83 protein-coding genes, 4 tRNA genes and 1 pseudogene (1 of these 88 cut by a window edge) are annotated in these 99,993 nt (G+C 41.6%); 51 read left to right on the top strand and 37 right to left on the bottom strand.

The window, feature by feature from the left end; translation table 11 throughout:
- Positions 1-481: 481 nt before the first annotated feature.
- Genes MN869_RS12805 through MN869_RS12795 form a run of 3 tightly spaced genes read left to right on the top strand, consistent with a single transcriptional unit; the run spans position 482 to position 2,672 of the window.
- Positions 482-955, top strand: a complete 474-nt coding sequence (locus MN869_RS12805; RefSeq protein WP_004804270.1) for a YfiR family protein — start codon at positions 482-484, stop codon at positions 953-955.
- A gap of 5 nt (positions 956-960) precedes the next feature.
- A complete protein-coding gene (locus tag MN869_RS12800; RefSeq protein ID WP_171551392.1) occupies positions 961-2,184 on the top strand; it encodes a diguanylate cyclase in 1,224 nt (407 codons plus the stop codon).
- Between the two features lie 8 nt (positions 2,185-2,192).
- Entirely contained in the window at positions 2,193-2,672 is a 480-nt protein-coding gene (locus tag MN869_RS12795; protein WP_004804266.1) for an OmpA family protein, read from the top strand.
- 48 nt (positions 2,673-2,720) lie between these two features.
- Here MN869_RS12795 and MN869_RS12790 read toward each other — a convergent pair whose 3' ends face one another.
- A complete protein-coding gene (locus MN869_RS12790) occupies positions 2,721-3,731 on the bottom strand; it encodes a metallophosphoesterase (RefSeq protein WP_243307882.1) in 1,011 nt (336 codons plus the stop codon).
- A gap of 103 nt (positions 3,732-3,834) precedes the next feature.
- Here MN869_RS12790 and MN869_RS12785 point away from each other — a divergent pair, with 103 nt between their 5' ends.
- Positions 3,835-5,463 carry a phospholipase D family protein gene (locus tag MN869_RS12785; protein ID WP_243307880.1) on the top strand — a complete coding sequence of 543 codons (1,629 nt, stop codon included), beginning with the start codon at positions 3,835-3,837 and terminating at the stop codon, positions 5,461-5,463.
- On the opposite strand, the gene MN869_RS12780 is transcribed toward MN869_RS12785, so the two are convergent.
- A complete protein-coding gene (locus MN869_RS12780; RefSeq protein WP_004804261.1) occupies positions 5,456-6,286 on the bottom strand; it encodes a lysophospholipid acyltransferase family protein in 831 nt (276 codons plus the stop codon). The genes MN869_RS12785 and MN869_RS12780 overlap by 8 nt on opposite strands.
- 190 nt (positions 6,287-6,476) lie before the next feature.
- Between MN869_RS12780 and MN869_RS12775 the strand changes: the two genes are divergently transcribed.
- The 6 genes from MN869_RS12775 (at position 6,477) to MN869_RS12750 (ending at position 10,327) form a co-directional block, all read left to right on the top strand.
- Positions 6,477-6,617 carry a hypothetical protein gene (locus MN869_RS12775; RefSeq protein ID WP_004804260.1) on the top strand — a complete coding sequence of 47 codons (141 nt, stop codon included), beginning with the start codon at positions 6,477-6,479 and terminating at the stop codon, positions 6,615-6,617.
- A gap of 74 nt (positions 6,618-6,691) precedes the next feature.
- Positions 6,692-8,035 (top strand): ribosome rescue GTPase HflX, encoded by a 1,344-nt coding sequence (gene hflX, locus MN869_RS12770; RefSeq protein ID WP_243307878.1) that lies wholly within the window; start codon positions 6,692-6,694, stop codon positions 8,033-8,035.
- 43 nt (positions 8,036-8,078) lie between these two features.
- The gene (locus MN869_RS12765) at positions 8,079-8,441 is read left to right on the top strand and encodes a hypothetical protein (protein WP_167248767.1); all 363 of its coding nucleotides are present in this window, start codon (positions 8,079-8,081) and stop codon (positions 8,439-8,441) included.
- Between the two features lie 11 nt (positions 8,442-8,452).
- Entirely contained in the window at positions 8,453-9,121 is a 669-nt protein-coding gene (locus MN869_RS12760; RefSeq protein WP_004804255.1) for an LrgB family protein, read from the top strand.
- A gap of 87 nt (positions 9,122-9,208) precedes the next feature.
- Complete coding sequence (locus MN869_RS12755; RefSeq protein WP_017401947.1) at positions 9,209-9,652, top strand: DUF2147 domain-containing protein; 444 nt, start codon at positions 9,209-9,211, stop codon at positions 9,650-9,652.
- Positions 9,653-9,877: 225 nt separating this feature from the next.
- Positions 9,878-10,327, top strand: coding sequence for a DUF2147 domain-containing protein (locus MN869_RS12750; RefSeq protein WP_243307876.1), 450 nt, complete (start codon positions 9,878-9,880; stop codon positions 10,325-10,327).
- 63 nt (positions 10,328-10,390) lie between these two features.
- Here the strand turns inward: MN869_RS12750 and MN869_RS12745 are convergent, their stop codons facing one another.
- On the bottom strand, positions 10,391-12,574 hold the full coding sequence (locus MN869_RS12745; protein WP_005318120.1) for a carboxy terminal-processing peptidase: 2,184 nt from the start codon (positions 12,572-12,574) through the stop codon (positions 10,391-10,393).
- A 249-nt stretch (positions 12,575-12,823) separates the two neighbouring features.
- Here MN869_RS12745 and nagZ point away from each other — a divergent pair, with 249 nt between their 5' ends.
- Positions 12,824-13,846 carry a beta-N-acetylhexosaminidase gene (nagZ, locus tag MN869_RS12740; protein WP_243307865.1) on the top strand — a complete coding sequence of 341 codons (1,023 nt, stop codon included), beginning with the start codon at positions 12,824-12,826 and terminating at the stop codon, positions 13,844-13,846.
- Positions 13,847-14,150: 304 nt separating this feature from the next.
- Positions 14,151-14,993: a class I SAM-dependent methyltransferase gene (locus MN869_RS12735; protein WP_243307864.1), complete on the top strand. Its 843-nt coding sequence runs from the start codon at positions 14,151-14,153 to the stop codon at positions 14,991-14,993.
- A gap of 63 nt (positions 14,994-15,056) precedes the next feature.
- Here the strand turns inward: MN869_RS12735 and MN869_RS12730 are convergent, their stop codons facing one another.
- Positions 15,057-16,367 carry an alpha/beta hydrolase gene (locus MN869_RS12730; protein WP_216077978.1) on the bottom strand — a complete coding sequence of 437 codons (1,311 nt, stop codon included), beginning with the start codon at positions 16,365-16,367 and terminating at the stop codon, positions 15,057-15,059.
- A 354-nt stretch (positions 16,368-16,721) separates the two neighbouring features.
- Here MN869_RS12730 and MN869_RS12725 point away from each other — a divergent pair, with 354 nt between their 5' ends.
- From MN869_RS12725 to pta, 3 genes are all read left to right on the top strand, one after another.
- A complete protein-coding gene (locus MN869_RS12725) occupies positions 16,722-17,987 on the top strand; it encodes a glutamate-5-semialdehyde dehydrogenase (protein WP_033134114.1) in 1,266 nt (421 codons plus the stop codon).
- 296 nt (positions 17,988-18,283) lie between these two features.
- Positions 18,284-19,459, top strand: a complete 1,176-nt coding sequence (locus MN869_RS12720) for an acetate kinase (protein ID WP_243307861.1) — start codon at positions 18,284-18,286, stop codon at positions 19,457-19,459.
- Between the two features lie 29 nt (positions 19,460-19,488).
- Entirely contained in the window at positions 19,489-21,624 is a 2,136-nt protein-coding gene (gene pta, locus MN869_RS12715; protein ID WP_243307859.1) for a phosphate acetyltransferase, read from the top strand.
- Between the two features lie 49 nt (positions 21,625-21,673).
- On the opposite strand, the gene MN869_RS12710 is transcribed toward pta, so the two are convergent.
- Together MN869_RS12710 and MN869_RS12705 are read right to left on the bottom strand one after the other, a co-directional pair.
- Entirely contained in the window at positions 21,674-22,285 is a 612-nt protein-coding gene (locus MN869_RS12710; RefSeq protein ID WP_243307858.1) for a class I SAM-dependent methyltransferase, read from the bottom strand.
- 50 nt (positions 22,286-22,335) lie between these two features.
- On the bottom strand, positions 22,336-23,250 hold the full coding sequence (locus tag MN869_RS12705) for a DMT family transporter (RefSeq protein WP_243307856.1): 915 nt from the start codon (positions 23,248-23,250) through the stop codon (positions 22,336-22,338).
- Between the two features lie 183 nt (positions 23,251-23,433).
- Here MN869_RS12705 and MN869_RS12700 point away from each other — a divergent pair, with 183 nt between their 5' ends.
- The 3 genes from MN869_RS12700 (at position 23,434) to MN869_RS12690 (ending at position 26,619) form a co-directional block, all read left to right on the top strand.
- The gene (locus tag MN869_RS12700; RefSeq protein WP_243307855.1) at positions 23,434-24,294 is read left to right on the top strand and encodes an AraC family transcriptional regulator; all 861 of its coding nucleotides are present in this window, start codon (positions 23,434-23,436) and stop codon (positions 24,292-24,294) included.
- A 148-nt stretch (positions 24,295-24,442) separates the two neighbouring features.
- The gene (locus tag MN869_RS12695; RefSeq protein WP_033134119.1) at positions 24,443-25,969 is read left to right on the top strand and encodes a fumarate hydratase; all 1,527 of its coding nucleotides are present in this window, start codon (positions 24,443-24,445) and stop codon (positions 25,967-25,969) included.
- A gap of 107 nt (positions 25,970-26,076) precedes the next feature.
- A complete protein-coding gene (locus tag MN869_RS12690; RefSeq protein ID WP_033134120.1) occupies positions 26,077-26,619 on the top strand; it encodes a DUF2059 domain-containing protein in 543 nt (180 codons plus the stop codon).
- A 14-nt stretch (positions 26,620-26,633) separates the two neighbouring features.
- Here MN869_RS12690 and MN869_RS12685 read toward each other — a convergent pair whose 3' ends face one another.
- The 4 genes from MN869_RS12685 to tig form a co-directional block, all read right to left on the bottom strand.
- The gene (locus MN869_RS12685; RefSeq protein WP_033134121.1) at positions 26,634-27,350 is read right to left on the bottom strand and encodes a DUF2846 domain-containing protein; all 717 of its coding nucleotides are present in this window, start codon (positions 27,348-27,350) and stop codon (positions 26,634-26,636) included.
- A 154-nt stretch (positions 27,351-27,504) separates the two neighbouring features.
- The gene (clpX, locus tag MN869_RS12680) at positions 27,505-28,815 is read right to left on the bottom strand and encodes an ATP-dependent Clp protease ATP-binding subunit ClpX (protein WP_243307853.1); all 1,311 of its coding nucleotides are present in this window, start codon (positions 28,813-28,815) and stop codon (positions 27,505-27,507) included.
- A gap of 42 nt (positions 28,816-28,857) precedes the next feature.
- Positions 28,858-29,463 (bottom strand): ATP-dependent Clp endopeptidase proteolytic subunit ClpP, encoded by a 606-nt coding sequence (gene clpP / locus MN869_RS12675; protein WP_004775790.1) that lies wholly within the window; start codon positions 29,461-29,463, stop codon positions 28,858-28,860.
- Between the two features lie 362 nt (positions 29,464-29,825).
- On the bottom strand, positions 29,826-31,157 hold the full coding sequence (tig, locus tag MN869_RS12670; RefSeq protein WP_243307851.1) for a trigger factor: 1,332 nt from the start codon (positions 31,155-31,157) through the stop codon (positions 29,826-29,828).
- A 248-nt stretch (positions 31,158-31,405) separates the two neighbouring features.
- Between tig and MN869_RS12665 the strand changes: the two genes are divergently transcribed.
- The 12 genes from MN869_RS12665 (at position 31,406) to rdgB (ending at position 47,616) form a co-directional block, all read left to right on the top strand.
- The gene (locus tag MN869_RS12665) at positions 31,406-33,610 is read left to right on the top strand and encodes a TonB-dependent receptor (protein WP_243307849.1); all 2,205 of its coding nucleotides are present in this window, start codon (positions 31,406-31,408) and stop codon (positions 33,608-33,610) included.
- Positions 33,611-34,086: 476 nt separating this feature from the next.
- On the top strand, positions 34,087-36,363 hold the full coding sequence (locus MN869_RS12660; protein ID WP_243307847.1) for a catecholate siderophore receptor Fiu: 2,277 nt from the start codon (positions 34,087-34,089) through the stop codon (positions 36,361-36,363).
- Positions 36,364-36,460: 97 nt separating this feature from the next.
- Positions 36,461-37,144 carry a Fe2+-dependent dioxygenase gene (locus tag MN869_RS12655; RefSeq protein ID WP_243307836.1) on the top strand — a complete coding sequence of 228 codons (684 nt, stop codon included), beginning with the start codon at positions 36,461-36,463 and terminating at the stop codon, positions 37,142-37,144.
- Positions 37,144-38,235, top strand: coding sequence for an alpha-hydroxy acid oxidase (locus MN869_RS12650; protein WP_243307834.1), 1,092 nt, complete (start codon positions 37,144-37,146; stop codon positions 38,233-38,235). The genes MN869_RS12655 and MN869_RS12650 overlap by 1 nt, the downstream gene beginning before the upstream one ends.
- A gap of 327 nt (positions 38,236-38,562) precedes the next feature.
- Positions 38,563-40,842 carry a TonB-dependent siderophore receptor gene (locus tag MN869_RS12645; RefSeq protein WP_243307832.1) on the top strand — a complete coding sequence of 760 codons (2,280 nt, stop codon included), beginning with the start codon at positions 38,563-38,565 and terminating at the stop codon, positions 40,840-40,842.
- A 103-nt stretch (positions 40,843-40,945) separates the two neighbouring features.
- Positions 40,946-41,629: a Fe2+-dependent dioxygenase gene (locus tag MN869_RS12640; protein WP_005185091.1), complete on the top strand. Its 684-nt coding sequence runs from the start codon at positions 40,946-40,948 to the stop codon at positions 41,627-41,629.
- A gap of 458 nt (positions 41,630-42,087) precedes the next feature.
- Entirely contained in the window at positions 42,088-43,785 is a 1,698-nt protein-coding gene (gene leuA, locus MN869_RS12635; protein ID WP_243307830.1) for a 2-isopropylmalate synthase, read from the top strand.
- 126 nt (positions 43,786-43,911) lie between these two features.
- Positions 43,912-45,072, top strand: a complete 1,161-nt coding sequence (locus MN869_RS12630) for a homoserine O-acetyltransferase (RefSeq protein WP_243307828.1) — start codon at positions 43,912-43,914, stop codon at positions 45,070-45,072.
- The gene (gene metW / locus MN869_RS12625; RefSeq protein ID WP_243307827.1) at positions 45,072-45,665 is read left to right on the top strand and encodes a methionine biosynthesis protein MetW; all 594 of its coding nucleotides are present in this window, start codon (positions 45,072-45,074) and stop codon (positions 45,663-45,665) included. The genes MN869_RS12630 and metW overlap by 1 nt, the downstream gene beginning before the upstream one ends.
- A complete protein-coding gene (locus MN869_RS12620) occupies positions 45,662-46,249 on the top strand; it encodes a tetratricopeptide repeat protein (protein ID WP_004804208.1) in 588 nt (195 codons plus the stop codon). The genes metW and MN869_RS12620 overlap by 4 nt, the downstream gene beginning before the upstream one ends.
- Before the next feature lie 139 nt (positions 46,250-46,388).
- Complete coding sequence (locus tag MN869_RS12615) at positions 46,389-46,979, top strand: hypothetical protein (RefSeq protein ID WP_243307825.1); 591 nt, start codon at positions 46,389-46,391, stop codon at positions 46,977-46,979.
- Positions 46,980-46,992: 13 nt separating this feature from the next.
- Entirely contained in the window at positions 46,993-47,616 is a 624-nt protein-coding gene (rdgB, locus tag MN869_RS12610; protein ID WP_243307814.1) for an RdgB/HAM1 family non-canonical purine NTP pyrophosphatase, read from the top strand.
- 17 nt (positions 47,617-47,633) lie between these two features.
- Here rdgB and MN869_RS12605 read toward each other — a convergent pair whose 3' ends face one another.
- Positions 47,634-48,521, bottom strand: a complete 888-nt coding sequence (locus MN869_RS12605) for a permease (RefSeq protein ID WP_243307811.1) — start codon at positions 48,519-48,521, stop codon at positions 47,634-47,636.
- Positions 48,522-48,672: 151 nt separating this feature from the next.
- On the opposite strand from MN869_RS12605, the gene tatA reads away from it, so the two are divergent.
- The 4 genes from tatA (at position 48,673) to MN869_RS12585 (ending at position 52,270) form a co-directional block, all read left to right on the top strand.
- A complete protein-coding gene (gene tatA, locus MN869_RS12600; protein ID WP_004678519.1) occupies positions 48,673-48,888 on the top strand; it encodes a Sec-independent protein translocase subunit TatA in 216 nt (71 codons plus the stop codon).
- A 12-nt stretch (positions 48,889-48,900) separates the two neighbouring features.
- Positions 48,901-49,341: a Sec-independent protein translocase protein TatB gene (gene tatB, locus MN869_RS12595; RefSeq protein ID WP_243307808.1), complete on the top strand. Its 441-nt coding sequence runs from the start codon at positions 48,901-48,903 to the stop codon at positions 49,339-49,341.
- Positions 49,338-50,102 carry a twin-arginine translocase subunit TatC gene (gene tatC, locus MN869_RS12590; RefSeq protein ID WP_004804196.1) on the top strand — a complete coding sequence of 255 codons (765 nt, stop codon included), beginning with the start codon at positions 49,338-49,340 and terminating at the stop codon, positions 50,100-50,102. Before tatB ends, tatC begins: the two co-directional genes overlap by 4 nt.
- Before the next feature lie 182 nt (positions 50,103-50,284).
- Positions 50,285-52,270 (top strand): alkaline phosphatase PhoX, encoded by a 1,986-nt coding sequence (locus MN869_RS12585; RefSeq protein WP_243307806.1) that lies wholly within the window; start codon positions 50,285-50,287, stop codon positions 52,268-52,270.
- 257 nt (positions 52,271-52,527) lie between these two features.
- On the opposite strand, the gene MN869_RS12580 is transcribed toward MN869_RS12585, so the two are convergent.
- The 4 genes from MN869_RS12580 to MN869_RS12565 all read right to left on the bottom strand — a co-directional run bounded on the left by MN869_RS12580 (position 52,528) and on the right by MN869_RS12565 (position 57,327).
- Positions 52,528-53,178, bottom strand: coding sequence for a hypothetical protein (locus MN869_RS12580; RefSeq protein WP_243307804.1), 651 nt, complete (start codon positions 53,176-53,178; stop codon positions 52,528-52,530).
- A gap of 78 nt (positions 53,179-53,256) precedes the next feature.
- A complete protein-coding gene (locus tag MN869_RS12575; RefSeq protein ID WP_243307890.1) occupies positions 53,257-54,789 on the bottom strand; it encodes an alkaline phosphatase in 1,533 nt (510 codons plus the stop codon).
- A gap of 20 nt (positions 54,790-54,809) precedes the next feature.
- Complete coding sequence (locus MN869_RS12570; protein ID WP_243307802.1) at positions 54,810-56,402, bottom strand: alkaline phosphatase; 1,593 nt, start codon at positions 56,400-56,402, stop codon at positions 54,810-54,812.
- Between the two features lie 142 nt (positions 56,403-56,544).
- Entirely contained in the window at positions 56,545-57,327 is a 783-nt protein-coding gene (locus MN869_RS12565; protein WP_243307800.1) for an NRDE family protein, read from the bottom strand.
- A gap of 109 nt (positions 57,328-57,436) precedes the next feature.
- On the opposite strand from MN869_RS12565, the gene lgt reads away from it, so the two are divergent.
- Positions 57,437-58,249 (top strand): prolipoprotein diacylglyceryl transferase, encoded by an 813-nt coding sequence (lgt, locus tag MN869_RS12560; RefSeq protein ID WP_243307781.1) that lies wholly within the window; start codon positions 57,437-57,439, stop codon positions 58,247-58,249.
- Positions 58,250-58,354: 105 nt separating this feature from the next.
- On the top strand, positions 58,355-58,729 hold the full coding sequence (locus MN869_RS12555; RefSeq protein WP_243307769.1) for a hypothetical protein: 375 nt from the start codon (positions 58,355-58,357) through the stop codon (positions 58,727-58,729).
- Here the strand turns inward: MN869_RS12555 and wrbA are convergent.
- Entirely contained in the window at positions 58,726-59,325 is a 600-nt protein-coding gene (gene wrbA / locus MN869_RS12550; RefSeq protein ID WP_243307767.1) for an NAD(P)H:quinone oxidoreductase, read from the bottom strand. The genes MN869_RS12555 and wrbA overlap by 4 nt on opposite strands.
- Before the next feature lie 113 nt (positions 59,326-59,438).
- Here wrbA and MN869_RS12545 point away from each other — a divergent pair, with 113 nt between their 5' ends.
- A complete protein-coding gene (locus tag MN869_RS12545; protein WP_243307757.1) occupies positions 59,439-60,689 on the top strand; it encodes a YihY family inner membrane protein in 1,251 nt (416 codons plus the stop codon).
- A 27-nt stretch (positions 60,690-60,716) separates the two neighbouring features.
- On the opposite strand, the gene MN869_RS12540 is transcribed toward MN869_RS12545, so the two are convergent.
- Positions 60,717-61,622 (bottom strand): DMT family transporter, encoded by a 906-nt coding sequence (locus tag MN869_RS12540; RefSeq protein WP_243307755.1) that lies wholly within the window; start codon positions 61,620-61,622, stop codon positions 60,717-60,719.
- Positions 61,623-61,729: 107 nt separating this feature from the next.
- Here MN869_RS12540 and MN869_RS12535 point away from each other — a divergent pair, with 107 nt between their 5' ends.
- Complete coding sequence (locus MN869_RS12535) at positions 61,730-62,530, top strand: helix-turn-helix transcriptional regulator (protein ID WP_243307754.1); 801 nt, start codon at positions 61,730-61,732, stop codon at positions 62,528-62,530.
- 107 nt (positions 62,531-62,637) lie between these two features.
- On the opposite strand, the gene MN869_RS12530 is transcribed toward MN869_RS12535, so the two are convergent.
- Both MN869_RS12530 and MN869_RS12525 read right to left on the bottom strand, forming a co-directional pair.
- On the bottom strand, positions 62,638-63,279 hold the full coding sequence (locus MN869_RS12530; protein WP_171551355.1) for a fumarylacetoacetate hydrolase family protein: 642 nt from the start codon (positions 63,277-63,279) through the stop codon (positions 62,638-62,640).
- 33 nt (positions 63,280-63,312) lie between these two features.
- Positions 63,313-63,810 carry a YcxB family protein gene (locus tag MN869_RS12525; RefSeq protein WP_171551354.1) on the bottom strand — a complete coding sequence of 166 codons (498 nt, stop codon included), beginning with the start codon at positions 63,808-63,810 and terminating at the stop codon, positions 63,313-63,315.
- A 164-nt stretch (positions 63,811-63,974) separates the two neighbouring features.
- Here MN869_RS12525 and MN869_RS12520 point away from each other — a divergent pair, with 164 nt between their 5' ends.
- Both MN869_RS12520 and MN869_RS12515 read left to right on the top strand, forming a co-directional pair.
- Positions 63,975-64,754 carry a hypothetical protein gene (locus tag MN869_RS12520; RefSeq protein ID WP_243307752.1) on the top strand — a complete coding sequence of 260 codons (780 nt, stop codon included), beginning with the start codon at positions 63,975-63,977 and terminating at the stop codon, positions 64,752-64,754.
- 158 nt (positions 64,755-64,912) lie between these two features.
- A complete protein-coding gene (locus tag MN869_RS12515; protein ID WP_243307750.1) occupies positions 64,913-66,211 on the top strand; it encodes an SRPBCC family protein in 1,299 nt (432 codons plus the stop codon).
- A 41-nt stretch (positions 66,212-66,252) separates the two neighbouring features.
- On the opposite strand, the gene MN869_RS12510 is transcribed toward MN869_RS12515, so the two are convergent.
- Positions 66,253-66,329 (bottom strand) — tRNA-Arg (locus MN869_RS12510).
- Between the two features lie 501 nt (positions 66,330-66,830).
- Here MN869_RS12510 and MN869_RS12505 point away from each other — a divergent pair.
- Complete coding sequence (locus tag MN869_RS12505; RefSeq protein WP_243307748.1) at positions 66,831-71,672, top strand: hypothetical protein; 4,842 nt, start codon at positions 66,831-66,833, stop codon at positions 71,670-71,672.
- A gap of 616 nt (positions 71,673-72,288) precedes the next feature.
- On the top strand, positions 72,289-75,270 hold the full coding sequence (locus MN869_RS12500) for a hypothetical protein (RefSeq protein WP_243307746.1): 2,982 nt from the start codon (positions 72,289-72,291) through the stop codon (positions 75,268-75,270).
- A gap of 121 nt (positions 75,271-75,391) precedes the next feature.
- On the opposite strand, the gene MN869_RS12495 is transcribed toward MN869_RS12500, so the two are convergent.
- The 3 genes from MN869_RS12495 to MN869_RS12485 form a co-directional block, all read right to left on the bottom strand.
- Positions 75,392-75,468, bottom strand: a tRNA-Arg gene (locus MN869_RS12495).
- A 46-nt stretch (positions 75,469-75,514) separates the two neighbouring features.
- Positions 75,515-75,591 (bottom strand) — tRNA-Arg (locus MN869_RS12490).
- A gap of 11 nt (positions 75,592-75,602) precedes the next feature.
- Positions 75,603-75,692, bottom strand: a tRNA-Ser gene (locus MN869_RS12485).
- 260 nt (positions 75,693-75,952) lie between these two features.
- Between MN869_RS12485 and rnr the strand changes: the two genes are divergently transcribed.
- The 5 genes from rnr to MN869_RS12460 all read left to right on the top strand — a co-directional run bounded on the left by rnr (position 75,953) and on the right by MN869_RS12460 (position 81,890).
- Positions 75,953-78,388 (top strand): ribonuclease R, encoded by a 2,436-nt coding sequence (rnr, locus tag MN869_RS12480; protein WP_243307744.1) that lies wholly within the window; start codon positions 75,953-75,955, stop codon positions 78,386-78,388.
- An 87-nt stretch (positions 78,389-78,475) separates the two neighbouring features.
- Positions 78,476-79,063, top strand: coding sequence for a hypothetical protein (locus MN869_RS12475; protein ID WP_243307727.1), 588 nt, complete (start codon positions 78,476-78,478; stop codon positions 79,061-79,063).
- 76 nt (positions 79,064-79,139) lie between these two features.
- Positions 79,140-81,179, top strand: a complete 2,040-nt coding sequence (locus tag MN869_RS12470; RefSeq protein ID WP_243307725.1) for a M3 family metallopeptidase — start codon at positions 79,140-79,142, stop codon at positions 81,177-81,179.
- Between the two features lie 38 nt (positions 81,180-81,217).
- The gene (locus tag MN869_RS12465; RefSeq protein WP_004657752.1) at positions 81,218-81,424 is read left to right on the top strand and encodes a YheV family putative metal-binding protein; all 207 of its coding nucleotides are present in this window, start codon (positions 81,218-81,220) and stop codon (positions 81,422-81,424) included.
- Positions 81,425-81,434: 10 nt separating this feature from the next.
- Positions 81,435-81,890 (top strand): hypothetical protein, encoded by a 456-nt coding sequence (locus tag MN869_RS12460; RefSeq protein WP_243307723.1) that lies wholly within the window; start codon positions 81,435-81,437, stop codon positions 81,888-81,890.
- Positions 81,891-81,938: 48 nt separating this feature from the next.
- Here the strand turns inward: MN869_RS12460 and MN869_RS12455 are convergent, their stop codons facing one another.
- The gene (locus tag MN869_RS12455) at positions 81,939-82,853 is read right to left on the bottom strand and encodes an EamA family transporter (protein WP_243307722.1); all 915 of its coding nucleotides are present in this window, start codon (positions 82,851-82,853) and stop codon (positions 81,939-81,941) included.
- Positions 82,854-82,967: 114 nt separating this feature from the next.
- Here MN869_RS12455 and MN869_RS12450 point away from each other — a divergent pair, with 114 nt between their 5' ends.
- From MN869_RS12450 to MN869_RS12440, 3 genes are all read left to right on the top strand, one after another.
- Positions 82,968-83,747, top strand: a complete 780-nt coding sequence (locus MN869_RS12450; protein ID WP_243307713.1) for a helix-turn-helix transcriptional regulator — start codon at positions 82,968-82,970, stop codon at positions 83,745-83,747.
- An 89-nt stretch (positions 83,748-83,836) separates the two neighbouring features.
- Positions 83,837-84,715, top strand: a complete 879-nt coding sequence (locus MN869_RS12445) for a DMT family transporter (RefSeq protein ID WP_243307712.1) — start codon at positions 83,837-83,839, stop codon at positions 84,713-84,715.
- Between the two features lie 100 nt (positions 84,716-84,815).
- Positions 84,816-85,358 carry a hypothetical protein gene (locus MN869_RS12440; RefSeq protein WP_243307709.1) on the top strand — a complete coding sequence of 181 codons (543 nt, stop codon included), beginning with the start codon at positions 84,816-84,818 and terminating at the stop codon, positions 85,356-85,358.
- A gap of 75 nt (positions 85,359-85,433) precedes the next feature.
- Here MN869_RS12440 and MN869_RS12435 read toward each other — a convergent pair whose 3' ends face one another.
- The 7 genes from MN869_RS12435 to MN869_RS12405 all read right to left on the bottom strand — a co-directional run bounded on the left by MN869_RS12435 (position 85,434) and on the right by MN869_RS12405 (position 93,675).
- Positions 85,434-87,638 (bottom strand): TRAP transporter large permease subunit, encoded by a 2,205-nt coding sequence (locus MN869_RS12435; protein WP_171550646.1) that lies wholly within the window; start codon positions 87,636-87,638, stop codon positions 85,434-85,436.
- 501 nt (positions 87,639-88,139) lie between these two features.
- A complete protein-coding gene (locus MN869_RS12430) occupies positions 88,140-90,350 on the bottom strand; it encodes a TRAP transporter large permease subunit (RefSeq protein WP_243307707.1) in 2,211 nt (736 codons plus the stop codon).
- Positions 90,351-90,495: 145 nt separating this feature from the next.
- Positions 90,496-91,074, bottom strand: a complete 579-nt coding sequence (gene rrtA, locus MN869_RS12425) for a rhombosortase (protein ID WP_243307699.1) — start codon at positions 91,072-91,074, stop codon at positions 90,496-90,498.
- Between the two features lie 75 nt (positions 91,075-91,149).
- Positions 91,150-92,268: a hypothetical protein gene (locus tag MN869_RS12420; RefSeq protein WP_171550649.1), complete on the bottom strand. Its 1,119-nt coding sequence runs from the start codon at positions 92,266-92,268 to the stop codon at positions 91,150-91,152.
- Positions 92,269-92,627: 359 nt separating this feature from the next.
- Complete coding sequence (locus MN869_RS12415) at positions 92,628-92,828, bottom strand: hypothetical protein (protein WP_004804140.1); 201 nt, start codon at positions 92,826-92,828, stop codon at positions 92,628-92,630.
- Between the two features lie 207 nt (positions 92,829-93,035).
- Complete coding sequence (locus MN869_RS12410; protein WP_243307697.1) at positions 93,036-93,425, bottom strand: hypothetical protein; 390 nt, start codon at positions 93,423-93,425, stop codon at positions 93,036-93,038.
- Positions 93,418-93,675, bottom strand: a complete 258-nt coding sequence (locus MN869_RS12405) for a succinate dehydrogenase assembly factor 2 (protein WP_004804137.1) — start codon at positions 93,673-93,675, stop codon at positions 93,418-93,420. The genes MN869_RS12410 and MN869_RS12405 overlap by 8 nt, the downstream gene beginning before the upstream one ends.
- A gap of 187 nt (positions 93,676-93,862) precedes the next feature.
- Here MN869_RS12405 and MN869_RS12400 point away from each other — a divergent pair, with 187 nt between their 5' ends.
- Positions 93,863-95,035 carry an acyl-CoA dehydrogenase family protein gene (locus tag MN869_RS12400; protein WP_243307695.1) on the top strand — a complete coding sequence of 391 codons (1,173 nt, stop codon included), beginning with the start codon at positions 93,863-93,865 and terminating at the stop codon, positions 95,033-95,035.
- 48 nt (positions 95,036-95,083) lie between these two features.
- Here MN869_RS12400 and MN869_RS12395 read toward each other — a convergent pair whose 3' ends face one another.
- The 6 genes and pseudogenes from MN869_RS12395 to rpsD all read right to left on the bottom strand — a co-directional run.
- Positions 95,084-95,584 (bottom strand): DUF2059 domain-containing protein, encoded by a 501-nt coding sequence (locus tag MN869_RS12395; RefSeq protein ID WP_243307693.1) that lies wholly within the window; start codon positions 95,582-95,584, stop codon positions 95,084-95,086.
- A gap of 127 nt (positions 95,585-95,711) precedes the next feature.
- On the bottom strand, positions 95,712-97,202 hold the full coding sequence (locus MN869_RS12390) for an NAD(P)/FAD-dependent oxidoreductase (protein ID WP_171550652.1): 1,491 nt from the start codon (positions 97,200-97,202) through the stop codon (positions 95,712-95,714).
- A gap of 350 nt (positions 97,203-97,552) precedes the next feature.
- Positions 97,553-98,050: pseudogene (locus MN869_RS12385) on the bottom strand (GNAT family N-acetyltransferase).
- 155 nt (positions 98,051-98,205) lie between these two features.
- Positions 98,206-98,571 (bottom strand): 50S ribosomal protein L17, encoded by a 366-nt coding sequence (gene rplQ, locus MN869_RS12380; RefSeq protein WP_004641032.1) that lies wholly within the window; start codon positions 98,569-98,571, stop codon positions 98,206-98,208.
- Positions 98,572-98,589: 18 nt separating this feature from the next.
- Complete coding sequence (gene rpoA / locus MN869_RS12375; RefSeq protein ID WP_004804125.1) at positions 98,590-99,597, bottom strand: DNA-directed RNA polymerase subunit alpha; 1,008 nt, start codon at positions 99,595-99,597, stop codon at positions 98,590-98,592.
- Between the two features lie 18 nt (positions 99,598-99,615).
- Positions 99,616-99,993 carry the 3' portion of a 30S ribosomal protein S4 gene (gene rpsD, locus MN869_RS12370; protein WP_004657698.1) on the bottom strand. Its footprint extends 249 nt past the window's final position, so only the last 378 of its 627 coding nucleotides appear in the window; its start codon lies beyond the right edge, outside the window; it ends in the stop codon at positions 99,616-99,618.

Here is a 99,993-nt window from a genome sequence, read left to right as displayed (position 1 = left end):
TACCATTCAATCAATGAAATATTTTCGATTGATCAACCAGTAAAAATCCACACAAGTTGTTCTTCTATTCTCTTAATGATCTTCTCGATGATTCGTCATCATCAAGCTAGGTCGGCTATATTACTCTCAATTTCTTAAAAGTCAACAGGTAATTTAGATATTTAGCAAACTTATCAATCATCCCAAGAATCTAACCTTTCTAGCCAAATCCTTGTTTCTCAACAAGTTTTTATCTGCATCACCGCCGATGGATGTGCATTCTACAGTATTTCAGGTCAGGTGCAACCCCCTTTTTCAAATTATCTTAAATTATTGCATCAAGCGCCTATTTTTTGAACTGAACAGTTACTTTTAATGCTTTTTCTTTGTGTTTAAGAACTTTTTTTAAACAATTAAGTCCAGTAGAATATGTCTCTTGCTTCACATTTTTTGGCACTTTTGATTGAAAATACGGTTTGCTGGTAAAAAGGCTCGATATTTATTGCTTGCTGCATCTTTTGCTGCGAGCCCGCTTTGCTATGCGATATCAACGCATAACTTTTATGAATTGGCTTTATCAATATTAAGTTATAGCAAATGGTCCAACACAAATCGTCCAACCATTTGTGTTATTGACAATCAAGATGCTGCGAATCAGTTCCAAAGTAATATTCGTCAGCTTGCTTATGAATATCAAGTTCAGGCAGTCAGTGCTAAAGACTTCCCTAAAACAGAATGTCATGTAGCTTATTTCACAACAACATCGCCGCAACAACAGCAAAACTTGATTCAAGCCTATCCATCCCGATCGTTGCTTTCATTAAGTACCAATAACCCGGCCTGTGAAATTGGCAGTATTTTCTGCCTATATAATAAGAAGACCTTTTCTACGTTTAAGGTAAATTTGGATGCGTTAAGTTATTCCAAAGTGCATATTGATCCTCGTGTTTTACTTTTAGCAAAGAATGCAGGGTGAACAGGATGATTTCTAATTTATATCAATCAACTTCCTTGCACGCCTTATTCCGTAAGTCGCAGTTTGCGATCTTTGCAATTACTTTCGTAATTTGTTCTTTTACATTTGCCACAATTTCCATGTTCACGATGGAAACCTATGCAAAACAAAATTTACAGTTATTAAGCCAAACGGTTCTGGAACGTGTTCAACCTGCAGTGGTGTTTAGAGATAAAGGTGCAATTGATCAGATCCTTGATGATTACACCAGTGAACATGCTATCCGCAGTATTCATGTTTATGATCCACAGCAACAACTATTGGCTGAAAGTACCAAAAAAGTTGAACATACATCAGTGATGCAAGATTTAATGGATCGTTGGTTTTTACATGATCCAGTTAAACTCATGGTAGTCCATCATAAGAAAAAAGTAGGCGAACTGGTGCTCTATGGCAGCTCCGAGAATATTTTGCACTTTTTAAAGACTATTATTATTGGTCTTGCAATTTCAATGTTCTTCATTGTGATTGCTTTATTGTGGTCGGTGAATATTACCTATCGCCAAATTATGCAAGCAATCAAGCCACTCACCCATATTGCACAATTGGTGAGTGATCAAAAAGCCTATAACTTACGCTTCCCCAACAACCATATTCACGAATTTCAAAATTTAAATACCGTATTTAATGAATTGTTAGAAGAAATTCAAATTTGGCATACGCATTTGCAAAAAGAAAATCGTCAACTGTCATTCCAAGCCCATCATGATCAACTGACGAGCTTGCCAAATCGCCATTATTTTTATCAAGAATTATTTAATATCTTCGAAAACCCGCAATATCGTCACAACTCGGCCTTATTATTTATCGACAATAACAAGTTTAAAATGATTAATGATGAGTATGGGCATTTAGCGGGGGATGCGGTTTTAAAAGAAATGGCGTCTCGTTTAAGGCTATCGGTTCGCCATGAGGATTTCATTGCGCGTTTAGGTGGTGACGAGTTTGCCATCATTCTACATGCAATCCATCACACTGATCATTTAACCACAATCGCTGAAGGCGTTCTCGCAAGTTGTGAGCAGCCTTTAGCATTTAATGGACAAATGATTCATTTCGGTTTTAGCTTAGGGGTTGCTTTTTCTCAGTTTGCAGAGAATCCAGAGGATTTAATTATGCAAGCCGATCAAGCCATGTATAAAGCTAAAAATCTAAACCCACATTGGTTTCTTTATAAACCAGAAATTTAGGACATGTTATGCGCACTCACACCATTAAAATTTCATTTATTGCGTTGCTCTGCCTAACATTGGCTGGCTGCTTGAGTTTTGGCCCGTTGAAATATCGTCAGGTCAAAATGCTAAAGAAAGAAGGTTTCGTGCTGACAGATGAAGGCTGGACACTGGGCCTACCTGAACGTTTATTATTTGATTTTAATAAGGCAGAGATCAAACCTGAACATCAAAAAGAGATTGTTCGTTTGGCCACTCAATTAAATAAATATGACCTACAAAAATTAAAAATTGTTGGTCATACCGATGATATTGGTAATCCAGAATACAATCAGAAACTCTCTGAAGAACGTGCTCAAAGTGTTTCAACCATTTTTGTCGCTCAAGGCTTTAAGCAAAATAACCTAACTGTTGTGGGTCGCGGCTCAAGCCAACCTTTTGTAGCCAATACATCAGATGAAAACCGTGCCAGCAACCGTCGAGTGAATGTCATCATTATCCCATAAACCATCATCACAATAAAAAAACCGACTTAATAAAGTCGGTTTTTTTATTTAAATTAGTTCAATGATATCAATCGTTGGTGGTACCCGAAAGCGAAAAGGTACACCCACCATCCCCGTTCCAACCGTGACAAACACATCCGCATGTTCATGGGTGTAGAAACCTTTCTTATGCCCCAAAATTGAAACGCGTTTCATAATATAACTGGTAATCCACGGCAGTTCGATCTGCCCACCATGTGTATGCCCCGACAGCATTAATGGGCGCGTTGGTAACTCAGGCACCATATCTACAGTGTCGGGATTATGTGACAAAATCAACCAAGGCTTATCTTGTGGTAAATCTGGCATAAAACGCATATTCGCCTTCCCTGCCCACAGATCTCCAATCCCAATCAAACGAAACTCATCAAAATCAACAATTTTCCCTTCGATATCGATGACATTGTTCTGTTCGAGTGCCCGGCTTAATAATGCCTGAATTGGAGGACCTGGATATTGTTCATCATGATTGCCAGGTACCGAATAAACAGGTGCCTGAATTTGCTTTAAAACCTCAAGCTCCTGTACCAAGCGATTTTCAGGCTCGTAGGTCCAATCACCAGCAACCACAACCAAATCAGGTTGCGCTTGATTGAGTTTCTTCACAATGCTTTTTAATTGTCGTTCATGTCCTGAAAACAATCCAACATGCATATCTGCAACTAAAGCGACTTTAATTGGTCGGGTAAATTCACGTTCTGAATTGAGTCGATACTGATGATGTTGAACATGAATTTGATGGGGTTCAATAAAACGGGCATAGACCAACACACTGCTCAGTAAAAAAATAAAGCCCGCCTGATGTAAGCTGTAATATTCAACCCAACCGGCATATAGACTAAAAAAACAAAGTGGAAGCAATAAATAAGACAGATAAAAAGCCAATAAATGAACGAAAGCTTTAAATGGATGGATGGTTTCCGTGCGGGCTTGGTGAATCCAAGCCTGAATTAATGCCCAAAGTGCCAAAACGGCAAAAATAAGGTAAAAACCAAGAATAATAGTATCTGAATTCGACATTACAGCCCTCATTAATTTCACTTTAGGGACAGGCATTTCATCTTATATTTATCTTTTTCGATGAAATGGTATACTCGAGCCCAACTTTTAATCAGTAACGATTATGACGCAATTTTCTCATTTAAATAGCAAACATACAAAGATAAGTACAACCGCTTACAATAAAAGTATGATTGCGATTTATTGCTCAATTGCACTGACCGTTACCGGTTGTAGTACCTTACCTAAACATAAAATTGAACCTGTCATTCAAACAACCACACAAATCGACACCTCACAAACATCTTTAGCACAAGTGATTCGCCCCCTACAAGAACAACACCCCCAGCTCACGGGTTATCACGTTTTATATGAGCCACTAGAAGCACTCGCAGCTCGACTTCGTTTAATTGATAAAGCCGAAAAAACCTTAGATTTACAATATTATATTTGGGATAACGATAAAGTTGGCGCCTTGGCCCTACATGCATTAATCCGTGCGGCAGATCGCGGTGTTCGAGTTCGACTACTGATTGACGATAATAATGCCAAGCATACCGAAGGCATCTTTTTAGCATTGGCACAGCACCCGAATATCGAGGTAAAGCTCTTTAACCCCTACCGTTTCCGCAAATATCGTGCAATTGATATGGTACTGGATCTAAAGCGTATTAACCGTCGGATGCATAATAAAAGTTTCATTGCTGATCATCAGGTGGCTTTGATAGGTGGGCGAAATATGACCAACCAATACTACAATGTCAGTGATACCTATCAGTTTTCTGACGTGGATGTGATGCTATTCGGCACCGCTGTAAATGATATTTCCAAATCATTTGATGATTACTGGAATCATGAATATGCCTATGATGTCCGAGAAGTGGTTAAACAAAGTGCTCACCGTTTAAGCTATGAAAGTCTGAAAGAGCAACTTGATGAGCACTATAAACGAATCACGGTGCAAAACTATGTTGATTTAACCAGCCACTCTCAAGCCGTCGACGCACTCATGGATCGGGATATTTCACTCGATTGGGTCAAAGCAGAAGTCGTCAAAGACTCACCAGATAAAATCAAATCTAAAGCTAAAAAAGAAGAACATCTCAACTTCCAGTTAATTAACCATCTCGAACAACCAGAAAAAAATATCGATTTAATTTCTGCTTATTTTGTTCCAGAAAAAAAAGGGACAAAAATTTTAAGTGATTTGGCACAAGATGGTATCGAAGTCAGAGTATTGACCAACTCCTTTAAGGCCAATGATGTTGCAGTCGTGCATGCCTTTTATGGTAAATACCGCCAAGAACTGCTGGAAAATGGCGTACAACTGTATGAGTTTTTACCTGCACTTGATAAAAGTGATTTAGATAAACACACTGAAGAGCTGGCAAAAAAAGCCAAGGTTAATATCAAAGGTTTAAGTCGTTCGAGTCTACATGCCAAACTGATGGCACTCGATGAAAAACAGGTCTTTATTGGTTCTTTTAATTTTGACCCGCGTTCCGCTTATTTAAACACCGAGATTGGCGTATTACTCAATAGCCCCCCATTGGCGCAAGCGGTGCATGCGACCATGGATCAAAACTTAAAGACTTATGCCTATCGCTTAGTTTTAGATGCCAACAAGAAAATTACGTGGCAACGTGAAACACCACAAGGTCCTTTGATTTATACCAAAGAACCCAAAATGAAATGGTGGCAAAGAGCAGGCATGAAAGTGATTTCATGGCTCCCGATTGAAGGGTTTATGTAGTTTCCACGCTTTCTGGTAGCACGGACAATACTTTTCGCTGCAAGCGCTCTAGACCAGCACGCATTTGGCGGTCAACTTCCTTGGTCAACGTTTCTACCGTATGTCCTTCGACTGGAATGGCAGGTAATGTCATTAAATGTGCGGTGACCTGAGGCATCTCCAAAACACGTTGCACATGCTCTGCAAATGTCATTTCACCGATAAACGGCGCAACCAAATCCAGTTCACCTTGTTGGTTCACATAGCAAATCACACAAATCTGCACAGGTCGTTGCGCTTCAATTGCAGCACCTAATAAGCGACCATGTACTTTTTTGACTTTACTGCCATCGGTGGTGGTTGCTTCAGGAAAGAACAGTACAGGAATATCTTGTTTTAAGAATTCAGTAATTTGCTCACGAATCCGAATCGAATCACCTGAACCACGCTTAATAAATAAAGTGCCACCGCCTTTTGCCAAGTTTCCTAAAATAGGCCATTTTTCAACTTCGGCTTTGGCCAAGAAAAAGATGCGTGCACCTGAGCCCAACACAGCCACATCTAACCAAGAAATATGGTTACTCACCCATAAGGCTGGCTCACGAGGAATAGTGCCGTGAACTTGGACTTCAATATTAAAGACTTCACACAAACGACGGCAGAAATACTGTACATAACGGGTATTTACTGGATTATTCGGATCTTTATACAAACCATGACGGTAAATAAGATAGAAGCCTTCACCAATCGTCTCCAGACCTGAGGCTAATTTTTTACTGTATAAACTGAACTTCGAAAACAAACTTAAAGGTGTGTTATTTACTGTTGTTGCTTGTTGAGTCATAAATTCTTAAAACCGTACGCATGTATGCACGTGTGCATTGGATTAGTCTTGTTATATCATGCCGATATCAACTAATAGAAGTTTCCTCCATAACAAAAAACGAATGTGAGCATAAATTTTTTCAATTTTAAAAGATTTATCAGATCAAATATTATAAATAAATCGAATTTACAGATTAAAAGGTGATGTGATGAACCAGCAAAGCACGACATCTGAGCCACAAACCACTATTCCTTATGGCTATGCCTTAAGAATGTTTCTAGGCTGGTCAATTTTATATATGGGAACATTAGTCGGATTCATTGAACTTTTACGTCGTAATGTCATATAAATCCACTAAGTCTTTGCCCTTTGCTTGAGGTTTATTCTAGAATAAGATTTTAAAAATAAGGATTTCAGAGCAGCGTGGAAAATTTTGAGCAGCGTCAAAGTGGTGAACGAGCGATTTTAGTTAGTGTATCCGTTCAACTTCTCGATGATCTCGATGCTGAAGAGTTTCAATTACTCGCCCAATCCGCAGGCGCTGAGATCCTTGAACATATTTCTGTACAACGCAACAGACCTGATCCTAAATTTTTTATTGGTTCAGGTAAAGTCGATGAGATTGCCGAGTTAGTCGAGACTCTCGAAGCGGAATTAGTCATCTTTGACCATTCACTCTCGCCTGCGCAAGAACGTAATCTAGAACGAATTCTCAAGTGCCGCGTAATTGACCGCACTGGTTTAATTCTGGATATCTTTGCACTCCGTGCGCGTACCCATGAAGGGAAATTACAGGTTGAGCTAGCTCAGCTTAAACATTTATCCACCCGTTTAATTCGTGGTTTTACGGGCAACTTAGAACAACAAAAAGGTGGTATTGGCTTACGTGGCCCAGGTGAGTCACAACTGGAAACAGACCGCCGCTTGATTCGAGTGCGTATTACTCAACTCAAAGATAAACTGGTTAAAGTACAACAGACTCGTTTACAAGGTCGAGCTGCAAGACAAAAAGCTGCTATTCCAACGATCTCTTTAGTCGGCTATACCAATGCTGGGAAATCGACTTTATTTAATATTTTAGCCAAAAGCGATGTATATGCTGCCGATCAACTGTTTGCGACCCTCGATCCTACCTTACGTCGCTTAGATTGGGACGGTATTGGTACCGTTGTGCTCGCAGATACGGTCGGATTCGTTCGTAACCTGCAACATGATTTGGTTGAATCGTTCAAAGCCACCTTAGAAGAAACTTTAGAAGCAACTTTACTGCTACACGTCATTGATAGCAGTAGTCCGAATATGCCTGAACAGATTGAAGCGGTAGAATCAGTCCTCAAAGAAATCGGTGCCGATGCCCCGATTTTGCATGTCTACAATAAAATTGATCTCAGCGGTGATGCCGCCAAAATCATTTATAAAACAACTGATGTCCCTGATCGGGTCTATGTTTCAGCCCATGCTCGGCAAGGACTTGAATTACTCAGTCAAGCCGTACAACAATGTCTGATGGGGCAATTACAACAGTTTGACTTAGTGCTAAAACCCGCTTACGGTAAACTGCGAACACAGCTCTATACGCTGAATGTAATTCAATCGGAACAGTATGATGAGCAAGGCGACCTCCATGTATCTGTATGTATTGCACCACATAAACTGGAACAAATCATTAAACAAGCACATTTACCATTAAACGAAATTCTTGGAGAAAAAGCTTCCTTATTTCAACGCCCTTTGGAAGAATTTGAAATACATCATCCGTCCCTATAATGACGATCAGCCATCGTTCCGATAAACGAGAGTTAGAAAGAAAATGAAAAATATTGATTGGACAGCTTGGTTTGGCACGATTTTATTAATCATCGTCTATCGTGAAGGGGCTGTCGCAATCACGCAAGCTTTTGGTCATCCTGAATTAGGTAATCTGGTCGGACTGATTAGCTTATTAGCAACACTGTTAATCTGGAGACGTTTTAGAAAAATCTCCAATCGCCTGATTGATACCAACAACAAAATCTTAAAAGAAAGTGCATTTGCTTTTCTACCGATCTGTGCAGGTTCATTAATCATGTTGGTACATATGGGTAAAGAAATTCCTGCATTTTTATTTATCTTAACGTTTAGCACATTATTGCCATTATGGATTTATGCCAAAATGGCGAAGCGTTGGTTATAAGGAGCTGATCTATGTCGATGGTTATTTATGGCTTCATGATTACCTTCATTAGTTATCTTCTTGCCAAGCCACTGAATCAAAAATTTCCACAAATTCCACTGATTGTGTTTGGCATGTTTATTGTGATTGCTTTCTTGGCAATCTTCGGCATTCCTTATCAACAGTATATGGATAACGTGAATGGCGTTTTCAACCATCTACTCGGCTATGTCACGGTTGCCTTGGCAATTCCCTTAGCCGCGATGCGCTATGATGATCTACCGCTAAAATCGATGATTGGGATCTTATGCTTTGCCAGTATTAGTGCGGTTGCCCTACCGATGGGACTGGCCTATTTACTGCACATGTCTGAACCAACGATTATGGCTTTTGCAACGCGTGCTGTGACTACTCCAATTGCCTTGAACATCGCCACCCTACTGCATGCCCCTTTGATGATGGTCACCTTGATTGTGATTTTATCAGGTGTGATCGGAGCGGCATTCTCCCCTTGGATTTTAAAGCATATTCATGATGAACGTGCTTCGGGTCTGGCACTCGGTTTAGCTGCGCATGCAATTGGTACAGCTCAAGCATGGCAACGCGGTCCTGTCACTGGCCGTTATGCAGCCTTTGGCATGGCAGTAAATGGTGTATTTACAGCCATTTGGCTCCCGACCTTTATTCTATCTTTATCTTAAAATTTGCCGCAGATATCACATAAAGATTGAACTAGTTGTCATATATCCGCCATAATGCAAGCTTAAACGTTAAAAGGATTTTTAATGATGGGCAAACAATTATTAAGTGCGTTACTTTTATCTGCGGTGAGCAGTTTTACTTTTGCAGAGGATATTACGGGGCTCTGGCAAAGTATTGATGACAAGACGGGGGCGCCTAAAGCATTGGTTGAAATTCGTAAAGAAGCGAATGGAACGTATGCAGGCAAAGTAGTTAAAATTACGCCACGTACAGGTTATACACCTAAAGAAACCTGTGTGGATTGTCCTGCACCCTATACCAATAAGCCAATCATTGGTTTAGACGTGGTAACGGGTTTGAAATATAGCGAAGGCTTGAACTATACCAATGGTCGTATTCTCGATCCGAATTCAGGCAAGATTTATAGTATGAAAGCCAAACTCAGTGCCAATGGTAAGCGTTTGCACTTACGTGGTTATCTCGGTGTATCGGCATTGGGTCGCAATCAGATTTGGATTCGTGCTGAGTAAAATCAATAAAATTTAGAGCCATAATACGCACTCCTCTCGGATCAAATTGATCTCGGTTCTAGCCAAAAGCTTCTTCACGATATGAAGAAGCTTTTTTAATTTCAGCATAAAAAATTGATTGAAATTTCAAATATTAAAAATATACAACCGCAAAATAATGATTGAATCTCGAATTAGAAATCCGAAATAATAGCAGGACAGCCATGGCAGCAAGGAGGCTTTAACATGCACATGTCCACAAAACTGATCTCTTCTCTCTTCTTATTTTCACTCAGTCATGTTGCTTTTGCTCAAGACATTGCTGGGATTTGGCAAAGCGTTGATGATGTAACAGGTGCCCCCAAAGGACAGGTTGAAATCATACAAGAAGCCGATGGCTCCTATACGGGTAAAATTATCAAAATTACCCCGCGTACGGGCTATACCCCCAAAGAATTATGTACGGGCTGCCCTGCACCTTATACCAATAAGCCAATTTTAGGTTTAAATGCGATTAGCAAGCTAAAACATAAAAAGGACCTCACCTATACAGGTGGGAAAATCTTGGATCCGAACAGTGGCCGTGTCTATAGCTTGACTGCAAAACTCAGTAGCAATGGACAACGCTTACATTTACGTGGTTATGTCGGCGTCTCTGTACTTGGCCGTAGCCAAATCTGGATTCGTGTCAATTAAGTTGATACAAAAAATAAAAAGCCCTGTTATACAGGGCTTTTTATTGATCAAATGATACGAGGCTTAACGACCTTGCAACTTCGAATAATCTAACAAGACATTTGCAGCTTCATTGATGAAGGTTTCTTCTTCAGGCAATGGTGGACGCAAATGTGCTTTCATTTTGGCACGAGATTCAACCAATGCATCAATAGATGCCTGATAACTTTCCCAATTTGCATACGGTGCTAAACCTGTTGCAGTACGGCGTTGATTTTCTGCATTCAAGGTTTGTTTCTCAAGATCAATCAACTCGGCACGGCGCTGATTAATATCGAGCACCACTTTCTTTTGATCCGAAGTTTTCTTGGCAATTGCTTTACGTGCTTCTAAATATTTAAATTGAGAATCTGCCGCAACACGTTGTTCAGATGATTGAGTCAGTTTAGCAACATACGGTTGCACTGAACCTTCACGTTTGAATGGTGCTGTTGGAATGGTATCCCACTTCAAGGCATTTTTCGCTTTACGCTCACCAAACTCCTCATTGTAAATATCAACCAACTTGATATCTGGGATCACACCTTTATTTTGGGTACTACCACCCGTAATACGGTAGAACTTACGTTGCGTCAATGTTGCCTGACCGTAAGCCAAAGAATCTAACTGAACCTGTGCCGTCCCTTTACCTGTTGTGGTACTACCAATGATAATCCCGCGCTCATAATCTTGAATCGCCGCAGAGTAAATCTCACTTGCAGAAGCCGATGCTAAGTTAACCAATACCGCCATTGGACCCGCATAGATTTGCTCACCACCATCAGTATCTTCAAACACATTGACATTACCGTTACCATCACGGATTTGTACCACAGGACCAGACTTAATCACCTGACCGAGCATACGGGCAACTTCTTCGAGAGAACCACCTGGGTCATTACGCAAATCAACCAAGATACCTTCTACTTTTTGTGCCTTAAGTGAATCTAAGGCTTTGGCTGTATCTTCAGAGACTGAACGATATTCAGTACCTGCACGACGTGAGCGGTAGTCAAAATAGAAAGATGGAATTTCAATCACCCCAAACAGATGTTTTTTACCATCACGGGTAATTTCAACCGTACGTGAACGCACCCCTGCATCTTCTTCTTGAATAATGTCACGGGTTAAGGTCACATTACGGGCTTGGCTCATTGATGCACCTGCACCCAATAAACGCACCACAACTTTGGTACCACGTTTACCACGAATTAACCCGACGATTTCCGAACTCGGCCAACCAATCACATCCACCATTTTCTCGCCATCTTGAGCGACGCCAATGATACGATCTCCTGATTTCACCTGACCCGATTTACTGGCTGGGCCACCCTCAACGATGGTCTCAATTTTGGTGTAGTCTTCATTGCCACGTTCAGGACGGATCGAAACACCAATTCCCTCTAATTGTAGCGTGGTCTGACGATTCAGCTCCATCGCATCAATGGGTGGGTAATAGTTACTATGCGGATCGTAAGTCGCCAACATTGCATTCAATGTTTTCTCTAGCACGTCATCGCTTTTCACACGTCCAATACGCTCTAACTGACGGGTATAACGCTTAGTTAAGGTCTGCACTGGGGTTAGATCTTCAGGTCCAGTCAAATCCTGACCATTCGCTAGCGATGGATCTGCCTTTAAAGCTTTTTGCTTCGCCTGCTCTTCTTCTTTACTAATGGTTAAATTGATCAACTGCGACACTAGCATTTGCTGCCAATGTTGTTGTTGCTCAGCCGTCGTTTTGAAATACGGTGCTTTTTCACGATCGGTATCGAGATAGACATCTTTTTGATTTAAGTTCTGCGGCTTTTTCAACTCTGCCAACATAAACTCATAAAATTGTTTCAAACGATCACGGTATTGCGCATGAATCGCGAAAGGTCCTGTTAAGTTACCCGCTTTTAACGAACTACCAAAATTCGAACCATATTTCTTTTGATATTCTTCAACTTCACCGTTTAGAAATAATGAATGATCTGGATCAAGACTATCCAAATACATATTCAAAACACGGTTTGAAGTTGCTGCGTCTAAGCGCATATTTAAATAATGTTGACGATCTACCAATGTGGCTAACTGACGTGCAACCAATGCCTGCTCTTGTGATGGCTTGATTACCGTTGAAACGACAGGTGCCTCAGTCGCCGCAAATGCCTCATTTATGGTATGAGAGAAAAATAAACCACCAGTCGCGATTGCAACTGCACACGCTATCATTTGAAGTTTCATAAAATTTTGGTACTTCCTTGGATATGGCAATTATTACATGCAGATGTGATTAAGATGAATATATTTCACCCAACTACTTCGCTACACGTAAAACTCATCGGTCATCATAAATAAATAACCAACAAGCACTTATCATCAATATCATGTAGTTTTATCATATTCTGTACTGACAAAATGTAGCAAATCATTGCACAATTTAGCTATCGTTTTTTTCACCAAATTTTTCATCAAAATTCTAACGGAATCCTTATGATCGGCGCGTTGATGCTAGATATTGCTGGCACAGAACTTACTCAAGAAGATATTGAACTATTACAAGCTCCGCAAGTCGGCGGCATGATTTTATTTGCACGAAATATTGAATCCCCTCAACAAGTACGTGCCTTAACTGACCATATGCGTCAAGTCCGCCCAGATATCCTGATTGCGGTGGATCAAGAAGGTGGCCGCGTACAACGTTTAAGACAAGGTTTTACCTTACTTCCTGCGATGGGACGTCTAGGTGAACATTACCTAAGTCAGCCACAACAAGCGATTGAACTGGCTGAACAATGTGGCTGGTTAATGGCGATTGAAGTCCTCGCGGTCGGTATTGATTTTAGCTTTGCCCCTGTTTTAGACCTGAATGATGTCAGTGATGTGATCGGTGATCGTGGTTTTGCCAAAAACATGCAAGATATCGTGCCATTGGCAGATGCTTTTATGCGTGGTATGAAAAAAGCGGGCATGGCGACTACGGGCAAACATTTCCCTGGTCATGGTTCAGTCAAAGCTGATTCACATGTTGCCGCTGCAATTGACAGCCGCTCGTATCAAGAAATCTATGACAAAGACATGCAGAGCTTTATCAAATTAATGCCTCAGCTTGATGCGCTAATGCCAGCCCATGTGATCTATGATCAAATCGATCCAAATCCAGCAGGCTTCTCACCGTTCTGGTTACAAGAAATCTTACGTCAACAACTTAAATTTGATGGCGTACTCTTCTCCGATGACTTGAGCATGCAAGCTGCGTGTGTTGCAGGCGGTGCGGATGCACGTATTCAAGCTGCCTTAAATGCGGGTTGTGATATGGGCTTAGTCTGTAATGACCGTGCAGCTGCATGTACTGCATTAGATGGAATCCAAACATTAGCGTTACCAAACCAACAACGTTTAGAACGCATGCGCGGCAAAATTCCAAATATTCAGGTTGGTACGACATTGACTTTAGACGATGAAAACTGGCAAAGCGTCAGAAAAGTCATTGAAGAGTTTAAGAATTCGTTCTAACTTTAGTGAGTAATTGATAAATCTTTATGGCGTAAGATTGTCTCAACAATTGGATACTCGCTCACGTCATCCACAACCTGCGTGGTTTATGCAAAATGCTGTTTTTGCAATTAAATCAAAAAATATCAGGCATTAAACAGGTTTTGTGGATGACAATGGTTTTGCCTACTTTTCCCGAAAGAAAAGTAGGTCGAGCCGAAGGCTGTTGACCAAAAAAAGATGAGAACACAGCATGACTCTGCTATGAAAATTAAGGCATAAAAAATATCAAAGATAAATTTATGGAAAATAGAGTCTAGGACAGATGACACAACAACTTTCGAAACATCGCCACATTTCATTTACCGCACACTACACAGGTTACATCTGGTATCAAATGGGGATTTCACATCCAGCACTGGCAACCGCCAAAGGAAAAACGCTAGCAGCCTTAGTTCATCCAATTGAAAGCTGGGCAGAAAAATATGTCGGTGGTAGCATGCGTACCACACTGAAACAACGCCACAGCATGTTGGATAGCCACTTAAAAGAATTAATTGAGCAACATCCTGATTTACAAGTGCTTGAAATTGCATGTGGCCTATCACCACGAGGCTGGTGGTTTAGACAACATTATCCAAATATCACATACCGTGAACTGGATTTACCCGATATGGCAGCGACCAAACAAGCTGCACTCCAACAAATTGAAAGTCATGTGGATGAAGTTCTGTCTGTCGACTTATTTACCGATGCCTTTGCTGCTGCATTTGAAGTATTTGATCCTCAACGCCCATTGGTGATTATGAGTGAAGGACTCATCAATTACTTTGAAAAACCAATGTTACAGCAACTCATTCAAGCCATTGCCAACTACGGTCAAAACTTTAAAGAGCTGCATTATTTAACAGACATCTACCCAGAACCCACCCAAAACAAACTAGCAACGATCATCTGGAACAGCAGCCGTTTATTAAAATGGATGTCACGCAGTGCATTTAGTTTTCATTTTAAAAACCCAGCCGAGGTCGAGAATTTCTTTCAAGAAGCAGGTTTTAATCAAGTTGAAGTCCTGCAGCCAAAGCAATTTTTTGAACAAGCAACTTTAGAAAATACGCAGCAGCATTTAGGTGACTTGGTCTGGGTGATTCAGGCGAGCAATAAATAAATAGGGATCATAAAAAAGGGAAGTGGTTAATCACCACTTCCCTTTTCAAATCTTAGGTTCTCATTAAGCTTGTTTTTGGCGCTCAATAAAACGCGTTAAACGATCAGCAATCTCAAAACTGCCATGTTTAAACAAGATGCGCAGTCCTTGCTCAGTTGCATCAAAGTTTAAACATTCAATTTTAAACTCACCTTCTTCATCAGCTAAATGTAGCGCTAAATCACGAGGATGTTGGCTAACAAAATCAAGCTGTTCAAGATCATTAAGTTTTAAATAAACGCCAAAGAAGGTGATATCGACAACGTTCACTGCCACTTCAGTCACTAAATGACGGTGAGTCAATTTAGTCTGTGGTTGCAAAACAGCAATACGTTCCTCGCCCCGACGTTCAATTTTTTGCATTTGTTCACGCGTCATCGGGATAATACCATCCAGATTATCGATAGATTCCCCTTTCAAAAATGAGGTAAACAAATTCATGGTTTCTTTACGGCGCTGCAATTGTGGGACATGATCTGCATTTGCAATTAAAGCAAACTGCATGTCCTGGCATTGCAAAGCAAAATCAGCATTTTCATGCGGTAAAGTAAAACTGTCGTACTGCCCAGCAGCCACCAAAGTTTTACATTGGGGTACTGGCACATCACTTAAACGCAATAAACGGTTGCAGTTAATTTCATAACGCTCACGTTCAGTTGCACTAAATTCTGCCATTTGTCTGAAGAATAAACGCTTTGCTGTTGGCGACATGCGAGTTTTATCAAGCTTGGCATGATTCACTAAATATAGGATCACCGCCTGACCAAACTCATCCATGCGATCTTCGCGCATTAAATGCAATGATTCTTCCAGCAGCATCCGCCAACTTTTACGCGTCTTCTGCATCACCCCCATCAATACCATACGGTCAATCAATTCGGGACGTTGGTGTGCGAATGACGATGCAACCACCGAACCTAGTGACATCCCCATCATTGAAACCTTCTCAAGTCCAACAATATCCAGCCATTGACCAAGCATTTTAGATAATTCAGGCAGCTCCAAGATTCCAGCAGATTCACCTGTATCAACATTACGAATCTGTTGATTCGCTCCCATTGACGGTAAATCAATGAGAATAACGGGACCACTCTCAAAGAGTTGCTCAACGCAATACTTATAAGAGTTAAAATTTTGAAATGCGCCCCCGACAATTACAATCGGCGTGTTGTAGATCGTTTTCGGATCTGCAATTGCCATATATTCAATTTTCCAACCATCGATCCACGTGGTACGCGCTGGCTGTTTAAAACTGTTTTTATTGTAAATGTCGAAAAAACCAAAGCCTGTGTAGGTATGATTTATATCCGAGTCCATTTGGATAATGGAATTCATGTCCTTCCTCCATCCTTGTTTATTTTTTTGTTGCAAGCATCTCATTTTCAGCGAATTCAACTTGCAAGTTAACAAATTTATAAAATTTGTATTACATTTATCCTATACTTTTTCATTCTATACATATGCACGTTTTATACGCAATCATTTCCTTAACCACTTATCTTGTTTAAAGCACTAATCTTTTGCAAAATATGTAATCTTGGCTTTATATTCAATATCTTCATCGCACTAAAATAAAAACTTTTATGCCAATTAACGCTTGATAATTTTTTGAATTGTCAGTTCAGCCTATTCATTGTTCAGCATTTGACTGTTACTATCTTTATAAATACATGCAAATATCAAAATGCTATGCAAGACTCTATTCAAGACTACATGCAACAGGTTGGTACTCAAGCGCGTCAAGCGTCTCGTGTTTTAACGAGTGCATCGACCCATTTGAAAAACCACGCCTTGTCTGCAATTTATACGGCTTTAGAAAATAATCAAGCACAAATTTTAGCAGCCAATCAAATTGATATGGACAGTGGTCGCCAACGTCAATTGGACACTGCTTTACTCGATCGTTTAGAACTTACCCCTGCTCGTTTTAAAGGTATGCTGCAAGGGCTCAAAGATGTGATTGCCTTGGTTGATCCGATTGGAGAGATTACCGATCTTGCCTATCGTCCGTCAGGGATTCAACTTGGAAAAATGCGCGTGCCTTTAGGTGTGATTGGCATGATCTATGAATCAAGACCGAACGTTACCCTTGAAGCAGCATCATTGGCTTTAAAATCAGGCAATGCGATTATTTTACGTGGCGGATCAGAAGCACTTGAATCCAATAAAGCCATCGCAACTGCGATCCAACATGGTCTACAGATTTCAGGCTTGCCAGAACATGCGGTTCAAGTGATTGATACGCCTGATCGCGCCGCAGTGGGTCACCTGATTACCATGACTGAATTCGTGGATGTGATTGTGCCGCGTGGTGGTAAAAGCTTGATCGAACGAATCAGCAATGAAGCACGTATTCCAGTCATTAAACATCTAGATGGCAACTGCCATGTATTTGTTGAAGCACAAGCGGATTTGCAAAAAGCCTTACCGATTGCGCTCAATTCCAAAACGCATCGTTATGGTGTGTGTAATGCCATGGAAACTTTATTGGTCGATGAAGCGATTGCTGAGGAATTCTTGCCACGCATTGCCGAACTTTATGCTGAAAAACAGGTTGAATTACGCGGTTGCGCTGAAACCCAACGTATTTTAGGTGTATCAGTGAAAACGGCGACAGAGGAGGATTGGTATACCGAATATCTCGGTCCAATTCTTGCGATTAAAGTGGTCACTGGTATGGATGAAGCGATTGAGCATATCAATAAATATGGTTCACACCATACCGATGCGATTATTACCGAAAACTTTAGTCTAGCCCGTGAGTTCTTAGCGCGTGTGGATTCAAGCTCAGTCATGATTAATGCTTCAACCCGCTTCGCTGATGGCTTTGAATATGGTTTAGGTGCAGAAATTGGCATTTCAACCGATAAAATCCATGCCCGTGGTCCAGTTGGCCTTGAAGGTTTAACCTCGCAAAAATGGATTGTATTTGGCGACGGTCAAATCCGCCAATAATAAAACCGAGCATTTGAACACAGAAACACGATAAAGGCCATTCATTTGATCTTTATCGTGTTTTTTATATATTTACATACAAAAATAATGATAAAACCAACAGATCAATCAAAAGAATCAAGCATTTCCAATCTATACTGAATAGGTTGAATTATAAACGGGTTGTATAGGCTAAAGTCTATCTTCGCCAAGACGACATCCCATGTTAAAACATTGCGCTTGATTCCACTGCCTCATGCGTTGCAGCAAAATCAAGATGTTCATCATAAAATTTAAAATCTGTTAGGTGTTCAAACGTGGCTATATCTGTATTAGTAATTAACTGTGGTTCATCATCAATCAAATACGCACTCATTTCTGAACGTCGTGAAGATCGTATTTACGGTTTGGCAGAAAACCTGGGCGCAGCAGATGCCCGTATCAAAGGCATCACGCTTGGGGGCGAACCACTGGAACTTTCAATTCCCTATGCAGATCATGCCAAAGCGCTTGAAACTTTATTGGCGCGTTTAGCCAACTATAACCCGCAAGCGATTGGACACCGTGTCGTTCACGGCGGCGACATCACCAAAGCAGAATTGCTTACACCTGAACTGGTTGAGCGTATTGAAGCAGCAACACCTCTTGCACCATTGCACAATCCTGCCCATTTGATTGGAATTGAAGCCACCATGCGCTTATTCCCTCAATTGCCTCAGGTGGCTGTATTCGATACCGCCTTCCACCAAACCATGCCTGAGCGTGCCTATCGCTATGCCCTACCACAATTTTTATATACAGCGCACCAAGTTCGTCGCTATGGTTTTCATGGCACTAGCCATGCCTATGTGACCGAACGTGCCAGCGAATTGGCAGGTCATAAAAATGAAGGTGGCTGGCTCAGTGCACACTTGGGCAATGGCAGTTCGACTTGTGCCGTCTGGAATGGTCATAGCGTCGATACCTCAATGGGGATGACGCCACTTGAAGGCGTGGTGATGGGCACACGTAGCGGCGATGTCGATCCAAGTTTACATTTGTTCCTTGCCAGTAATTTGGGTTGGGATATCCAGAAAATTGACAGCATGCTGAATAAAGAAAGTGGCTTATTGGGATTATCAGGTTTATCCAACGATATGCGTACCTTGGTTGAAGCCTCTGAAAATGGTCATGAAGGTGCAACCCTAGCCATTGAAGTGTTCTGCTATCGCTTAGCCAAATCTTTATCGGCTTTGAGTTGCGGTCTACCACGTTTAGATGGTTTAGTCTTTACAGGTGGTATTGGCGAAAACTCGGCTTATGTCCGTGAAAAAACTTTAGGCTATTTAGCTCACTTTGGCTTGCAGTTTAGCAAAGAGAAAAATAATGCTTTAGCTCGTGGCACAGAAGGTCGTATCGACAATGGTGCAGGTCCACAAATCTGGGTGATTCCAACTGATGAAGAAGGTCGTATTGCCAAAGAAACACGCCAAGTACTTGAACATACGATTTAATCAAAATATTAGACAATTTTAAGGTCACTATGAATACGATTTTACTCATCCCCACAGGTGAAGGTGTCGGCTTAACTTCAGCCTGCTTAGGTATGATCTACGCTTTAGATTGCAAAGGGATCAATGCGGGTTTTTTAAAACCCTATTCTCAAATAGCAGACACCACGGTTGACCGTACCACGACACTCTATCGCCATTTATTTCAGCATAAATCTGCTGAGCCAATCACCTATGAGCGACTAACACAACTGATTGCCTTGGGTGAAACCGATGAATTACTTGAGGAGGCGGTTGCACTACACCGTCAAATTTCAGCTGATCATGATGTGATTATCGTTGAAGGTTTGGTTCCGAATGGACAAGATCATTTTGTCAGTGAAATCAATGCCGCACTTGCACAAGCACTGGATGCACAAGTGGTATTGGTCAGCACCGCTGATTTAGCAGACCCACGCAAAACCGCAGAAAGAGTCGATGCACACTTACGTCAGTTTGGTGGTGCAGCTTCGGCACGCACCACAGGTGTATTGTTTATGCGGACCAAAGGCTTGCCTGAGGGTACGGCTGAAATTCCGGTCACACTTGATCCAAGTCTACGCCTTGATCAACACATCAATGCATTTGCACTGGAATTACAACGTTATAACCGCTTTATGGGAACTGATGAACTCCCAATTATCGGACTTGTTCCATTCAGCAATACCCTCAGCGTGCCACGTAGTTTAGATATCGCTCCAATCATCAATGGCACATGGTTGCATCAAGGTGAGGCCAAACAACGGCGTATTTTGCATACCAGTTTAATTGCATCGAATATCGAATCAGAACTGCATAAATTTGTTGCGGGTGAATTGATTATTAGCGCATCACAACGCACCGATGCGATCTTGGCTGCAAGTCTTGCCAGCAGTAATGGTACGCCGCTCGCGGGTCTGGTTTTAACCGAGCAAGCTGCGCCAGCAAGCAATGTGCTTGAGTTCTGCCAAAGTGCGATTAAACAAGGTTTACCGATCTTACATACACCTTTAGATACCTTAGAAACAGCACAACTACTGCATCGCTTTGGCAATGAAATTCCAATTGATGATACTGAACGTGCAGAGCAAGTCACCCGTTTCGTGTCGAGTCATTTGGATAGCAATTGGCTGGATCAACATACCCAGAACAACCTACATCCGCGCTTATCGCCTTCAGCATTCCGTTACGAGTTGGTACAGAAATCCATTGCTGCAAAAAAACGTATCGTCCTGCCAGAGGGTGATGAACCACGTACCGTACAAGCGGCTGTGATTTGTCAAACCCGCGGCATTGCACAGTGTATTTTATTGGCAAAGCCTGAATCGGTTGCCGAAGTGGCGAAAGCACGCGGTATTCAGTTGCCCGATGATTTACAAATTATTGACCCGGATACTATTCGTGATCAATATATCGAACCGATGGTAGAACTGCGTAAAGGTAAGCTTGATGCACTACAAGCCAAAGCACAATTGCAAGATACCGTGGTACTCGGCACCATGATGTTGGCACTCGATCAAGTCGATGGTTTGGTATCTGGTGCGATTCATACCACTGCCAACACCGTACGCCCTGCATTCCAGCTGATTAAGACGGCTCCGAATTACTCACTGGTCTCATCCATTTTCTTTATGTTGTTGCCTGATGAAGTCTATGTCTATGGTGACTGTGCGATTAACCCAGATCCGAATGCAGAACAACTTGCTGAGATTGCGATTCAATCGGCAGATTCAGCCAAGGCCTTTGGTCTAGATCCACGCATTGCCATGATCAGCTATTCTACTGGCACATCTGGCACAGGCGCTGATGTCGAGAAAGTAGCTGAAGCGACTAAAATCGCACAACAACGTCGTCCAGATTTACTCATCGACGGGCCATTACAATACGATGCTGCCTCGGTTGAAAGTGTTGGTCGCCAAAAAGCACCGGACTCGCAAGTAGCAGGACGTGCCAATGTATTTATTTTCCCTGATCTAAATACAGGTAATACCACCTATAAAGCGGTACAACGTGCTGCCAATGTTGTGAGTGTCGGCCCAATGCTACAAGGTTTAAATAAACCTGTGAATGACTTGTCTCGTGGTGCTTTGGTCGATGATATTGTATTTACCATTGCCTTGACTGCGATTCAGGCGAAGCAGCAGGATTAAGCCACTATTCGATTGAAATAAAAAAGCCCTTTAGATTGAAAGGGCTTTTTCATGAGTGGTATTGAGCCAACCAGATGGTATGTCCCGTACATTCAACATCTTCAGCAATCATTTTAATCAGCTTAAACCCATTGTCTTGCAGCAAAGTCTGATACTCCTCTGCTGAGAGACTGGCATGGTACAGTGGCTCTCCACCGAGTTCACCAATTGCCTCGCCCTGCGCAGGACCACTACTAAACATTAAAGCTGTACCTGATTGTGCATATTCGGCAAAACGTTTAAACATGTTGCGTTGATCATCTTGGGTGAAGTGGAAGAAACTATCCCACGCAACAATCCCCTGAAACTTTTGTTCAGTAAAGTACTCCCGAAAATCTTGCTGCACCCAGACCTGTTCAGGGAAAGACTGCCGTGCCATTTCAATCATATGTTCGGAAGCATCAACACCTGTTACCTGATGTCCTTGAGCAATAAAATAGGCAGCAATTGGTTGAGCTGAACCACAACCTAAATCCAAAATACTGGCCGAGCTTGGCAGCAACGTTAGAAAACGATCGAGCCAGACCTTCTCAGACAGAAGCTTTCCTCGTAATTCAATCCATTCACGAGCATACTTCTGATAGAGTTCAATAATATGCTGCGCTAGATGTTCCTGTACCATATCATTGCCTATTATGAGTCATTCTTTTTTTAAAGCGATTGAGCAAAATCTTAACAAGATTCTGGCTTATTTAATGTCTGAATTTTCTTGGTTTGCGGTCCTTTTACAAAGAAAATCGCATTCCCACATAGGATCAAAATCACCCCGATCACCGCATTCATGTGCCAGTGATAATCCTCCCATACCGTCGAAATCACCAGTGCGACCAAAGGAAATAATAAGGTGCTATAGGCCGCTTTACCTGCACCAATCCGTCCGACCAAATAGAAATAGGCGGTAAAACCTATCACCGACCCAAAGATCGCGAGATACAGTAAAGCACTGATTGCACTGAATTGCATGCTTGGAAAAAACTCATCCTGTCTAAACCATGAGATCAAGGCCATCAGCAGTGAGCCATACAACATACCGTAAGCATTGGTGGTAAAAATATCCAACCCATGTTTTTGATGGCGTGTACTGATCATATTGCCCAAAGAGAAACCATAAGTGCCTAGGATACATAGCCCAATACCAATCAATGTATTGCGATTTAAAGTGGTGCCCACCACGTCATGCCAAAACAAGGCAATAATCCCGAGTACACCTAATAAGGCCGCAGGATAAAAGCGTGTCGACACCTGCTGGGCAAAGAAGAGTTTGGCATTGATGGTATTGAAAATCACCGCCATGGAAAAAATCACGGCCTCTAAACCACTACTGATATATTGCACCGCATAATAAAAACAGACGAAGTTAAAACCAAAAATACAGCAAGCCTGTAACATACAAAATAGATGATCTTTAGCCGCCAGTTTCTGCAACTTTCGACTTAAAGCAACGAAGGCAAATAACACCATGGCAGAAATAAAAAAACGCCAGAACACCGCCACACTGGCTGATATCCCACTTTGTTGTTGCAGGCTAATCGCAATCCATGTGGTTCCCCAAATCACCACAACCAACGCATATAACAGCGCATTCATATCATTAGAACCAAACTCAATTACTTCAACGACTATTTTGCTGCTTTTGCGGCCATGATTACTTGCACCATCTTGCGGTGATTGTCATGGATTTGCGTTTTTCTAGATTTTTTTTGACCAGATGACAAAACTGGCTGAAAGTTCTACACTTAACTGGATCATATTTGGCACTGCGTATAGAAGATGAAATATCAGATTCTAGATCAATTACAGCAATATAAAGCGCAATTGCTCGACTCGGTAGAACTGGGTTCAGGCATGCAGTTGGCCATGTGGCAAAATAACCAAGACCGTGTCAGCGTCTGTAGCAATCACCACACCTTGAGTATGTATATTCAGGGCGGTTATGAAAGCTATCAAAAAACCCAACAGGGCTGGCACAATGGCGGCGGCCCTGACCGTATGTGCCTGATGCCACAAGATTTCGAGTCGACTTGGGATCTCCGTGATCCACTCACCTTCGTACATCTGTATTACACTGAACAACACTTACAACGGGTGGCCGAACAAGTCTGGGATCGCGAACCCAGCCAAATCATTTTAAATCCACAAATTTTTGTGGCTGACCCACAAATTTCCATGATCTATCGGCATTTTTTACTCAATGGTGCATGGCAAGATCGTGAAAACCATTTGCAGATGAGTACCGCAACGACACTATTACTCAATCATCTGATCAAAAATTATAGTCATGCGCAATGGCAAGCGCCTGAAGTCAAAGGGGGGCTCTCGCCTTATGTGCTTAAGCAATTATTGGAATGGATTGATCAACATCTCCATTTGAGTCTGACCTTGTCTGATCTGGCTCAACAAGCGCAACTCAGTGAATATCATTTTGCGCATATGTTTAAACAATCGATGCAGATGCCACCGCATCAATATGTGATGCAGCGCCGTCTTGAGCGTGCTCGTCAAGCACTGGAACAGACCACAACGAATCTGACAGAGATCGCAGTACAATATGGATTTAGCTCCAGCAGCCATTTTAGCCATCGCTTTAAGAAACAGTTTGGCTATAGTCCATCTCAACTGAGAAAAAACTAAAATCCAAAGCACATCTTTTGTTGCTGCGATTTAGATCAAAGCTTCGCTTTAGACCTTTAGCCAAATCTAAGCTAAAACTCCCACATTCATTCCTTTTTGTCATATAATTTAGCCCGCCAGCTAATCGCCCGCTCAAGAGAAATTTGATATGACAACGATCATCAAACAAGATGACTTGATTACATCAATCAAGGATGCCCTGCAGTTTATTTCTTACTATCACCCACAAGACTTCATCCAAGCGATGAGCCGTGCTTACGATCGTGAAGAAAACAAAGCTGCAAAAGATGCTATTGCCCAAATCCTGATCAACTCACGTATGTGTGCTGAAGGTCACCGACCAATCTGTCAGGATACAGGGATTGTTAACGTTTTCCTTGAAGTCGGCTTAGATGTTAAATTTGATTTAAGCATGAGCTTAGATGATGCAGTCAACGAAGGTGTACGCCAAGGTTATCTAGAGAACTCAAACGTCCTTCGTGCATCGGTTTTAGCAGATCCAGCTTTTGGTCGTAAAAACACCAAAGATAACACCCCTGCCGTGATTCACTACAAACTCGTTCCTGGTAATAAAGTTGATATTACCGTTGCAGCAAAGGGTGGTGGTTCAGAAAATAAATCTAAACTTGCGATGTTAAACCCATCTGATTCAATCGTGGATTGGGTACTTAAAACTGTTCCAACTATGGGTGCAGGTTGGTGTCCACCAGGTATGCTCGGTATTGGTATCGGGGGTACTGCTGAAAAAGCCATGATGCTTGCAAAAGAAGCACTTATGGAAGAAATCAACATGGACGAATTACTTCGTCGTGGCCCACAAAGCAAAATGGAAGAACTCCGTATCGAGATCTTCGAGAAAGTGAATGCATTGGGTATTGGTGCACAGGGTCTTGGTGGTTTAACCACAGTCCTTGATATTAAAATCAAGGATTATCCGTGCCATGCGGCGGGTAAGCCAGTCGGTATGATTCCGAACTGTGCCGCGACTCGTCACGCCCACTTCCAATTAGATGGTACTGGTGTTGCACATATTCAAGCACCAAAACTTGAAGATTACCCGGCAGTCACTTGGGATTCTTCTCAATCGAAGCGTGTCAACCTAGATACCATTACTCAAGAAGAAATGAATGCTTGGAAGCCAGGCGATACCTTATTATTGAACGGTACCATTTATACAGGTCGTGATGCTGCACATAAGCGCATGGTTGACATGTTAAATAATGGTGAAGAACTTCCAGTCGACTTAAAAGGTAAATTCATTTACTACGTGGGTCCAGTCGATCCAGTTGGCGATGAAGTTGTTGGTCCTGCTGGCCCAACCACTGCAACCCGTATGGATAAGTTCACTCGTCAAGTGTTAGAAGCAACTGGCTTATTCGGTATGATTGGTAAAGCAGACCGTGGTCCTGCTGCAATTGAAGCGATCAAAGACAATCAAGCAACTTACTTGATGGCTGTGGGTGGTGCTGCTTACCTCGTGTCTAAAGCAGTTCGTGAGGCTGAAGTGGTTGCTTTTGCAGACTTAGGTATGGAAGCAATCTACAAATTCGTGGTTGAAGATATGCCTGTCTCTGTTGCGGTTGATGTCAATGGTACTTCAATCCATGCCACTGCACCAAAAATCTGGCAAGCAAAAATCGGTAAGATTCCAGTGGTTGATGCAGCTGCGTCATAAATAATATTCATACAATTCAAATAGCCGAATCATCGTATTTGGCTATTTTTTTGCCTACTGCTTCTGCTAAATTATAAAAAAGACGAGAACAATAAGGCGGTCTATAGATGAATAAATACATGTTCAACCTAATGATTGGACTTTGCCTTCTCGGTAGCATACAAAGTGCATTTGCAACTCCCGCCCAAAGTAAATCCGTCAAAGAACTGATCAAACTGAGTGAGCTCGAAAATGTTTTAAATACCTCACTCGATGAAATGCAGCCGACACTCGATCTTGAAGCTGAAAATATTTTATTACGAGTCTTAGGAAAAGAAGCACTCACCACAACACAAGAACATCTTGCTGTGTTGGAATTAAGCCAATTATTAAAAGAAACCAGTTCAAAAGTCTTTGCTCGCCCCGAAACTATTCGGGCAATAGAGAAGATTTATGCAGACACCCTGAGCGAAGAAGAAATACAAGCCTATTTGAAATTCTTAAAAACACCTGAAGGTAAATCGATCAATCAAAAAACATTGCAAATCAGTACCCATGTTTTTCAGTACATGAGTAATTTAAGCCAAAAAACCCTAAATGATCCAGAACAGAGCTCGCAATTAAAAGAGCAGTTCCTCACCATCATTAAACCTTTAATTCAAGATGAGTAACTGCTCAAGCAAACCTACCAAGTCAATGGATTCCAAAGCTTAAATGGCTTAACCAAATGCACTTCTGACTTCTCATCATACTTTTCTGGTTTTAATTCTTGAGGTTTTGAACGAACCTTGCCCGATGCATCTTGAGCGACAAAGTTATAGCTGGAAGACTTTAACCGTGTGAATGCGATTTCCTGATGCGCCACCTTGTCAGGCGTAATCATAAATGGGCCTGTATGCTCGCTACGAGAAATCTTATTTTCCTCATCATATTTGATGAAATAGGTCTGTGCAGCATCCACTGTAAAGTCAAGATATTTCGGCTTTTGGAAATGTAATCCAGCCAATGGACGGCTTACACTCAAACGATAAGTTCCAGCAGGCAGTTCAACCCAGTAATAATGATTATGTAATAAACTCGGAATACGATGCCCATTGATAAATAAATTGGCCGCAGCAATTTCCTGACGGTTCCAACGTGTATCTGGACGGTATAAATAGACCACCGCAGCTTGTTCATTTTGCGGTTTGATTGGTGCGTAATATTGGCCTAACTTTTGATTAACCCAACCACCAACAGAGAAGCCACCCACATGATATTGATCAAATAGACCTGGTTCTTTTTCAGTATCGACAGCTGGTAAGGTTGCAGTCAGTGCGGTTGGTTTTTCTTCAACTGTCTTATGACTTTGACAGCCAGCCAATACCCCAGCACAACATAATGACAATATTAAATAACGCATGACATCCCTCAAGGCGTTTTCTTGGATTTATTTTTAACAGCGCAAAACTATGCACATTTTTTCAATTTTTTAAGATTAACACCTCAACGCCTAATTGCAAATAAAAAAAGCATGAAAAGCCAAGCCTTTCATGCTTTTTTTAGATGAATGAGAATTAGGCTGATTTAGAATCAATCACCTTCAAATCCTTCTTTTCAGTTGCTTCTGGCGTACCCACTTGTGGTAAACGCTCTGCTTTGAATGTTGGTTTAGCCGTACCATTAATGACAGCTTCATTCAAAATAACAGTACCCACATCCGTACGGCTTGGTAAGTCATACATCGTTTCAAGTAATACGTTTTCCAGAATAGAACGTAAACCACGCGCACCAGTATTACGTTCAAGTGCTTTCTTCGCCACGGCACGTAATGCAGACTCTTCAAAGACAAGATCCACATTTTCCATGGTGAATAGGTATTGATATTGGCGTGTTAATGCATTTTTAGGCTCTGTCAGAATCTGCATTAATGCTTCTTCATCCAGCTCTTCCAAAGTTGCAATCACTGGCAAACGACCGATAAATTCAGGAATCAAACCGAATTTAACTAGATCCGTTGCTTCAACTTGACGGAACAACTCAGAGACTTTTTTACTGTCATCTTTATTCTTCACATCTGCAGTGAAACCAATCCCACCTTTCTCTTGGCGCTGCTGTACGATTTTTTCCAGACCAGAGAATGCACCACCACAAATGAACAGAATATTGGCTGTATCAATCTGGATGAATTCTTGCTGCGGGTGCTTACGACCACCTTGTGGTGGAATAGAGGCAACCGTACCTTCAATCATTTTTAATAATGCTTGTTGTACGCCTTCACCAGACACATCACGGGTAATTGAAGGATTTTCAGATTTACGGGTAATCTTATCAATCTCATCAATATAGATAATGCCCTTTTGCGCTTTTTCTACATCGTAATCGGCTTTTTGCAATAACTTCTGCACGATGTTTTCAACATCTTCACCCACATAACCTGCTTCGGTTAAAGTGGTTGCATCTGCCATCGCAAATGGAACATCAAGCAAACGCGCAAGTGTTTGTGCAAGTAATGTTTTACCTGAACCTGTCGGTCCAATCAGCAAAATATTACTTTTTGCGATTTCAATCTCTTGATGCCCGTTCGTCGACTGGCCTACTTTTAAACGCTTATAGTGGTTATAGACCGCAACAGATAAGGTTTTCTTCGCAACATCTTGTCCAATCACATATTGGTCCAAGGCAGCACGTATTTCATGTGGTTTTGGCAGGGCTTTGGTTGCCCAATCGCCTGCTTCAACTTGTTGACTGGTTTGAACGAGATCTAAGCAGACATCTACACACTCATTACAAATATATGCGTCCTCACCAGCAATCAATTTTCCAACTTCAGATTGCGTCTTACCACAAAATGAACAATGTTTTTGTCCTTGAGGATGTTCGGACATATTTACTCCACAACTTAAATCTTAAACTTAGGTCCTAAAAAATCAGGGACGTTTACTCAGTACTTCATCGACTAAACCATATTCTTTGGCTGCTTGTGCAGTCATGAAATTATCACGATCTGTATCACGTGCAACGGTCTCGTAATCTTGGCCACTATGTTCAGCCATTAAGCGATTTAAACGCTCTTTAATGAATAGAATTTCACGCGCGTGAATTTCAATATCAGAGGCCTGACCACGGAAACCACCTAAAGGTTGGTGAATCATCACACGTGCATTTTCAAGACAGTAACGTTTGCCTTTTGCACCCGCATTCAATAAGAATGCACCCATTGATGCTGCTTGTCCCATACAGTAGGTCACAACATCTGGTTTGATAAACTGCATGGTATCGTAAATCGCCATACCTGCCGTCACCGAGCCGCCTGGTGAATTGATATAAAGATGAATATCTTTTTCTGGATTTTCTGCTTCAAGAAATAACATCTGCGCAACGATTAAGTTCGCCATGTTATCTTCAACTTCACCCGTTAAGAAAATAACACGCTCACGTAATAGACGTGAAAAAATATCGAATGAACGCTCACCGCGAGATGATTGTTCAACGACAACAGGAACTAAAGCATTTTCAATTGTTGGAACATACATACGTTTACTTATTCCTAAATTATTGTGACTCGATCTATGCCAACAATATGAGGGATAATCAATGAAATTGCAAAAGTTTCAATCTGAAATATTCGATTATTTAGACTAAAATCTGGCAATTTTTCGACAAATTAACACTTTGCTAACAGAGGGTTTGCAGACTTTACATCGAGACTCTAAGCAAGGGAGATTTTCTGATGATGCACAGCATGGTTTATTAAATTTCACACCTATGCTTAAAGCTCTGCAAGCCAAAGTCTTACTGTTTTAAATCATCATGAAATACAGCATTCAAAATGCCTAAAGAAAAAGGCGCATTAAGCGCCTTTTTCTTGAATTTCTTGAATCAACTTTTTAAAAGATTAGCCACGGCGAGCTTGTTGTTCTTTCAATAAGTCTTCATAGCTGATCGCAACATCTTTTACTTTAGCTGCAGCTAAGATGTGATCAACAACTTGGTCTTCTAACACAACAGCTTCGATTTGAGCACGTTGTTGTTGGTCATTTTTGAAGTATTCAACCACTTCTGTTGGATCTTCATAAGAAGAAGCCATGTCATCGATATAAGCATTAACACGTGCTTGATCAACTTCAAGTTTAGCGTCAGCCAATACTTTGCTTACCAATACGCCAAGCTTAACTGATTTTTCAGCTTGTTCTTTGAACAATTCATCAGGAAGCATGCTGCTGTCAAATGCGCCTGCACCTTGAGCACCAAACTGTTGAGTGAACTGTTGGATCATTTGTTGACGTTGACGGTCAATTTCTTGAGCAACCATAGAAGTAGGAACTTCAATTTCGTTTGCAGCAACAAGCGCATCAAATGCAGCTTGTTTAACTTGGTTACGAAGACCGTTGCGAACTTCACGTTCCATATTCTTACGAACGTCAGCTTTTAACTTGTCTAAGCCTTCTTCTTCAGTCAAACCAAAGATTTTTAAGAATTCAGCATCGATTTCTGGAAGTTTTGCTTTTTCAACTTGCTTCACGGTGATTTTGAATTGAGCCGCTTTACCCGCTAAGTTTTCAGCTTGGTAATCTTCAGGGAAAGTCACGTCAATCACTTTCTCTTCGCCAGCTTTCATTCCAACGATACCGTCTTCAAAGCCAGGAATCATACGACCTGAACCAAGTACAAGTTTAAAGTCTTCAGCAGCACCACCTTCAAACTTCTCGCCTTCAACAGTACCTTCGAAGTCGAAAGTTACTTGCATGTCTTTCTTCGCCATACCTTTAGTTACAGCCCAAGTTTGACGTTGTTTTTGCAAGTTTTCGATCATGACATCAACGTCTTTGTCGTTGATTTCTGATGCTTTACGTTCAACTTCCAAGTCAGCAAAAGCTTTCACTTCTACTTCTGGATAAACTTCTACAGTTGCTTCAAAAACTAAAGCATCATCTTTGTTTTCAACTTTTTCAATGTTCGGCATGCCGACCGCATTGATTTTTTCTTGTTGAATTGCTTCAAATACGCTGTCACGAATGATGTCATTCACAACTTCTTGATAAATGCCCGCACCATATTCACGGCGAACAACATTCAAAGGCACTTTACCTGGACGGAAGCCGTTGATCTTCACAGTTTTGGCAGTGCGTTGTAAGCGAGCTTCAAACTGCTCGTTAACACGGCTCGTCGGTACAGAAACATTTAAACGACGGGCAACGCCCGAAACCGCTTCAGTCGTTACTTGCATGGCTTCCTCGATATTAGTTAGTAATAACAATTTTTAAAGTGCCACATTATATGACAACTTTCTGGATATACAAAATCGGATGCTAAAAAAGCACACATATTTCTCATTTTAGCCAAAATCATAGTTTTCTTAAATGAATCTTAAAACAAACGTTATTTTTTGTTGTTAGTGATAAGTATTATCACTATACTTTGCATTCTTTTTGAACAGTTGTTCTATTTTTCTCGTCCAGCTTTGGAACTCTAGTTATGAGTAAATTTAATTTGAATCCCCTTTCATTCGCATTACTTGGGGCAATGACCACTTCCGCTTTCGCAGATACGACGGCAGCGTCTGAAAATACCAACACACACCAACTTGCAACCATTGTGGTATCGGCAGCTGGTTTTGAACAAGATATTAAAAATGCACCAGCAAGTATCACAGTTATTACTGCTCAAGATTTGAAAGATAAAAGAATTAATTCGATTGCGGATGCCTTGATTGATGTAGAAGGTGTTGATATCAGCCCAACAGCAGGTAAAACGGGTGGATTAAATATCCGTATTCGGGGAATGGATTCGGAATACACACTTGTATTAGTAGATGGTAGAAGACAAAACAGCACAGGCGACATTACGCCAAATGGTTTTGGTGAATCTAATAACAGCTTTATCCCTCCAATGTCTGCAATTGAGCGAATCGAGGTAATTCGAGGGCCTGCTTCTACACTTTATGGTTCTGATGCTATGGGTGGCGTAGTCAACATTATTACTAAAAAAGTAACTGATGAATGGACAGGCTCAGTAACTTTAGAAGGCACAATTCTACCTAACTCATCTGATTTTGGTAATCAACGCTCTGCCGATGCATTTATTACAGGTCCGCTTATAAAAAACCTACTAGGTTTACAATTAAGAGGTAGAAAAGCTGAGAGAGATCAATCAAATGTTGTTAGGAAGGATGATGAGTCAACTGATGAATCATTAAGTATGGGAAATAACCCAACCAAATCAGATATTGAAACCATTGGCGCACGCTTAACTCTTACACCAACTGATAACCATGACTTGTCAGTGGAATACGAGCAAACACAGCAATGGTACGATAACAGCAAGGGACAACTCGGTACCTTAGGAGCAAATGGAGGCTATGCAGATTCTCAAGAATATAATCGTGAGAAATATATTTTGGCTCATACATGGAGAAGTGAGTTCGGTAATTTAGAGTCTAGTCTTAGTAATATTCAAACAGAAACAATTGGGCGCCTAATTCCTTCTCGCGCACAAAACGGCTCTAAAGCCATTACCCCAAGACTTCTGGAAAGTGAAGATACGACTTTTGATACTAAATTTACCACTCAACATTTCTCTGGTCATAAAATGACTTTAGGTGGTCAATGGTGGGAAGCTAATATCAAAGATGGTTTACGTGCCAATAAAGAAATATCCTTTAAACAGCTAGGTCTTTTCGCTGAAGATACATGGTCGATTACAGATAGTCTGGCACTTACACTTGGTTTACGATACGACGATCATGATACCTTTGGTGACTTCTGGACTCCACGCGCCTATTTGGTCTGGAATGCAGATGATAATTGGACATTTAAAGGTGGATATAACGAGGGCTATAAAGCACCGAGGCTTGAACGCTTAACTGATGGTATCTATAACGTTGGTGGACAAGGCCGAACTCCTCTCTTTGGGAATCCAAATTTAAAACCTGAAAAAAGTAATAACTTCGAGATCGGAACCTATTTTAGTAATGGCTCTAATTTTGATGCCAATATGACGGCTTTTTATAGCCAAGTTAAAGACAAAATCGTGACAGGAGCTATCGAAAGAACTTGTGATGCTGCCAGTAACGATGCTTTCGGAGGAAAAGTTGCCTGTGAAAACTTTATGGCAAGCGTTGGCACACCTTGGCTAATGGAAAATGGAGATACAGGGACTCGCTCGTGGAACGTTACACGACCAACCAATGCTGAAAAAGCTGAAATTTATGGAATAGAAACAGGATTTAACTGGGAATTTGTACCTGATTGGAAGTTCGGTATCAACTACACTTGGACAAACACAGAGATTAAAGATAAGAGCATTGGAAATCCACCACTTAACGATACACCTGAACATATTGCAAATGCTTCACTTAAATGGCAGGCAGATGACAATATCCAACTTTGGGCTCGTGGTGAATATCGCAGTGAACGGGCTCGCTACCTCAAAACTTATCAAAATATGAGCACTGCAGAAAAAAATGCTTACGATGCTTTGGGTGATTATAAAGAATATGCCTTATTACATGTAGGCTCTAATTTTAATATCACACCAAACTGGAACTTGGGCGTTGCTTTGTATAATGTTTTTGATAAGAATTTCAATGACTATGAGCGTGTTGGTACTAGCTATTATAACCGCTACAGCAATACCCAAGAAGGTCGTCGCGTTCAATTAAGTACAACTTTCTCTTTCTAAACACAATCTTTTCACTAGTCATTAGAAATCATCTAATGACTAGTGAAATACTCATCTAACAGACTCAACCCAAAATCAATTTTACAGAAACATTCATATCAAGATCGTCTGGCCCCACTCTCTGCCCCTTATGTTCAAATATTTGACCTTCTAAGACCCACCCTTAAATTAAATAAAAACTCAATAAAACACTTTTATATCAATATTTTAAATATATCCATCACTACATTATTATTTTGTCTAATTAACCATCATTAATACCAATTCAAGAAAATATTATTAAATTTCAAAATACTAGCCATATGCAACTCCTTACACACAAATTAAAGCTATTGATAACGATAATAATTATCAATAGACTTCGCACATATTGTTACATAGATTAACAATTAATCTACTTTTACTCCTTTTTTCTGTAAAAGTTCACTCGGTTGAAAGTTCTGTCATTCACCACTTCAATTTCAGGGGGTCTCTCAATGGCAACAATAAAAAGTCGCAAACATCTTCGTAGCACACCTTTAGTTGCACTCGCAGCAAGTTTACCTTTAGCAGTGCATGCAGCACCTAAGGAAGAAAATGTATCTAAGCTTCCAACAATTGAAGTGAATGCAGAAAATACTTATAAAGTAGATACTGTCAGCTCAGCAAAATATACTCAGCCCCTACTCGATACACCTCAAACTGTACAAGTCATAAAAAAAGAGCTTTTACAAGAACAAGGTGCAGCATCACTGATGGAAGCACTGCGTAATACCCCAGGAATTACGCTACAAATGGGTGAGAATGGTAATACCAGCGCAGGTGACACCTTCCAAATGCGTGGTTTCTCAACACAAACATCGACCTATGTCGATGGTATCCGCGATCTTGGTGCCGTTAGTCGTGATGTATTTAACTTAGAACAGATTGAAGTTGTAAAAGGCCCTTCTGGCTCTGAAGCAGGTCGTGGTGCGGCATCAGGTTATATCAACTTAGTGACTAAGTTACCAAAGGCTGAAAACAGTCGTGAAGTTTCAGCGCGTTATAATACCGCTGAAAATGCACGCTTAACCACTGACATCAATCAAGCCATTAATGAAAGCACAGCAGTTCGTTTAAATGTGATGGGGCAAAATGGCGGTGTTGAAAACCGTGATGTTCTCGAAAACAATGGCTGGGCAATTGCGCCATCGATTGCTTTCGGTCTCAATACAGACACACGTTTCTACCTATATTCTCAGCATGTTCGCCAAAATAATATTCCCGATGGTGGTATTCCTACAGTCGGAATGAAAGGCTTCTATAATGCAGATACCGATTTGAATAAGGCAAAAGAAGTTGATCGTTCGAATTACTATGGCAGTGTCAATGACTATGAAGATATTGATGCTGATATGGTAACCGCAAAAGTTGAAAGCGATTTTGGCGATAAAATAAAATTTACCAATACCTCTCGTTATGGTAAATCGCAAATGAATCGCACATTAACAGGCATTAATGCCTTAAACAAGAATGGATCAAATAATCCAGATGCATGGACGATTTCTCGCTCACATCAAGGGGTTGATCAGGAAAATAAAATTCTTGCCAATACCTCATCACTCAATGTGAATTTTAAAACAGGTACCGTCGAGCATGATCTGGTTACAGGTTTAGAGTTTTTACAAGAACAACAGATTTCTCGTACTTTATCGACACAAACACCAGGTCAAAAAGCTCCAACAACACCAGCTGCTAATTTATACAATCCAAATCATTACGATGTTATGCCAAGCCTAGTCCATACGGGTGCGTATACCGATGGTGAAACTCGAACAGCTGCAGCTTATCTATTTGACACCATTAAATTACTCAACAATCGTTTGCAGTTTAATGGTGGCGTTCGTGTGGATTATTACGAAACTGATTATGAAGCTCTTTCTGTAGCAACAGATTCAAACACGCTTGCAGTCACTAAAACACCAACCAACCTAAAAGCACATGACACTTTAGTCAGTTGGAAATTGGGCAGCTTATTTAAACCAACGGAAAACAGTAGTATTTATGCATCTTATGCAAAATCGTTGACACCACCGGGTAGTTCAAACTTTGGATTATCAGCAGAAACCACTGGTACTCAAGCAGCCAATAATGCACGCTCAAAGCCTCAAGAAACCAACCATTATGAAATTGGTGGCAAATGGGATGTATTAAAAAATAAACTGGCATTAAATGCTGCCGTTTATCACACAGAAAATGAGAACCAATTTACGCAAGATCCAATTACCTTAACTTGGCTTCAAGAAGGTAAAACACGAGTTGAAGGTGTTGAACTCGGTGTCGTCGGTCAAATTACCGATGCTTGGAATATTTCTGCGGGCGTTGCTCATATGAAAACCAAACAGAAGAATCAACAAAGTGTAAGTACAACTAATGGTGCGGTCACGACTACAGATTCAGTTCGTTGGTCACCAGAGTGGACAGCAACATTATGGACGACTTATGACATTGCTGGCTTTAAAGTGGGCTTAGGTGCACGTTATGTCGATGAATTAGTACGGGCAAATACAACGAGCAGTATTCCTAGTACTGCCCCTATCAATATGCCAAAAGTGCCTTCTTACGTTGTTTTTGATGCAATGGCAGGTTATAGCTTCAACAAAAATGCATCACTTAATCTGAATGTCTACAACTTAGCTGATAAAGACTACATCAGTGCATTAAATAATGGTGGTAGCCGTTTTGTACTCGGTCAACCTCGTTCAGCAGCATTAACGTTCAACTATAAGTTCTAAATAATTCAATCAAATTTGAAGATTGAATAGATGAACTCAGCCTGTCAGAAAAGGTATACTTTTTCGACAGGCTGTACTTTTTTGAAAGGTTTTAAATATGATGTTGCACATCCCTGAGCTGCTCAGTAAACAACAAGTGTTAGAACTACGCCAAAAAATGCAACCAGCCTCAGCATGGGTCAATGGCGCTCAGAGTGCAGGGGTGCAAGCGCAGCAAACTAAAAATAATTTACAAATCGACACCAGTAATGATGTCTATCAATCCATAAGTCAGTCTGTTCTAAATGCCTTACAACACAATCTACTGTTACGCTCAGCCGCCCTGCCCCAACACATTTTATCGCCGATGTTTAATTGCTATCAAAATCAGGGCAATTATGCCAACCACGTTGACAGTGCTGTTCAGGCGTCTGCAAAAACAGGACAAATGATTCGTACCGATGTTTCCATTACGGTTTTTTTATCTGAACCAGAAGAATACGAAGGTGGTGAGCTGATTGTTGAGGATACCTACGGCAGTCATGAAGTGAAGCTGGATGCGGGTGATGCGATTTTATACCCTTCTACCAGCTTACATCGTGTTGAACCGGTTACTCAAGGCAGTCGCATTGCCGCTTTCACTTGGATTCAAAGCATGGTTAAAGATGACTGGCAACGTACCATGCTGTTTAATTTAGATATGACTATTCTAAAACTAAGACAGCAGCTTGGCGATACAGAGGAAGTGGTTGCCTTAACCAGCCATTATCATAATTTGTTAAGACAATGGGGAATCTTCTGATGTCAGCTCTTCCGCCATTGACCACAATCCCAGCGCATCTACAAACCGTGGCAGATTACCAACAACAAGCATCTCAACACCTTGAAGAAGCGACTTGGCATTATTTACAAGGCGGTGCCATGCATGAACTGAGCGTGCAAGAAAATCAGCTCCAGTTTCAAGATATTCAGCTTATTCCACGACATTTAAATGATTTTTCTCAAGCTCATACTCGAGTCAATTTATTTGGGATGGACTACCCCCATCCAATTTTTCTTGCTCCCATTGGACATCAAGCACTTTTCCATCCGCAAGCCGAGCAAGCCACAGCACTTGCCGCTGAGTTAATGCAGAGTAATTTTGTCCTCAGTACATTAAGCAACACGCATATAGAAGCTTTAAATAAAGAGAATCCCTACAAATGGTTTCAACTGTATTGGCAAGGTGACCGAGAACAATCTTTAGCATTAATTCGGCTTGCAGAACAACACAATTACAAAGCGATCGTCATTACTATCGATGCACCCCATACAGGTATCCGTGATCGAGAGCGTAAAACCTTCTTTCAATTGCCAACTGAAATGCCACACCCACATGCCTCGACTAATTTTGAAATTGGCAATTTAGCTGCTGACGAACACCCTATTTTTCAAGGTCTAATGAAAAAGGCACCAAAATGGAAGGATATTGAATGGTTAATTAAAAATACCAAACTGCCAGTGATTCTTAAAGGTGTATTGCATCCTGCCGATGCCAAGAAAGCGGTCGAATATGGTGTTTCAGGTCTGATCGTTTCCAATCATGGTGGTCGCGTACTGGATACCACCATTCCTCCATTAATTGCGCTACAAAAAATCAGAGCAGTTGTTCCAGTCAATTACCCCCTATTCTTAGATGGCGGAATTCGTCGTGGTACAGATGTGTTTAAAGCAATCGCGCTTGGCGCATCCGCCGTACTCATTGGCCGTCCTTATATCTATGGCTTAGCGACGGCTGGGGCATTGGGTGTGGCTCATGTACTTAAAATTCTAAAAGAAGAATTCGAGATCACAATGGCATTAATGGGAACACCCTGTTTAGACGACATCGACCAAGACTATATTCATCAATGATCAAATTTTTAATTATTTTGACTTTAACAAATTGATATTCAGAAACTTTCAATATTTTGAAGACAAATCATATAAATAAAACTTCAATAAAATGATAAAAATCATAACATCAGAATTAAGCGTCAATATTTAAAACACAATCGTTTTTATAGATTAATTAAAAAAATCAACAAATTAACAACATTACTGAACAATTAAGGATGAAAAATTATTTAAGTTTCCACTGCAACAATTAGATACAATTGGAAAAACCAATCCAAAACAAATGCATATAGAAATGACAATGATTATTCTTTGCATAAATTTTTACACTCTTAGGCGTGCCCAATGTCTTTTATTAAATCACGGAAGAAGCTCGTTTCTTCTGCAATTGCATCATCACTCTCAGTCATTGCAGTACCAGCGATTGCACAAGATCAGGCAGTTCAACTACCAACGATTCATGCTCAAGCAGAAAAAGAACAAAGTCTTAAAGTAGATAAATCTGCAAATACTAAGTTTGTTGCCCCACTTTTGGATACACCAAAATCTGTTTCTGTGATTTCAAAACAACTGATTGAAGATACTCAAGTTACAACTTTAAGTGACGCACTTCGTACTGTTCCTGGCATTACATTGGGTGCTGGCGAAGGTGGTAACCCAAATGGTGACCGCCCATTTATTCGCGGCTATAACTCTGAAAGTTCAATGTATGTAGATGGTGTTCGTAGTTCAACCTCTCAAAATCGTGAAATGTTTGCGATTGAACAAGTAGAAATTACTAAAGGTTCTGCCTCTGCGCTAGGCGGTGCTGGTACGTCTGGTGGTAGTATCAACATGATTTCTAAAGTTGCCAAAAAAGGCGATGCTTTAGAAGGTTCAATTTCTGGTGGTACAGACAACTATGCCCGCATTACTTTAGACGGGAATAAAGATTTTGGTAATGGCGTTGCTGGTCGTGTAGTAGTCATGGGTCACCAAAATGAAAAAGCTGGCCAACATGATGGCGCTGAATATAAACGTGCAGGTATCGCGCCAAGTATTAGCTTCGGTTTAGATTCTGCTACTCGCGGGACTTTGAGCTACTATTACTTAAAAACAAATGATGAACCAGATTCTGGTATTCCGTATCAGTACGATACAATTAAGAAAGCAACTGCAGGTAAACCTGTAGATGTTAAACAAGGTACCTATTACGGTTGGAAAGATCGCGATTTCCAAAAACAAGAAAATCAGATCGGTACAATCAAGCTAGAACATGATTTAACCGAAAATTTGACGCTTAGCAACACAGCAGTCTATAGCAAATCTAAAAACGATTATTTATGGACTCAACCAGATGATAGCCAAGGTAACATTGTAAATGGTCAAGTTTGGCGTCGAGTCAATACCAATTTAACAAATACAGATACCTTTACAGATCAACTCGCATTAACTGGTAAATTCAACACAGGTTCAATTAAGCACAGCTTTAATACGGGTGCTGAATACTCTAAGCAAGACTCAGATCGTGGAACCAACATTGTTACCGATCCAAACACTGCTAAAATTGGCGGGAGTGGTGCAAACAATGCTTGTTCATTACCAAATTCAAATGGGTGGTGTACTAGCCTAAACAACCCTAATTCTAGTAATGCATGGTTAGGAAATATACAAAAAAATCCTAATGTCACGAATATCACCTCAAAAACTCAATCAGTTTATGTTCTAGATAACATCACCATCACTCCACAATGGTTACTTGACCTCGGTGTGCGTTGGGACAAATTTGAAACTGATATGAAGTACAATAAAGATTCAGGATCAGTCAAAGCTGGAACAAAATACAACTCAAGCAATGATTTCTTCAACTACCAGGCTGGCCTTACTTTCAAACCAGCTGAAAACGGTGCGATTTATATCAGCTATGCAACTTCTGCCAATCCTGTAGGTGTTGACGCCGGTGATGGCTCAGAAGGTATTAGCGTTCCAGGCCGGAATACAACGGATGAACAATCACGTGCGATCAATAATCTAAAACCTGAAGAGGTTAAAACATACGAAATTGGTACTAAATGGGATTTATTGAATAATAAATTAAATTTAACTGCTGCTATTTTCCGTACTGAAAAAGAAAATACACGTGCTTTAGATACTGATGGTTTCACAAGAAACATTGGTGAAACACGTGTTGATGGTATTGAGCTGGGTGCGAATGGTAATATTACAGATAAATGGGCCGTATCTGCTGGTTATACCTATTTAGACAGTGAAATCGTAGATGCTGGCTTCGTTAAAGATACTAGTGGAAAATATGTACCAAGCCCAACCAATGGCAACCAAGTTCAAAACGTCGCTAAAAATTCTGCAACCCTTTGGACAACATATAAAGTATTGCCGCAGCTTACTTTAGGTGCTGGTGCAGTTGCGATGGATAAAGTCTATGGCGATGCAGCGAATACCAAATGGGTTCCAGGTTATGTTCGCTATGATGCAATGGCTCGTTATAACGTTGATAAAAATGTTGACTTACAATTAAACATCAACAACTTATCAGACAAACGTTACTTCACTAAAGCCTATGCATCTCACTATGCATCAGAAGCTGAAGGTCGTAGCGCAGTATTATCTGTAAACTTTAAGTACTAATCCTATCAATAAAACCCATAATATATTTATGGATTTTATTTGAAAAATAGCCTCATAATGAGGCTATTTTTTATCATTCATTGTTTTCACAAAGGTAGTTACCGTGATCCACCATATTCCTAATGTATTAAGCAAAGAACAAGTTCAGTACTTTCGTGAAGAAATGGATAAAATCGAATGGGCCAATGGAAAAGTTACGGCAGGTACTCTGTCTGCTACCGTGAAAAATAATCAGCAACTGCCTGAAGACCACCCTTTAACCCACCATCTCAGCAACATCATTTTAGAAGAACTGGGCAAACATCCTCTGTTTCTCTCAGCAGCTTTACCGCTGGATATTATCCCCCCACTTTTCAATCGTTATGAAAATCAGGAATCTTTTGGATTCCATGTTGATAATTCAATTCGTCGAATTCGTGGCACTAAAGAACGCTTACGTACTGATTTATCTTGCACTTTGTTTTTATCAGAACCTGATGAATATGAAGGCGGAGAACTGGTCATTGAAGATACCTATGGTTATCACGAAGCCAAATTACCCGCGGGTGATATGGTGCTCTACCCTTCATCTAGTCTACATGAAGTCACTGCAATCAGCAGTGGGTGTCGAACGGCTTCATTCTTTTGGGTACAAAGCATGATCCGTGATGATGCTGAACGGAATATGTTATTTACATTGGATCAAACCATTCAAAATCTGCGTATGCAGCTTGGTGATACTCATCAAGAAGTGATTAAAATGACCAATCTTTATCACAACCTGATGCGTAAATGGGCTGAGCTATAATTCGTACACTTTTCAAAGCTTAGAGATAAAATTAACTTTTTTATCTCTAATTGATAAAACTACGGGAAATTTTCCCCATTAAAATTAAAATAGTGCAAAAAACAGGGAAATATTTTCCACTCATTCAAATTAAAATGTTTTATAGACCTTTGCAGTCGTCTGTATTTTCGCCTAGACTGAGTATCGTTAGATGATTAATATAACTGCAAAATTAAATACCCCATATGAATGGTAGATGATGAAAACAAATCGCGGCTTTACCCACCCGTCTCATACAACACATCTTGCTGCACTTCTCCTGATGCTGCGCCTCGCGCGCGTATAATTTTTTTCGCCTACATTTTTAGGCGCTCGATCCCCGAATTCGCTTTAAATTAATTCTTATAGACACCATATATATCTGTAGCACGTTGCCTTTTATTTGACTCAGCAACCATGCTACGACAAGGAGTTATCTCATGATGTTGGCTGACCCAAGCAAAAAATACCGCCGTATGTACCAGCGAGTGGATTTACCAGATCGTCAATGGCCGAATAATGAAATCAATCAAGCACCGATTTGGATGAGTACTGACCTTCGTGATGGCAACCAAGCGATTTTTGAACCGATGGATATGGATCAAAAATTAAAAATGTTCCACATGTTGGTTAAAATTGGCTTCAAACATATTGAAATTGGTTTCCCTTCTGCATCTCAAATTGACTTCGACTTTACTCGTAAATTGATCGAAGAAGATTTGATTCCTGACGATGTCTATATCGAAGTTTTGGTGCAAGCACGTGATCATTTGATTGAACGTACCTTTGAAGCGTTGGTTGATGCAAAGCGTGCCATTGTGCATATTTATAATTCAAACTCTCCAACCTTCCGCCAGAAAGTCTTGAATGTCGATGCCAATGGCTCAAAACAACTTGCGATTAATGCGGCCAGCAAAGTCAAAGAATATGCAGCGCAATACCCTGCCACAGACTGGATTTTCCAGTACAGTCCAGAATGTTTCTCTGCAACTGAATTAGACGTTGCCAAAGATGTCTGTGATGCGGTCACTGAAATCTGGGAAGCGTCACCAACCAATAAAGTCATCTTGAACTTGCCTGCAACAGTGGAAGTGTCTACCCCGAATGTCTATGCCGATCAAATCGAATGGATGCACCGTAACTTGGAACGTCGTGATGGGGTGATTATCTCTGTACACTGTCACAACGACCGTGGTTGTGGTATCGCTGCCTCTGAATTGGCGATTATGGCGGGTGCTGACCGTGTTGAAGGTTGCGTATTTGGTAATGGTGAGCGTACAGGTAATGTCGACGTTGCTGCGATTGCCTTAAACATGTACACCCAAGGTGTTGCACCCAACTTAGACTTCTCAAATATCAATGAAATCATTGCAACAGTTGAAGAATGTACAGGTTTACCTGTGCACCCTCGTCACCCGTATGCAGGTGATTTAGTCTTTACTGCATTCTCTGGTTCACACCAAGATGCAATTAAAAAAGGCTTCGAATTCCAGAAAAATGAAGAGATCTGGGATATGCCATATTTACCAATCGACCCAAAAGACTTAGGCCGTGACTACGATGCAGTGATTCGTGTGAATAGCCAATCAGGTAAAGGCGGTATTGCATACTTATTAGAATCAAACTACAACGTTGCCTTGCCACGTCGTGTGCAAATCGAATTCAGCCAGATCGTACAGCAGCATACCGATGAAAATGGTACAGAAATCAGTGCACATGAAATCTGGACCTTATTTGAAAATACCTATGTCGATGTGAAGAATAGCCATTATCAAACCAAGCATTATCAATTGTCGGATATCAATGGTACACAAATCATTGAATTAGACGTTGAAATTGACGGTGAAATTCAGCGTCTCCGTGGTGAAGGTAATGGCCCAATTTCAGCTATGTTGAATGCCTTACAGTTACCAATTGATGTGGTGAACTATGAAGAGCGCAGTATCAGTTCAGGTGCCAATGCCAAAGCACTTGCCTTGATTGAGCTTCAAGTGAAAGGCACAGGTAAGAGCGCATTTGGTGCAGGTGTACATGACAACATCGTAACTTCATCCATCGAAGCCATTATTGCCTGTACCAATCGTTTGATTGAACAAGGGGTATTAACCACCGATCAAGTGGCTGCAGCAGCTGTTTAGATAGGTGAAATATCACATAATCGTCAGTAAAGCTGAGTTGTAATATCAGAAAAAATGACTTTTGAAAGGATACCTGAATTGGTATCCTTTTATTATTAATGATTTATTATAGGGCGAATCATTCCAGTGTCTTTTCCATCGGATTCAGTGGGCGTAGTCACACCACAAAAGTTTCACTTTGAACAACCGTTAGAACTTGAATGTGGCCGAGTATTGCCGCGTTTCGATTTAATGGTTGAAACCTATGGAACACTCAATGCAGATCAATCCAATGCCATTCTGATTTGCCATGCGCTGTCAGGACATCACCATGCGGCAGGCTATCATCATGAAGATGACAAAAAAGCAGGCTGGTGGGACAGTTGTATTGGCCCAGGAAAAGCCATTGATACCAATCACTTCTTTGTCGTTTCCTTAAATAATATTGGTGGATGCAGTGGTTCAACCGGCCCTACTTCACCGAATCCAGAAAATGAAAATCGTCCCTATGGTCCAGACTTTCCACTCGTTACCGTGCGAGACTGGGTGAAAACCCAAGCCATGTTGTCAGACCGTTTAGGCGTTAAAGTTTGGTATTCTGTCATTGGTGGCTCTCTGGGTGGCATGCAAGCCTTACAATGGTCTTTGGATTATCCAGACCGATTACAAAAATGCGCCATCATCGCCAGTGCACCCAAATTATCAGCCCAAAATATTGCCTTCAACGAAGTTGCACGCCAATCGATTCTTTCCGATCCCGATTTCCATCATGGACGCTATCTTGAAAATGACAGTTATCCAAAACGTGGTTTGATTTTGGCGCGTATGGTCGGTCATATCACCTACTTGTCGGAAGAAGCCATGAAACAAAAATTTGGTCGCGATTTAAAATCGGGCAAATTTATGTATGGTTTTGATGTCGAATTCCAAGTGGAAAGCTATTTGCGTTACCAAGGCGAACAATTTAGCCGCAACTTTGATGCAAATACTTACTTGATTATGACTAAGGCTTTGGATTATTTTGACCCTTCTCGGGAATATGAGCATTCGTTGACGAAGGCAATGAGTCAACCGAAGTGCCAATTTTTGGTGATTTCATTTACCACAGACTGGCGTTTTAGTCCAAGCCGTTCTCAAGAACTGGTGGATGCTTTGATTGATAATCATAAGCCTGTCAGCTACTTAGATATTGATGCTGAACAAGGCCATGACTCGTTCCTATTCCCTATTCCACTGTATGTGAAAACGCTACGCGCATTTTTAGGTGGAGAACAACAGTTGCAATCGACATCGCAGGAGCAGCATTAATGCGTATAGATCAACGACTCGCCGAAAAATGGATTAACCCGAACTCTAGCGTGTTAGACTTAGGCTGCGGTGATGGTGAATTGCTGGCTCATATGAGCAAACAGCACAATATTCGTGCCTATGGTCTAGAAATTGATCAAGAAAAGATTGCAATTGCCGTCAGTCGGGGGTTAAATATTATCCAACAGGACTTAAACCTTGGTTTAAGCCGTTTTGCCGACCAGTCTTTTGACTCTGTGGTCATGGCACAAGCTTTGCAAGCTGTAGATGCACCCGATGTATTACTTCGTGATATGGTGCGTGTCGGCAAACAGGCCATTATTACTTTTCCAAATTTTGCATATTGGAAGACACGCTCTTTTCTTGCATTGAAAGGGAAAATGCCTGTTTCGGAAGCTTTACCGTATATGTGGTATAACACCCCGAATATTCATTTATGTACTTTCCGTGACTTTGAAGCCTTATGTGCTGAGAATCGGATTAAAATTATTAATCGACTTGCCGTTAATGGTGACCAACAAGGTAGTGTGCTCAGTAAGCATATGCCGAACCTATTTGGTGAAGTCGCAATTTATCGAGTGAGCGCTCTATGAAAAAGACATTAATCAGCACATTTTTATTTGGTCTGATCAGTATACAAGCGCACGCTGACTATGTTGCTCAACCTCAATCGGTTGCAACACAGGCAGCGCGATATTCAGTGATGGGTATCAATGAACTACAAAGCGCAGCAAAATCTGGTCAAGCTGGGGCACAGTTTTACTTAGCAACCCGTTACCAGTTTGGTAAAGACGTTGCTAAAGACGAAAAACAAGCATTTTCTTTATTCAAAGCAGCAGCAGATCAAGGTTTATCTGCAGCACAATTGAATGTTGGCCGTATGTATGCCGATGGTATTGGCGTAAAGAAAGACGATGCTTTAGCGCGTAAATATTTCGAGAAAGCAGCAAGCAATGGTGACAATCGTGCCAGCTTCAATCTTGCAATGATGGAAGAGCAGAAGAAAAACTTTGTCGGGGCTTATCAGTGGTATGAGCTTTCAACCCGCGATGGTATGTTGGACACCAAAGTAATCAGTCTTTCTGAAGGTAAGAAAACCGCGTTGGCTGCAAACTTAACTCAAGATCAGATTCGTACTGCACGTGACCGTGCTGATAAATGGATTCAAGCGCAATAATCTTGCTTAGATCTATTGAGTGATTTTAAAAACCGACTTGTAAGAGTCGGTTTTTTATTACGATAATCTTGGTCTATATCGAATAAAAACCCTAAGCTAATTTGCTGATAAGACAATAAGTATAAAGATGAGAAAATTAATGCTTAATAGAAATGAATTTAAACTGTCAATTTATATAAGTCTTTTCTTTATAGTGAGTAGCATCATTATATTTCAGTTGCTAAAGCCATTCTTTTTTGATCGTTCTCAAATATTAACTTTATCGATTCAAATTACTTCTTATAAAAATGGCTATACACAAAGCGATTTCATGAAAGAGTTAGAAAAGTTAAATTCAACTGCTTATGCGAAATATGAGTCTGATTACTTTTTCCCATTTATCACAACCCATCTACAACGTGAAACGATCTTAATGCTACCAGTATTCAGAAAAAATACAGATGCAGAAATCAGTGAAATATCATCAAAGTCAAATAATCAGTTTCATTATCATCTTCCTTTTTACTCCCAAGAGCATTTTTATCCCATCGCGTATATCAGCCTCGATTTCCCTTTAATTTTTGGAGGTATTACTTTTGATTGCAAAAGCAAGCACCCACAACAGACATCTTTGATTGAAACAGAAAACTATACCGCCCAAATCATTTTCAATCGAAAAAATGCACTATTCATTCATATTCATAATTCAGCTATTTCATTCAAGAAATACGTTAAAATATGCAAAATTTAGATAGGTTTAACTCATGTCTACTCAATCATGGCTCAACCAAGGCAGCCTTGTGCTTGCAAGTAATAACAAAGGTAAAGTGGTCGAATTTGAACATCTCTTTCAACAACTAAATCTACCTGTCGAGATTATTCCTCAAGGTAAACTCGATATTGAAGATGCGATTGAAGACGGTCTTAGCTTTGTTGAAAATGCCATTATCAAAGCACGCCATGCCTCTAAACTTTCAGGTAAACCTGCGCTAGCAGATGACTCTGGACTGTGTGTCCCGATCTTAGGTGGTGCACCTGGGATTTACTCAGCACGCTATGCGGGTGAACATGGTCATGATGCTGCCAATAACCAAAAACTGTTGGCTGATCTTGAACCTTTACGTAAAGAGGGTGAAGCGATTGAAGGCATGTTTGTTTGTGTTTTGGCGCTGGTCACGCATGCAGAAGATCCACTGCCACAAATTTTCCAAGGCATCTGGAAAGGTGAGATTTTAGCAGCAGCACGTGGTGAAAATGGTTTCGGTTATGACCCTTTATTCTGGCTACCAGAACACAATGTTTCGAGTGCTGAACTGAGCAAAGCTGAGAAAAATAAGATCAGCCATCGCGGTCAAGCCATGCAGCTGTTTAAAGCCAGTTTGGTTTAAAACCCTAAAGTGCTCTCCTATATGAGGGCACTTTTTATATGCAGCAATAGACCATAGATTACAATCACCACACAGCTCACAATCGTTCCCGCAGCAATATAGCGAGCTGAAATGCCCGTACCTTGGTAATGCGTTTCCAAAGCAACAATATTAGCGGCAGGAGGTAAACAAAATAAGAAAAACAGTACAGGGAGCAATGATTCAATCTGCGGAATCGCAATAAAATAATAGGTCAACGTACAAATTATGATGCCACACAAGAGTTTGAACATTAAGGTTCGCGTACTCAGTAGCAAATCAGCCAGATGTACCCGAGTATGTCTCAGCCACATGCCTAAAATACACATGCCCGCAAAGCTCATCCCAAATTTGGCAATATCATACAGCCCCTCTAGAACAAAATTATCCTGCAAACGATGAATACCCAACAGCCATAGAATCAGGGCTGCAAACAAGGCCAATACTGGTGGCGACTTAAGAACTTTTTGCAGGGTCGTTAAATAATTCGTTGGTGCTTCAGAAACAGCAGACACTGCCCAGATATTGCCAAACAGCGACCCCCCAATATACAGCGCGATCATGGCACCACTGACCTGCTCACCAAATAAGGCGATGGCAAATGGAAAACCCAGCCAGCCAATATTGCTATAACTTACACAGAGTGCTTGTAAGCGATCCTTTGAGAAGTGAAAAAAACTATAAAATAGAAGAATCGATGTAATGAAACTAAATCCCATCAGTGCAAAGCTACCGGCCTGATAAAACACCATGTTGTAGACAATCACCACAGGAATAAATAAGCGTGCCAATAAGGAAGCTAAGATTTTCTTCGCCTGTTCCGCGACTTTGAATTGAGCAAGCAACAGCCCGAAAATAAAGGCACTGATGGGGAGAATAAAGGTCATGTCGATCTGTTTTTATCATGTCTGATATGTTGCTTATGCTAGCACTATTTACCGTTGGGTAAATGTGTTGTCTTAAAACTGCAATATAAGTGTCACATCTTTGTCATGGCAAGCTGTTGAGATATATCCAAAGTTTTATAGGAATAGAATGATGGCTGGTTTATCAATTTGGCACGTACTGATTTTTGCAATTGTAGTGATTCTACTGTTCGGTACATCGAAGCTAAAAAACCTCGGTAAAGACGTTGGCGGCGCTGTCAAAGATTTCAAAAAATCAATGAAAGAAGAAGAAGCTGCGACACCTTTAAATGAACCTCGCACCATTGATGCTCAAGTTAAAAATACTGAAAGCTCAGTAAAAAGCTAAGCGAGCACGACTATGCTGAATTTGGGAATGACTGAAATCTTTTGCTTTGCTGTGATTGCATTGCTGGTGCTCGGTCCTGATAAATTGCCAGAAGCTGCGCGGTTCGTAGCGAAATGGTATGGAAAAATTAAAAAGTTTATCAACAACATTCAGAACGAAATTGATCGAGAATTACGCCTTTCTGAGTTCCGCGAAGAAATGCAAAAAGAAATTGATAAAATCACTGAACTTGAACGCAGGATGCAACAACAGTTAGACGCGCTTAAAAATACACAAACGCCTTCTGAAGTTGAAGAAGTAAAAACTGAGACTAAAGTCCCAATCATCTACACGCTTTTTTCTCAGCAAATGACCATTCCTTTCAGTCTTGAATATCAAAAGCAGTTACCTTTCAAACCTGAGCCGAAGCTATCGACTCAACAGTTTGATACAGAATTAAAGATTGCCGTATGAGCCAATTACCATCAACTTCAGTCACTACTGATGAACCCTTACAGCAAATGCCTGTGATGCAGCATTTGATTGTGCTGCGCCAATATCTATTTAAGATTGTTGGGGTCACGATTTTTCTTTTCTTCTGCTTATTGCCTTTTAGAAATACCACCTATCAATGGCTGTCTGAGCCATTAAGACAGCAGCTACCTGCAACCTCCACCATGATTGCAACCGATGTCACTGCAACATTTATGGCACCGTTTAAGCTGAATTTATTTGTCGCGTTTATGCTGGCAATGCCCTATATCATTTATCAGATCTGGTCATTCATCAAACCAGCACTGTATGAAAAAGAACGTCATTTGGCCATTCCCCTGTTATTAGGCAGTATTGTGCTATTCTATTTAGGTGTGGCATTTGCTTATTTCATTACCTTGCCTGCGATTTTGCATTTCTTTATTAGCGTTTCCCCAGAAACAGTTGCACCCATGACAGACATCAACAGCTATCTCAGCTTCTGTCTAAAATTGTTCTTGGTGTTTGGTTTTACCTTTGAAATCCCAATTATTACTTTAGTTTTGATTTTAATTGGCGTGGTCAGCACCCAAACACTGATCGAAAAGCGTCGCTTCATCGTCGTCGGGTGTTTCTTTGTCGCGATGTTTGTCACACCACCCGATGCCTTGTCGATGATCATGCTGGCAGTTCCGATGTGGATGCTATTTGAATTGGGCTTATTATTTGGAAAAATACTGGAAAAAAGAAAAGCATCTGCTTAACTTGAATACTTGACAAATCTCCGAAATTCATCGGAGATTTTTTATTACAACCTTATATTTATTAACTAGTTATAAAATAAAAAATGTCTTCAAACTGCCTTCAAACTGTCAGAAAACTGTCATCTCCGCTTCATAGAATCGATCAGGATTTATTTATCATATATTACAGATACGGATTTACTATGACAGCCAATACCAATCAGCCAAGTCGTCGTGATATTTTAAAATGGTTCGCGGGTGTTCCGTTTTTACCACTAGGGGCAATGGGCACAGCAGCAGCTTTAACAGGTTGCAATGATGACAACGATAATAACGTTGTTACACCACCAGCAAAACTGGTTAAATTTAAAAATGCCAAATTTACACCAATGGCTGCTCCATCAACCACAGCAGAAATGGCCACCACTTCTGTTAAATCAAGTTTAACAGTGACTTGGGAAGACAATACCAGTACTGAATATAAATTAGGTTATCAAGAATTTTTCCGCACGGGTATGGAAGTTGACAATATCAATGGCGGCAAAATTATCGCAGGTAGCTATTACGACATTAACAACAAAGCGATCAGAGATACATCGGTGGCAGGTCAAGAACGTCAATTCTTCTCTGACTGCCCAGATGGCTCTTCAATGATCCATCTCAAAGATGCAAAAGTTGACGGTGTCAACAACCCTGTGTTCCATGTGGTTCAGTTTGAGTACACCACACAAAACTTGGCCAAACAAAGTATGTATGGTCAGTTGCCATCTCCGATTGCAGTATTGACCTTAGAGCAAGATCAAAAAACTGGACATCTTGCATTGAAAAAATACTTCAATGTCGATATGTCTAAAGTCCATGGTCTATGGATTACTTGTGGTGCTAGCCTTTCACCTTGGAATACACACCTTTCAAGTGAAGAATATGAGCCAGATGCTTTTGATCAAATTGGTAGTACCTTAGCAACATTAAGAGCCTATAGTAAAAACCTGTATGGCAATGAAAATACAGCCAATGTCTATAACTATGGTCATTTACCAGAAATCATTCTGGATGGTAAAGGTCGTGGTACTGCAGTTAAGCACTACTGCTTAGGCCGTATTTCACATGAGCTGATTCAAGTCATGCCAGACAACCGTAGCGTGATCATGGGTGATGACTATACCAACGGTGGCTTCTTTATGTTTGTTGCAGATAAAGAAAAAGACTTATCTGCTGGGACGCTATACGTTGCAAAGTACACTGCTGAGCTGAATGAAACGTCTACAGCACCAATTAAATGGATCAAACTGGGTCATACCGACAGTAAAACCATTGAAGACTTGGTCAATGTTCGTGGCATTAAAGCTGAAAACATTATGGAGAGCTTAACCACCGCACCTGCAGACTTAACCGGTTATACGCAGATTGTATTGGATAAGAAAACACTCTGGATCAAGTTAAAAGAAGCCAATAACGGTTTCAGCAAAGCAGAAATCGAATTAGCTGCTGCCTTCCTCGAAACGCACCGTTATGCTGCCCTTAAAGGCGGTAGTATGGCATTCACCAAGATGGAAGGAACTACCGTTAACATTAAGGATAAGGTGGCTTATTCTGCACTTGCCAATATTCAAGACTCGATGATCGAAGGTAAATCAGGCTGGGTTGCTGCACACAATGTTAAATTCAAGAGCACACTGAAAGCTGGTGGTGTACTTGCGCATGATCTGAAAGGCAGCCAAGTTGACCACCTAAACAATGTGATCAATAGTGAATGGACGCCTTACCAAAGCCATATGGTTCTGATGGGCAAAGACATTCCTGTGGATAGCTTGGGCAATACCGCTGATCCAAATAACATTGCCAGCCCAGATAACCTGAAATTCTCTGAAACGTTACGTACTTTGTTCATCGGTGAAGATAGCGGTAACCATACCAATAACTTCCTTTGGGCTTATAACGTTGAAACCAAGTCTTTAGACCGAATTCTGTCTACACCAGCGGGTGCAGAATCTACTGGTCTACATGCGGTTGACTCAGTGAATGGCTGGACCTATATCATGAGCAACTTCCAACATGCAGGTGATAGCTCAAGTCTTCCTGCTGATTTAAAAGCAAAAGTTTTAGCCAACTACAATGGTGGTTATAGTGCTAGTGTTGGCTATATCACCGCTGATCCTGTTGCACCATCAATTGAGAAAAAAGCTTAAATCCAAGCTTTAAGCCCAAAAAGAAAATGTCGACAAAGGTCGGCATTTTTTATTCAACCAAGCAATCTCTCCCTGCACTCTTTACCACTGGTTTTTACCCCAAAGAAAACCACAGCAAACAATCGCTTTTATTTCGATTGCTTAAGTTGCCTGAAGGGAGATGAGCGATATCTGTTGTCTATTTTCACTACTTTTCTTGTTATAAAAAAAGCCCCTTTAAAAAAGGAGCTCAATTCAGCCAATCCAACTTTATGCAATTAATCACCAAAGTCAGAATAATCTTTGCTGGTAAATTTACTGTAGCTTTTCCAAGGTTCTGCAATATTAACCTGTTGGATATTGGCTTTCAAAATGTCATAACGCAAGCCATCTAGACTGCGCACCTCCACTCGTTTAGCAATGTTATTGCGATTATCCCATTCGATGCTCATTTTATTTTTCTTATTCTGGCTTTCATACCAAGTGCTGTTGCCGTCTTTTTTCTTGACAGTCATGCCCTTTAAGCTTTTAGGGTCAATCAATGAATACACACAGTTCCAACAGTTGCTGAGCCCTAACATATCGACATCGGCATCTTGTAAATGCACAACAGTTTTATCTTCCATCAACACCAAATTGAGTTTGGGCTGTTTTTTCTGATCAATAAAATAATGCTGAGCTGCTTCAGCTAAATCCAAATGTTTATGCCCACCCTTTTCATGCCCATGTTGGTGATGTTTAGGCAGTACACGTTCAATCCAGATATTCTGGGTATTACGATACATGCGCTCCTGAAACACACTGGTACGTGTCACACCATCATTGCCAATGCTTTGGGTCTCACGGGTAATATTGGCACTTAATACTGGGGCTGCATGCAAAGACGTCATTCCCACGCTCAGTAATACCGCACTCATCACTAGACGCATGTTATTTCCTACATAAAAAAACCTCAGTCATAGTGACTGAGGTTTTTTGCAATATGATGAAAATATTGAATAAAGCGTTTATTTAAAACCAAATGCTTCTTTTAACTTGCTAAATACCCATGCATTTTCACGCGTGCCTTTAAACACTTGTGAGCCCGCGCCTTCAGCAAATAACAGTACATCACCACCACCATGTGTTTCAGAACCAGGATTGCCTAGTTTGACTCCAACCTCTTGTAAGTAGTCATCTGCAGCTGCGTCATTGTCAGTAATATCAATACGCGATGTTGGACGTGGTCCGCCACCATTACCAAACACCAAAGTGGTTGAAGTTTTACCATTCACATCCAGATTCGGGGCATGCTTTTTACCATCAGCCAATACACGTGTGCGCGCATCGGTCGCTTTGGCTTCTTGATAGCTATAGCTCAAACCCAAAATACCTGGGTTAGTAGTTGTAGTTTTTCCAGTACGCGCGGTATAGCCATTAAAGGTCATAGTGTGGTCATGATCCGCAGTCACCACGATCAATGTATTTTTTAATTCAGGATCAGTTTTCTTGATTTTATCCAATGCCGTCTTAATCGCATTATCAAAAGCAATGGTGTCTTGCAATGCACGTTTGGCATTGGTGCCATGTAAAGCATGGTCAATACGTCCGCCTTCCACCATCAAGAAAAAGCCTTTGCCCGCAGTATCTTGTGCTTGTAGCAGGTCAATTGATTTTGCAGTCATTTCAGCCAAACTTGGTTGGTTTGGTGCTGTTCGTGCTCGGTCTAAATCGTATTCCAAATGTGAGGTTGCTGAATAAAGACCGATGTATTTTTTATTCAATGGTGCTGCATCCATCTCTGCTTTGGTCGCACCAACAGTGTAGTTTTTGGCTTTTAATTCATTCAGTAGGTTACGCCCATCAATACGCCCCTTCTTGTTATCCGCCGCATTATAAGGGGTGAAATGATTGCGCCCGCCACCCATCAATACATCAACGCCATCTAACAGTTTAGTGTTATAACCGGCACCGCCAGGGATCACCTGACGTGCAATCTCAAACTGTGCATTACGATTACACACATGAGAGAAGGTCGCAGCAGGCGTTGCATGGGTCAATTCCGTGGTGGTAATGGCACCGACTTTCTTGCCGTTGGCTTTGGCAAGTTCAAGTATTGTCTCTGCTGGACTACCCGCTGCGACACTTGAACCTGGGGTTGGGCAATTGTTAATGGCATTGGATACTGTGTTCTTTCCATCTGTCCATGTACTTGGTTCGACTGCAACGGTGCCTGGCGTCATCCCAATCACTTCATTGCGGGTTTTCTTGCCCGTCATATAAGCCGCCATTGATGGTGCACTGTCGGTGGTTTGACCATCTTCTGAATAGGTCTTGATGCGTACGGTACGGCGTAAGGTGTCCATGGTTAATTTGCCGGACTCACCATAAGCATAAATACGACTTGCGGTCACCGTGGTTGGCCCCATCCCATCACCCAAGAAGAAAATGATATTCTTGGCTTCACCTGCAGCTTGTGCGCCAGTGCTTGCAGCAACTAATGCAACAGTTAAAACAGATGCTTTCATACCGAACTGACCTAATTTAAATTGTTTTAACATCATCGTTCTCCAGTCTGTTGTTATTTATCTAGGCCAATGGCTTTGCGAACTAAGTTAAATACTTCGATGTTTTCAAGGCTACCGTGGAAGTTATCTGAACCTACACCAATGGCACCAAGGAAGACATCAGTACCACCATGTGTTTCACTATCCGCAAAACCGGTTTGCACCACAGCTTCTTGCTGGAAGTCATCGGAAGCTGTACCTGTACACCAACCTTCTTTATCAATATCCGTACCACGACTATCGGTAAATTTACCCGCTGGACCAGTTACTGGATTACAGCTGTCGTTATCGACTAAGCCGCCACGTGCTTCGATACGATCATTGTCTAAACGTTTTTTACCTGTGCCGAAGCCAATAATTGGGTATGGGTTACCATTCACATCGGTAGAATATCCAGCTTTGTTATAGCTTTTCACTAGACCGAGGACACTGGTCTCACCACCCTTCACATACTTACCTGTACGTTTCGCATAGCCATTCAAGACCATAGTGTGGTCATGGTCAGCGGTGACCACAATCAAGGTATTCTTGAGTTCAGGATCGGTTTTTTTAACTTTATCAATTGCAGCTTTAATTGCATTATCAAAGGCAACGGTGTCTTGTAATGCGCGTTTCGCATTGGTGTCATGCAGTGCATGGTCAATACGGCCACCCTCAACCATCAAGAAGAAGCTTTTGTTTTTTGCTTGTAGAACATCAATGGCCTTGGTGGTCATATCAGCAAGACTTGGCTCATCAATTTTCTTATTGGTACGATCCAAGTCATAGTTCATATGGCTGGCATTGAATAAGCCCAATAATTTCTTGGTTTTGGTTGGATCAATTTTGGTTAAATCACTTCCGCTTGAAACAAAGCTATAACCTTGGTCTTGCATTTCTTTAACCAGATCACGACCATCAGCACGTTTACCACCTGCAACAGTCGTCGGTTTAAACTGGCGTAAACCACCGCCCAACACCACATCCACACCATCATTAAGTTTGCTATTGTACGCGCCCCATCCCGTGCCTTTACCTGCAGGAACAAGCTGTGCCGCAATATCGTTCTCAGCATCACGATGGCACACATGCGCATAGGTCGTGGCAGGTGTTGCATGGGTAATACGGGTTGTCGTAACCAGCCCAGTGCCCATGCCTTGCGCTTTAGCAAGTTCAAGCAATGTTTCTGCTGGTTTCTTGCCTTTATTGGCTGCAACATCGTCACAGGTACTGGTACCATCTGCTTTCGGTGGGGATGCGATGGTGCCTGTCTGCATGGAAATGACTTCATTATTCATTTTCACGCCCGTCATATAGGCTGCCATAGATGGCGCACTGTCTGTCACTTGACCATCTTCTGAAAAGGTACGAACAAATGCGGTTTCTGGGAGCGTATCAATGGTCAAATCACCATCCTCCCCTACAGAGTAAATACGCGATGCAGTTAAGGTGGTAATCCCCATACCATCGCCTAAAAAGAAAATTACATTTTTTGCCGTTGGTGTTTTTGGTACTTCTGTTTCGTCATTATTATCACTATTGTTACAAGCAGTCATTCCAGCTGATAAGACTGCCATTAAACTGACCGCCAATAGCTTTTTGGAAAAGCTCGTCTTCGATAAGAACATAGAATATCCCCAGATGTATTGTTTGGACGTAACTTGATTGGCTACACCATAACAATGCTGGGTGACCCTTTTATGTCACCTTGATGACAGTATTATTTCATCTTGTTGTTTTATATAGATAATTACGTTATAACATATCAATCTAAAGATTCAAATTGACGTGTAGATCAATCACCTGTCCCTGCTGTTCTCCCTGTTGAGATTTCTCTAGCCATTGCCATTGGGTGTCCGTCAATCTTAAAAAATTAGAGCATCGTGTCCCATAAATTGGACTTTGAATAAAGGTGGACGACAATAAGGCTTCCATCTCTGGATTGATTCCTGTATCGGGTAACAGATTGGCGATGACTTTACGCTCATCTTCCAAAATATCCCAAGCGGCGGCATCAATTACTGATTCAGTCATTTGTGTTTGTTGCAACATCGGTAACAACTCTTGGGTAAAGCGCTGACGCAAATGTTTGGTTTTCTCCCAGTCTTCCGACATGAGGCCATTGGAGACCACATATACCCCATTGGCAAGCACTTGTGGGGCTTCACCTCGGTTACTCATATAAACGGCTTGGCTTCGATCCCCTACAAATAAATTAAAGCCTGCGTAGTCCTGCTGCCTTTGTTCCAGTTGTTGGGCAAAACGGATGGGGGCTAAATCACTTTCTAAAAAAGATTGAATCAAGTGCCCTCGAGACGTGGTATAGGCATTTTGATCTCGACCATTGCGAAAATTGGTGACAATCGCCCAACGGCCTGATGCTGTGACCCCCATCCAAGTCCCTCCCGATTGCAAATCCTGTCCCGCCACAATGCTACTGTTTTGCCATACATGTAAGGCAGCACTGGGGCGATGATAAAATTCATCCCGATTTGAAATTAAACACAGCGGTATCTCATCCAGCACCTGCCATGCAAAAGCGACAATACACATAAATCCTTTTCCCCCATGTTTTGGGACATTGATCTTTCACATTGAATGTACAACATTTTTCACATCATTCCGCTACAATCTGCTCAAAATATAAAATTGAGGAACAGCGATGCTGACCTACCCAAATATTGATCCAGTTGCGCTGAGCTTAGGACCAGTCAAAGTGCACTGGTACGGACTCATGTATCTGTTGGCTTTTCTATGTGCATGGGGTTTAGCATCGTATCGCGCTAAACAACGTGATGGCTGGACAGCCGACATGGTGTCAGATCTAGTCTTCTATGGTGCATTGGGCGTGGTACTCGGTGGACGTGTCGGCTATGTGTTGTTCTACGAATTTGATAAGTTTTTAGAAAATCCATTATGGCTGTTCCAAGTCTGGACTGGTGGCATGAGCTTCCACGGCGGCTTCCTCGGTGTGATGATTGCGATGCTGTTTTGGTGTAAAAAATACCAAAAAACATGGTTCCAGACCTTGGACTTTATTGCGCCCTGCGTACCAACAGGCTTAATGTTTGGCCGCTTTGGTAACTTTATTGGGGGTGAACTATATGGCCGTCCAGTACAAGACCCAAGCTATCCATTTGGCATGATTTTCCCAACAGATCCACTCGGTTTGGTGCGCCACCCTTCACAAATCTATCAAGCCCTTTGTGAAGGCTTGATCCTGTTCATCGTGCTCTGGTGGTTCAGTTCTAAGCCTCGCCCTCGTATGGCCGTTTCAGCCTTATTCTTGGTTGGCTATGGGGTTGCACGCTTCTTTATGGAATTCTTCCGCGAACCCGATGCAGACCAAGGCTACATCTTATTTGGTTGGATGACCAAAGGTCAGATTCTCAGCTTCCCAATGATTATAATTGGTGTGTGGATGATCTGGTACGCTTACCGTAAGAACATCTATGACTGGCAGTTAAAGAAATAATAAAAATGGGAGCGAATGCTCCCTTTTTTAGGCCGATAACTCAGCTCATTTATCAATCTGCCGCAAACAGGGTATATTGATGCTATCCCGCGTAGGAGAGCATCAATGCAGCAAAAAAGTCAGCATCTCATCAGCTTTAAAGTGCAGAAACTGGTTCTTTGCCTCTCTCCCTTACAGTTCAATCAGCAGTTGGTCAGCCAAATCGAAAAATCACTTGGACTCAGTTTCATCAACGACAATGAGCCGCATCGGGTGTGTTTCGCCAATCAAAACACCGAATTACAAGATGCGTATAAACAGGTGTTTAGCGCCGTTGATTTACTTGATTATCTCTATGCAAGTTTAATCGCAGACCAGCAAAGTCCAGAAAAAATACAGCTAGATCATCCAGCCTTAACTCCAATTCCCTATCCAACTGACAATCTTATTTTCTGGAAAATGGTCGCAACGGGGCGGCAATATCGACTTTCGCTGAGTTAAAACTTTCCAGCCAATGCCTTCACCACATCACCTAAACGTTTACCCTGCGCTTCACACAAGATTTTCTCATCTTGACTTAAGCTCTGATCATGCCGTGGTCCGCTAACATGACTGGCACCATATGGTGTTCCGCCCGTTTTAGTATTGGACAAGGCTGGAATCGAATTGGGTAGTCCCATAATCATCATGCCATGATGAAACAACGGCGGTAACATGCTCAACAAGGTACTTTCCTGCCCACCATGCATCGAACCAGAAGACGTAAACACACAAGCAGGTTTATTATGCAAAGCACCATTCAGCCATAGGCTGGTGGTTTGATCCCAAAAGTATTTCATCTCACTGGCCATATTGCCAAAACGCGTTGGCGAACCCAAGGCCAAACCCGAACAATGGCTGAGATCTTCTAAAGTGCAATAAATGTCGCCATCTGCTGGAATGCTTGGTGCCGCTTCAGTCACAACGGTGGCTAAATTCGGCACCGTTCGAATGCGCGCTGTTACACCTGCTGCTTCAATTCCATCGGCAATCAGATGCGCCATTTGCTTGGTTGAACCATATTTACTGTAATAAAGAACAAGAACGTAAGGTTGCATCACTTTCAAGAATTTTGTTAAAAAGGACACTATACGACATTTTTTACTTTTTGAGCTGTAGTAAATCCTGTGATTCCACTGGATTTTTATTAAAAATAACTAGGATAGAACCCATGATCTTAAATCGTTATCTAAAAAAACTGCCTTTTTTAGAGAAAACATGGTTTCAATTTATTGTATTTGTGTTACGACGTTTTGAAGCGGATCGCTGTCGGGAACAAGCAGGTGGTTTGACCTATACCACCCTGTTTGCAGTGGTACCGATGCTGACTGTTTTTTTAGTGATTATCTCTTCAATTAAAGCTTTAGAACCAGCTCGACAACAGTTACAACAATTGATTTATAGCAATTTTTTGCCGAAAAGCACCATTGCCTTTGATAAAGCCTTAAATGCCTTTACCGAAAAATCCAGTAACCTGACCATTATTGGTGTACTGTTCCTGTTTGTCACCACGGTGCTGATGCTGACTTCGATTGAGAATGTATTTAATCGGATTTGGCGAGTGAAAGAGACGCGCACAGGTTTAGTCGGATTTATGCGTTATTGGACCATTATTTCCTTGGGACCTATTGTTCTAGGTAGTGCCTTTGTCCTATCTTCGACCGTCGCCTCTATCAATGTACTCAGTAATAACTTTGCGGGTTATCAACTCGATGGCTCTTTTATTCTGTGGCTGATCTCATTTCTATTGACCATTGTTGGCTTCTTTATTTTATATTGGACCATACCGAATCGTATTGTCCCTGTCCTTTCAGCACTGATTGCAGCCTGCTTTAGTGCCACCATCTTTGAAGTGTTAAAGCGTTTTTTTGGTTGGGTGATGAGCAATTTCACCAGCTATGAAATCGTCTATGGTGCTTTCGCTGCGGTGCCAATTTTCCTGCTGTGGATTTATTTATCTTGGAACATCATCTTATTGGGGGTCGAAATCAGTTATGCCCTGACGGCATTTCATTCAGGTAAAGAACAAAAGCGCCATCCGATTTTGATGTTATTGGATATACTGGAATTATTTTATAAGAAACAACAAATCGGTCAAAGTGTTAGTGAAAAAGAGCTATTAAATATCATTGGTCGTGGCGAACTCGGCCGTTTACCTGCCTATATCATTCAACTGGAACAGCAGAATCTGATTATGCGAACCGATAAAGATGAATATGTGCTAGTCCGCAATCTGGCTCAGGTGGATTTTTGGAGCTTCTTCACTGCCCTGCCTTATCCACTGCCATTACGTCCCGATGTAGAGCACATCCATCAGGACGATGAATGGATGGAACGGCTTGGCCCTTCTTTGGTCGAGAGTAATGATTATTTAGCAGCCAAACTGTCGATTCCACTTTCCACCCTGTTTGAACAGAAGTAAGCAAAAAGGCCTCTTTCGAGGCCTTTTTTATTTCCTTAACCAACCTTGCAAACTCACCACCACAATGCCGAGCAAGACCAAAGCAGAACCAATGATAAAATTTAGCTCAATTTTTTCACCTAGCAACCAGACACCGAAAGCCATCCCAAACAGTGGTGTGAGGAAGGAAAAGACGCCTAGACTGGAAGCTAAATAATTTCGTAGCAACCAGAACCACGCTAAGAAACTGGCGAATGAAACCACCAAGGTATGAAAAGCTAAACTCCCCATCACCAACGGAGTAAAGTGAATCGTGGCCTGCCCCAGAACAAGCGCCGCGCCAAACAACAACACAAAGCTACCCGCCAATTGATAAAACAGCGTTTGTGTCACTGCGGCTTGTGCCAGTGAAGATAAGCGAACGGTAATGGTGGTTGCCGCCCAAGCAATACTCCCAGCCAAAGCCAGTAAGTCACCCCATAACATCTGCCGATCTGCAATCGATGCGCCTGAATTTGCACGTAAGAACGTCACCACGATCCCTAAAAAGGCAATCCCGATACCAGTCCATTGCAACAGACTAAGGCGCTCCGAAGGAAGCTTCCAATGTAAGCCCAAAGCGACAAAAATCGGAGCGGTATACAGCAACACCACGGCATGTGAAGCGGAAGTTAGCTGTAAAGCTTGTGCCAATAAAAAGAATTCTAAAGAAAATAGAAATGCAACCAGGGCACCCGCTTTTAAATTCTGGCGATTGAAAAGTTGACTGCTTTTATCCCAATACAGCAATGGCAATAACAACACTGCAGCCAGCCCTGAACGCAACGCGATCTGCATTAAGGGCGAAATATCAGGCGCTGCCATTTTTAAAATGACTTGTTGCAGTCCCCAAATCATACACAGTACGATCATCAGACCCGATGCGGTTGCATCTAATGCTTTACGCTCATCCATTGCGTGCTCCTGATTTTATGGCTTGAGCATCAATATAAGACTGTCGTATTTTCATGATATAGTGAAAATACGACAATAGATGCGTATTTTCAGGCAATTCTCATGTTATGAAAAAATCAGCACAAAGAATTCAAGATTTTCAGCCAATCCCGACCTACAACGATATTCCTGCGCCATTATGGCTTCAGATTCGGGATGCACCTGCAGAGACGTTTTATCCCAAACACGCGCATGCTTGGGGAGAATTTATCTATGCTTTTGATGGTGTGTTAGAAGTCAATATTGAGCAAATTCATTATTTAACCCCACCGCCTTATGGGATCTGGTTGCCACCGCATTTACAACATAGTGGTATCAATCGCAATGAGGTCACGCATTGCACTCTGTACGTGCATGAATCACTCTGTCATAACATGCCGCAACAGGCAGGTACCTTATTGTCTGCACCTTTGGTCTCTGCGCTGCTCGAACATATTCGTAAACACCCCTTTGCTGAACAGGATCCAGAATATTTACGCTTGCTGCAAGTTTTGCTCGATTCACTGACTCATGCAGAGTTGGTGGGCAGTTATCTGCCGACAACGGAGCATCCCGCGCTGGCGAAAATATTGATGCATTTACATGAATTCCCTGCCGATAACAGTACATTGGAACAGCTTGCACAAATGATCAATATCACCGAACGCACGCTTGCCCGTTATAGCCAAAAAGAATTGGGAATGTCTCTACATGAATGGCGGCAACGTCTTAAAGTCATGAAAGCGATGTCGATGTTAAATCAGGGTAAAACCATTGAAAGTATTGCGCTAGACTTGGGCTATGCCAGTTCATCGGCATTTATTTATATGTTTAAACGCTGGATGCATTTCACCCCAGACCAGTTTCGTAAGCTGTATCAAGGCAGTTAAGTTTGCGATCAATACCTTAACGAAGATTGGACTCAACAGAAAATCATGTTTTTAGATATAAAAAAATGGCGCTGCTCTTCAGAACAGCACCACCCTTTTATTTCAACTTAGGCTTTGACAAAGGTATCCCAATCATATTCGCCTGACTGAGTAATCAACTTCATAGTCAATTGATCATTGGCACGTAATGCCCCCACGCCTGCGGGGGTGCCTGTCATAATCACATCACCCGCTTCTAGGCTAAAGGATTGATTAATTTCAACCAATAAAGTGCCAATGTCGAAGATCATATCTTTGCTAAAACCATGCTGACGGTCTACCCCATTGATATTCAAAATTAGCTCTAGCTCTTGCAAGTCACCAATTTCGTCTGCTTCAATCCAGTCCGCCAAAATACAGGCACCATCAAAGGCTTTGGCACGTTCCCACGGCTCACCTTTGGATTTTAAATCACCCTGCAAATCGCGTAGGGTCAAATCTAGGCCCAAAGTTACCGCACCGATTGCTTCTAAAGCTTTGGCTGGATCGGTTTCCTGTGATAATGGATGGGCAATTTGCAAACAAATTTCGCATTCATAATGACACTCACCCAAAGCCTGATTCCAGCTCACGCCTTGAGCTAAAGAGCCAATACTGCTCGGTGGCTTAATAAATAACAACGCACGGTCAGGAATGGCATTGCCTAATTCCTTGGCATGTTCAGCATAATTTCGACCGACACACACAATTTTTGAAGGACGTGTACTCATGAAAACTCCTTGTTCTTTCAACCGTCGATAAAGTTACTTCTTAAAACTATTTTCAAATTTTGTTTGATCTGCTACATCACTAAATGCACGTTTGGGTACGATCACCACGGTATGGCTTTTCAGCTCTAACATATAAGTCAACTTGCCAATCGCAAACGATTGGACTTCGGCATATTGTGCACTTTGTTTTTTGCCTGCGGCATACAGTTCAAAGTGATCTTGGTAAAGGTCAATTCCCTGTTCACTTTTACCAAACTGATAGCGTACAAATTGGCGCTTAAACAACATTGGCAACAACCAATAGCGCATAACGGCTTGCATCACCAGAAAAAAAGCACCCAGTGCAACGTAATAACGCCCAACATCAGAAAAGCCTAAATAAATTCCCCACAAAATAATCGCAATGCTGATCACGGGGGTTAAAAAGCGGCTAAAGGTTTTTTTGCCAAAAGTGACCAAAGCAAAACCATCTTGTGATTCTTCTAAATTCAAATAATAGCGCACCGATACACTTGGACGTTGTTCAGACATTTTTAGATTTCTAACATTTGAAAAAAAACTGACCTATTAGAACATAAATGATTTAATGGGAAATCACATTTATCGCGATTTAATACAAAATTTAAATGTGATGTTTTTTCTCTTTTGGGCTTGCCCTTTTATATCAATTTAATTTTATAGATGAATTTAACAGTATGAAAATGCCACAACAGTTTAGAACTTTGCTGTTTCTTTTAGGTCTTTTGATCACACTCAGCGCCTGTAGCCAACAATCCTTTCTCGAAAAGATTGTACCGCCACAAGAAAAGGCTTTTGCTGAAGATATGTTTAATCAACTCAGCAACAAAAACTATGCAGCCGTTGAGAAATATCTCAGTCCGGAACTGCAAGATGAATCCACTCATAGCACTTTGATCCAAATGGCTGGCTTATTTCCGGCTGAACCGGTTAAAAATATCAAGTTAATTGCAGCCAACAAAAGCTTATTTAAAGATGTCGTCACTTATCAATTAACCTTTGAATATGAATTTTCGGATCATTGGCTGATGAATAAAATCGTGCTCAGTAAACAGTCCGATCAAATCAGTATTATCGGCATTCATGTTGAACCGATTGAGCATTCTGTCCAAGCTATGCATGGCTTTACATTTGCTGGAAAAAGTCTACTGCATTATGTCGTGTTTATCCTTGCCATTGCGATTCCACTGTTTTGCATTTATGCCTTTATTTTATGCATAAGAACCCCTATGCAAAAACGAAAATGGGTGTGGTTAATTTTTATTTGCTTTGGCTTTATGCAATTTTCACTGAATTGGACCGATGGCAGCTATGCTTTTCAAATGTTGAGCTTCTTGCTCTTAGGTGCGGGTTACTTCCAGCAAACAGTCTATAGTCCAATTATCTTGCAAATTGCACTGCCACTGGGTGCCATCTTGTTTGTTTATCGTCGTAAAAGCTTAATGGCTGAACAGTAAACTTTGCCTAGCCCCGCTCCAGACATCCACTTGAGCGGGTTTTACACAATACGACTATTTTTCATGCATAAAAAAAATTATTAATAAGCAGTATTGATTGCTCAACTCAGAGGATCAAGTCATGGAATGAAATCACGGATAAAAATCAAAGGAATGTGATGTCTTATTTAAATTGCTTAATCTTGCCCTGTGTTTTATTGGGGCTCACACAAAGCTGTTTTGCGCAAATCTTGCCTTGGACGGACAATATTCCAAGTGCCTTACAACCTTTTCAGAATAATCCTCAGCTCTTGGCCAGTTATACCCAAAACAATATTTTTATTTATGGTCATCCTGCGACCAAAACGGCCGTACCGACGTTGAAAAGTAATCCCCAACCCAGTGTCAGTTTTAACTCAGCCGCAATCATTGTTCCCGTCAATGCCCAACAAGTGGCCAAAACACTAACCGATTTCAACCACTATGTCGGGTTATTCCCAACCCTCAAATCGGCGAAGACGTTAGAACAGTCTGGCAATACGGTACAAATGAAATATCGGGTCTCGATTCCGACCCCAATTCCCGTACTCAACTTTAATGAAGACGTCACGCTACAACACCAGATTAAGTCAAATAGTATTGCCAGCTTGGTGATTGATGCGCCGATTCCCTACGGTGTCGGAAAATTTGAATGGTTTGCACTGGACGAAAACCGTACTTTAGTCACCTTGACCCAATGGGGCGATTTGAATCAGCCCAAGGGATTTATTGTTAAGAAAATTCTCAATGCGATTCCTGAAGTGAAACTCGGGATTCCAAGTAGTAGTAATGCATTTATTTTAGAATCCTTAAGAACCCGTTTTATTAAGCCTAATTTGGTGCCACTGAATGCAGGACAAATGCCGAATCCGCAGTTGAATGCTGCTCAACTCAATAAAATCACACAACTCATCCAATCGACTCAGCAACCTGTCAGTATCCTTCATGCACCGACCAGTATGCTGTACACCCATGGCCGAGAATCCATGCGTTTTACCACCACCTATCAATTTTATAAACAACCAACTCAACCCTTACAAAAATGGCTGAGTCCATTGGCCTACCAAGAATTATTCCCTCGGCAGATTAAAAAAGTAATCGCCTCTCCTATTCAAAATCAAGGGCAGGATGCAGATATTAAAGTTAATGTTGGCCTTGGTGTCATCAATATACCGTTTGCATTTAAATTACGTTTTAATTATCCGCAAACAGATGAAAATAATTTTTATGCCAATGGCGGTGACCTACGTTTTATTAAAGGAAAAATGCAGTTGAGTTCACTTAATCAAGGCACCTTATTGACCATGACCAGCGCAATGAAAGTCGATGAGAAGGCCCCATTCTTATTAAGAGCAATGCGCAGCTTGCCTTATCATGATGTACTCCCTGCTGTGGGTGGCAATGCCGTATTTGTACAAAAAATTAAAGCAAAAACTTAAGACACAAAAAAACCGCAATTAAGCGGTTTCTTTTTTCAAATTGGTGCGCTCAGAGAGATTCGAACTCCCGACCCCTTAGTTCGTAGCCAAGTGCTCTATCCAGCTGAGCTATGAGCGCATATTTGATGGGGGCATTATACGCACTTTTCCCCAAATGATAAGACCTTTTTCACAAGATCACGATCAACTGTCTATAGATTCAGCACTGCTTGGTCATTTCAGCATGATTCAACCCGCGGCTACAGTGAGAAAAGTGGTTCATATCAACTGCCAATTCTGTATAACCCTCAATAAGACACAAGCATTTATTATTCGCTAAGTGAATGATTAAACTTTAAATAAATCATATTTGAGTCATTTTATATTTTTATTGATTATAAATTTTTGATAAAGAATTAAAAAATCGCATTCCAAATTAGAACGATAAACCAGTGATAACTAGAAAATACATCTCTTTGTTTTATCGTATTTTTATAGTCATTTAAAAATATGATACAAAGCACAATATTGACTTTAAATAGATAAGCAATAAATACTAATAAATACATTATGAGACAGGAGTCACATAATTATTAAGGCTTATTAAAAATAAAACTCCAATAATTATAGGTATATCGACATGTTATTTAAAAATATTTTATCACCAATTACGGGTATTCTTTCTCATTCGAGTAGTAATAGCCAAGCGGCAGTTCCGACTGCTGTAAATACGGTATCGACCACACACCATGTTGTGGTCGAGAGTACAAATATCACCAACAACAATAATGGCTCAAATAATGGTTTATTCAGTGCCATAACAGGAAATGGCAATCAAAATTATGGTGTCGGTGTTGGCAATGGCCAAGATCTGAATGTCCCTCTTCCTTTCACGACAGCTTTCCATGCATTAGGAAACTCTTTTCCTTGGCTTGGAGGTTCGTCACCCGTTAGCTCAATCAATACGGCCACGACAACGTCTTCGACTCATATCCAAGACAATGACAGCATCAACAATAGTAATACTGGTACTGCTGCAGGTAATGGTAGCAATGGCGGTTTATTAAGTGGCGTTGCAGCAGGCAATGGCGATCACAACTATGGTGTGGGTAATGGAAATGGAGATGACGCAAATCTCACCACACCAGTTACGGTGCCTTTTGATGCTTTAGGTAACTCAATCGGTGCATTGGGTCGTGGTGCTGTTCACTCTATCAATAGCACACCAACCAGTTCAACGACACTCATTCAAGATAATGACAGCACCAATAGTAGCAACACAGCTACTGGAACTGCCGGTAATGGCAATGCAGGTGGTTTACTCAATGGTGTTGCAGCAGGCAATGGAGAGCATAATTACGGCATTGGCAATGGTAACGGTGACGATGTCAGTATCACTGTGCCATGGACCACACTTGTTCAAGCGGCTGGCAATGCGATTATTGGCTTAGGTGGTGGTGATGTTAACGCTATCAATACAGCAGCAACGACATCGACTACACAGATTCAAGACAACGACACCGTTAACAACAGCAACAACGGTACTGCTGCAGTAGGCAATGGCAGTGGCGGTGGATGGCTCAATGGGATTGGTTCAGGAAATGGTGAACAAAACTATGGCATCGGTAATGGTAACGGCGACGATACAAGCATCACAACACCGATAACAGCACCCTTCCAAGCCTTAGGTAACTCAGTTGTAGGCATCGGTGGTGGAGATGTAAACTCCACCAATACTGCTCCAACCTCGACCTCCAATGTCATTCAAGATAATGACAGCACCAATAATAGTAACAATGGAACAGGCGTTGGAGGTGCAGGAAATGGCCTCGGCGGCTTACTCAATGGTGTTAGCGCAGGGAATGGCGAACACAATTACGGAATTGGCAATGGCAACGGTGATGACGCCAGTGTCACGGTTCCTTGGACAACGCCAGTACATGTACTCGGTAACTCAGTAGCGGGTTTAGGCGGTGGCGATGTTAACTCCACCAATACCGCACCAACAACAACGTCAAATATTATTCAGGATAACGATACAACCAACAACAGTAATAATGGCACAGGTCTAGGTAATGCTGGCAATGGTATCGGTGGTTGGGGTAATGGCCCTGCTGCAGGTAACGGCGAACAAAACTACGGCATCGGAAATGGTAACGGCGATGATGTCGATGTCACTGTTCCATGGACCACACCCTTAAATGTATTAGGAAATTCATTTGGTGAAGGCAGTGACAATTCATCCAGCAACTCTGCGCCAACGACAACACTCAATCATGTTCAAGACAATGATACAACCGACAATAGCAATAGCGTGACGAGTACGACTGGCAGTTCAGGTAACGGTATCAGTGGTTTGCTCAATGGAATTAGTGCGGGCAATGGCGAACATAACTATGGCATCGGCAATGGCAACGGTGATGATGCCGACTGGACTTCACCTATAGTTACCCCAATCAATGCGATGGGCAACAATGTCTCTTGGTTTGGCAGTAATGATCCAACCCATACCAGCAATACCTCTGTGAATAACGGCTCCACCAATACGACCAATATCGTTGAAGACAATGACCATATCGACCACAGTAATCATGGTACTGGAGTAAGTGGTGCAGGCAATGGCATTGGTGGTCTACTCAGTGGTATTGGTTCTGGGAATGGTGAACAAAACTACGGTATTGGCAATGGTAACGGTGATGATGTCGGTGTAACCACACCAATCACGATGCCAGTCAATGGCTTAGGAAATGAATTCAGCTTCTTGGGCGATGCCAATAACGCATCTCATAACAATGCTTCAATCACCACTACCAATATTGTGCGCGACAATGACAGTACGGACAATAGCAATAGCGGTACAGGTGTAGGCAGCAGCTCAGGTAATGGCATTGGCGGTCTGCTCAATGGCGTAGGGTCAGGCAACGGCGAACATAATTACGGCATTGGTAATGGCAACGGTGATGATGTCGGTGTGGTGATGCCGATTACAACGCCACTCAGTGGTTTAGGTAACTCCTTCTCCGTATTTGGGGACTCAACCACAAGCTCAGTCAACAACTCATCGACCACAACCGTCAATCATTATGAAGATAATGACAGTACGGACAATAGTAATAGTGGCACAGGTCTACTCGGTGGTTCTGCAGGTAATGGCGTGGGTGGTTGGGCAAATGGCCCTGCTGCAGGTAATGGTGATCACAACTATGGTATTGGTAATGGCATCGGTAATGATTCCAGTGTGGTTGCACCGATTACAACCCCAATCAGTGGTTCAGGCAATGCCTTCTCAATTTTTGGGAATGCTACTTCAAATTCAGTCAATGACTCCTCAACTAAAACCACCAATATCTTCCAAGACAAGGATAGTACCAATAATAGCAACAGCAGTACGGGCGTCGGTGGCACAGCAGGTAATGGTGTCGGTGGTGGTTTATTAAATGGAGTCGCCGCAGGTAATGGAGAACACAATTATGGTATAGGCAATGGGATTGCGGATGATGCCAGTGTTGTTGCACCGATTACGACACCAATCAATGCCTCCGGAAATGCCTTCTCCATCTTTGGCAATGCCACTTCAAACTCAGTCAATAACTCTTCTACTACCACTTCAAACTATTTCCAAGACAATGACACCATCAACAACAGCAATACTGGTGGTAATGGAACTGGTTCAGGTAATGCGGCCGGTGGTGGGCTATTAAATGGTATAGCCGCAGGTAATGGCGAGCACAATTACGGTATTGGTAACGGGATTGCGGATGATGCCAGCGTGGTTATGCCCATCACGGTTCCTGTAAATGCATCCGGAAATGCTTTCTCCATCTTTGGCAATGCAACAGCAAACTCAACCAACAACTCATCCACCACAACCAATAACTATGTTCAGGACAACGACTCCACAGACAATAGTAATAGCGGTGGCAATGGTACAAGTGGTGCTGGTGGTGGTCTACTGGGTCTTGGCGGTTTACTCAATGGCGTAGGCGCCGGTAATGGTGAACACAATTATGGTATAGGCAATGGGATTGGTGACAATGCCAGCATAGTAGCGCCAATTGCAATTCCTATAAATTTATCTGGCAATGCAATTTCTTTATTTGGCAGCGCAACAGCAAACTCACACAATAATTCATCCACAACAACCAATAACTATGTCCAAGATAATGATGTCACGAACAATGGTAATGGCAACGGTGGCAATGGTTCTGGTGGCCTACTGGGTGGTATTGGTTCTGGTAATGGCGACCATAATTTTGGTATCGGCAATGGTAACGGTGACGATGCTAGCATCGTGACACCCATTACCATTCCGATTAACTTCTCAGGCAATGCCATTTCGGTATTAGATCTAAGCGGTTTAAATGGTCAGGGCGAATTCAATCCATTGAGTCCCGTCACCAATCTTATTCATATTGTGGCAGGTGATGGTGAAGGTGCAACTGGTTTACTCGGCACGGTAACAGGTATCGTTGGCGGTGTGACGGGTGGAATTATTGGCGGTGAAGGTGGTCCTCTTGGTGCAATCACTGGCATCATCGGTGGGATTACTGGCGGTATTGGCGGTGGTGAAGGCGGTCCTTTAGACGCGATCACTGGCATTATCGGTGGGATTACTGGTGGTGACTTAGGTAATAACCCTGTCACAGGAGTCATCCAAACAGGTATCGATGTCCTTCAAGGTGTTGAAAGCCTGAAAACAGATATTATCAACACAGGTATTACTACGGTAGGAGGTGCAATCAGTGGTGTCCTTCCGGGTGTTCATCCAGTTACCGATCTCACCAATTTAGGTACCCTCACCTTTGAAACTTCACGCGATACGGTAAACGGTACATTAGAAGCAATTTCTGATTTAGCAGGTGCGGATATCGGTGGCGCTGCGGGTTCGCTCACAGGTGTATTTGGCACACTCGTGACCAACGGTTCAGCTGCTTCTGGACTGGTTCAACATATTGCAGGTGATCTCACTGATGTTGGTGGCCTCATCGGCGGTGTAACTGGTGGAATCGGCGGTGGTGAAGGCGGTCCTCTTGGCACGATCACTGGCATCATCGGTGGCATTACTGGTGGTATTGGTGGCGGTGAAGGTGGTCCTTTAGGTGCAATCACAGACATCATTGGCAGCATTACGGGTGGTATCAGTGGAGATGGTATTCTTTCTGGTATTGCCCAACCGATCGACATGGTGATTGGCAGTGGTAGTTCAGCAATCAGTCATCTACAAGATGGTCTCGGCGATCTCACGAGTGGCAATATTATGGAAGGTCTCAACAACCTTATCCATATTAACTATGACAATAGTGGTAGCAGTAACAGTCTAGATAGTCTGCTCACCATAATTACGGGCACACTTTCGACTTCTTCCGGCATTGCTGTCGGTGAACCAAATCCAAATGGGGGAAGCATTACCGATCTCATTTCGGTTTCTTCACCATTAACAAACCTAACCGATCAGCTATTCGGCTCACTTCATCATTTTTAAAATATAGCAATACCAAGAAAAGTCACTGTAATCAGTGGCTTTTCTTTTGCAGCTTAATGAAGTTCATCAGACTAAGATGAGAATATGCCAAGAAAGGCACATTTGATTGGTAAGTTTTTTTAAATAACACGTCAATAATCGCATAAACAATATGATTTCAGATTTATTATAATTTTAAAAAAATTAATTAAGAAAAAATTTAAAATATTGATCTTTATTAATTAAATAAAACCGAAAAACACTAGAAATATTTTTTTGCAAACGAGTAACAAATTTTAAAACTTTCTTTGCAGCACCTTCTTCACAAGACATAGATTGTACTCAAATAGCACTTTAATTATATGATAAATAAAACATATCTCACTACGATAAAAATCCCCTTACCCTTTCAAATAAAATACAAGTGTAAATTTAGTTAAAATTAACAACCAATAAATATATTAAAATTCAACATTTTAAATCCATATTTAACAATCATATTCCAGCCAGTTACAGATTGACAAAATAACCGCCTCATATAACACTAAATACGATTAATGTGACTTTAATCACAAAAAAATCATAGCAATTTAATAATTACTCAAAACAACACAACTTTAAAAATATAGGTATCGTTATGCTTTTCAAAAGTCTTTTTTCACCCATTAAAAGTATTACTTCAAGTTTGGTTGATAGTAGTACATCTACATCACACGTTGGCGGTTCAGTTCTTGCTCCTTTATCCCTATCTACAATTACAAATATCGTTTCAACAAATACCGTAACCCATACGGTAAGCAGTATCACAGGCGGAGCAGCCAACAATCCCATAAGTTCAATTACTAGCATTCTGGGGAATGTAACAGGCAGCAGTAGCCCACTTTCAACAGTCACAAGTATTCTAGGGGGTGTTACCGGCGGAGCAAGTGGTAATCCTCTCAGTGCAGTAACAGGCATCCTTGGTGGAATTACAGGCGGAACCGAGAGTGGTCCTCTGGGTACAGTTACAGGAATTATTGGTGGTATTACGGGTGGAACAAATGGTGGTCCACTTGGTGCAGTGACTGGAATCATTGGTGGAATCACGGGTGGAACCGAGGGCGGTCCACTTGGTGCAGTGACTGGAATTATTGGCGGCATTACGGGTGGGTCAAATGGTGGTCCGCTTGGCGCAGTAACAGGCATTCTTGGAGGAATTACAGGTGGTGCTGAGGGCGGCCCTCTCGGTGCTGTAACAGGAATCATTGGCGGTATCACTGGTGGAACTGAGGGCGGCCCCCTTGGTGCAGTGACTGGCATTATTGGTGGGATTACTGGTGGGACTGAAGGTGGTCCTCTCGGCGCTGTAACCGGAATTATTGGCGGCATTACTGGTGGAACTGAGGGCGGCCCCCTTGGTGCAGTGACTGGCATTATTGGTGGCATCACGGGTGGTGACCTAGCGAACAACCCAGTCACAGGTATTGTTCAAGGTGGTATTGATGTCCTTCAAGGGCTTGAGAGTTTAAAAACCGATATCATCAATACAGGAATTAATACTGTTGCAGGCACGGTCATTAGTGCAGTGCACCAATCTGAACACCCAATTGGAGACCTAGCAAATCTGGGTACCCTCACTTTTGAAACTTCTCGCGATACGGTAAACGGTACACTAGAAACCGTCTCCCACCTTGCTGGTGCAGATATTGGCGGGGCAATTGGTTCTGCAACGGGTGTCATAGGTACACTGGTGAATAATGGGTCTACTGCATCAGGTTTGGTTCAACATATTATAGGAGATGCAACCAACATTGGTAGCACAGGCCCATTAGGTTCTATCACTGGCATCATCGGTGGCATTACTGGCGGTATCGGCGGTGGTGAAGGTGGCCCTCTTGGCGCAATCACTGGCATTATCGGTGGCATCACTGGCGGTATCGGCGGTGGTGAAGGTGGCCCTCTTGGCGCAATCACTGGCATCATCGGTGGCATTACTGGTGGTGACTTGGGTAATAACCCTGTCACAGGAGTCATCCAAACAGGTATCGATGTCCTTCAAGGTGTTGAAAGCCTGAAAACAGATATTATCAACACAAGTATTACTACGGTAGGAGGTGCAATCAGTGGTGTCCTTCCGGGTGTTCATCCAGTTACCGATCTCACCAATTTAGGTACCCTCACCTTTGAAACTTCACGCGATACAGTAAACGGTACATTGGAAGCAATTTCTGATTTAGCAGGTGCGGATATTGGTGGTGCTGCGGGTTCGCTCACAGGTGTTGTCGGCACATTGATTAATAATGGTTCAACGGCTTCTGGTCTGGTTCAGCATATTGCAGGTGATCTCACTGATGTTGGTGGCATCATCGGCGGTGTAACTGGTGGTATCGGTGGTGGCGAAGGTGGTCCTTTAGGTGCAATCACTGGCATCATCGGTGGCATTACTGGCGGTATCGGCGGTGGTGAAGGTGGCCCTCTTGGCGCAATCACTGGCATTATCGGTGGCATCACTGGTGGTATCGGCGGTGGTGAAGGCGGCCCTCTTGGTGCGATCACTGGCATTATCGGTGGGATTACTGGTGGTGACTTGGGTAATAACCCTGTCACAGGTGTGATCCAAACAGGTATCGATGTGCTTCAAGGTGTTGAAAGCCTGAAAACAGATATTATCAATACAGGTATTACTACGGTAGGCGGTGCAATCAGTGGTGTCCTTCCGGGTGTTCATCCAGTTACCGATCTCACCAATTTAGGTACCCTCACCTTTGAAACTTCACGCGATACGGTAAACGGTACATTAGAAGCAATTTCTGATTTAGCAGGTGCGGATATCGGTGGCGCTGCGGGTTCGCTCACAGGTGTTGTCGGCACATTGATTAATAATGGTTCAACGGCTTCTGGTCTGGTTCAGCATATTGCTGGTGACCTCACTGATGTCGGTGGCCTCATCGGCGGTGTAACTGGTGGTATCGGTGGTGGCGAAGGTGGTCCTTTAGGTGCAATCACTGGCATCATCGGTGGCATTACTGGTGGTATTGGCGGTGGTGAAGGCGGCCCTCTTGGCTCAATCTCCGACATCCTTGGTGGGATTACTGGCGGAATCGGTGGCGGTGAAGGTGGTCCTCTTGGCGCAATCACTGGCATCATCGGTGGGATTACTGGCGGTATCGGCGGTGGTGATGGCGGTCCTTTAGGCTCAATCTCTGACATCCTTGGTGGTATTACTGGCGGAATCGGTGGCGGTGAAGGTGGTCTAAGTGTGATTACAGATATTCTTGGAACCATTAATAATGGTGCAAATAGCGGAGACGTTATCGCAGGAATTGCTCAACCGATTCAAACGGTCATTAGCAATGGCAACATTGCAGTCGACACATTACAAGATCATGTCAGTACCCTATTCAGCGATGGTTCATTAGAGAGTCTCAATAATCTAATTAGCGTCAGTGTTGGAAATGGGGATTACAGTCTTCATGGCAGTATAGACGGAATTTTAGATGCATTGACTGGAACCGTCACTTCTGGCATCGCTGTAGGCGAACCAAATCCAAATAGTGGTTCTTTAACAGATCTTGTATCTCTTCCATCTCCACTCAGCAGTCTTACAGATCACCTATTCAGTTCAGTGAATCACTTCTAAATTAGATCAATCCAAAAAGCCGCTAATCTCAGCGGCTTTTTTTTATTTATTATTTAATTAATATTCAATCAAAAAACTCAGGCACAAAAAAACCGCAATTAAGCGGTTTCTTCTATTAAGTTGGTGCGCTCAGAGAGATTCGAACTCCCGACCCCTTAGTTCGTAGCCAAGTGCTCTATCCAGCTGAGCTATGAGCGCATTACTTATGTGCCTATTCAGGCGTGTGTTACATTAAATCTTTACTTGGTGCGCTCAGAGAGATTCGAACTCCCGACCCCTTAGTTCGTAGCCAAGTGCTCTATCCAGCTGAGCTATGAGCGCTTTAAGTAAAGTGGCGGTGAGAGAGGGATTCGAACCCTCGGTACAGTTACCCGTACGCATCCTTAGCAGGGATGTGGTTTCAGCCACTCACCCATCTCACCGTAACACGAGCGCAATAATACAAACTAAAACCACATTACACAAGGGATGTTCCTGTTTTTTTCTACTTTTTAAGTTCAATCAAATGTTTTTTAATCAATTTCCACATTTTTTCAGCATTTTTTGGTTCAACGCTTGTTAATATAGTGTTCTCTCCTTTATTCAGATCGGAGCAATAAACAGAATCTTGCAATCTTTGACGTGCAGTTAGAGTTTGAATGACTTATGCTAAACCGATCTGCCAGATGTGAATTGAAACGATATGACTAAAAATTGGGCCGATCCCGAAGCAAAAGCAGAAGCGCAACGTTACGATAATCCTATTCCTAGCCGAACTCTTATTCTAACTACACTAGAACAATTACAAACTGCACAGTCCCATGCAGAGCTGGTTGACCACTTTAATATCCCCGATCAAAAAAGCATTGATGCCTTGAATCACCGTTTAAGCGCCATGGTTCGTGATGGGCAACTTATGAAGGATGGTTTTAAATACCAACCTGCAACCGATCTGCCAACTCATGAAGCAACGGTCTATATCAATAGTAAAGGTCTAGGTACTGCCAATATTGCAGGTCAGGACGATATCCTTTTACCTGAACGTGAACTTCGCCTAGTGTTTAATGGCGACCGCGTTAAAGTGCGTCAGACCTCAGTTGATCGTAAAGGTAAGCCTTGGGGCTTTATTAGTGAAGTGGTACAACACCGCGTTAAACAAATTATTGGTAAGTTGTCTGAACATGAAGGTGAATACTTCATTCAACCAGGGAATCCAAACCAGCATCAACCCATTACTTTAGAAAAAGAATTGATTGAGCATGCCAATGCTAAAGTTGGGGATATGCTCCGTGTTGCAATTGATGACTATCCAACACGCGAAGAACTGGCGACAGGTCATATCGTGCAATCGATGGCAGACAAAGCCGATACCGAGATTATTATTCCGCAAACCATCTTAGAGTTTGGTTTGCCATATGAGTTCCCTGATGCTGTCATTAATGAAGCTGAAAGTTTTAAAGAACCTTCAGCAAAAGATCTGAAAGGACGTGTTGATTTACGTGATTTGCCATTGGTCACCATTGATGGTGAAGATGCTCGAGATTTTGACGATGCAGTCTTTGCAGAGAAACGTGCAGGCGGTGGTTATCGTGTTGTCGTTGCGATTGCCGATGTTAGTCATTATGTCCGTTTAGACTCTGCATTAAATGAAGAAGCAGAAGAACGTGGTACATCGGTTTATTTCCCGCACTTTGTATTGCCTATGCTTCCAGAAGCGCTATCAAATGGCTTGTGTTCTTTAAATCCGCATGTTGACCGTTTATGTATGGTCTGTGATTTAAAACTGTCTCGTGCAGGTAAAGTCACAGGTTATGAGTTCTACCCTGCGGTGATGCATTCCAAAGCTCGTCTGACTTATACCCAAGTTGGGCAGTATTTTGAGGGGGCAACCAATGCGATCCCTGAAGATAAGAGCATTCACAAGTCACTCAATACACTCTTCCAGCTTTATCAAACACTAAAAGGCTTACGCGCTGAACGTCATGCAATGGAATTTGAAACCATTGAAACCTATATGACTTTTGACGAGTTAGGTGGGATCAAAGAAATCTTGCCACGTAGTCGTAACGATGCACATAAACTGATTGAAGAATGTATGCTGCTGGCCAACGTTGCTGCAGCAGAATATGCTTTAGAACATGATATTCCGATGTTATATCGTGTGCACGAAGCACCAGAGTTTTCACGTATTCAGAAAGTGCGTGACTTTGTGAAATTGCTTGGTCTACCATTCCCTGAACAGCCAACTCAAGCAGATTATCAAGCCGTCATTGAAGCAACCAAAGATCGTTTAGATGCACCAAGTATTCATGCGGTGTTGTTACGTTCGATGATGCAAGCCTACTATGGTGCGAAGAATGCAGGCCACTACGGTCTTGCTTATGAAGCCTATACCCACTTCACGTCACCGATTCGTCGTTATCCTGACTTATTATTACACCGTGCGATCAAAGCGTATTTAGACAAAAAAGTGTATCCACTGTCAGGTGCCGCTTTAGATGATGCGGGTGAACATTTCTCCAAGACAGAACGTCGTGCTGATGAAGCATCACGTAGTGTTACCATGTGGTTGAAATGCCACTATATGCAACAGCATATCGGTGATGAATTTGTCGGGGTGATCAGTGCTGTCACTGAATTTGGTCTATTTGTCACACTCAAAGATTTATATGTCGATGGCATGATCCATGTCAGTCAGCTCGGTGAAGACTTCTTCCTTTATGATCAAGCCAGCCAAAGTTTGATTGGTCAAAACCGTGGACAGTCATTCAGTCTTGGTGATGAAGTGAAGATCCAAGTGGCAGGTGTCAACTTGGAAGAACGTAAAATTGACTTCCAACTGGTACAACAGCTGACACATTTGGGTCGTGTAATTCGTCAGAAAGCACCACGTACTGCGAATCCTTCTAGCTCGAAGCGTGCTTCAACAACTGAAGAAGTATTTGGCAAACAGCCATCGACAACTTCTAAAGTCAGTGAAGATGGTGAAAAGCCTGTGCGTAAGAAAAAGGACAAAAATAGTCCAAGTTCTTATACCAAGAAGCCAAGTAAAAAATCTTCTGCTAAACCTGATAGCAAAGAGAAGGCGAAGAAAAAAGTGAAAAAGAAAAAGTCGAATGCGAAAACAAAGGCTGAGTAATAGATAAAAAACAAGGGAGCTTCGGCTCTCTTATTTTTTGTTATATAATGAATAGATAGACAATTTCTAAATATAAATAAAATCCGAATGACTCACTACCGTATCACAAAATATTATTATCACCATTACTTTTCTATTCTCTTTTTCTTTCTCACAATCGGTGCAGCTATTTCTGTATTTTGGAGTAATTTTTCACCTCGCTATACGGTAAAAATTGCCGCCTTGATCTTTGCTGGTTTTCTCTATGTCTTACTCCTTATTTATTTTCTCTATTTGAAAAAGAGACAGGAATGGGTGATCCCTAGACAATGGGAGCGTGTACAAAAACAACCTAAGCGTCATGTTTTAATTATTTTCCCTTTATTTATTATTCCCATACTCTGGCTCAACTTGGCATGTACGCTTCCAATGATCTGGACATATACACTAGGAAAACCTCAAATCATAGAAATATCAGCACAAGCCGTAAAAAGGCGCTCTAAAAATACCGAGCTTTATTCTTTTCAAACAATATATTCAGGGATCCCTATTTTCAGAATTACATCAAAACAATATGCAATATATAGGGATCATCAACTCAAGTTAAAACTATCTACCCGTCACAGCACATTCGGTACATATGTACTGTCGATTGATGAAATTCAGATCACAACGCAAAACCCAATGAATAAATAATCAATCAACCTTGATTTCTCACCTCCGAAGCCCTACATCTATAACTATGTTTAAAGATGAATATGGCAAAAATACAATGACACTCCAGCAAGCGACACTTCCCGTTCCTCAATTTGATCAAATTCAACTTGCCGATTTAAAACAACAGATTGAACAGACCATCAAAAACGGTCAAAACTTCTTAAATCAACTCAATGAAGTTCCGCAAGGCCCTGAAGCCCAACTGGCAACCTTGGCAGAAGTCGATCAACTTGAAAATAACATGAGTGAATCGTGGGGGATTTTGTCACATCTCAATGCCGTGATGAACAATACGGAAACCCGTGAAGTCTACCAAGCCCTGTTACCGAGTCTAAGTGAATACTATACACAACTAGGTCAACATACGGCACTGTATCAGACCTATCAACAGATTCATGACAGTGCAGCGTTTCAAACGCTGAGCGAAGCGCAACAAAGTGCTATTAAACTCGCGCTACGTGATTTTAAACTGTCAGGTGTTGCACTCCAAGGCGAAGCCAAAAAGCGTTATGCTGAAATCTCGGCACGTTTATCACAACTGTCTTCAGACTTTTCAAACCATGTACTCGATGCAACCCAAGCCTATTTCAAGCCTTTGACCGAAGCACAACTCAAAGGCCTACCGCAAAGCAGTGTTGAATTATTAAAACAATATGGGCAACAACGTGAGCTTGAACAAGCTGTTGCCACACTCGACTTCCCTGCTTATTTTGCGATTATGACCTATGCCGATGAGCGTGAATTAAGAGAAGAGTTGTATAAGGCCTATGTCACCCGTGCCTCAGAACAATCCGACCAAACAGAATTTGACAATACCCCTGTGATGGAGGAAATTCTGAGCTTGCGTCAAGAAATGGCGCAACTACTTGGCTTTAATAACTTTGCTGAATATTCTCTTGCCAGCAAAATGGCACCTGATGTCGAAACCGTAGATAAATTCTTGGTTGATCTGGCAGAACATGCCCGTACGCCAGCACTTGCTGAAATTGCAGAACTCAAAGAGATTGCACAACAAGATGGTATTACAGACTTAAAACCTTGGGATGCAACCTACTATTCTGAAAAGTTGAAACAGCAACAGTTCAATCTTTCTCAAGAAGCGCTTAAACCGTATTTCCCTGCACCCAAAGTGGTACAAGGTTTATTCCAGATCGTGCAACGCCTTTACGGGATCCAGATCGTTGAGCGCCAAGCCCCTGTCTGGCAAAATGATGTACGTTATTTCGAAATTGAAGATCAAGGCCAAGTGGTCGGCGGTTTCTACTTTGATTTATATGCACGAAATGGCAAACGTGGTGGTGCATGGATGAGCGGTTTCCGTTCACGTGTACAAACAGTTAATGGTCTACAAAAACCAATTTGCTACATGGTCTGTAACTTCACCCCACCGATTGGCGATCAACCTGCGCTACTGACTCATGATGAAGTGATTACTTTGTTCCATGAGTTTGGTCATGGCTTACATCATATGCTCACCGAAGTAGATAACATCTCGGTTGCAGGGACACACGGCGTGGCGTGGGATGCAGTGGAATTACCAAGTCAATTTATGGAATTCTGGGCATGGGACAATGAAAGTCTAGATGTACTCAGCGAGCACACTGAAACCAAACAAACCTTACCGCAAGAATTGCTATCTGCGTTGTTGAATGCTCGTTTCTTCCAGTCGGGTATGCAAACCTTGCGTCAGATTGAATTTGCTTTATTTGACCTGAGTATTCACCGCCAAGCACCAGCCTTAAACAGTCAGCAAATTCAAGCCACACTGGATGATATTCGCGCTAAATTTGCCGTGGTTCCAGCTGTACCGTATAACCGTTTCCAACATAGCTTTAGCCACATTTTTGCAGGCGGTTATGCGGCAGGCTACTACTCTTATAAATGGGCAGAAGTTTTGGCCAGTGATGCATTTGACCGTTTCGAAAGCGAAGGTGTTTTTAACACCGAGACCGGAAAAGAGTTTAGAAAGTTTATTCTAGCAGTTGGCGGAAAAGATACAGCGCTTGATGCGTTTCGCAATTTCCGAAAAAGAGAACCAAAAATAGATGCATTATTACGTCATCAAGGTTGGACGAACACTGATAAAACCGCTTAAACTACGTCATTATTGTTCACAGGGTGTAATTAACTGACATGAAAAGACAGTTCATCGCGGGCGCAAAATGCCCAAAATGTGGGGCCTTAGATCGTGTGGTTAAGATCATCACTGTGGATGACGAGTGGATTGAATGTATCGAATGTGCTTATAGCGAAAAACGCCCAACCCATGTGGAACAGGCACAACCCGCTGAGCCAGATGAAATCGGGGTGATACAATTCAAACCTCGTCATTTTGACTAGAAGGTTAAAAGTGATGTCCACATACCAAACAGAAAATTCCAAATTATTATGGATGATAATTGGTGGAATTAGTATTGTCGTGGTGCTGTTCCTTGCTGTGCAATGGTTCTTAGCTCAAAAAGATCAGCAAGCCACAACCTCCGCACCGACTCAGTCTGTTGCTGAAAAAAGCGTTACCCCAGCACCAACTGAAGCCGCAGCTACAGCTGAAGAAGTAACGACGGCGAGCAGTGATGTCGCTGCGCCGATCCAATTGGTTGAAGAGTCGATTGTGAAAGCACCTCTGCCTGCAAATGATAGCTTGGCTAAAGAAGAAATTGCTAAACTGGATGATATTCACCAACAACTGCAAGACCAGCAACATGATTTGAAACAGCAAAATAGCGATGTAGATACTTTACTGAAGCTGAAAGAAGATCAAATCAAACTTTTAGAAGCCCAGGTTGCGGCTCAAAACCACTCTTAAAATAAAAAAGCTTTAACCCCCGTTAAAGCTTTTTTCTTAACTGTATTTTTAATCTAAAATGTGTTTGGAGGCTGATTTAAATTGAATCGGTTTCTGAATGGTTTGCGCAATCAAAATCCCCAGCAAGGTTAAGCCACCACCTATATAGTGGAACAACTGCAAATGCTCGCCCAGCAAAGCCACCGCAATCAGCGCAGTAAATAAGGGCAATAGATTCATAAAGATACTATTTCGATTCGGTCCTAAATGTCTCACCCCCTCTATCCATAAATACGACAACAATACTGAAGAAAAAATACTGGCGTAAACGATCAGTGGAATGGTCTGTTGATTCAGTTGCATCTGCGAAGCAGGCAAAAATATGAAAAACGGCAATACATAAACAATGGCAAAACTGGATTGCACAAAATTCGATTGCCACGCAGGAATCGGCATTTTCCAACGTTTCAGTAACACACCATATAAGGCATAACCTGCCGCAGCAATGAGCATCAAACCATCACCCAAATGTACGCCTTGCTTCCAGATATCGGTAATTGAACCATGACTTAACAAATACAAAATGCCATAAAAAGATAGAGCGCCTCCGAACAACATGCCATAACTCAACCGATCTTTCAGCATCACACTACTTAAGATCATCGTGAGTAAAGGAATCAAGGCGGTAACAATCGCCATATTGGTGGCTGTGGTGGTGGATGCTGCCTGATAAGACAAGAACTGGAATAGAGATACAGACAGAAAACCACCCAATGCCAATTGTTTCCAATACTGCTTGATCGTGTGTCGATTGTTCCAAACAGGAATCAACACAAAGGTACTCATCACGGCGAGCGCCAACACCAGACGATAAAAAGTAATGGCGACAGGAGAAATGGCATGGCTGGCCATTTTAGAGACCACCACATTGCCCGCCCAGAACAAAATGGCAAATAACGGATAAAAATAAGCTTTCTGAAACATGTGCTAGACCTATACATTGCGGTATTGATCATGCTAAAAAATAATCAATTTATAGTTTCTCGATAATAAGACGATTACTATCGAAAAATAGACAATTTATCTGGGGTACTTACGATGGGAAAGAACTTTGAGCATGGGTATTTAGATTATCCAGTCTATGCCTTTTCCGAAAACTACCCACATGGACATATTGAAGATTGGCATAGCCACGATCGAATCCAATTGATTCATACCCTATCAGGCGTGATTCGAGTACAAACCCATGAAGGCATCTGGATTACCCCGCCTGGACGTGGCGTGTGGATTCCTGCGCATAAACCACATGCCTTACTCAGCAGCGGTGATGTCAAAGCCCGAGGGATTTTTATAGAAACCTCAGCACAAACCTATCTCAATTCAGAATGCCGTGTTGTTGCCATTCCTGCTTTATTACGGGAGCTGATGAGTAGTGCGATGCAGATCGAAACAGCAATCCAGCCGAATAGTCGTGATGAAAGACTGTTGCAGTTAATCTTAGACGAAGTTCGGGTATTACCAGCCCTTGCCTTTAATTTGCCAGATCCTCAGAACCCACGCCTGCAACAGCTCTGTCAGCAAATCAAGGACAATCTCAGCTTTAACTGGAATCTGGAAGATACAGCTGAACAACTGCATATCAGTAGTAAAACACTAGCACGACATTTCCAAAAAGAAACTGGACTGCATTTTTCTCATTGGGTACGTCAAGCCAAGCTGATGCAAGCCATGATTGATTTGTCCCTAAACAAACCAGTTTTAAATGTTGCCTTAGATTTGGGTTATGACAGTCCAAGCGCCTTTAGTGCGATGTTTAAGCGTGAAACCAGCATGACACCAAGTGATTATCTGAAACAGTTTTCTGAAACAGCTGTCTAAGCAATGAGATGATATTAAGCTGAAAATCTCATTCCTTTCACCTCAGCAGCAGCATAAAATAAGCACAATCTCCCAATACCCGAATCGCTATGGATGCTCAACCCACCAATCGCAACCTGATGATGGCGATTGGTTGCCTTACTCTTTCTGCGCTGCTTTTTTCTGTGATGGGCATTTGTATTCGTTACGCTTCACATACTGTAGATAACTACACCATTGTGTTTTTCCGTAATGTGGTGGGGCTGATCCTGTTTTTACCTTTTATCTTCAAGCAAGGAACCCGCTTTGTAAAAACAGAAAAACTGTGGATGCATACGTGGCGTAGTATTGTTGGGCTTGCTGCCATGTATGGTTTTTTCTATGCCATTGCACATTTAAAACTCTCCAATGCGATGGTCTTTACCTATTCTTCCCCGATTTTTATTCCATTGATTGCTTGGCTATTTCTCAAAGAAAAAATCACCACAGCAATGCTCTGTGCTGCGGGCTTGGGTTTTATTGGGGTGTTCTGTGTCGCCAAGCCTGATCAAGGCTTGTTAAACTGGATTTCTATTATCGGGATCAGTTCAAGTTTGTTGGCATCAATGGCCTTTGTTACCGTTCGAGCCCTAACACAGACCGAACCACCTGAACGCATCGTGTTTTATTTCTGCTTTATTGGTTCTTTATTGTCTGTCATTCCGATGTTTTGGGTATGGCGACCTTATCATTTACAGGAATTACTGTTTTTGATTGGCGCGGGCATACTCGCCAATGTCAGCCAGATTTTTATGTCACACGCCTATCGTCTTGCCCCTGCTGGGCAGATTGCACCCGTCAATTATATTGCGATTATCTTCGCAGGGATTTGGGGCTTTTTATTGTGGAATGAAGTGCCTGATTTATATAGTGTGATTGGTTTTGGCATTATTCTCTCAGCGATTTTGTTATGTAGCCCCCTAACACAAAGAAGAAGATTATTTAAATAACCAATTATTTTTATTCAAAAATTTTCAATTGAAATAGGCTCTATTATTTTATGAGACCTTTTGATAAATTGTGCGACTTTATAACAATTGGAAATATCTCATGAAAAAAATATTTTTAACTTCATTAATCGGGATAGTTTTACTTGCTTCTGGCTGTTCTACCACAATGCCTATTAATTATATTGCCTCCCCCTCTATTCGAGGACAAGGTGATATCGGTGTTGGTGTATTCAAATATATCCCCGCTGAAAAAGGTTTAGTTAAACAAAATGAGTTTCAAAAACCAGCAGCAGCGATTGGTAGCATGTACATGTCTGATAAAGCAGATGTATTATTAAAATCATCTTTAACTAAAGAATTAATTGCCTCAGGATTTAACCCAAACCAAGATGCAGATCTCAAAATCTCCGGAGATGTTCAAAAATTTGAATATAATTGGATTGGCTTTGTAGAAGTCGATTTCTATTTAGACGTCGATTACTTAGTCACCAAAGGTGGAAAAACGATTTATAAGAACACTATCAAAACACATAAAGCTGCTCCAAAAACAGCAGGAGGAACAGACTCTGAGGCTGTACGCTCAGCGATTTCTTCAAATATTGGAGAACTATTACAAGCTTTAAGAGATCAGAAAATTATCTAAAATAGCTTTTCAAATAATTTTTCTTAAATCCTATTCATAAAAAAGCACCCGAAGGTGCTTTTTTATTTTCAACTGTTAATGTTTATACCAACCAAACATCTGGAAGATATACGGCGCATACGTCACCAACACCAACGATGAGAACAAGACGATAATCGGCAATAACCAACGCTCATAGCGGAAGTAGAAACTGGTGTATTTCTCTTTCGCTTCCTTATCGGCGGCCGAGACCTCTTCATCCCCGACGGAGAGTCGCGTCAGTAAGTGGTTCAAGGCAACAGGCGGCGTTACATAACCAAATTCAAATGCCACCAATACAATCATCCAGAAGTGAATTGGATGGATGCCATTCTCGTAAGCAACAGGTGCAACAGTTGCAGCAACCAGAATCACCGCACCGAATGGATCGGTCGTCATACCAATAATCGCAAGTAACAGTGCAATAAAGGCAAGTGAAATATAAATATTACCCAAGTGTGTTGGTAATAATTCAACCACTTCTGCACGTTCGATTAAGCCACCAACACTTGCAGACAATGCCATTAATAGAATTAATGCACCAATATGTCCGACCGTTTCTGAGGTTGCAAAACGTAATGCTCCACCAAAACCAAAGCTCTTGCTCCCGTGTGGATCATGTGATTTCAAGAATTCTGATTTCTTTTCATGCTCACGAACCAAAGCTTCATGCTTCGCATCCACCACTGGTGCAGGTGCAAGTTTTGAGGCAAATAACTTGTCAAACAAGATCATTGCAATCAATACCAACGGTAAAATCATTGGCGCAGTAAATTCATTGATTGACGTATCTAAAGCAAGCTTATAGAACATCACCACAGCAAAACCAATGATGATATACGGGATCACAGGCACACAGGCACGTAACATCCCTGGCACAGCGATTTTAGGTGAGTTCACACGGAACTTTTCCTCTGCAAGAATCAGAGAAACACCCAAGAAGATAAATGCTGTTAACCAGAAGACATAGATACCGTGATCAAATAATTCAGTCGATGTCACATGACGGCTGTCCAGCATCGAGATCAGGATTACAAGTAAACATGGACGAATCACCACACCCAAAGAACCAGACATTGCTGATACGGCTAAGGCATATTGACGACGTGCACCTGAGTTCCAGACTTCTTTATAGATGATCGCACCCGCTGCAATAACGAAAATCCCCGAAGCACCTGTATATGCTGTTGGAATCGCTGCTGCAATCAAGATTAGCCAAGTCAAGGTTTCTGGCGCCAAGTTCCACGGACGTAAGATATTTAAGAATAAATCCATCACGCGTGTTTGGGTCAGTAACATACCCGCCCAAATGAACAATGCCAGATTTAAGAAAATACCTGAGAACTCAACCAAGATACCTAAGTAGATCCCTTGCCCCATTGGATAATCCATGAAGAAGGTAAATACAATCCCTGTCACCAAAGACATAAACGCATACAGAGGAACACTCAGTAGCGCCAAACCAAAGTTACCCTTCGGCTGTGCTGTCTTCGGAATAAAGATGAATTGGAAAATACTGATAATGGTCAGTGACACAAATAGTGCAATCCACAACCAATACAAAACTGCCGTTTTTCCAGCAACTTCAACACCTGAATTCAATACTGAATGGTATTGGCTAATCACGGAATAACTGAGTAAAGCATTACCAGCAACCATCAACGCCGAATAGACACGGAAGTCGATTTTAGTTTTTGGTGCACGTAAACCAATGTGGTGATAACGTAAAGATGCTGTAATTGAAGCAAACAACACCATGATTAATAAAATAACAGTTTGGTTTTCAGAACCTAATTTAAAGATCCCGAAGAAAGTGGTTTCAACTTTACGATAAGTACGAATACTTGGATGGTTTTCCAAGTGCTTCATTGCTTTATCATAGAATTGGTATTTTTCTTCACACTGCTGCTGTGCGGCTAATAAAGACGCACGAACATCAGCTTCAGAAGCCGCACCAAACATACTTGCAAATTCATCGGCAGCATTGGCTTTCATCTGCTCTTGAACTTGTGCATCAATGTTTGGATGTCGATCACAAGATGGTTTTTCAGGTTCCGCACGTAAAAACGAATATTGCATCCCTGTTGTTTGATCACCGTAAAGACGCTCCCCCATACGAAGCATCTGACCGTGAATCATTTCGCCTGTACCAATAAGCAACGTCATTAGCAACAAAGCAAGAATAATGAAGGTTGATATCCAGTCATTCCAGATATAGCCTAACCGGGCTAATCCAGTCTTATTCTCTTGATCATTTTGCATGTCTATTCCAATTTATTGTTATCAACATCCATCCAAAGATGTTGAATCATGCGCTGTCCTTGGTTGATAGATAAATGAATTTACCCTTTGAATCACCAATCCCTTTTAAACCGCTTAAATTTGCAGCAAACTTTTATAAAAAAGAATGACTGCAATCACTTTTTTGTTGGTTGTTTTTATCAATTTATGTGTTCTCTCGAGCGCTCTCCATTTTTATCACTATGTTGATTACAAATTTCGCGCCCCAAATTGCCTTTTTACAGCTGCCCTCTAGAAAGATAAATCCGATCTTAAAGCAGGCTACTCCATCTTTTCCGTCTATTTATAGCATAACTGGTTCGATCTCAAAATGTTATTTTAATCACATAATAATCAATGCTAGTCTAAATTCACCTATCGTTATTGGTTCGCTCGATATTCACCACGATAACCAGAGTTCAATAGCATTTACTTCTGCAGAAAATAAGCACCCTAAGGTGCTTATTTTTTCTTTAAGCTACGCTAGCTATACCAGCCAAATAACTTGAAGCTATAAGGGACATAGGCAATAATCAGAATTGCAGGCACCATCACCAGTAACGGTAAAATCCAGCGCTCATAGCGATAGAAAAAGGACAGATGACGAACTTCCGCATCCGCTTCCGCTACTTCTGCATCACCAATCGACTGTCTCGCCAATAAATGATTCAGTGCAACAGGTGGCGTGACATAACCCAATTCAAAACCAATCAATGCAATCATCCAGAAATGCACAGGATCAATGCCATACTGATAGGCCACTGGCGCAACGGTTGCAGTAATAAGAATAACCGCCCCAAATGGGTCCATAATCATGCCCACAAAAATCATCAACAGCACGATCAGCGTGATCACCACATAGGTGCTGTTAATGTCTTGCGGGAACGTTTCCATGATATGAATCTGTTCAAGGAAGCCACCAACACTCACCGAAAGTGCCATCAAGATCACCAAAGCACCAATATGCCCAACCGTCTCACTGGTGGATGCATGTAATGCTTTACCGAAAGAAACACGGCGCACAGGGTTCCGTGGATCATCTGCAGGGTTAATTGGCGCAGCAGGTTGAGAACCATCCGCAGGAATGGTGTAACTGTTCAAAGTGCTATCCCAATGCCCGACTGGTGCTAATGGTGCAGGTTCTTTGCGCAATTTATCAAAGAGCACCATCAGCAATAAAATCACCGGCATCATTACAGGTGCAGTAAATTCATTGAGATCTGTGTCCAAAGCATGCTTATAGAACAACCAGATCAAAATGAAAATCACGATATAAGGTGATACAGGCACAAATGCACGTAACGACTTTGGCAAGGCAACTTTAAATGGTGCAATTCTAAATTTCTGTTCGGCAAAAAACAGCGCGATTACCAAGAATAAAGTTGAGGTTAATAAGAAGGTATACATACCATATTTATACAGCAGGTCTGTGGTGACTTCTTTATTCAAAGATGCCACAACCACGATCAATAGACATGGACGAAGCACCACTCCAAGCGAGCCAGAAAGTGCGGTTGCAGCCAAAGCAAATTGGCGACGCCCACCTGCATTCCAGACCTCTTTATAAATAATTGCACCTGCTGCAATAACGAAAATACCTGAAGCGCCGGTGTAGGCCGTCGGCAAAGCTGCAGCAATTAAGATTAACCAGGTTAATGTTTCAGGCGCGAGATTCCACGGACGCAAGATATTCAGGAATAAATCGACAATACGCGTCTGTTTTAATAGCATCCCCGCCCAAATAAACAGGGCCAGATTTAAGAAAATACTCGAGAACTCGACCAACTGCCCTAAGTAAATCCCTTGCCCCATTGGATAGGCCATGAAGAAGCTAAAGGCAACCCCTGTAATAATCGCCATATAGGCATAGAGAGGCACACTGAGGAAAGCTAAACCAACACTTCCCCCTTCTCGGGTTGGCGTAGGTGACTTAATCAACTGATACAGACTGATCAAGGTCAGTACCGCAAATAAAATCATCCACAACCAATAAATCAGCGTCATTTCTGGGCTAATCGGAACACCAGAATTCATCACAGATCGATATTGACTCATCACCGATGAGGTCAATAAACCATTTCCAATGAGCATCGCAATGCTATAGATACGGAAATCAATTTTCGTTGCTGGGCTGCGCAAACCGATATGATGGGTCTTTAATGTGGCACTGATGGCCGCAAATACCACCATAATGACCAGAAATAAAGCACGGTTTTCTGTACCAAATTTAAAGATGCCAAAGAAACTAGTTTCAATCTGACGATAGGTTCGCACACTCGGATGTGCCTCGATATGCGTCATTGCCTTATCATAAAATTGATATTTTTCATCACATTGTTGCTGTGCCGCCATCAATGAGGCGCGTACATCTGACTCTGAAGCCACACCAAACATACTGGCAAATTCGTCAGCAGCATTGATCCGCATCTGTTCCTGAACTTGCGCATCAATATTTGGGTTTCGGTCACAGGTGGGTTTTTCTGGTTCAGCACGCAAAAATGAATACTGCATTCCAATTGCAGGATCACCATATAGTCGCTCCCCCATTCGTAATAATTGGCCGTGGATCATTTCTCCAGTACCAATAATCAATGTCATGAGTAATAAGCAAAGGATAACAAAGGTTGATATCCACTCGGTCCAAATATAACTCAGTAGACCTAATCCAGATTTTTTCTGTTGATCATGTTGCATATCTATTCCAGTTTATTGTGATCAACATCCCTCCGAAGATGCTGAATTTTCAATGTACATGGTTGATAGAGAACACATTTATTCTCACTATAACCAATCCCTCGTTGTACCCACTGAAATATTATTAAGCTGGTTTATCCAATGATCATGACATTCTAATTTTTATGTTTTTTATCAATAAATAACTCAAACCACAGAGCAAGCCACCAATGGCACCGATCAAATGTGCCTCGGTCAAGACTGGACTTCCGATTAACTGGGCTGTTCCCGTTTGCCCAAAGGTATTCTCCCAAATCAGTTTGGCGGCTATCAACGCTAGCACCAAAATTGCAAATTTCCGTTCATTCCGATATTGCAAATACACCACACCAACTGCGGTATAGAGACCATGCAAAACGCCAGAAAGCCCGGCATAGGCATCAATATAAGGTAAATAAAAATAAAAAATTAAACTAATGAATGGAGGCAGAATTAATAGCAATGCACCTAGATGCCAGTTGCGTACATGCGGGAAAATAAAAGGTAAACAGGCAAAAGCCATCATATTGAGTAGAAAATGAATCCAACCCACATGCACCCAATGTGCCGTCCAGATACGCCAAAATTCAGTAAATAAAATAGGGCGCCAATAAATAAAATGATCAGCAAACACCTGTAGACAAGCCGATATGGAAATACATATCGCGATCAAAATGATTTTCCTTATCCATATTTGATCTTTCATCTATCGCTTCCCTCTTAAAAAACAGACCTTTTACAAGTTTAGATGTTGCACTGGTAAAAGGTCGTTTAATTCAGGTTACTCAGTTGGTGTTTCTTGTGTTGGTGCAGCCTGATCTTGCGCTGGTGCAGCCTGATCTTGAGCAGGAGCTCCGTCACCACCACCATCAAAGAGTGAATCTAACTCTGCTGAGCTCTCTTGTTTGTCATCCCAGAATGAAGTTAAACCCTCATCGCCGGCTCTTACACCTGTATTTTCAGTCCAATAACGATCTGCAATACCACGAACCATTAAGCCAGCCATCTTATCAATCAATCTAAACTGTGGATTCGCAGGTTTATCATCGCCAGTTGCCGCAGCATAAGAACGGAATGCATCCCGTAACTTGGCATCATCACCGCTGGCTTGGGCTGCAACAGCATATAAAGCATGTGCAAGACGTACACCTTTTTTCTCACCAATTGCCATGGATTGCTTCATGGTGGCATAAGGCTCTGGTTTACCATCACCTGCACCCGGTAAAAGCGTCCAGATTACCGCACGGGTTGCCATTGGTGCACCCCAGAACTTTTCATTGTCCAGACACGCCATACCGCGTTCAACAATACCTGCAATATCTTTAGGTACATTGATCGCACCACCAGAGTTAATATCGTTGGTCATGGCTTGTAAACCACTCACCATACCGAGTAAATAAACGGTTTGGTCTAGATCATTACGCATGGTTGGGCATGAATCGCCTAACTTATATTTGTATTTAGTTTCCCAACGATTAGCAAACAGCTGATAACCCGCATATTGACGTTCAGCAGCAATCGCCGCCCAACGTTTCTGTTCAATACGTGCATCTTGCGCTTCAGATACTTGTCCTGCTTTAGACGCACGTAAATAACGTAATTCAGCTTCTAAAGCTTGGTTCTCGGCACACACACCTGCTGCCGTATAAAGTAGGACTGCCATCCGAGTCGGATCAGCACCCATATCTTTGGTGGACATCACTGCAGGGGTTAAAGCATTCCCTGAGTTACATACCATTTCAGCATCATCCATCGACAAAATCGGTGGAACAATATGCTTTTCACCAAAACCAAGTGCCACATTGGCACCTGTTTTAATTACATATGAACATCCTGATAGCATTGATGTTGTCAATACAGCAACCGCCACACCTTGCCCAATTTTATGGAGTCTAGACATACTTCCTGTCCCTCTAATAATTTGTTTTTTCCTTTTAGCTGTACATTATCAGATGCATAACCTGAATTAAAGAGTAATTGCTCTAATTTTAACCTAGACATTTTGACACATATCACAGAGGAAGGAATTGACACTTGGGCGGCTAAACACAAATTTCAGGCAAAAAAAAGTAGCATTGCGACGGTTCAGCACATGCTACTTATTAACTGGTAAAATCGTGAAACTCTTTATATTTTAGTTTTGTTGAAAATAATCCTTGAGTAATGTTCCAGCTCTTCCTACTACGATCGCCATAACGATTGCAATTACTAGAAACATCCACATTGAAATCTCCATAGAGACCTCCTACACTTGCGTATCTACTTTTGATAGATACTAGATTGGCGTTCACCATCGATATTCACGGGAGAGTGATATATTGACGACACTTTCAATCTCTTTCTCTTGGTCACGACAACTTGACGTGATTCAAGAAATTCCCTGAGTAAAGTTCCTGCTCTTCCTACTACAATCGCAAAAATGATTGCGACCACCAGAAACGACCATGTTGGAATTTCCATTTTGGACCTCCACCATACTTTACGTTGGTGTTTGTACTTTAACGAAAATAAATCAGACTTGATCGTCGGATTGTCTGACAATCATGATTTTCACTATTTTTTAGAGTATTTAATCTAACAATTTAAACAAGATAAACTTTAATTCTAATTAAGATATTGAAATTTATATTTTTATTAATTTTATACAGTTGTAGAATTGTCGAACAATCATCCCAGTTTTGCGCGTAATTTTAGCTTTTTCCATTGCGAATGTGACAATTGATCCCACCAAATAATGCAATTTTTATTCTTTTGATGAGAAAAATACAGCGAAATATAAAGTTGGTGATCCAATATTTTGACGATCTGTCTACGCTGGATCGTTAAGGCTGGATCAGAAAACTCAAATGAACACTCTTGATGATCCAAGTATTCAAATCGTCTAATTTGAGGTTGTTTCAAAAATAAAAACCAAGCGACGCTCATCATGCAGAAGCATAGTAGCCAAATCCATAAGGCAAGTAAGGAATAGGTTAAACTAAGCATGGCAATGAAAATCAAGAGCTGCAATACCATCGCAAAACGACTGCGTTGCAGCTCGAAAACACCATTAGCCATGGACATAGTGTTTTAATTTTAAAATAAAATCTTTTAATTCTGCACGAGGCGGTTCCCCAACCTCCATAAACCAATCCAATAAATCTGGGTCTTCTTGATCGACCAACTCCGCAAATAATGCCTTTTCAGCAATATCAGCTGTCAGGTAATGGTTTTTAACATAAGGATCAAAATACACATCGATTTCTTTTAAACCGCGACGCGCACGATACACAACCTTACGCTCTTCCAGTGTCATTTCATCAGACATTATTGGCTCCGCAATGCAACAATTTTCCCATAGTGTACCCGATCTACCCAATGAAGTTCTGAGAGATTTTTCTCAAGTGACCAAATACATCAATCAAATTGAGCATTGATCACATTGTTCACTATTTTCGATTTCTTGTATGGTGATGACGATGACTTAAATCCAACACACTAGGGAAAAATAACAAATGCAATCAGGTGCTATTCGTCCAATTCCAAACATGCTCCCACGCAAACTGTTTACTTCAGACCACGAAGCATTCCGCGAGACCGTGCGTAAATTCTATGAGAAAGAAGTTGTTCCAAATATTGAAAAATATGAGACACAACAACATGTAGATCGTGATTTATGGAATAAAGCGGGGGCACTTGGTCTGCTCTGCACAACAATGCCTGAACAATACGGAGGTTCTGGTGTCGATCGTCTTTACAGTATGATTCTGATTGAAGAACAAGCTTATGCCATGGATTCAAGTACCGGTTTCTCGCTGCACTCAGATATCGTTGCCAACTACGTCAACAACTTTGGCAATGAAGTACAGAAACAACATTGGTTGCCGAAAATGGCCACAGGCGAAGCAGTCACTGCGATTGCCATGACCGAACCTGGCACAGGCTCAGACTTACAAGCGGTGCGTACTACTGCGGTACTGGATGGCGATGAATATGTCATCAATGGTTCAAAAATCTTTATTACCAATGGTTATTTATGTGACATGGCGATTGTGGTCTGTAAGACAGGCAACAATGAAAAAGGTTCAGCCAATTTATCGCTACTTATTGTCGAAGCAGATCGTGCTGGTTTTAGCAAAGGCAAACCTTTGAATAAAATCGGGATGAAAGGCCAAGATACTTGTGAATTGTTCTTTGATAATGTCCGTGTACCGAAAGAAAATTTACTCGGTATGGAAGGCATGGGCTTTATCATGTTGATGAAAGAGCTCGCTTGGGAACGTATGCTGGTCGCGATTATCTGTCAAGCAGGTGCTGAAGCAGCCTTTGCACATACCGTGCAATACACCAAAGATCGTAAAGCATTCGGCAAAGCCATTAGCACCTTCCAAAATACTCGCTTTAAACTGGCGGAATTGCGTACTGAAATTGATTTCTGTCGCACCTATCTCGATCGTTGTATGGAATTACAACTTGAAGAAAACTTAGGTGTGGATGCAGCTGCGGCTGCGAAATACAAAATTTCCGACATGTTCTCAAAAGTTGTAGATGACTGCTTACAGCTACATGGCGGCTATGGTTATATGCTGGAATATCCAATTGCCCGTGCTTATATCGACAACCGTGCCAATCGTATTTATGCAGGTACCAATGAAATTATGAAAGAGCTCATTTCCCGCACACTCTAAATATCAATACAACAAAGGGATCGTGCCCGATGCGCGATCCCTTTTTATTTATTTCGATTCAGTTTTTTCAGTTGTTTGAACGGGCTGCGGATTCATCCTTGCCATCAGCTGCTTCACTTTTGGATTCTCAATATATTGTTGCATAGTGGTATTCAACGCAGTACGCGCATTTTGTGTCGTGAAATGCGCCACTTCACTGCCCACATCACTGGCTTTCTTTGCCCAAGCCTTTCCTTCCACAGATTGATAGAAGGTCAATGCAGCCTGTAACTCTTTCTGGCTAAAACTTTCCACATAACGTTGCACGATAAATTGCTTACGCTGTTCACTATTCAAATTTTTGCTTAAATCGGTATAAAAACTTTCAGGTAAGTCTTTTGGCAAACGCATACGAATTTGCTCTAAAATCATTTTATCAGTGTTTTGCAAACCTTGTTCTGTCCCGTCAACAGATACCAGCTTTTGTGCAATCGCTTCTTTTTGTTTTGCATCATCGGCAAACACCAATGTACTGAATAATAATGTCCCTAAGATGATGATTTTTTTCATCGTATTATCCTTAATCAAAATTTTCTAATGTGCTCAATATACGCGATATTGATCGAATTTAAAGCCTGATTGCAAATAAAAAACCCCATGCTTATGCATAGGGTTTTTTAATAAATTCAATAAATAATTACGACACTAGCTTTGGCTTACGATCGACTTGCTCACCACGTTTATGGAATTGTAGGACCACATCATTGAATGATGCATCTTTCAATTCTTTACGATCCGCAAGGTAGTTATTGGTGATCTTCCACGGTGCTTTTTTACCTTGTTTTGGCATCACATCTGCTGCACGTGCAATATAACCTGAAGACATTTTACCCATAATGGTATCTTGCTCACGCAATGCTGGATCTGCATGGGCGATGACTTCATCATAGCCATTTTTGTCCATATGATTTAGCAAACGACAGATATAATCCGCAGCAATATCAACTTTCAATGTCCATGATGCATTGATATAACCAATGATCATCGCCATATTTGGTACATCACTGACCATCACACCTTGATAAAGCATGTGTTGAGAGGTATCCATTGGCTTACCATCGATTGTGCCTTTCACGCCACCCAAGATTTGGATTTCCAAACCTGTTGCTGAAATCACAATATCTGCTTCAAGGTGTTTACCAGACTTCAACTGGATACCATTTGCCGTGAACTTCTCAATTTGATCCGTTTCAACATTGGCTCGACCTTCACGCAACGCTTTAAATAAATCACCATCTGGCACGACACATAAACGTTGATCCCAAGGGTTGTAGCTCGGTGTAAAGTGTTTCATATCCACTTTACCCTTTAACTGCAACTCAATGCCTTTCAACAATAAACGACGTACTGTTTTTGGATATTTTTGTGCCAATGCATAAATACCACGTTGCATCCCAATATTACGTGCACGGGTGAATTTATAAGCGGTTTCCTCAGACATAAATTTACGGGTTTTTTCATAAATGAAGTCAATTGAAGGAATCGTCGCAATATAAGAAGGAGAACGCTGTAACATGGTCACATGCCCTGCTCCACCTTTCACCATTGAAGGAACAAGGGTAATCGCTGTTGCACCACTACCAATAATAACGACTTTCTTACCTGTGTAATCTAGGTTTTCAGGCCAGTGTTGTGGATGGATCAATTGGCCTTTGAAATCTTCTTGTTTTGGGAATTTCGGTGCATAACCTTGATCATAGTTATAGTAGCCAGTACAACCCATCACGAAGTTTGCTGACCAAGTTTGCTTTTTCTTGTTACTGTCTTCAATTTCAACAGCCCATTTTTTCTTTGCAGAATCGTAGTTTGCAGAAAGAACTCGATGACCAAAATGAATTTTATCTTTTAACTGATTTTCACTGATCACATCGCTTAAATAACCTTTAATCTCAGCACCGCTCGCCAATACTTTGTCTTTTGCCCATGGTTTAAAATTAAAACCAAAGGTTGACATATCCGAGTCAGAACGAATCCCAGGGTAACGGAATAAATCCCAAGTCCCACCAAAGCTATCACGACGTTCTAAGATTTCGAATTTACGTTGTGGACAGTTCTTTGAGAGATGCACAGCTAGCCCAATCCCAGAGATACCTGCACCAATAATTAATACATCAACTTGCTTTTCCATTTTTTTTATACCCTGTATAAACCATGACTTTATTAAAGCACAAATTTGACAATACGCAATGTCAAGTTTGGTCATTCATCGGTTTTTTCATATCACTTCGGGACATTTTTAAGAAATTGATAGGTAAAAAATCCTGAGATTTTTGCTTGGATTTCTCCTATTAGCGGATTTGCTTTATTAAAGAATAAGAATAGATACACGCTCTAAATACTTAACAACATGCTCTATTCAATATCTGTAGGGAACCACTTTTAAAGAAATAGCTCGGGATAAAACGTTATGTAGAAATAGATGTTTTAGCAATTTTTAGATCGTAGCTTTAATCTCTAATAGAAGATGTCATCGATACGCTAGAGTAAAAATAGTTTCATCAAAATCTCATCCGTATATTCTGCGTTATTTTTTAATGCTTTTGACTCTACCCCATAAGTTTGAAAGCCAAACTTTTGATAAAGCTTAATTGCTGGCTGATTATCATCAGCGACAATCAGTAAAATTTGCTCTAGATATTCTTTACTATGTTCAATAACAGTCGTGAGCAATCTATTTGCTATTCCTAAGCCTTAAAACTCAGGTTCAATAAATACACTTGATAAATAAGCCTTATGAGAAAGCTTTGTTGCGGCCTCTCGGGTTATAGTCGCTAAACCAATAATTCTGTCTTTGTGATAAACACCAAAGATGGTTGAACTAGATAAGCAACTCTCAAAAAAACTGAATGGTTTCACTACTTCTATACTATAAGTAGAACCAAACATTTCAGGGGCCTTTGCTAATGCTGAAAGTCTGATTGTTCTAAAATCATTCAGCTCATTCGCACCTAGAATTTTAATCTCAATACTTAGCATATCTGTCTATTTGAATTTTTATAGTCCTGAAGCCTAATTCAGCAGAAGACTCAATCTAAAATTATGCTCAAAAGTCATTAAAAATGAATAATAAAAAAGACCGGTTATTACACCGGTCTTTTTTGGAACAACTGACTGTTCTACACGTAGAAGTATTATTTTACTTCACGGTCAACGAGTTCAACGTAAGCCATCGGTGCAGCATCACCTGCACGGAAGCCCGCTTTAAGAACACGAAGATAACCGCCGTTACGTTCTTTGTAACGAGGGCCAAGAACGGTAAATAATTTACCAACAGTTGCTGCAGAACGAGTACGAGCAAACGCTAAACGACGGTTTGCTACTGTATCGTTTTTAGCTAAAGTGATTAAAGGCTCAGCAACGCGGCGAAGTTCTTTCGCTTTAGGTAAAGTTGTTTTAATTAACTCGTGCTCAACTAAAGCATTCGTTAAATTTTGGAACAACGCCTTACGGTGGCTGCTGGTACGGCCTAATTTCACACCACTATTACGATGACGCATGGTGATAGTCCTACTTAATTAACGGCTACGATAGGCAAAACGGTCATCCATACGGAGACTAGCTGGTGGCCAGTTCTCTAAACGCATGCCGAGTTGTAAACCTTTCGAAGCCAAAACATCTTTGATCTCTGTTAACGATTTTTTACCTAAGTTAGGAGTTTTTAACAACTCAACTTCAGTACGTTGAACAAGATCACCAATGTAGTAAATATTTTCTGCCTTCAAACAGTTAGCAGAACGAACAGTTAGCTCGAGATCATCTACTGGACGAAGCAAGATTGGGTCAACTTCTTCGCGAGGCTCTTGAGCAACAGGCGTTTGATCTTTCTGAAGATCAACAAAAATTGCAATTTGTTGTTGCAAGATTGTTGCCGCTTTGCGGATTGCTTCTTCTGGATCAACAGTTCCGTTAGTCTCAAGATCAATCACTAACTTATCAAGATCGGTACGTTGTTCAACACGAGCATTTTCTACTGTGTATGAAACACGCTTGATTGGGCTATAAGAAGCATCTAACTGTAAACGACCTACAGGACGTGTTTCACCTTCAGGGAAACGCGAGTCAGATGTTTCATAACCACGACCTTGAGAAACTTTAAGGCGCATTTTTAATGAACCTGTAGAACTCAAAGTACCGATTAAATGATCAGGGTTAACCACTTCAACATTGTGAGGTAAACGAAGGTCAGCTGCAGTTACGTCACCTGCCCCTTGTTTCTCTAATGTCAAATATGCTTCGTTTTGATCGAACAGCTTAATAGACAATCCTTTTAGGTTCAGCAAGAGCTCGACGATGTCCTGCTGCAAGCCTTCTAAAGTACTGTACTCGTGCTCGACACCTTCTATTTCTACTTCAACCACAGCAGCGCCAGGTAAAGAAGACAATAGAATGCGACGTAAAGCATTACCTAGAGTATGACCAAAGCCACGCTCTAAAGGTTCCAGAATCACTTTTGCCGAGGTCCCGCTCACCGCTTCGACCTTGATCGCTTGCGGAGTTAGAAACTCGTTTGCAGTACGCGTCATTTATTGCTACCTCAAGGATTATTTAGAATACAATTCTACAATCAAGCTTTCGTTGATTTCAGCAGGTAAATCAGAACGATCTGGTGCAGCTTTAAACGTACCTTCTAACTTAGAATGGTCAATTTCCATCCAAGCAGGGATACCACGTTGAGCAGCTAATTCAATTGCGTTTTTAATACGTAATTGTTGTTTAGCGCCTTCGTGTACTGCAATTACATCACCAGCTTTAACTTGGATAGATGCAATGTTAACACGACGACCGTTCAAAGTGATGCTACGGTGAGATACTAACTGACGAGCTTCTGCACGTGTAGAACCAAAACCCATGCGATAAACAACGTTATCAAGACGGCTTTCAAGCAATTTCAACAAGTTTTCACCTGTTGCGCCTTTCAC

The sequence above is a fragment of the Acinetobacter sp. NIPH1876 genome, assembly GCF_022808535.1.
In the GTDB taxonomy this organism is placed as follows: Bacteria; Pseudomonadota; Gammaproteobacteria; order Pseudomonadales; family Moraxellaceae; genus Acinetobacter; species Acinetobacter higginsii.
The sequence above is the reverse complement of the archived record's forward strand: the minus strand, read 5'-3'. Positions and strand labels throughout refer to the sequence as shown.

Bases quoted from the DNA above. Each gene is read 5' to 3' on its own strand.
- MN869_RS12800 (WP_171551392.1), top strand. From the start codon at position 961: ATGATTTCTAATTTATATCAATCAACTTCCTTGCACGCCTTATTCCGT.
- MN869_RS12795 (WP_004804266.1), top strand. From the start codon at position 2,193: ATGCGCACTCACACCATTAAAATTTCATTTATTGCGTTGCTCTGCCTA.
- MN869_RS12790 (WP_243307882.1), bottom strand. From the start codon at position 3,731: ATGTCGAATTCAGATACTATTATTCTTGGTTTTTACCTTATTTTTGCC.
- MN869_RS12785 (WP_243307880.1), top strand. From the start codon at position 3,835: ATGACGCAATTTTCTCATTTAAATAGCAAACATACAAAGATAAGTACA.
- MN869_RS12780 (WP_004804261.1), bottom strand. From the start codon at position 6,286: ATGACTCAACAAGCAACAACAGTAAATAACACACCTTTAAGTTTGTTT.
- MN869_RS12775 (WP_004804260.1), top strand. From the start codon at position 6,477: ATGAACCAGCAAAGCACGACATCTGAGCCACAAACCACTATTCCTTAT.
- MN869_RS12765 (WP_167248767.1), top strand. From the start codon at position 8,079: ATGAAAAATATTGATTGGACAGCTTGGTTTGGCACGATTTTATTAATC.
- MN869_RS12760 (WP_004804255.1), top strand. From the start codon at position 8,453: ATGTCGATGGTTATTTATGGCTTCATGATTACCTTCATTAGTTATCTT.
- MN869_RS12755 (WP_017401947.1), top strand. From the start codon at position 9,209: ATGGGCAAACAATTATTAAGTGCGTTACTTTTATCTGCGGTGAGCAGT.
- MN869_RS12750 (WP_243307876.1), top strand. From the start codon at position 9,878: ATGCACATGTCCACAAAACTGATCTCTTCTCTCTTCTTATTTTCACTC.
- MN869_RS12745 (WP_005318120.1), bottom strand. From the start codon at position 12,574: ATGAAACTTCAAATGATAGCGTGTGCAGTTGCAATCGCGACTGGTGGT.
- nagZ (WP_243307865.1), top strand. From the start codon at position 12,824: ATGATCGGCGCGTTGATGCTAGATATTGCTGGCACAGAACTTACTCAA.
- MN869_RS12735 (WP_243307864.1), top strand. From the start codon at position 14,151: ATGACACAACAACTTTCGAAACATCGCCACATTTCATTTACCGCACAC.
- MN869_RS12730 (WP_216077978.1), bottom strand. From the start codon at position 16,367: ATGAATTCCATTATCCAAATGGACTCGGATATAAATCATACCTACACA.
- MN869_RS12725 (WP_033134114.1), top strand. From the start codon at position 16,722: ATGCAAGACTCTATTCAAGACTACATGCAACAGGTTGGTACTCAAGCG.
- pta (WP_243307859.1), top strand. From the start codon at position 19,489: ATGAATACGATTTTACTCATCCCCACAGGTGAAGGTGTCGGCTTAACT.
- MN869_RS12710 (WP_243307858.1), bottom strand. From the start codon at position 22,285: ATGGTACAGGAACATCTAGCGCAGCATATTATTGAACTCTATCAGAAG.
- MN869_RS12705 (WP_243307856.1), bottom strand. From the start codon at position 23,250: ATGAATGCGCTGTTATATGCGTTGGTTGTGGTGATTTGGGGAACCACA.
- MN869_RS12700 (WP_243307855.1), top strand. From the start codon at position 23,434: ATGAAATATCAGATTCTAGATCAATTACAGCAATATAAAGCGCAATTG.
- MN869_RS12695 (WP_033134119.1), top strand. From the start codon at position 24,443: ATGACAACGATCATCAAACAAGATGACTTGATTACATCAATCAAGGAT.
- MN869_RS12690 (WP_033134120.1), top strand. From the start codon at position 26,077: ATGAATAAATACATGTTCAACCTAATGATTGGACTTTGCCTTCTCGGT.
- MN869_RS12685 (WP_033134121.1), bottom strand. From the start codon at position 27,350: ATGCGTTATTTAATATTGTCATTATGTTGTGCTGGGGTATTGGCTGGC.
- clpX (WP_243307853.1), bottom strand. From the start codon at position 28,815: ATGTCCGAACATCCTCAAGGACAAAAACATTGTTCATTTTGTGGTAAG.
- clpP (WP_004775790.1), bottom strand. From the start codon at position 29,463: ATGTATGTTCCAACAATTGAAAATGCTTTAGTTCCTGTTGTCGTTGAA.
- tig (WP_243307851.1), bottom strand. From the start codon at position 31,157: ATGCAAGTAACGACTGAAGCGGTTTCGGGCGTTGCCCGTCGTTTAAAT.
- MN869_RS12665 (WP_243307849.1), top strand. From the start codon at position 31,406: ATGAGTAAATTTAATTTGAATCCCCTTTCATTCGCATTACTTGGGGCA.
- MN869_RS12660 (WP_243307847.1), top strand. From the start codon at position 34,087: ATGGCAACAATAAAAAGTCGCAAACATCTTCGTAGCACACCTTTAGTT.
- MN869_RS12655 (WP_243307836.1), top strand. From the start codon at position 36,461: ATGATGTTGCACATCCCTGAGCTGCTCAGTAAACAACAAGTGTTAGAA.
- MN869_RS12650 (WP_243307834.1), top strand. From the start codon at position 37,144: ATGTCAGCTCTTCCGCCATTGACCACAATCCCAGCGCATCTACAAACC.
- MN869_RS12645 (WP_243307832.1), top strand. From the start codon at position 38,563: ATGTCTTTTATTAAATCACGGAAGAAGCTCGTTTCTTCTGCAATTGCA.
- leuA (WP_243307830.1), top strand. From the start codon at position 42,088: ATGATGTTGGCTGACCCAAGCAAAAAATACCGCCGTATGTACCAGCGA.
- metW (WP_243307827.1), top strand. From the start codon at position 45,072: ATGCGTATAGATCAACGACTCGCCGAAAAATGGATTAACCCGAACTCT.
- MN869_RS12620 (WP_004804208.1), top strand. From the start codon at position 45,662: ATGAAAAAGACATTAATCAGCACATTTTTATTTGGTCTGATCAGTATA.
- MN869_RS12615 (WP_243307825.1), top strand. From the start codon at position 46,389: ATGCTTAATAGAAATGAATTTAAACTGTCAATTTATATAAGTCTTTTC.
- rdgB (WP_243307814.1), top strand. From the start codon at position 46,993: ATGTCTACTCAATCATGGCTCAACCAAGGCAGCCTTGTGCTTGCAAGT.
- MN869_RS12605 (WP_243307811.1), bottom strand. From the start codon at position 48,521: ATGACCTTTATTCTCCCCATCAGTGCCTTTATTTTCGGGCTGTTGCTT.
- tatA (WP_004678519.1), top strand. From the start codon at position 48,673: ATGGCTGGTTTATCAATTTGGCACGTACTGATTTTTGCAATTGTAGTG.
- tatB (WP_243307808.1), top strand. From the start codon at position 48,901: ATGCTGAATTTGGGAATGACTGAAATCTTTTGCTTTGCTGTGATTGCA.
- tatC (WP_004804196.1), top strand. From the start codon at position 49,338: ATGAGCCAATTACCATCAACTTCAGTCACTACTGATGAACCCTTACAG.
- MN869_RS12585 (WP_243307806.1), top strand. From the start codon at position 50,285: ATGACAGCCAATACCAATCAGCCAAGTCGTCGTGATATTTTAAAATGG.
- MN869_RS12580 (WP_243307804.1), bottom strand. From the start codon at position 53,178: ATGCGTCTAGTGATGAGTGCGGTATTACTGAGCGTGGGAATGACGTCT.
- MN869_RS12575 (WP_243307890.1), bottom strand. From the start codon at position 54,789: ATGTTAAAACAATTTAAATTAGGTCAGTTCGGTATGAAAGCATCTGTT.
- MN869_RS12570 (WP_243307802.1), bottom strand. From the start codon at position 56,402: ATGTTCTTATCGAAGACGAGCTTTTCCAAAAAGCTATTGGCGGTCAGT.
- MN869_RS12565 (WP_243307800.1), bottom strand. From the start codon at position 57,327: ATGTGTATTGTCGCTTTTGCATGGCAGGTGCTGGATGAGATACCGCTG.
- lgt (WP_243307781.1), top strand. From the start codon at position 57,437: ATGCTGACCTACCCAAATATTGATCCAGTTGCGCTGAGCTTAGGACCA.
- MN869_RS12555 (WP_243307769.1), top strand. From the start codon at position 58,355: ATGCAGCAAAAAAGTCAGCATCTCATCAGCTTTAAAGTGCAGAAACTG.
- wrbA (WP_243307767.1), bottom strand. From the start codon at position 59,325: ATGCAACCTTACGTTCTTGTTCTTTATTACAGTAAATATGGTTCAACC.
- MN869_RS12545 (WP_243307757.1), top strand. From the start codon at position 59,439: ATGATCTTAAATCGTTATCTAAAAAAACTGCCTTTTTTAGAGAAAACA.
- MN869_RS12540 (WP_243307755.1), bottom strand. From the start codon at position 61,622: ATGGATGAGCGTAAAGCATTAGATGCAACCGCATCGGGTCTGATGATC.
- MN869_RS12535 (WP_243307754.1), top strand. From the start codon at position 61,730: ATGAAAAAATCAGCACAAAGAATTCAAGATTTTCAGCCAATCCCGACC.
- MN869_RS12530 (WP_171551355.1), bottom strand. From the start codon at position 63,279: ATGAGTACACGTCCTTCAAAAATTGTGTGTGTCGGTCGAAATTATGCT.
- MN869_RS12525 (WP_171551354.1), bottom strand. From the start codon at position 63,810: ATGTCTGAACAACGTCCAAGTGTATCGGTGCGCTATTATTTGAATTTA.
- MN869_RS12520 (WP_243307752.1), top strand. From the start codon at position 63,975: ATGAAAATGCCACAACAGTTTAGAACTTTGCTGTTTCTTTTAGGTCTT.
- MN869_RS12515 (WP_243307750.1), top strand. From the start codon at position 64,913: ATGTCTTATTTAAATTGCTTAATCTTGCCCTGTGTTTTATTGGGGCTC.
- MN869_RS12505 (WP_243307748.1), top strand. From the start codon at position 66,831: ATGTTATTTAAAAATATTTTATCACCAATTACGGGTATTCTTTCTCAT.
- MN869_RS12500 (WP_243307746.1), top strand. From the start codon at position 72,289: ATGCTTTTCAAAAGTCTTTTTTCACCCATTAAAAGTATTACTTCAAGT.
- rnr (WP_243307744.1), top strand. From the start codon at position 75,953: ATGACTAAAAATTGGGCCGATCCCGAAGCAAAAGCAGAAGCGCAACGT.
- MN869_RS12475 (WP_243307727.1), top strand. From the start codon at position 78,476: ATGACTCACTACCGTATCACAAAATATTATTATCACCATTACTTTTCT.
- MN869_RS12470 (WP_243307725.1), top strand. From the start codon at position 79,140: ATGACACTCCAGCAAGCGACACTTCCCGTTCCTCAATTTGATCAAATT.
- MN869_RS12465 (WP_004657752.1), top strand. From the start codon at position 81,218: ATGAAAAGACAGTTCATCGCGGGCGCAAAATGCCCAAAATGTGGGGCC.
- MN869_RS12455 (WP_243307722.1), bottom strand. From the start codon at position 82,853: ATGTTTCAGAAAGCTTATTTTTATCCGTTATTTGCCATTTTGTTCTGG.
- MN869_RS12450 (WP_243307713.1), top strand. From the start codon at position 82,968: ATGGGAAAGAACTTTGAGCATGGGTATTTAGATTATCCAGTCTATGCC.
- MN869_RS12445 (WP_243307712.1), top strand. From the start codon at position 83,837: ATGGATGCTCAACCCACCAATCGCAACCTGATGATGGCGATTGGTTGC.
- MN869_RS12440 (WP_243307709.1), top strand. From the start codon at position 84,816: ATGAAAAAAATATTTTTAACTTCATTAATCGGGATAGTTTTACTTGCT.
- MN869_RS12435 (WP_171550646.1), bottom strand. From the start codon at position 87,638: ATGCAAAATGATCAAGAGAATAAGACTGGATTAGCCCGGTTAGGCTAT.
- MN869_RS12430 (WP_243307707.1), bottom strand. From the start codon at position 90,350: ATGCAACATGATCAACAGAAAAAATCTGGATTAGGTCTACTGAGTTAT.
- rrtA (WP_243307699.1), bottom strand. From the start codon at position 91,074: ATGAAAGATCAAATATGGATAAGGAAAATCATTTTGATCGCGATATGT.
- MN869_RS12420 (WP_171550649.1), bottom strand. From the start codon at position 92,268: ATGTCTAGACTCCATAAAATTGGGCAAGGTGTGGCGGTTGCTGTATTG.
- MN869_RS12415 (WP_004804140.1), bottom strand. From the start codon at position 92,828: ATGGAAATTCCAACATGGTCGTTTCTGGTGGTCGCAATCATTTTTGCG.
- MN869_RS12410 (WP_243307697.1), bottom strand. From the start codon at position 93,425: ATGGCTAATGGTGTTTTCGAGCTGCAACGCAGTCGTTTTGCGATGGTA.
- MN869_RS12405 (WP_004804137.1), bottom strand. From the start codon at position 93,675: ATGTCTGATGAAATGACACTGGAAGAGCGTAAGGTTGTGTATCGTGCG.
- MN869_RS12400 (WP_243307695.1), top strand. From the start codon at position 93,863: ATGCAATCAGGTGCTATTCGTCCAATTCCAAACATGCTCCCACGCAAA.
- MN869_RS12395 (WP_243307693.1), bottom strand. From the start codon at position 95,584: ATGAAAAAAATCATCATCTTAGGGACATTATTATTCAGTACATTGGTG.
- MN869_RS12390 (WP_171550652.1), bottom strand. From the start codon at position 97,202: ATGGAAAAGCAAGTTGATGTATTAATTATTGGTGCAGGTATCTCTGGG.
- rplQ (WP_004641032.1), bottom strand. From the start codon at position 98,571: ATGCGTCATCGTAATAGTGGTGTGAAATTAGGCCGTACCAGCAGCCAC.
- rpoA (WP_004804125.1), bottom strand. From the start codon at position 99,597: ATGACGCGTACTGCAAACGAGTTTCTAACTCCGCAAGCGATCAAGGTC.